Raw genomic sequence first — 114,785 nt, forward strand, 5'->3', positions numbered from 1 at the left:
TCCTGCGCTTGCAGCCGGTTGCCCGATTATCATTAAACCGCCGAAGGAAACACCGCTTACCGCCATAAAACTGGTGGAGCTCTGTGAAGAAGCAGGATTTCCAAAGGGAGTCGTCAGCCTTCTTACCGGTTCATCTTCACTCATTGCGGGTGAATTGATGGAAAGCGACATAGTGAAGAAAATTACCTTTACCGGATCAACAGAAGTAGGAAAAATGCTCATTGAGCAAAGCGCGAAAACGGTTAAGAACGTGTCTATGGAACTTGGCGGACATGCTCCTTCGATTGTTCTTGAGGATGCCGATCTTGAGAAAACGGTGAAAGGGATCATTGCCTCCAAATTCCGAAATGCGGGTCAAACGTGCATCTGTATTAACCGTGTGTATGTTCACGAAAAAATATATGATGAGTTTACGAAAAAGCTTGTTGAAGAAACTAGCAGGTTAAAGGTCGGCAATGGATTGGAAGAGGGCACTGATATCGGCCCTATTATCAATCGGGACGGCTATGAAAAAATTAAAAAGCATGTCGACAATGCCGTTGAAAAAGGGGCAGAATGCTTGCTTGGCGGCAAAGGGCAGGATGAAGGAAATGCGTGTTTCTTTGAACCGACCGTTTTAAAAGATGTGAATCATGACATGCTCATCATGAACGAGGAAACCTTCGGACCGGTGATTCCGGTGCAAAAAATCACATCGGATGAAGAAGGCATCAAGCTTGCCAACAGCAGTCCGTTCGGCCTCGCTGCTTATATTTATACTGAAAGCATGTCACGAGGCACACACTTGGTGGAAGGATTGAACTACGGAGTCATCGGCTGGAATGACGGTGTTCCGTCTGCTGCCCAGGCTCCATTTGGCGGTCTGAAAGAAAGCGGTATTGGAAGAGAAGGTGGAACAGAGGGCATGGAGGCCTATCTGGAAACCAAATATGTCAGCATCGTCATCTGATTTTGGCAAATATAAATTCAAAGGGGGAAAAATGAGATGGATTTGGGGCTAAAAGATAAAGCGGTAGTGGTTCTTGCTTCCAGCAAAGGGCTTGGGAAGGCAACGGCCATGAGATTTGCAGAAGAAGGGGCAAACGTCATGATCACAAGTCGTGATGAAGCAGCATTAAGGGCCACAGCAGAGGAAATCAGTGAAAAAACAGGCAGCAGGGTTGAATATAAGAGGTGTGATATCACCAAAAAAGAGGAGATCACCAGTCTGGTCAGTGCGGCTGCGGAGGCGTTTGGCACCATTGATGTATTGGTGAATAATGCCGGAGGTCCGCCTGCGGGCAACTTCGATTCCTTTGATGACGAGGAATGGGAATCCGCTTTTCAGCTCACCTTGTTAAGCCTCATCCGAACGGTGCGTGAAGTTCTGCCGCACATGAGAAAAAATGGAAGTGGCCGTATCATCAACATCGCTTCCTCATCCATCAAGCAGCCAATTGATGGATTGACGCTATCCAACACCTTCAGAACGGCGATCAACGGGTTATCCAAAAGCCTGTCACAGGAGCTGGGTAAAGACGGCATCCTGATCAATACAATCGGGCCGGGACGAATCGGGACCGACCGTCTGCAGGAACTGGATGGTAAAATCGCCGAGCAGCGTTCCATAAGCAAAGAACAGGTAAAGGAAGAAATGGTGAAAAACATTCCGCTTGGCCGGTATGGAACGCCGGAAGAATTTGCGAAGACCATCGTTTATTTGGGTTCAGAGGCCAATACGTACATCACCGGACAATCCTTTTTGATTGATGGCGGCATGGTTAAGGCATTATAGAATAAAAGAGCTTCAGCACTGCGAATTTGATGCGGAGCTGAAGCTCTTTATGGAGAATTGAGCAGGTTTCAAATTATTAAGCTAAAAGTGAAGATATTGGGGGGAAAGAAATAATTGAGCGTAACTGAATAATCAGACAACTAACCCCCACCGATTAAACCACAAAAAAACAGGCTGGATGACTTCCAGCCTGTTTCTATTTGCTATAACACTTATACCGACAAGACTTTTTTGATACGTTCGATCGCCCAGTTGAGGTCCTCTTCAGAAATAATGAGAGGAGGTGCAAACCGGATGACATTTTCATGGGTTTCTTTGCAAAGAAGACCTTCTTCTTTCAGCTTCTCACAATATGGACGGGCCGCCTCGCTCAGCTCCACGCCTATAAATAACCCTCGGCCACGTACTTCGGTAATCTTCGGATTCTTAATAGACGTTAACTCATTCAAAAAGTGCTCGCCGAGCTCAAGGGACCGGCTCACCAGGTTTTCTTCTTCTATAACCTCCAGTGAGGCAATGGATACCGCTGAAGCCAGTGGGTTGCCTCCAAATGTGGAGCCATGGCTTCCTGGATTGAACACCCCAAGAATATCGTTGTCAGCAGCTACGCAGGAAATTGGCATTACCCCGCCGCCCAATGCTTTTCCGAGAATGTACATGTCAGGAACAACATCTTCCCAGTCGCAGGCAAACAGCTTTCCGGATCGTCCCAAACCAGATTGAATTTCATCCGCGACAAAAAGAACATTGTTTTCCCGGCAAAGCTCACGAGCTTGTTTCAGGAAGCCTTCAGGAGGAATGACAATGCCGGCTTCTCCCTGAATGGGTTCCAAAATAAAAGCAGCTGTATTCGGTGTGATGGCTTGCTTCAACGCTTCGAGGTCACCGTAAGGAATCAACTTGATTCCTGGCAGCATCGGACCAAATCCTCGTTTGTACTCTTCATCAGAAGACATGGAAACGGCCGTCATTGTACGTCCGTGGAAGTTTCCTTCGCAAGCAATGACTTCCGCCTGATTGGCTTGAACACCTTTCACGTCATACGCCCAACGGCGGACCGTTTTAATTGCGGTTTCAACTGCTTCTGCCCCTGTGTTCATCGGCAATACCATATTTTTGCCTGTGAGTTTCGTTACTTTTTCATAAAAGTTTCCAAGCTGGTCATTATGAAAAGCACGTGAAGTCAGGGTGATGCGGTCTGCCTGGTCCTTTAACGCCTGAATGATCTTCGGATGCCGGTGCCCCTGGTTCACGGCTGAATATGCGCTCAGCATATCCATATATTTGTTGCCTTCCGGATCATAAACCCATACGCCTTCGCCTTTGGAGATGACAATTGGAAGTGGGTGATAATTCTTCGCCCCGTATTGTTCTGTTTTGGAGATGATGTTTTCTGTTTTAATCATATCTCTCACTCCAATCTTAGTATTGTGAATTCTTTTACATTATAGCAATGAAAAGGCTTTCTTCCTAGCCTTACTTCCGCTCGTGAAGCGCGCCGGCACGCTTCATGGTATAGTAAAGTGAAGGATTATACACAGGAGGAAATAAATATGTTACACTTCCACGTTTTTTCATGGGCGGCTGCGCTTGTTTTATTTTTTCTGACTTATACCCTATACAAAAGAAAAAATAAAAAAATTTCCCGCATTTTGCATATGATTCTCCGTCTTCTGTACATAACTACCATCTTTTCTGGTGGGATGCTTATCTATCAGTGGATCCAGGCAGGTGCGGTAAATATGGGACCGCTCATTATTAAAGGGATCCTGGGTCTGGCAGTTATCGGCTTGTTTGAAGTGATGCTGCTGGGTGCAAAACGAAATGAGGATAAAAAGTCCCGCTGGATTACGCTCATTTTGGCATTGGCCCTTGTCTTTTATTACGGATATTCAGTTTTGCCAATGCATTTTTAACAAAAAATGAAAAAGTTCGTACCCCCAGGAACTGTCATGAAGGAGTACGAGCTTTTTTGTATGTGGTTATTTTTTTAATTTCGCCAGTGCTTTCTTATAATTCCCGCGGGCAATGCCTTTTTCCGTAATAATGGCTGTGATGTACTCGTGAGGCGTTACATCAAAAGCTGGATTGAAAACTTTTACCCCTTTAGGTGCAATAGGCACACCTTGTACATGGGTGATTTCCTCTGCAGGACGTTCTTCAATCGGAATGTCATCGCCAGTCGGGGTGTGCAGGTCGATCGTTGAAAGGGGAGAGGCAACATAAAAAGGAATGCCAAGCGCCTTTGCCTGGAGTGCAAGTCCGAACGTCCCGATTTTATTGGCTGTATCTCCATTGGCAGCAACCCGGTCACATCCAACGATTACAGCACTGACCTGTTTTGTTTTTAATGTATGAGCAGCCATGTTATCCGTAATCAGCGTAACGTCAACTCCGGCCTGTTTTAATTCCCACGCGGTTAATCGGGCTCCCTGGAAAACGGGGCGTGTTTCATTGGCGTATACCGAGAGATTCCATCCCTTTTCTTTTGCCAAATAAAGAGGAGCGAGCGCCGTACCATATTTTGCCGTTGCAATCCCGCCTGCGTTGCAGTGGGTCATGAGGCGGTCTCCGTCGCTTAGCAGGGTTAATCCGTTCTCGCCGATTTTGCGGCAAATCTCCTCATCTTCCTTCTGAATCAGAAGGGCTTCCTGTTCAATGCGTTCAACTGCCTCTTTCGTCTCGCGGACATTGGCAACCGAAGCTGTAATGCGGTCAAGTGCCCAAAATAAATTCACAGCCGTAGGTCTGGATGTCGAAAGAAAAGCGGCTTGACAGTTCAACTGTTCTTTAAATTCAACGAAAGAAAGGGAGGTGTGGCTTTTTGCCCAAAGAACGATTCCAAAGGCGGCAGCAATTCCAATGGCCGGAGCACCTCTCACGTTCAATTTTTTGATGCAGTCCCAAACCTGTTCAATGGTGGTGACATTAATATAAACCGTATGATGGGGCAGCTGCTGCTGATCCAAAAGAAGCAGGTGATCCCCTTTATAGCGTAGAGATGAAATTTGCGTTTCTGTTGTACTCATATAAATTAAACACTCCTGATGCTGGTAATAAATTCTTCAATATTTTTTATTCGTTGTTTGTTCTTGATCCAATCCCGACCGAGTTTAAGAGCCTTCTTTTTAAGGATGATTTGTTCATCGAAATCAGCAATGGAATCCAGGTCTGCAACATGAGCCAGGCCAATGGTCCGGCGGATGACTTCACAGCCCGCGAAACCGACCATATCTGTAAATATGCTCTCCAGGACTTCATCTTCAAAACCCGGGAGTTTGGTTGCCAGCTCCACACCCTCGTTTCTCCAGAGTTCTTTGTATGTATCCGTAAAGGTAATCCATGTGTCTCTGATTAAGCCGGAAAGGTACAGCTGGTATTCGGCCCGTTTTTCTCCGTCTTTGATATGAGCCCGCTGAGCGATATGGTTCATTGCGATATTCGCAAAAAAGTGAGCGATATCAAATCCTTGTGGACCGTAGTAGGCAAATTCAGAGTCGATAACTTTGGTGGATTCCTCTGTTACAAAAATACTCCCTGAATGCAGATCTCCATGAAGCAATGCTTCGGCATGTGTCAAAAATTTAAGTTTGAGCCGGGCCGCTTTGTTTCTTAGGGCCGAATCATTCCAGAGTTCTGAAACGGCATCCTGCAGTTCTGCAGGATAATCATTGGTTTCAATATCATAAAATGGATCGGTAAACACGAGATCTTCGGTTATTTTGCATAGCTCAGGATTGGTAAACTGCTGGACCAATCTTTTTTTCTCAAACGGATGTAAATAAAAATCACTGGTGTAGAACAGGTTTTTCGCAATGAAAGTTCCGATATGTTGAGCCAGGTTCGGGTAGGTTACTCCATCAATCAAGCCTTTGCGCAGAATCACATGAGAGGACAGATCCTCCATGACAGTAACGGCCAGGTCGTTGTTGGTATAAAGGACTTGGGGAACATGTTCAGACGCGAACTCAGCAAATTTTTTCAGTGAATCACTTTCAATACGTGCCCTGTCCAGGGTAAGCGGCCAGCTCTCTCCAACGACTTTGGCATAAGGGAGCGCCTGCTTGATAATAACCGATTTTTGGGTAGACGGTTCGACCAGCCGGAATACAAGATTCAAATTGCCGTCACCGATCTCATTGACCTCAATGGATCTGTAATCACTGAACAGGCCGAGTTTTTGGGATAGTTCGATCACGGTTTGCTCATTGAGCGGTGTGTAGGCTTGTTTTGTTGACGTTGCCATAGGGTTTACCTCCGAAGGATAAATGTAAAAAAGGCCTCTTTTCTTGAAGAAAAGAGGCCTGGATGTATAGTTTCCACGCCTCTTATCTTGCAAAGCTTAAGCTTTGCTGGAATTAGCACCGTGCCATACTGGAAGTCCAGGCTTCAAATAAAGACGCCCCATTTCACAATGGTATTACGGTCGGTTGCTGGGTTTCATCGGGCCAAATTCCCTCCACCTGCTCTTGATAAGAGACATTCATCATTAAGTTGTTAGAAAACACAGAATGCAATAATAATTTACAATGGCTATCATACAGCTTTCAAAGGAAGCTGTCAATTGCAATTTTCAAGAAGATTAATAGTGTTCGGGTCTGCGATCCTCAAAAATGGGGATTCTGCTTCTGACTTCATTAACGAGATCCGTCTCGATCTCGGCAAATAAAATGGTTTCATTTTCACCATCTGCTTCAGCGATGACGTCTCCCCACGGATCGATGATGATCGAGTGGCCGGCAAAGGCGTTATTGTTATCCCGGCCGATTCTGTTGCATGCGATCACATAGCATTGGTTTTCAATGGCTCTCGTAATTAAGAGATTTCGCCAGTGAGAGAGCCTTTGGGCAGGCCATTCGGCCGGCACGAACAGAAGGGAGGCACCATCGAGAACATGGGCGCGGATCCATTCAGGAAAACGGATGTCATAACAGATGACTCCTGCAGCCGGAATGTTCTCCAGCATAAAATTCCCCTTGGTGGAACCGGGGGCAATGAACTTCTCTTCCTGCATAAGGCGAATCAAATGCAGTTTGCTGTACTCTCCAATCTGCTCACCCTCGCGATTAAAGGCGTAAAGTGTGTTAAAAATGCCATTGTCTGTTTTATTGGCAACAGAGCCGGCAACGATATTGATGCGGTGCTGCCGTGCTAAACCGCTCATCAGCTTTTTCAGATTATCCCCGTTGGCGTCTCCAATTTCAACAAGACGCTCCAAATCATAGCCGGTCGTCCAGAGTTCCGGCAGTACGACGATATCTGCGTTTTGTTTTGAGGCTTCTTCAATTCTTTGTACGGCTTTCTTAATATTCTCTTCCGGCAATCCGAGCTGGATGTCCATTTGGATCAGTGCTACATTCAGTTTCATGCGTATCCCCCAGCATGATGGCGCTGAAAGAGGAAAATGACTTTCTTGTCGACTATAACGAAATTGATAAAGAAACGGCCGACCGTGCCAAATTAATGTTCCTCAACTATCCAAACAATCCAACAGCAGGTGTTGCCACTCCGCAATTTTTCAAGGAAACCGTGGACTTTGCCAAAAAGCATGATATTCTGGTCGTTCATGACTTTGCCTACGGAGCCATTGGATTTGATGGAGAAAAGCCAGTAAGTTATTTGCAGACGCATGGTGCCAAAGAACAGGGAATTGAGATTTATACATTGAGTAAAACGTATAATATGGCAGGCTGGAGAGTCGGATTTGCGATTGGAAATGAGAGTGTGATAGAAAGCATTAATCTGCTTCAGGATCATTTTTATGTCAGCCTGTTTCCGGCGGTACAGGAAGCAGCGGCAAAGGCACTGCTTGGGGCGCAGGATTGTGTCAGGGAGCTTGCCGACATGTACGAAAAGCGAAGAAATGTTTTTATTTCAGGGTTGCAGGAACTCGGGTGGGATGTTAAGGCACCCAGAGGGTCCTTTTTCTGCTGGCTTCCCGTGCCTGAAGGACATACTTCAGAGAGTTTTGCAGATTACTTGCTAAAGGAGGCACATGTTGTGGTCGCTCCGGGCATCGGATTTGGCAAAGAGGGAGAAGGCTATGTAAGAGTGGGCCTTCTTACGGATGAAGAGCGCTTGAAAGAAGCGGCAGATCGAATCCGCGCATTAAATATTTTCTAAGCTATAATTGGATTGACAGATTTTTTATAACCTGTCATAATCACAAGTAATTCTAACATTCGAAGTAATATGAACATTTTCTCTTATCAAGAGCAGGTGGAGGGACTAGCCCGATGAAGCCCGGCAACCGGTTATCCTAAGGATTTACACGGTGCTAAATCTTGCAGCGCATGCTGGGAGATGAGAGGAAGCGGCATCCTTATGTCTATAATGCCTCTTCCCTCGGGAAGAGGTTTTTTCGTGTGAATTTATGTTTTGGAGGGATACATCATGGCATCAGTAACTGCGACCTATCTTGTTCATGATCCTAAAGGAAATTTTGAAAAAAAAGCGGAAGGAATTGCGCTGGGGTTAACCGTCGGCTCCTGGACCGATCTTCCGGATCTGCAAAAGGAGCAGCTTAAAAATCATAAAGGCAGTGTGGCAGAGATCATTGAATTGCCGGAAGATGCACGGGTAAACCAATACTTTGGTTCGCCAAGAAAACAGGCACTTCTGAAAATCTCTTATCCTGCTGCAAACTTTTCTCCTGACCTTCCAGCGATCTTAACCACCGTTTTTGGAAAGCTTTCACTGGATGGCGAGGTAAAACTTATCGATCTGGAATTTTCGGAAGACTTAAGCAGCGAATTTCCAGGGCCATCCTTTGGAATTGATGGGATTCGAAATCAGCTCGGAGTTTATGAACGTCCGCTGCTCATGAGCATTTTCAAGGCTGTGATCGGCAGAGATATGGACTACTTTAAACATCAGGTGAGAGAACAGGCACTTGGCGGCGTTGATTTGGTCAAGGATGATGAAATCCTGTTCGATAATCCGCGGACCCCATTTGAAGAACGTATTAAAACAGCCAAACAAGTACTGGCCGAAACGGAAGAGGAGACTGGCCATAAAACACTGTATGCCGTTAATTTAACGGGACGGACATTTGAATTAAAAGACAAAGCGAAACGTGCAGCCGAGCTCGGGGCAAGCGCCCTGTTGCTCAATGTTTTTGCCTACGGACTGGATGTGCTGCAAAGCCTGGCAGAGGATCCTGAAATTAATCTGCCCATCATGGCTCACCCGGCCGTTTCAGGTGCACTGACACCATCCGAGTTTTATGGCATTTCCAACCGGCTTCTTTTAGGGAAGCTGCTTCGGCTTGCTGGAGCGGACTTGGTGCTGTTTCCGTCGCCATATGGCAGCGTAGCCCTCAGGAAAGAAGACGCTGTTGGCATCGCTGCAGAGCTGACAGAAAAGCATATAAACTGGAAAGGTGCTTTCCCAGTGCCGTCAGCCGGAATTCATCCGGGATTGACCCCTCTTTTGCTTCAGGACTTTGGCATCGACAGCATTATTAATGCCGGCGGCGGAGTTCACGGGCATCCAGGAGGAGCCGTTGCCGGAGGAAAAGCGTTTCGCGATGCGATTGATGGCTTGCTGCTTAACAAATCGCTGGAGCAGATCAGCGAGGAGAGCGATCCGCTGAAAGCCGCATTGAATCTATGGGGCGGTCTGGTGAAATCATGAGCAGAGAACGGATTATCTTTTGTGATTTTGACGGAACCATTACCGAAAAAGACAACATCATTGACATCATGAAAAACTTTGCTCCCGAAGGATGGGAGCCGATCAAGGATAAAATACTGAATCAGGAAATATCCGTCAGGGGAGGAGTCGGACAGCTCTTTTCTCTTATTCCTTCCAGCCAAAAAGAGGAAATCATTCAGTACGTTCTTTCCACAGCAAAAATCAGGGATGGATTTGAAGAATTTGTTCAGTATACGAAAGATCAGAGCATCCCATTGTACGTGGTAAGCGGAGGAATTGATTTTTTTGTTTATCCGATTCTTAAAAATATAGTGGACGAGGAACAGATCTATTGCAATGGCAGTTCGTTTGCAGGAGAAACCATCGAAATTCTTTGGCCGCACAGCTGTGACAGTCAGTGCAGCAATGATTGCGGATGCTGCAAACCGGCTATCTTAAGAAGCTTTGATTCCGCTTCGTACAGAAAAATCGTGATCGGAGATTCCATCACCGATTTACAGGCTGCCAAAATGGCAGACAAGGTGTTTGCAAGGGACTTTTTGAAAGAGAAGTGTGAACAGGAAAACATTGCTTTTGAACCTTTCACTACGTTTTATGACATTATTTCGTATCTGCAAATAAAGGAAGTGAGCATTTGAGATCATTGGGGGAATTGTGGAAAGAGCTGGCTGATGTTAAGGATGAACTGGCTTCACGGGACTGGTTTCCGGGTACAAGTGGAAATTTGTCCATCAAGGTTAGTGGCGATCCCATTACTTTTTTGGTGACTGCAAGCGGCAAGGATAAACGGAAACGAACAAATGAAGATTTTGTTTTGGTGGATGTTTCGGGCAATTCCGTAGAAGAAACCCATCTGCGTGCTTCAGCTGAAACCGGTTTGCATGCAAAAGTGTATCAGCATACCGATGCGGGGTGTTGCTTGCATATTCATACTGTCGATAACAATATTATTTCCGAGCTGTATGGCGATCAGGGGGAAATCACCTTCCGTGGGCAGGAATTGATCAAGGCATTTAACATCTGGGAAGAAGATGGATCCTTTACAGTGCCGATCATTGAGAATCCGGCAGATTTGTCTGTTCTTGCAGAACGTTTTGCTGAAGCCATTACTCAAGATACAAAAGCCGTTCTGATCAGAAATCACGGAGTTACAGTATGGGGTAAAAATGGATTTGAAGCCAAAAAATATCTTGAGGCATTGGAGTTCCTTTTTTCCTACCACGTCAAAATGAGATTGCTTCAGCCTCAGTATGCATTTTAAAGCCAAAAAATAGTTTAAAGGGGGATGCCAATATGGCACAATTACGTTTTCATGATAATAATGAACGAGTGGAAGAGCTGGACAAAGTAAGCGGTTATTTGGAAAGCCAGGGTGTAATCTATGAAAACTGGGATATTGCAAAGCTGCCGTCTCATCTGAAAGAAAACTATTCGTTATCCGATGAGGAAAAGGCAGAAGTGATCCAGGTGTTCAGAAGTGAAATCGATGAACTATCCAAACGCAGAGGATACGTGACCGAGGATGTTATCTCATTGTCCCAGGATACACCAAATCTTGATGAGCTACTGCAGAACTTTTTGGCCGAACATCATCATTCCGATGATGAAGTACGGTTTATTGTTAGCGGACATGGTATTTTTGCCATTGAAGGTCCGGAAGGCCGTTTTTTTGATGTAGAACTAGAGCCGGGCGACCTGATTTCCGTTCCTGAAAATTACCGCCATTACTTTACATTGATGGACGACCGCCAAGTGGTGGCAGTCCGAATCTTTAAATCCAAAGAAGGCTGGGTTCCGATTTACGACAAACAGGAAGCCCCCGCAAAATAAAACGACATGCTGCCATGAAGGAAGGAAACTTCTTTTGTGGCAGTTTTTTTATACTTTTTTTAAGGTTTATACAGGGTGGGATGGTGGTAGTTATTGTCATAAAGGTGGTGTAGGAAGAGAATGGTATATCAGGTGGTTATCATTGGCGGGGGAGTTGCCGGTTTGACACTGGGACTGAAACTGGCCAGGTCCAATGTTGAAACCTTAGTCATTGAAAAACAAAGCAAAGCATCTCATGTTCAAAGCGGATTCAAAATCGAAGAAACCAGACCCATCATAAAAGAAGGGGCATGGTGTATGATTTGTTTGGAGAAAAAAGCGGTGAGTGCCGCAGAGCAACAGCAAATGACGTGCTGATTTCAGCACGTCATTTGTATTAGGAAATAATTTTTTTGTCCTGTTCAATCGATTGTTCTTTACGAAGCTTGATCAGGCTGTAGGTGTGAAGAACGATAACCTTCAGCACGGCATAGACAGGAACAGCAAGAATAAGACCCAAAAGGCCGCCAAGGGAGCCTGAAACAAGGAGTATGGAAATAATGGTCAAAGGATGGATATCAAGCTTTTTCCCCATCACTTGCGGAGAAATGATATTTCCTTCAATCTGTTGTGCAATGACCATAACAATGAGCACTTTAACAATCATGAATGGTGAATCAATGACCGCCACAATCAATGCAGGAATTACCCCGATGATCGGCCCCAGAAAAGGAATGACGTTCGTAAACATGGCGATGACCGTGAGCAGCAATGAGTAGTCAATCCCGATAATCAGATAACCGATATACAAAAGAATTCCCACACATATACTGACCAAAATCTGGCCCTGAATATAAGAGCTCAGTGCCATATCCATGTCGGCCAAAATTTTTGTGCCGTTTTTTCGCTGTGTCGGCTGAAGAAGACGAAGGACCATCTTTGGTGCTTTTTCCCCTTCCTTCAGCATGTAGTAGAGGATAAAAGGAACGGTAACAAACACCATGATAATGTTCGTGAGCACACCGATAAAGTTTGTCACACTTGTTCCGATCATCGAAGCACTTTTGGACAGATAGTTTGTTACCTTATCCGAAATGTCATTGACGCTGAACTGGCTGTTTTCAAGAATACGGTTTACCCATTCATTGTTTTGCAGCTCTACCACTTTCCCCCGGATCGCATCGATCAGTCCCGGTGTATTATGGATCAAACTGTTGATCTGGCGCTGCAGAACAGGGCCAACGGCATAGGAGAGCAGAACAAACAATCCAATGGCCGCTAAATAAATAAGTAATATCGAAAGGGACCTTGGCACCTTTCGTTTATGAAGAAAGTTAACGATCGGCCTGAACAAGTAATACAGTACCCCCGCCAGCAAGAACGGAAAAAAGAGAGTCTGGACAAGAACTACGAGCGGGCGGAAAACAAAATGAATCTTAGTTCCGGTTAGAATAATTAGAAAGATCAATAGAATCGCATAACCGAATCGGAATGCTTTGGACTGTGGCATAGCTTCACCTGCGTTCACTAGTATTGTATCTATTATATATGGTAGTTTGACAGGTTTTCAATCCTTGAAAAAATGAACCATTATTCCTTCGCTGCATAAAGTAAGTATTGGGCGTTTATGTCTGGAGAAATCAGCTCAGTTCGAGAAAGGGTGATAATGGTGTGTGGAATAACGGGATGGATTGACTGGCAGCGCAACATTTCACAGGAAAGTAAAACCTTGATAAAAATGGCGGCGACCCTTTCCAAACGGGGACCGGATGCGTTGAATGTTTGGAGTCAGACACACGTTGGATTTGGCCATGCGAGGCTGGCTGTAGTGGATCTGGAGGGCGGCGCGCAGCCGATGACCCGAGAAGCGAAAGAGGCGACCTTCACCATTTGCTATAACGGGGAACTCTACAATACGGAAGATTTGCGGAAAGAATTGCTGAAAAAAGGATATCGTTTTGAAGGCCATTCAGACACCGAGGTGTTATTAATCTCGTATATCGAATGGGGAGAAGCGTGCATCGACCATTTTAACGGTATATTTGCTTTTGCCATCTGGGATGCCAAAAGAGAAACTTTGTTTATGGCCCGTGACCGTCTTGGCGTGAAACCGTTGTTTTATTTATTATCGGGCGGTCGTTTGTTGTTCGGTTCCGAATTAAAGGCCATTCTTGCTCATCCGGAGGTAAAAGCGGAAGTGGAACGAGAAGGATTGCAGGAGGTTTTCGGACTCGGACCTTCCAGAACCCCGGGTCACGGTGTGTTTAAAGGAACCAATGAACTCCGGCCAGGCCATGCGATGAAATTCGACCGCTCAGGTGAGAAGATATGGCGGTACTGGAACGTGAAAAGTGAAAAGCATTCGCATTCCTTGGATGAAACAGTGTCCAATGTCAAAGACCTGGTTACCGATGCGGTTGAACGGCAGCTTGTAGCAGACGTACCGGTTTGCACCTTTTTATCCGGCGGTCTGGATTCCAGTGCCATTTCGGCTATTGCTGCCAATCATTTCAAACGGGAAAACAGGGGTCCCCTTCATACCTTCAGTATTGATTATGTAGATAATGATAAATACTTCAAAGCGAGTGATTTTCAGCCGAATGCCGATGGCCCATGGATCGAGAAAATGGTGGAAGCCACGGGTTCTGTTCATCACAGCTGCATTATCGATACTGACCTGCTCGTCAATCACCTGAAGGAAGCCGTCATGGTAAGAGACCTGCCGGGAATGGCAGATGTAGATTCTTCGCTGATCTGGTTTTGCAGGCTGATCAAAGAACAATCAACCGTTGCACTTTCCGGAGAATGTGCGGATGAAATCTTCGGCGGGTATCCCTGGTTTCACAAGCCGGAGGTCATGAACCGGCCGCTTTTCCCCTGGATGAGCTCGACAGCCGAACGGGAAAATCTTTTGCATGACCACTGGAAGAATAAACTGAATTTATCATCTTATGTAAAACAGCGTTATGAAGAGTCACTGAAAGAAATGCCGAGGCTTGAAGGCGAATCAGGAGTAGAAGCAAAGCGCCGGGAAATCTTCTATTTGAACATGATTTGGTTCATGACCACGTTGCTGGACCGGAAAGACCGCATGAGCATGGGGGCATCCCTGGAAGTGCGTGTTCCGTTTGCTGACCATCGCATCGTAGAATATGCATGGAACATCCCTTGGGAAATGAAAATGCTTCAGGGAAGGGAAAAGGGACTTCTTCGAAAGGCCCTTGAAGGCCTGCTTCCGGAAGACGTACTCTACCGTAAGAAAAGCCCTTACCCGAAAACACATAATCCGAATTATACACTGAGTGTGAAGGAATGGCTTCAATCCATAATCGACAAACCGTCTTCTCCACTTCTGGAGCTGATTAAGAAAGAAAAAGTTCAGGATATCATTGATAGCAATGGAGAAGCATTCAAGGTCCCGTGGTTTGGCCAGTTGATGACCGGGCCGCAGCTGATGGCCCACCTGGCCCAGATCGAAACCTGGCTTGGCACATACAATATCAACATTCTTGATTGAAAAAGCCGCGGAGTCGCCTTCCGCGGTCTTTTTTTAGTTTGCTTTCCATTTGATTATCAGAAAATCATCAGGTTCCACCCTTGCCTCATCGGATTTTAATGTTTCGTTGGTCCAGATATTGATCAATGGTTCCGCTGACCCAAAGAGAGCAGGATTCAGCGTAAGCTCACTTGATGAGGTATTAAACGCGAACAGCAGCTTTTCATCACCGGCAGCTTTTACATAGGTCAGCAGATCAGGAGTGTCTTCGGAGGTAAGAAAAGAAATGGGGCTTTTAGCACTGAACGATGGAACTTCCTTTTTCAGGCGGATCAACTTTTGAAGACCTGCAAACAATTCATGATTTTGGGCATCCGGATTCCATTCCATGCATTTCCTGCAGCCCGGGTCCCGTCCGCCTGTCATGCCGATTTCGTCACCATAATAAATGCAAGGTGTTCCGGGGAAGGAAAGAAGCAGCACAAACAGCTGCATAACCTTTTTTGTATTTCCTCCGGTTACAGTCAAAACCCGTTCGGTGTCATGTGAACCCAGCAGGTTAAACATCACCTCATTTACATTTTCAGGGTAGGAGTGTAAGATGCCGGATATCTTTTTGGTGAATTCCAGCGCATTGATGTTGGAGCGGGCAATATAATCCAGGGCCAGTGATGAAAAAGGATAGTTCATGATCGCATCAAACTGGTCGCCCTGAAGCCATGGCAGGGCATCATGCCAAATCTCGCCAAGAATATAGGCGTCCGCTTTGATGCTTTTTACAGTTCTTCGTAACTCACGCCAAAATTGATGGTCAACTTCATTGGCTACATCAAGCCGCCAGCCGTCAATATTAAATTCATCGATCCAGTACCTCGCAACATTTAATAAGTAATTTTTGACCTCAGGATTTGCAGTATTTAGCTTTGGCATGGTTTTTTCAAACGCAAAAGTGTCATAGTTCGGTAATGGATCAGTGACGACAGGATATTCCCTGATATGGAACCAATTCTTATAATTTGAGTTCTCCTGGTGGACGAGCACATCCTGAAATGGGACAAAGTAAAAGCCGCTGTGATTAAAAACGGCGTCCAGCATGACTTTTATGCCTTTTTCATGGCATGCATCAACCAGCTGCCGAAAATCTTCCTTGGTTCCGAACTGTGGATCAATTTCTAAATAATCGATGGTATCATATTTGTGATTGGAAGTTGCTTTGAAAATTGGAGTGAAATAAATACCGCTTATGCCAAGAGACGAAAGATGGTCAAGATGCTGCAGGACGCCTAGAAAGTCTCCTCCGAAAAAGTTGGCGGGAGTGGGCTCGGAGGAACCCCAGGCCAGCGTCCCCTCCGGGTCATTGGAGGAGGTGCCATTGGCAAACCGCTCGGGAAAGATTTGATACCAGACCGTGTTTTTTACCCAGTCGGGAGCCTTAAAAACGTCCACTGGATGCAGGAAGGGAAAGCAAAAATAGGGTGCGATGTCATTCGTTGGTGCTGATTCGAAAACCCCTTTTTCTGTAAAAACGAATGTTTCGTTTCCGTCGCTGAGCTCGAAGCCGTACCTCATTCTTCGGAACCCGGGACGTACGGAAGCCAGGTAATAATCAAAATACACATCCGAACCTGTTTTTATCATAAGTTCTTTCTTTAGCAGCCAGTTTCCGTCTTTCCATTCGTAGGGATCGCCATAAATCAGTTGTACGGACCCGATGTCGTTCTTTTTGGTTCGAAGGCGGATATGAAGGGTCTGTTCGTCATAGGCATAGGCAAAATTGTTTTTGGGGCGATGATACAAAGCTTCTTTTAGCACATTTTCCCTCCTTAATACGTCTGGAATCAAAATGGAATTTGTATGTAGTATACCGCATTTGGAAGCAGGAAGAATATGCTTTTACTGGCGTCTGCTGTTCTTTTTCCGTTCCTTTGATTAAAATAGAACATACAACAGACGGAAGGAGGATAACAATGACCGCTACCATTAAAGATGTCGCTAAACTGGCAAATGTGGCTCCGTCCACTGTTTCACGGGTCATAGCCAATAATCCAAGAATTTCTGAAAAAACGAAACGGAGAGTAAGGGAAGCGATGGACCATTTGGGGTATCACCCTAATTTCAATGCAAGAAGCCTCGCCAACCGATCCTCCCAGGCCATTGGTCTGGTCTTGCCTGGGTCTGCTGACAAAGCTTTTCAGAATCCGTTCTTTCCGGAAGTGATCCGCGGAATCAGTACGATCGTTCATGAAAAGGAATATGCACTTTACATGTCAACGGGAAAAACGGAAGAAGAAATTTATGATGGTGTCGTGCGAATGGTGCAAGGCGGAAGGGTAGACGGAATCCTTTTGCTTTATTCAAGTGTGGATGACCAAGTAATGAACTATCTGATCGAGAAAAAATTTCCGTTTGCTCTTGTAGGAAAGCCATTGAAAAACGAACAATCCATTACGCATATTGACAATCATAATTTTCAGGCATCAAGAGATGTAGCGGACTATCTTATTTCTCTGGGGCATGAAAAAATTGGTTTTGTAGGAGGGAGCTCACGACTGGTTGTGACGATTGACCGGTTGCTCGGCTATGAGAAGTCACTACGAAGCCATCAGCTTCCTTATCGTGAGGACTATATCATCCATGAGGAATTTCTGGAAAAAGGGGGACAGGAAGCGATCAGAAAGTTGTTGGCGCTGGATGAACCTCCAACGGCGTTGCTCGTCATGGATGATTTGATGGCTTTTGGGGTCCTCAGAACACTAAATGAGATGCAGCTTTCAGTACCGGATGATATTTCCGTTGTCAGTTTTAACAATGTCATGCTCGCCGCTTTTTCTACTCCGGGCCTTACGTCAGTGGATATCAACATTTTCCAGCTCGGTTACGAAGCCGCGGTGTGCTTAATGGATCTGATTTCAAATCCGGATCAAAAACCCATGCGAGTCGCAGTTCCTTACCGTCTGATCGAACGGCAGTCCTGTAAAGCAAAAACAGCTCAAAAGCAGGGATCGATATAATAAAAAACAGCTCCGGATCAGCGCCGAGCTGTTATTTTATAAGCCCTGTTCGTTCAGCCAATCCAAAACAGGACCAAACGGCTGGCTGGTTTTTGCTTTTTCAAATTCTTCAAACGGATCTCCGTTTTCCAGGACCCGTCGATGGATGATGGGCAAGGGGAAGGCTTCTGGCCGAAGATCACGGGTGAGTTCTTGCCAGTGGATAGGGGTTGCCACCAATGCCTCTTCGTTGCCTCTCACCGAGTAGGGAGCAATGATTGTTTTTCCTTCGGCATGCTGGATAAAATCGATGTAGCATTTGTTTCCTCTGTTTTTTTTAAGTCGTTCAATGGTAAACCACTGGGGTTCCTTCGTAATTAAATATTGAGCAAGAAAGTGGGTGAACTTTCTTGTGTCATCAAATGTGAATCGAGCCTCGGGCAAGGGGATATAAACCTGCAGTCCTTTGTTGCCGCTTGTTTTGATGAATGTTTTCAATTTCAGCCTGTCACACACTTCCTGGATCAACAGGGCTGCTTCCACGGATAAAATAAAATCATCTCTTGAAGGCGGATCCAAATCCATAACAATTTCTGAGGGATAGGCAGTTCCGTTTTTCCGGAAAGGAATATGCAGCTCAAAGGCAAGCTGATTGCCGAGCCACAGCAGGGTTTGAAGGTTGTTACAGACGATATAGTGAATTCCGTCCTCGAATACAGTCTCCACAAAATCGGGGGCATAATCCGGGCAGTTTTTTTGATAAAACCGTTCATCTCCCGCACCGTGGGGGTAACGAATAACTGTCAATGCGCGGTTTTGCAAAAAGGGAAGGAGAAATGGAGCCATTTTAGCCAAATATTCAAGATAGTGGAGCTTCAAAATGTCAAGGTTTGGCCACAGTGGTTTATCCGGAGACGTGATGCCCACCTTAATGCCATTGATCATTACTTCCTGCTGAGTATTTTTTCCCATGTACATTCCTCCCAGCTAACATCAAAACGAAAGGCAACAAACCGGGGATGCCTTAACTGATGCTTATAGATTTCCAGATATCCCAGCTCAACACAGATGGATGGAGAAACGGTAATGAACCGGGCATCCTCCGTTACTTTGTTTTTTTTCATAATCAGTATCAGGCTTTCCCGTTCTTTAGGTGACATTCCGTGGGAAAATAAACCTGCAAGGACCGGTTTTCCTTCTTGAAGTGCGGCTACATGAAAAAAACCGTTGGATTTCTCATAAGCAGTAATGAAAAATACACCCTTTTGCGGGTTTTTTATTTTAACCCACTTTTTGGTCCGCGCACCGGGATCGTAGGTACTTCCGCTCACTTTCGCAATGATTCCTTCACCATTTTCTTCTTTGATGTGCGCCCAGAGTTGATCGCTCTCTTTATGGGAAGGTACAAGAGCGATCCGGTCATTTTCTGCCAGATGGTCTGACAGGTGATCAAACACGATTTTGACCATTTCCTTTCGTTCAAATAGCGGTTTATCGGTGATCGTCTCTCCACGGATATGTACCATATCAAACACAACATAAGTAGAGGGAGTAAGCTTTGAAAAATACTGGATCTTTTCTGGATTTTTTAAACGGCCTCTTTTTTGCAGAGGTTCAAATGTTGCTTTGTACAGAGATTTCAGAATGCAAAGTTCTCCATCAAGGACAAGCGGCAAACAAGAGCGGATGCTTGGTGTGAGCGAGATCAGTCTTTCAGCGACCTCGGGAAAAACAGAATTAAGGTTTTGACCGTTTCTGCTAAGTAGTGTCACATTGCTTTCCGTCCATTTGGCAATACACCGGTATCCGTCGTATTTGGTTTCATATATCCAGTCAGCAGAAGATGGGATTTCGCTGACCAGGGAAGGAAGCATCGGTTTGAATGGTATACTGCTCATAAAACGCAATCAGGCTTTCTTCTTTTTGGGCTTCGTCTTTTTTGGCTTGACTTCCGCTTTTTTTTCACCCGTTTTAGATTGGTCAATGCTTGCCTGCAATGCTTCCATTAAATCAACCACATTGGTACGCGGACGCTCTTCTGAAATCTGGACTTCTTTACCGGAAATTTTACTGTCAATGATTTCGAGAAGCGCTTCCCGATATTCATCTTTGTATTTCTCAGGCTCGAATTCAGTGGTCAGCTGTTCGATCAATTGCTTGGCCATTTCCAACTCTTTATCATTCACCTGTACCTCTTCGTCGATGCCGGGAACATGATCTACGTTTCTTACTTCATCAGGGTAATAGATGGTTTCCATCACAAGTCCTTTGTCATAGACCCGGACAGCGGCAAGACTTTCTTTAGAGCGGATCGTTATTTTGGCAAGGCCGATCCGCCCGCTTTCTTTCATGGCTTCCTTCAATAAAGTGAAGGGTTTCGTGCCATTTTCTCCAGGTCCGATAAAATAGGAACGATTAAAATAAATAGGATCGATTTCCTCCAAAGATACAAAATCGATAATTTCAATGGATTTGTTTTTAATGCCCGCGATTTTATCGAGATCTTCTTTTTCAATCAGGACGAATTTTCCAGGTTCATATTCATAGCCCTTCACAATGTCCTCTTGTTCAACGTGTTGTTCACAAACGGGGCATGTTTTTTCATATTTGATGGGATTATGGCACTTTTTGTGCAAGTATCTCATTTTTATATCTTTATCTTCGGTTGCGGCAAACAATTTAATCGGGATATTTACCAGCCCGAAGCTTATGCTTCCTTTCCACATCGTATGCATTGTCAACACCCTTTCGATAGCATTCTTTTGCTTAGTTTGTGACAATGACGGGTAGTTTTATCCAAACAAAAAAAGCCGATGAAACTTCGGCTTTCATAAATATTCTGTTATCCGTTGACGACAGTGCCTCCATTGATGTGAATGGTTTGCCCGGACACGTAGGAAGAGTCATCGCTTGCAAGGTAGACGTAAGCAGGAGCAAGTTCTTCCGGCTGTCCTGGACGCTTCATAGGGGAGTTCTGGCCGAATTTGTCCACTTCATCAGCAGAGAAAGTTGCTGGAATAAGCGGGGTCCAGATTGGGCCTGGAGCAACAGCATTAACACGGATTCCTTTTTCCACGATGGAATTGGAGAGTGCACGTGTAAATGATAGGATGGCTCCTTTGGTGGATGAATAATCAATCAGCTTTGGATTTCCTTGATAAGCTGTAATGGAAGTCGTATTAATGATTGAACTGCCAGCTTTTAAATGTTTTAATGCAGCCTTTGTCAGATAGAACATGGAGAAGATATTTGTTCTGAACGTTTTCTCCAGCTGTTCGGCAGTAATGTCTTCAAGACTGTTTTGCGGGTGTTGTTCACCGGCATTGTTTACAAGAATATCAAGCTTTCCAAATTCACCGACTGTTTTTTCAATAACGTCTTTGCAGAAGTTTTCATCACCAAGATCACCGGAAAACAGTATGCAGCGAACGCCTTCCTGTTCTATGAGGGACTTTGTTTCTTCCGCATCTTGCTGCTCATTCAAATAAACAATGGCGACATCTGCACCTTCTTTGGCGAAGGCAATGGCGGCTGCTTTGCCGATTCCGCTGTCTCCGCCTGTTACGATTGCCGCTTTCCCTTTTAGCTTTTCACTGCCTCTGTACGTTTTGGCATCTGATTGCGGCTGCGGAGTCATCTCAGTTTCGGTTCCCGGCTGGTGAGACTGGTGCTGGGCAGGAGGGTCTATTTTTCGGTTTTGTTCTTCGCTCATGCATCATCGCTCCTTTTTCCAATGTTTGAATACGATGTTATTCTTCCACAAACCCCCTTCCATCAAACCTTTTTTAGAAAAAGCTGAACAGATATTGTTCATCTTTTTAAAGTGTTGCATAATGAATGAAAAGACAGAGAAAAGAGAGGCAGTGGTTTCATGATAGGTGTAGAAACATTAACCGTGGAACAGCTCGACTTCGCAATTCATCACTTGCGTACGCATCATGAAATAATTGTTTCTGAATGGCTGGATCGCGCGATGATCAAAAAAGCGGATCCCTTTTATACAGAGGTAATGAGGAATGGCAGCACAACAATTCATTTGCTGTGTCAATACCTTGAAAATCCGGACGTTGAACTGATAAAGGATTTCACCAAAAAGATTGCTCCTGAACGGATTGAGGCCAAAACGGATATCAGTGAATTTGTATTTAATATTAATTCTGGAAGACAAATTGTCCATGAACGGATCTTTATTCCTGATTTCGGCCCGAATGAACAGCGCTGGATCAGTCTCATGATCAATCAGTTTTTTGATCATCTTCTTTATTTTGCGATCCAAGAATTTTCGGAGCTGAACGATCTCATCATCGAAAACAAAAATCAGTTTATCCAGGAGATGCATAATGACCGGCTTACGATCTTAGGACAAATTGCTGCCAGCTTTGCCCATGAATTTCGTAATCCGCTCACGTCTATCAAAGGTTTCATCTATCTTTTAAACTCTGAATTAACCCCTTCACCCAAAACGGATTACTATACATCCATCATTAATAGTGAACTGGAAAATCTACAGGAAAAAATCAGCCAGTTTCTTTTGTTGTCAAAAATGAAAGGACTTGACGACCTGATTTCCATATTTGATTTGTCTGCCTGTCTACATGAAATGATCGATTTCATGTATCCGCGTTTTCTTGAAGCCAAGATAAACCTAACCGCAAACATTGCCCCAAATCTGAAAGTGGAGGGAGATAAAGATCAGCTGAAACAGGTGATTTTAAATATATTGAACAATGCCGTTGAGGAATTGTGCGATTTGCCGGAAGAACGGATTATTCATGTGAGTGCTTTCCTAATGGGCTCCAGAATCGGTCTTGAGATATCGAACAATGGTTCACAAATTCCGGCTCACCTGCTCGAAAACATTTTTGAACCCTTCATCACGACCAAAGAGCTTGGAACAGGACTTGGCCTTTCGGTTTGTAAACAAATCGTTGAAAAGCATAACGGTCTGATTATCGTGTCATCGAATGAAGAGCAAACCATCTTTTCAATCTCACTACCTCAAGCCCAGGAAAAAACATCTTAACGGATGTTTTTTAGTTTTCACAAATCTGACATGAGAAAAGTGATTGCAATCACAAAGTGACCCTTAGGGCTTTTTTATAATGTATTTGTAAGTAACAAACACATAAAGGGGTCTTTAACATGCTGGATCAAAAAACAATTGATATCATCAAATCAACTGTGCCTGTTCTTGAAATCCATGGAAAAGCAATAACAACAAAATTTTACAGTAACCTGTTCACCAAACATCCGGAACTTTTAAATATTTTTAATCATGCCAATCAAAAGAAAGGCCGTCAGCAAACGGCTTTGGCAAATGCCGTGTATGCAGCGGCTGCACACATTGATAAACTTGAAGCCATTTTGCCGGCGGTAAAACAAATTGCCCAAAAACACAGAAGCCTGGGAATTCAGCCCGAGCATTATCCGATTGTCGGTGAAAATCTCCTCATTGCGATCAAAGAGGTTCTGGGAGATGCAGCGACTCCAGAAATTATTGAAGCGTGGGGAAAAGCATACGGGGTAATTGCTGACGCCTTTATCGACGTTGAACGTGAAATGTATGAAGAAGCAGAACAACAGCCAGGCGGCTGGGAAGGGTTCAGGGATTTTGTTGTCGACCGTGTGGAAGAGGAAAGCTCTGTGATTACTTCCTTTTATCTCAAACCGGCCGACCAGAAGCCCATTGCTTCGTATAAACCCGGACAATATATTTCTATCAAATTCCAGATCGAAGGGGAGGAGTACACTCATATCCGCCAGTACAGCCTTTCCGATGCACCGAATGAAGCATATTACAGAATCAGTGTGAAAAAAGAAAGCATGGGAGATGTTCCAGGTAAAGTATCTGTTCATCTTCATGATCATATAGAAAAGGGAAGCATTCTCCAAGTCAGTGCTCCAGCCGGAGAATTTTACCTTAATGAAGAAAGCACTGCCCCTGTGGTTCTCTTAAGCGGTGGGGTGGGTCAGACCCCAATGGTCAGCATGCTGAATTCACTTGTGAAATGCAAGGCTAATCGCCAGGTTACTTTTATTCATGCAGCAATTGACAGCAACCACCATGCGTTTAAGGAACATGTACAAAAGGTAACCGATGAACATGAGACTATAAAAAGCTATGTGGTTTATGAGAAACCGCTAGAACAGGATAGAAGTCAAAAGTCGTTCGATAAGGAAGGCTATGTCAATAAAGAGTGGCTGAAAGAATTGGCTCTGGATCCGAAAGCTGAATATTATTTTTGCGGACCGGTTCCTTTTATGAAAGCTGTATACCGCATCCTAACGGATTTAGATATCCCTGAAAGCCAGATCCGTTTTGAATTCTTCGGCCCTGCCGCAGAACTGACAGGACCAGAAGTAGTAAATGCCTGATTTCATAAATAAAAAAACATCCATTACGGATGTTTTTTTATTTTATAAGTGGTCTGTTTCCTTGGAGAATGAATGTTTTCCAGCTGTTTTATTCTGCTGTTCTGCTTCGTTTTTCAGTTGATTCTCCGCTTGATGGTCTTGTTTTCTTTTGTCATCGTCTTTTGTGTACTTGTGTGCCATGGGATATCGCCTCCTCATGATTAACATGAACGAGGATATCAGGCATTATGCATCAGTGTAAGGTTTTGTCATAAAAAACATGGCGATGGTTCCTGGTCCCGCATGAGAGCCGATGGCGCATCCGATCATAGAAATCATGATCTGCTCACAACCTGTTTCTGCTTTAATCATTTCTTTGAGCGAATTTGCCGCTTCCTGATCGTCCGCATGACTGATGCCGATAATCTGGTCACTCAAATCGGTTCCGCGTTCTTTCATCAGTTCGATCATCCGGCCAAATACCTTCTTTTTCCCACGTATTTTTTCGATGGGAAACAATTTTCCGTCTTTCATATGAAGGACAGGTTTAATCTTAAGAAGGCTCCCCATCATGGCCTGTGTTTTGCTGACTCTTCCGCCGCGCAATAAATATTCAAGGTCATCTACGGTAAAGATATGCTCAGTATGATTTTTACAATATTCTGCTGTAGTGATTACGTCTTCAAAGGAGCCGCCTTCCTTTGCACGTTTGGCAGCCTGATATACGACAAGCCCAAAACCAAGAGAAGCACATTGTGAATCTATGACCGAAAGCTCGGCATCAGGGAATTCTTCCATTACTTCCTGGCGAATCAGCTCGGCCGTCTGGTACGTGCCGCTCAAACCTGAGGACAGAGTGATGTATACACAGGGAGTATTTTCCTTTGCGTATTGTTGGAACGCTTCTCTGACGAGCAGGGGAGGAACCTGGGATGTTTTTGGAGCCGCTCCCTCACGCATTTGATTATACAGCTGGACGGGCTGTATGGTTTTCCGGTCATATTCTTCCCGGTCATGGATCGTAACGACCAAAGGAAGCATCGTAATGTTAAATTCATCGATGATGTGCTGTGGTAAATCACAGCCGCTGTCTGTTATGATCTGGACGCCCATATAAATCACCTGCACTTTTTTATGTATGATACGTTAAGTGTATACTTCACCCCAGGTAAAGGCAATAGATTGTTTGCCGGAAACCTATTGACTATACAACGTAATTTTGATAAAAACAGATAGTTGGACAAAGATATAATTTGAAAGGAAATCCTCCATGAACTACTCACCACTCCAAGAATTAAAGAAAATTATCGTCATTGTATTCGGTGCAGCGCTTAATGCGGTTGCCCTTAATTTGTTTTTAATACCGGCAAAGGTATATGCCAGTGGATTTACAGGTGTGGCTCAGCTCGTATCCTCACTCCTTATTCATTCCCCTGTACCGATTTCAACGGGTGTGCTTTTGTTTGTTTTAAATGTTCCGGTGGCTGTTATCGGTTGGATGAAGGTCGGCAAATCCTTCACCATATACAGTTTTTTCTGCGTCTTTATGATGTCTTTTTTTCTGGAAATCATACCCGTAGCTGAAATATCGGAAGACATCCTCCTTAATGCCGTATTTGGAGGAGTAATCGCAGCGGTCGGGGTAGGCTTCACGCTGAAATATGGTGCCTCAACAGGAGGACTGGACATTGTGGCCATGATTTTGTCACGCAAGCACAATCGTCCCATCGGCACTTATTTTCTGATCCTAAATGGTTCTATCATTTTGGCAGCCGGTTTGCTGTTTGGCTGGGAAAAAGCGCTTTACACCTTGGTGACTTTGTATGTGAGCACAAGGATCATCGATGCGATTCATACACGCCATGAAAAATTGACGGCTATGATCGTGACGAAAAAAGGGAGCGAACTGAAAGAAGCCATTCACTCCAAGCTGGTTAGGGGTATTACCATCGTCCCGGCAAAAGGGGCCTTCTCCAATGAAAATAAAGAGATGCTCATCATCGTCGTTACCCGCTACGAACTTTACGATTTAGAAAATATCCTAAAAGAAGTCGATCCAAATGCCTTTACCAACATTGTCAATACTACAGGAATCTTTGGGTTGTTCCGAAGAGATGATTAAAAGGAAGGTCTGTTTGCAAAACTTGGTGCACTCGAAAGTTAGTTGATTTCCGTTCCAGGATGTCTTGTTTTACCGGCGCAAACGCCTACCTGGTCTCACCTGTCACGCATATCCCGCAGGACAAATGCTCGTGAAGAAATCTGTTTCCAAAAGCCAATGAAAAAGCGGACTTTCACATGAAAGTCCGCTTTTGCTTGTCTTATAATGTTTCGAGTACTTCTTTAATATGGGGAACAAGTGTCTCCCAGTCAGCTTCCGCAAATTTGTTAACGGTCAAAAAATCCTGAAATCCAAAAATGGACTCAACTCCATCAATGGCAAGAAGGGATGCTGCAAGGGGAGAATCAGAGTTATCTCCGGCACGTGCTGACAATCGTCCTTCTAAAAAGGGCTGGCTGGCAGAGAATTTCAATGCATTTGGATTGGGTGTTGGTTCGATGGCGAATTCAAGAGCCATGTGATCATCTCCTGTTCAGTTAAAAGATAAAAGTTAAAAGTTAAATCGATAACGCTGTGAAATGATGTCGTGAAAATCAAGTGAATTATAAAGGTGCTTTGTGACAGAATTGTTAATCCCGGTTTCCAGTTCTATGGATTTGATCCCTTCCCGTTCTGCCCAGTGTATCAAATGAAGCAGAATCTTACGAGCAATCCCTTTATTTCTGGCATCTTCACGGACAAAAAGTTCGTTCAGCCACAGGTACGGCCCGCCAAGAGGAAGGCTGATTCCTATGTTGTAAAAGGCAACGCCGAGGACTTCTCCGTCTTCTTCAGCAATGATGACTCCCGAATTAGACTCTTCTTTAATTGCAAGGGAAATGCCGGTTAATACTTTCTCATAGCTTCCATCGTCTTCGGATCGTGTTCTTTGTTGAGAGATCAGATCCGCAATTTTCTTCGTAACCTCATCAGAAGCAGTAGCTGGTACTTCATAGACAAACATCGAGTTCCTCCATGCAAATAAGTTTTGTAGCTACATTATAACAAAATATTCTGCTTACGACTGTGAGCAAATGAAATTTACAAGCGAATACTTATGAGGAGTACGAAAGAGCAGGAGGAAAGCTCATGAAAACATTAGTATGTTTTGGAGACAGCATTACAGCTCACGAAATTAATGATGATGATTCACTGAGACTGACCTCGCGAGTCCGTCTGTCGTTTAATAAGTGGAATGTTATTAACGCAGGTGTACCAGCTGAGACAACGAGGTTGGCCTTAACCCGATTTCAGGAAGATGTGCTGAGGCATGAACCTGATTTGGTTACGATTCTTTTTGGAGCAAATGATGCAAGCGTACACCGTTTGATTGATGTGGAAGAATATAAGAACAATTTAGTTTATATGATCGAAAAGCTTGGACCGTCAAAAGTAATTTTGATATCGCCATCGCCGGTGAATGAGAATCAACAGCATGCCAGAACGAATGAGCGTACGCAACAATATGCGAAAGCTGTAAAAGAACTGGCTGAAACATATAATACTCATTTTATCGATTTATGGACAGAAATGTCTGGCCGGAACTATAAGCAAATGCTGGTCAATGATGGTCTTCACTTTAATAAAAAAGGCTATAAGCTGTTAGCAGGTCTGGTCATTCAAAAAATAGAAAAATTAAAGAAAGCCAAGAAAACAAAAAAAGGCTTTGCCGCAATGGCTAAAATACAAAAAGGCTGAGAGAGGACCTCTCAGCCTTATTTTTATAGATTTTGCTGGCTGTTGTTCTTTGTCTGATCCAGTTCTTCCTGAAGTTCAGCCAACTGCTGGCGTTCAGCATCGGAGGAATCTGCCATTGCAGATGAAATGATGTTTTCCGCTACTGAAATATCTTCATTGTTGAAATCGTTGGATTGGGCACTCAATTGCTCGTGTTGAGGATTATTCTGATGTTGATGCTCATGCTCCTCATGTTTGCCAACGAGGTTGGAAACAGCTTCTTTTGCCCGCTGAAAAATATTGTTTCCCATTTAATTACCTCCCAACGTTATATTTTTCTGCACCTCTTGTTGTGTTTCTTTGATTTCTTCATTCAGGTGCTGCTCTGCATTTACATGCTTGACTGCGTCTGCCCCTTGCTGCACCGCCCGTTTTGATTTGCTGTGTTTGCTCATGGTGATGACCTCCTCAAAGGGTTTAGTATAGTTTTTGCAGCTACTTGAGTTTTATGTAGAAAAGGAAACATTCCAAAAATAAACACCCCTGCTTTTTGCCGGGGTGTTTAGCGTATTACATATTCAGCTCAAGGACTTCCTCCAAATACAGAGCAATTCCGTCTTCTTCATTGCTTTTAGTCACATAATTTGCGATGTTTTTTAGTTCGGAAATGGCGTTGCCCATGGCAATTCCATGACCGGCATATTCGATCATCTCCAGATCATTATCTTCGTCTCCAAAGGCGATGGTTCTTTCTTTGGGGATATTGTAATAAGCCGATATTTTTTGTAAACCAACTGCTTTATTTAGTCCTGAACGAATGACTTCAATAATATTCCAGGGAGCCGCCCATACACGCTGATCAATCACCTCGGCGTGTTCTTTTTTAAGCTGATCCCGCAATTCGTTTACATGGTGATCATGAGGATGAATCAACAGGGATGTTGGATCATCATTAAGTCTTTTGTTAAGATCGCCTGTTTGGGCCGGATTTTCACCCATAATGAACGTATCGACGATAACCTGGTCTTCCTTATGAAGATATACATCATCCAGCACTTCTGCCATTATATTTTTTACAAGGAAATCCTCTGCCGTTTTTATCACCTTTTTTGCCTGTGACAATTCCAATGGAGAGTGATATACACCAAACGATGGATCATGAGGGTGATGAACAAATGCTCCGTTAAAATTAACGATCGGCGTATTAAGCCCAAGCTCCTCATAATATTCCGTGCTTGCACGGTAAGGGCGGCCGGTCGATATACAAACAACATGCCCTTCCTGCTTCGCCTTCAGAACAGCATTTTTTGTACGCTGTGAAATGACTTTATTGTCGTTCAATAATGTGCCATCAAGATCAAGTGCAATTAAATACGGTTTCTTCATTAGGGTTCCTGCCTTTTCATCAATTTCAAATTAAGTGTAATGGTTTCCCATGTCACTGTCCAATATAAGCCCAATATTAGGAAGTTTTATGCAGACTGTGTGAGGGTAATGCTAACTATATATACGAGGAGGAGATTTTCCATGAAGAAAAAATACTTATTGCTCTCAGGCTTTGCAATTTCAGCTGCAGGAGTCACTTCCTACCTGTTAAGAAAAGGATCAAACCGCACCATGGCCAAAATGATGGCCAATGAGGTAATAGAAAAAATAATACCATTTATGAAAAAAGATGACGATACGAATTTACCTGTGAAAAAAGCAGGTCATCCTGATCCTTATGATTACGAGGATACAAAAATGGTTGGAGAGGGAAGCATGTATCCCGTGAATTATTACAATAAAAAACAGTAACAATGAAAATAATAAATGGACTCAACATTTCGATGAACCCGTGAAAACGGGTTTTTTTATCGGCAAATTTCATTTAACTTGTTATGATATAAAAAGAATAACGAAGAAGGAGAAAAATATGGTAAACATTGAATCGCGTTCTATAAAATCCATTCCTGTGCTTCATGCTTTTGATGAAAAGAAGCAGGGCGATAAACTTCCATTCATGATTTTCATACACGGATTTACAAGTGCAAAGGAGCATAATCTTCATTTCGCCTATTCGCTTGCAGAAAAGGGATACAGAGTGATTCTTCCAGATATGCTGCATCATGGAGACCGGATGAGTGATGTTTCCGCAGACAGGCGAATGTATTCCTTTTGGGATATCGTGATTCAGGGAATTCAAGATGTGAATACCCTGGTTAAAGCGCTGGATGAAGAAGGACTGATTTATCCTGAAAGAGTCGGCCTTTCCGGGACTTCCATGGGCGGGATTATAACCTTTGGCGCCTTGTCGCAATATCCGTTTATTAAAACAGCGGTTACGCTTATGGCAACACCGGGATATGAAGCATTTGCCTATTGGCAGATTGAAAAAATGAAGCAGCTTGAAGTCTCGCTTCCCTATTCCCAGGAAGCGCTGGCGAAGATCATGTCAATTATCAAGCCCTTTGATTTGACAACAAACATGAAGAAACTGGATAACCGTCCGCTGCTTTTATGGCACAGTAAAGTCGACCAGGTGGTTCCCTATAGCCAGAGCCATGAATTTTACCAAAAAGCAAAACCGCTCTATAAAAATCCTGAAAACATTCAGTACATATCTGATGAAACATCGGGCCATAAAGTATCCAGGACGGCTTATCTCGAAGCGGTGAAGTGGTTCATCAAACATCTATAATACTCAAACAACTAAAAAGAGGTGATCAGCATGCCGATTGAAAAACGGGAAATCATTCAGGTCTGGGATGCCGTAAAAAAAGTCTTGAAGTATCAGCTAAAACTTCCATTAGAATCGGTCACCCTTGAGGAAAGTGATGGCCGCTACCTTGGTGAAAACGTTTTGGCCACGCATGATGTTCCGCCTTTTGACCGGTCTCCGTATGATGGCTTTGCCATCCGGGCAGAAGACACAGCCGGAGCATCCAGGGATGAGCCTGTGGAGCTGAATGTGATCGATTCCATTGGCGCCGGCCATGTTTCCGAAAAAGAAATAAAACAGAACGAGGCAGTCAGAATTATGACCGGTGCCGCCATTCCAAAGGGTGCAAATGCGGTCATCATGCTTGAACTGGTGTCGGAAAAAGAAAATAACATCATTTCGATTTCACGGAAAGTCGAGGCAGGCGATAATATTTCCGTACAGGGAGAGGACACACCTGAAGGAACAACGATCCTAAAAAAAGGCACCCGTATCCATGCGGGTGTAACTGCAGTTCTTGCGACGTTCGGATATCATACGGTCAAGGTTTTTAAAAAGCCGGTTGTGGGAATTCTGGCCACAGGTACGGAGCTTTTGGACGTTGACGAAGACCTGGTTCCGGGTAAAATCAGAAATAGCAACGCGTACATGATTGCTTCGCAGATCAAAAAAATGGGCGGAGAACCGCAAATTCTTGGGAAATTGCCGGATGACTTTGATGAAACGTATGCGGGCATCCTGAAAGCGATGGAAAAAACAGACCTGGTCATCACAACAGGGGGGGTCTCCGTCGGGGATTTTGATCATTTGCCTGCCATTTATAAAAAAATGGGAGCAGATCTTCTTTTTAATAAAATCGCAATGAGGCCTGGAAGTGTGACCTCTGCGGCAGTATTTGAAGGAAAGCTGTTGTTCGGCCTTTCGGGAAACCCATCGGCTTGCTTTGTAGGCTGTGAATTGTTCGTAAGGCCATATCTGCTGGGTTCCTTAAATGCCCAAAAGGTCCACCTGGGTGCTGTCACGTCTATTCTCCAAAAGGATTATCCAAAACCCAATCCTTTTACACGATTTGTCAGGGGCAGGGTGGAATGGAACGCAACTGCAGCGGCTGCTTCACCTGTCGGGCTGGACAAGTCCGGGTCTGTATCCTCCCTGTCAGAGGCAAATGCTTTGATCGTTCTTCCAGGAGGGACAAGAGGCTGGGAAAAAGGATCACAGGTGATGACTCTTTTGTTGGATGGAGAAGGAAGTGTCTGGCCATGGGATCAAGCATTAAAATCCAGATCGTAGGATATAAAAACAGCGGAAAAACGACACTGATTGCAGACCTGCTGCAAGCAGCTGCTGCAGACGGCCTTCGGGCAGGAACCTTAAAGCATCATGGCCATGGCGGGAAGATCGCATTTCAGGATGAAAACAGTGATACAGGAATCCACCGCAGCTCAGGAGCCATTGTTTCTGGAGTGCAGGGGGAAGATACGTTTCAGCTTTGCCTGGACCAACCAGTATCATTCTCTGGGCTGGTTCGTTTATATGAGCCGCTTGAACTTGATCTCCTGCTGATTGAAGGGTTTAAGGAAGAACAGCTTCCTCGCGTAGTTTTATTAAAACATGATGGAGATGTACAGCTGCTCCTAAGCAGTACACATGTCCTGTTGGTTATCATCTGGCCATCGGTATCAGCAGAGCTGATTCCACGGGTGTATCCTGTTTACAGGCTGAATGAAAAAGAACAATATATCGATTTTCTGAAGGATTGGATGAAAGGGATGAGCACATGAAACCATTTGAAATAACAAAAGACCCCATTTCTGTTCAGGAAGTCATTGATAAGGTCATCCATCCGGATGCAGGTGCGGTGAATAGCTTCATAGGTACCGTACGGGAAATGACAAAGGGGAAGAGAACCACCTATTTGAAATATGAAGCATATATTCCGATGGCGGAAAAGCAGTTAAGAAAAATTGGTGAAGAAATTGCCGCTGAATGGACGGATGCGAAATGCGCCATCACTCACCGGATTGGTGAACTTGGGATTTCAGAGATTGCTGTTGTGATCGCTGTCTCCACTCCCCATCGCGCGCATTCATTTGAAGCGTGCCGGTATGCGATAGAACGGATTAAAGAAATCGTCCCAATCTGGAAGAAAGAGCACTGGGAAGACGGGAGCATGTGGGTTGGGGATCAGCTGGAAACCACTTCCTATCCAAAAGGCCGCCCGGAAAGCGAGGGAAAAAACAAATGATAAAAGTATTGCTGTTTGCCGGCATGCAAGAGCGTGCAGGGAAAAGCGAAATTCAACTGGACGAACCGCATCTTCTTGTTTCGGAAATTAAAAGAAAGCTGGAAAATCAATATGATTTTCCGCAAATGTTTACAGGCTGTCTTTCCGCAGTCAATGAAGAGTTTGCTGAAGATGATACGGAAGTTCGTTCAGGAGATGTTGTCGCTTTTATTCCGCCTGTCAGCGGAGGATAAAAAACCGGGGCTTTGATCCCGTTCTTCTGAACATGAAAAGCATAAAAGAGTCCCGTTTACGTGGACTCCATTTAAGAAGCCCTCTAGACAATAGACGGGCTTTTTACATTGGCTGCAGTTTCCCACTAATTCTTTCACCGTTATTCCTCCTTTGGCTGTTTAATAACATTTACTCTTTTTTTAGGGGGCTAAACTCTTGATTGACAAGTTGATTGGAGTGGAAGGTGTGAGATCCTCGAAAATGAAGTTCACATTTTCTTCGTGCGATGTAATGCTGCCGAAGCGTTCCTTGTCCTGCAGGCTCAGCACACGCCCTGCGAAAGTAGGCGCTCGCGCCGGTAAAAGCGAGCATCCTGGAACGGAAAACAACGACCCCAGCAAACATTCACTAAAGAGCTTGACTTTTAGTATAAACCCTAAAAATCACCGTATAAATCAAAAAAATATAAAAATTTATAAATATACAGTTGAATTTATCTTTATACATACATATAATGATAAATAAATCAAAAACATTGAGGTGGAGTCGTTGAAAGTCGGTATTGTAGGAGCTACGGGCTTTGGTGGACTGGAACTTATCCGCCTGCTGAAGCAGCATCCTGAAGTAAATGAGTTTATCTTGTATTCGTCCAGCAAAAAAGATGAACATATACAGTCGGTTTATCCCCATCTTAACGGATTGGCTGAAGGTGCACTGAAGGCGATCGATCATGAAAAAATGCCGGAACAGGTTGATTTCTTGTTCAGTTCTGCGCCAACGGGTGTATCTGCGAGCCTCTTGCCTCCATTGCTTGAAAAGGGGATGAGGATTATTGATTTGGCGGGAGATTACCGTCTTAAGAAACAAGGAGTATATGAGCGGTGGTATAAAAAAGAACCGCCCGAGCGAAAGTGGGTGGAAAAAGCGGTATACGGAATGCCGGAATACAATAGGGAAAACATCAAATCGGCCCAGTTGATTGCCAATCCGGGTTGTTATCCAACGGCAGCGCTGCTTGGATTGCTGCCGCTTGTTACTAAGAGTTTAATAGATACAAAGTCGATCATCATTGATGCCAAGTCAGGCATTTCCGGAGCAGGTGCAGTTCCTTCTTCTGCGGCACATTTTCCGATTGCCAATGATAATCTTCAAATTTATAAGGTGAACCGGCACCAGCATATTCCTGAGATTGAACAAATGCTTCATCACTATTCCGTAACAAAGGATCCCATAACCTTTAATACCCATCTGGTTCCGATGACCCGGGGAATCATGAACACCATGTATGCCACGGTAGATGAGGGAACGACGGAACGGGAGATTGAGGAAACATTTTCTGAATTTGCCGAGCAGCATCCATTTATCAGACTTTCGCCACAGGGAACATTCCCTTGCACAAAGCAGGTGTTTGGCAGCAATTATTGTGATATTGGCTGGTCATTCGATAAACGGACAAATCGGATCACAACGGTCGCTGTCATCGATAACCTAATGAAGGGTGCAGCGGGTCAGGCTGTACAAAATTTCAACCTAATGAACGGGTTCCCGGAAAATACAGGATTACAAGCAAGTCCGTTGTTCCCATAATGAGAGGAGAGTTGATGTGGCTTCAATCGTATCAACCTTAAAAAAAGTGACAGGATCAAATATTACCTTGCCGAAAGGATTCTCTGCGGCGGGAATCAACTGCGGCATCAAATACAAGAAAAAAGATTTAGGCATCATTCTGAGTGAAAAACCGGCCGCCGCAGCCGCAGTTTATACGACCAATAAAATCAAAGCAGCACCGCTTGCAGTAACAAAAGAAAGTATTGAAACCGAAGGAATCTTGCAGGCTGTGATCGTCAACTCAGGCAATGCCAATGCGTTTACCGGCACTCAGGGAACCCTCGATGCCTATGCCATGCGAAGCCAGGTCAGCGAAGTGTTTGGCTTGAGCGAGCATTATGTAGGAGTGGCTTCAACAGGAATCATAGGTGAAACCATGCCTATTGATACCATTCTTGAAGGGATTGGAAAGCTTCATCCTCAATCCAGACTAGAGAACGCCCTTGAATTCAGCCAGGCGATTTTAACAACAGATACTAATACAAAAAATGCATGCTATTCCTTCCAGGTTGGAGAAAAAGAAGTAGTGCTGGCCGGAACAGCCAAAGGCTCAGGGATGATTCATCCCAATATGGCAACCATGCTTTCGTTTATGACCACAGATGCCAACATCTCATCCGAGAACCTTCACTATGCCCTAAGAAAAGTAACGGATCTAAGCTTTAACTGTATTACAGTGGATGGGGAAACTTCTACAAATGATATGGTCCTCGTCATGGCAAACGGATGCGCCGGAAATGAAGAGCTGACGCCACAGCATCCGGATTGGGGAACGTTTTTGCAGGCTTTGACCCTCACTTCTACCGATTTGGCAAAGAGTATAGCCAGAGACGGTGAAGGGGCAACCAAATTAATTGAAGTAACGGTAGATGGAGCTGCCAGCGATGAGGAAGCGCGGATTGCGGCAAAATCCATCGTGGGTTCACCACTTGTAAAAACCGCGGTTTTCGGTTGTGATCCTAACTGGGGAAGGATTGTAGCGGTCCTTGGTTATGCCAATGTTGAAATTGTTCCAGAACAGATTGATTTGTCGATCGGTGATTTTCCAGTTTTGTTATCCAGCGGAATTTTACCATTTGATGAAGAAGGTATCTCTTCCTACTTGAGCAGCAGTGACATTTCTATCACCGTGAACCTTCATGCTGGAAATGGAAAGGGTAAAGCGTGGGGATGTGATTTAACGTATGACTATATCCAAATCAATTCAAGCTACACAACGTGAGGGGGAGAAGGTATTGGATCAAATCGTAATCATCAAATGTGGCGGCAGTGTTCTGAAATCTCTCCAGCCTTCATTTTTTCAGCGGCTAAAGGAAATGGAGGAAGAAGGCAAGAAAATTATTCTGGTTCACGGCGGCGGGCCGGATATCACCAAATACATGACCGCCTTGTCCATTCCTGTTCAATTTATTGACGGAGTAAGACGCACGTCCGGGCAGGCCGCTGAAACGGCTGAAATGGTGCTCGCCGGACAGCTTAATCCTTGGTTTGTGTACCAGTTGAACCAGCTCGGACTGAAGGCCATTGGGTTAAATGGAAACGATGGAGCATTATTGGAATGTGATTATTTAAAGAAAGAACAATGGGGCCATGTGGGCAAGGTCGTATCCGTAAACAAGGGAACGCTGACACAGCTCATGAGTGCAGGCTTTATACCGGTCATTGCTTCGGTGTCCAGAAATTTAATCGGTGATATTTTGAACCTGAATGCCGATACGGTAGCCTTTGAAATCGCTTCGGCCATGGAGGCAGAGTCCTTGATTTTCGTGACGGATGTTGACGGGATTCTTGCAGAAGGCAAGACCGTTGAAAAAGCAACCACATCTTCCATCCGGAAGCTGATCGAGACCGGTATTATAACAGGCGGAATGATACCAAAAGTTGAAGCAGCATTGAATTGCCTACAGTCCAAAATAAAAGAAATTCAAATTGTCGGCAAAGAGCTAAATGGTACGTTGATTGTCAAAGAGGAGGTTTTCTCATGAGCGCGTTGTTTTCTAACTATGGAAGATGGAACCTGGAAATTGATAAGGGCAATGGCTGCCAGGTGACCGATACACAAGGAAAAACATATCTGGATTTTACAAGCGGAATCGGGGTTTGCAATTTGGGTCATGTTCATCCAGCAGTAACAGAAGCAGTTACTGATCAGTTGAACAAACTTTGGCATACATCCAACCTGTTTCAATCATCTCTGCAGGAGCAAACGGCACAGCTGCTCACCGCACCCACTCATCTAAGCAGAGTCCTTTTTTGTAACAGCGGGGCAGAGGCGAATGAAGGAGCCATTAAATTGGCCAGAAAATATACAGGAAAAACAAAAATCATCACCTGCCTTCATTCCTTTCACGGCAGAACATATGGTTCTATGTCAGCCACCGGACAGGAGAAAATCAAGGTGGGCTTTGGACCCATGGTGGAAGGGTTTGAACACATTCCGTTTAATGATTCAAACGCACTCGAACAGGCAGCAGATGCCAATACGGCAGCGATAATGATCGAGGTTGTGCAGGGAGAAGGCGGGGTCAACCCGGGAATGGAGAGCTATTTAACGTTTGTCGGAGAGCTATGCAAGAAAATTGGCATTCTTCTCATCATTGATGAAGTGCAAACGGGGATCGGCAGAACAGGAAAGCCCTTTGCGTTCAGTCATTTCGGTCTTGAGCCTGATATTGTAACAGCAGCGAAGGGGCTCGGAAACGGTTTTCCTGTAGGTGCCGTTATCGCAACAGAAGAAGTAAGCAGCGCATTCGGGCCAGGAAGCCACGGCACTACGTTTGGCGGAAATCCATTGGCCATGGCAGCAGCCAGTGCAGTATTGAAAGAAGTATTTGAAACCTCGTTCTTGGAAGAAGTTCAGAAGAAAGGTGAATACCTGAAGGAAGAGCTTCAAAATAAACTATCAACCTATGATGAAGTCCAGGAAGTCAAAGGGCTTGGGCTGATGATCGGAATCCGATGCAAGGGAAAAGTATCAGATGTGATCACAGAGCTTCAGCAAAAGGGAATTCTTGTATTGTCTGCCGGAGAGCATGTTTTACGCCTCCTGCCTCCATTAACTGTATCCTATGACGAATTAAAGATGGGAATCGAAGAAATCAGCAAAGCGATAAAGAAACAAACAGTGACTGCATAAAGTCCTCTTTTTATACAATTTTATGTATAAAAATTCAATGAAATAAATGTATATGCAAAGGAGAAGAAACGATGAAAGGATATTTGCAGCTTTCCAACGGTGAAAGCTTTGAAGGACAATGGCACGGAACACCGCAGTGTACGAGCGGAGAAGTGGTGTTTTTTACAGGAATGACCGGCTATCAGGAAGTGTTGAGCGACCCTTCCTATCACGGACAAATCGTAGTGTTTGCTTATCCACTGATAGGCAACTATGGAATTAATGGAGAGGATTTTGAATCCATTGTTCCCCAGCCGGCAGGTGTGATCACGTGTGCCGCAAATGAAACAGGCCATCACTATCAGTCAATTGAACCTTTATCGGCATTGCTTAATAAGCATGGCATTCCGCTCATCAGTGATGTGGATACCCGTTCACTCATCAAGCTGATCCGTGCAGAAGGCGACATGAAGGGGGTACTGTCATCCAGCCTGCAGCATATCGAGCAGTATAAAGAAAAGAAAGGCGTGCAGGGCAAACTGGTAAAAGAGGTTTCTGTTCAGGAAGCTGAAACACATGGCAAAGGCAAATACCATATTGTTCTTCTTGACTTTGGTTATAAAAAATCCATTGTGGAGGCACTTGTAGAAAATGGATGCAAAGTAACGATTGTCCCATTTGATGAGAAAGAAGAAGTCATTCATAAATTAAAACCAGATGGCCTGCTGTTCTCCAACGGCCCTGGAAATCCGAAAGAACTCGCTCCCTACATGCCGGTATACCGAAGGCTCGCCGAACTTTATCCTTCCTTTGGTATTTGTCTCGGACATCAGCTGTTGGCACTTGCATTCGGGGGGAATACCCAAAAATTGAAATTCGGCCACAGAGGGGCAAATCATCCGGTTATTAATCTTAAAACAAACAAAGTGGCGATGAGCTCTCAGAACCATGGCTATGTCGTGGAAGAGGGAAGCCTCATTTCTACGGGTTTTCATGTTCTCTATAAAAATATTAATGATGGAAGCGTGGAAGGAATGTATCACGATACCTATCCTGTTGTGACCACCCAATTTCATCCCGAAGCGAATCCCGGACCAGAAGATCATGCCCATTTGTTTTGCAGTTTTCTTGAATTAATTCGTGAAAAGAGGAGCGAGAAGATTTATGCCTAAGCATCAAGTGATTCATAGTGTCCTGGTCATTGGATCAGGGCCAATCGTCATCGGCCAGGCCGCTGAATTTGACTATGCAGGAACCCAGGCCTGCGCTGCGCTGAAAGAAGAAGGAATTCACGTCATTCTTGTAAATAACAATCCGGCTACTATTATGACGGATGAAACGTATGCCGATAAAGTCTATTTTGAACCCATGACTGCCGAATCAGTGGCCAACATTATTAAAAAAGAAAAGCCCGATGGACTTTTGGCATCAGTGGGAGGCCAGACCGGACTCAACCTTGCCATGGAACTTCAAAAAAGCGGCGTTCTTGAAGAACATAATGTGACGCTCCTGGGAACAAATCTGGACTCCATTACTAAAGCAGAAGACCGTGAATGCTTCAGGTCACTCATGCACGAACTGAATGAGCCTGTACCGGACAGCCAAATTGTAACGACACCACAGGAAGCCATTGATTTTGCACTGGAGATCGGGTATCCGGTAATCGTGCGCCCGGCCTACACGTTGGGGGGCTTTGGCGGTGGAACTGCTCAAACGGAGGAAGAGCTGACTGTTATCATCAAAAAAGGACTTTCAGCAAGCCCCATTTCCCAGTGCCTGATTGAAAAAAGCATTGCAGGCTACAAAGAGATCGAATATGAGGTGGTCAGGGATGCCAATGATACATGCATAACGATTTGCAACATGGAAAACATTGATCCGGTTGGCATACATACCGGGGATTCTCTTGTGGTGGCGCCAAGCCAGACGATGACAGATCAGGAATACCATATGCTGCGTTCATCAGCGATAAAAATCATCCGCGCACTCGGAATTATTGGCGGATGTAATATCCAGTTTGCCCTGGATCCTGAAAGCAAGCAATACTATCTGATTGAGGTTAACCCGCGCCTCAGCCGATCTTCTGCTCTTGCATCAAAAGCAACAGGCTATCCAATCGCCAAGATTGCTGCCAAATTGAGCGTGGGATATCACCTTCATGAACTGAAAAATCCAGTTACCGGCACGACCTATGCAAGCTTTGAACCGGCTCTTGATTACATTACCGTTAAAATGCCGCGCTGGCCTTTTGATAAGTTCCCGGAAGCAGAAAGAAAGCTTGGAACACAAATGAAAGCAACAGGCGAAGTCATGGCAATCGAAAGAAACCTTGAAGCAGCCCTCCAAAAGGCCGTCCGCTCGCTGGAGCTGGATACAGAAGGCTTCTTCCTTAAAGAATTGACGGTTTGGGATACTCCGGAGCTGAAAAACCTTCTCATTCAAGCCGATGACCGCAGATTTTTTGCGATTATGGAGCTGCTCAACCGGGGAGTGGCAGTGGAAGAGGTACATGAGCTCACGCAGATCAATACGTTTTTTCTTTATGCATTTAAAAAACTGGTGGATCTTTATCAGGAAATCCAGTCCAGCTCTATCGCTGCTGCCGAAAAAAAGCAGATATCCGCATGGAAAAAAGCCGGATTCACTGATCAAGCTCTCGCCAAGGGGTGGAGCGTAACCGAGGAGGAGGTCAGAGAAATAAGGAAAGCGGCTGGAATTGTTCCTACCTATAAAATGGTGGATACCTGTGCTGCCGAGTTCATGGCTAACACTTCTTATTACTATTCCAGTTGGAGCGGGACAAACGACAAGACTCCGAGCTATAAGGAGAAGATCGCTGTTATCGGGTCAGGTCCGATTCGAATCGGCCAAGGTGTAGAATTCGATTACTGCTGTGTACATGGTGTCCTTGCCCTGCAAGAGGCAGGATTTGAAACTATACTGATCAATAATAATCCTGAAACAGTGAGTACGGATTTCGAAGTCGCGGATGCGCTGTACTTTGAACCGCTCTCTTTCGAAGATATTATGAACGTTTTAGAATTTGAAGGAGCACAAAAAGTGATTCTTCAGTTTGGCGGACAAACCGCGATCAACGTGGCAAAACAGCTCGAGGAAGCTGGTATTGAAGTACTGGGCTCCAAAGCGGACCTGATTGACGAAATGGAAAACCGTGAACGTTTTTATGGCTTCCTGAAAAACGTGAATATACCGCATGTTCCTGGAGAAACAGCTTTTGACTTCCAAGAGGTTCTGAATTGCGGGATGAACATTGGATATCCCGTGCTGCTTAGACCTTCCTATGTAATTGGAGGGAAAGGGATGGTCATCGTTAAGAACGAGGAAGAGCTGAAAACGTATCTCGCCCAGCATACCATCGAGTATCCGGTGCTGGTGGACCGTTACATTTCCGGTAAAGAAGCAGAGGTGGATGTTCTTTCAGATGGGACCCATGCATTTATCCCGGGAATCTTCGAGCATATTGAACCTGCAGGCGTTCATTCAGGCGACAGTACAGCGATTACTCCGCCGGTAAGTTTAGAACCCGGCATCATCGACCTTATCGTTTCTTATTCAAAGAAAATTTCGGCTTCCATGGAATTCAAAGGCGTATTCAATATTCAATTTGTCATTAATGGACCTGATGTTTTTGTGCTGGAGATCAATCCACGGGCTTCCCGTACAGCACCGATTTTTAATAAAATCTCGGGTGTGAATATCATTCAGGCTTCGGTTCATGCCATGCTGGATAAAACCCTTGTGGAACAGGGAATCCACGCCGGTCTGCATGAAAGTCATTTTACAGCAGTAAAAGCGCCTGTTTATTCCAACATAAAACTTCCAGGATTGTCACCAAAAGGAGCACCGATTATGCGTTCAACCGGGGAGGTTCTTGGAACGGGAAGAAGCGTTGAGGAGGCGGTGCAAAAAGTGCTTACTGGCACCAATCCGACAGCAAGAACGGGCGATGGCGGCCATCCTGTCAGTCTTTATGCAGATGTAAACAAGGACGTACTAACACTTAAGGAGACAAAAATCCTTCAAAGCTGGAAAAACAAAGGGGTTACCATCATTCATCCGGAGGAGCTCTCTTTTGAAGAATGGGTGTCAACCAGAGAGAACGGCATTTATTTTTCCGAAGGCAAGGATGAAGAGGCACTGGTTAGATTGAAAAAAGCCAGTCTTTCAGGAAAATACGTCTTTACTCAATGGGAAACATGCGCCTTTTATCAATATGGGCTTGTACAGGCGACGGATCAGGTTTTTCATATTAAAGAAATTCAGGAAAGAAAGGAAGTTCGACTATGAATCCAGTAATTACTCACAAAGAAACCAGTCTGAAAGGAAAGCATCTCCTTACCCTGGCAGATTGGACTTCAGAAGAAATTGAGCAGATCCTGAACTATGCTATTCAGCTGAAAAAGGAAAAGCAGCCAAAACAGCTGCTGGCAGGCAAAACACTGGGCATGATTTTCGAAAAATCATCAACGAGAACGAGAGTTTCATTTGAGGTGGGAATGCTGCAGCTCGGAGGCCATGCTCTTCATCTCAGCTCGCGAGATATTCAGATGGGAAGAGGAGAATCAATTGCGGATACGGCAAAAGTACTCTCTCGTTATCTGGATGGCATAATGATCCGAACGTTTCAACATGAAATTGTGGAAGAGCTGGCAGCGCACGCAGATATTCCTGTGATTAACGGCCTCACTGATGATTATCACCCATGCCAGGTACTTGCAGATTTAATGACCATTCTCGAATACAAAAAATCATTTGCGGGTCAAAAGCTCGCATATGTGGGAGACGGAAACAACATGGCCCACTCACTCATGATTGGCTCTGCAAAGGTAGGGCTCAACTGCACAATCATTACGCCAGAAAACTATGAACCGAAACAAGAGATTGTTCTGAAAGCCAAAGAAATTGCCCAAAAAACAGGTGCGGAAATTGTCGTTACTCACGATTTGAAGGACGGTATCTGTAATGCAGATGCAGTTTATACCGATGTTTGGGCAAGCATGGGCTGGGAAGATGAAGCCAATGAACGTATATCCGCTTTTCAGGATTATCAGGTAAACCAGGAGGTACTTGCACTAGCCAAACCAGATTATATCTTTATGCATTGCTTACCTGCACACCGCGGGGAAGAAGTGACAGCTGAAGTAATTGACGGGCCAAATTCAGTCGTTTTTGATGAAGCGGAAAACCGTCTCCATGTTCAAAAAGCACTAATGGCATCTGTCATGTAAGGGGATGAACACATTGGGGCTGGTTGAATAACATGAGTTAGTAAGGAGGTGCCCCATGTTTAACAATCAAAATCCTTATTATACTCAGCAGCATGGCCAACAGCAGCAAACAGGCTATCAACAGCAAGGCTTTCAGCAGCAAGCCTACCCCAACCCGCAAATGATAAAAAAAATGCAGAAGCTGTGCCGGAAAAATATTCAGCATTTTGTTTCAGTCACCTTGCTGGATGGCAGCATGTACGATGGATTTATCGAATTTATGGACGGTCAGAATATTTATTTTGCTTCTCCCATCGTGGACGAGGGGCAGAACAGTGAAAGAGATAACAGTGATACGGAACTGGATTACCCTTATTATGGTTTTGTACAGCCGGTCAGAAGCTATGAGATCGAACGGTTTATCATTCCTTTATCCAATCTGGGGAACGTGATGCCGGTTACGTATTACTAAAACAGAAAGACTTTTGCCAGCCGTAATGGCTGGTTTTTTTATGCCTAATTGGGCATAGTAAAATACAAAAATGTTAAAGGGGTGATCAAATGGGGCAGTCTCATCAATTCAAGCATGGACAAAAAGCGCCGAACAATGGCATTTATGTAGAAATCGGGGAAACGGGCAGCATGGTAAACGATCCAAAGGAAGTTAAGCTTAGCGCAGGCGATTCCTTTCCCGAGAATTCCAACCATAACCGGGTTTGGACCTATAAGCGCAAGCCATAAGGCAGAGAAAAAAAGGACCTGTTTCAGGCCCTTTTTTCTCTGGTTTGAAATTCTTCTTTTACATGCTGCAGGAGATGGGGATCTGTTAACAGATCATATCCGGTCAGTGCCAGCGCTTTAGCGCCGGTCAGCATGGCGTTATATCCCTGCTCCGAATTGGCAGCATCACAAAACTCGGTTGTATGCAGATTATGAGAAGCATCGGTTATTTTGATGTAAGGATGAACAGCCGGAACCACCTGGCTTACATTTCCCAGGTCAAGAGAGCCGTGGTCATTTCCAGTCTCAATTTCCTCTGCGGGAATGCCTAACGATGCAAGATTTTTTGTAAACGAATCTGACAGGGATTCATTGGTGAGCAAGTTGGCGTAGCCAAGCTCGTAATGGGTAGCTTCCCATTCACACCCTGTACTAAGTGCTGCCCCTGCGGCACAGTCCTTTACTCGGCGGACGAGATCAGGAAGCTGTTCAACGGTAGCTGCCCGTACATAAAACCGTGCCTGGGTTTTATCAGGAATAACATTGGGAACATTTCCTCCGGCTGTAATAACGCCGTGGATTCGTACATCAGGAGTCATTTGCTGCCGGAGCGCATTGACACTGTTAAACAAGGCGATCACCGCGTCGAGAGCGTTGATCCCTTCATGCGGGGAAGCAGCTGCATGCGCTGATTTTCCTTTAAAATCAAATTGCAATGCCTCCATGGCCATGCTTGAGCCGCTTCGTTCAAACGCCTTGTAAGGATGACACATCAGCGCTGCATCCACACGGTCAAAGTAGCCCTTTTCCGCCAAATGAACTTTCGCTCCCCCTGTCTCTTCTGCAGGCGTTCCGTAGACAAGAACTTTGCCACCGGTTTCCTCGATCACTGTGCTTACTGCAATTCCTGCAGCCGTACTCATGGTACCGATCAAGTTATGTCCGCATGCATGATTAATCTCGGGCAAGGCATCATATTCAGCCAGGTAGCTGATCACAGGGCCGGGTATTCCGCTGTCATAGGTTGCAATAAATGCCGTTTCCATCCCCTCAATGTTACGCTCTACTTCAAATCCAAAGTGTTCCAGGGTTTCAATAAGTTTAGCGGAGGACTTTATTTCTTCATAGCCCAGCTCGGGATGATTCCAGATGTATCGTGCAACTTCTTTAAAAAGTGGATATTGTTCATCGAGGAATGCTGTTAGTACCTCTTTCATGGTTAATAACCTCCTATATGATGAAAAAAGCCCTTCACAGAGTGTGAGGGGCTGCTTTTTATTACTCTGCCGTTTCTGCTTCAGCGGGAAGTACGGCACCAATGATGATGACAAATACAGCAAATACTACACCGAAAACAGATGCCGTAGAAAATGTTGCAGAGTCATATTTTCCGCCCTGCATCGATTCCAGTACGTAAAAAGCCATATTGCTAAGTAGTAAAGACCAGATGATTGTCCAGATATAACGCATTTTGTTCACCTCAACTTTATGTAAACGACTTCTTCTTCTGATATAGTAACAAAAAATAAAGATTTTGTCTTTAAATCTTTAAGGAAATCACCCGAGAATAGGCATTTCCCTTCTCCAGTTTCACAAATCGGACATAGTATAAGTAAGAAAATATTGGATGAGGGGAGAAAAGTGAGCATCGAAGAGAGGATTTTCAGCTTAGATGGACAATGGAATACGATACATCTTCCTGAACAGCCAAACGGTTTTGCAGTAATGATATTTGGCGATTGCAATCATTTTGTAGATCAACAGTCAAGTTTGTGGAAACAAAACAAGGACCGGTTTGAACTCATTCAAACGCTCAAGCAAAAAGGCTACACCGTATTTTATTCCAATCTATATGGAAGAAATTGGGGCAACCAGGATGCGGTAAACCTGGCAAGAAGAGTTTACCGTTATGTTATAAAATATGAAATTCTTAATCCGTCAATTCATATTTTAGCGGAGGGTATGGGTGCGCTAACCGCACTGGATTTTATCAATGACATGGAAGGATCCATCCGTTCTGCGGTTTTCCTTAATCCATGCCTGAATCTCAAAAGCCATTTTCAGCAGGAGAAAAAGAACAAATTATTTTTAAAAAGAGTTCGTAAAGAAATTAGCCAGGCCTACGGGATTAAGGAAGAAAATATGGACGAATTTTTAGAGAAAACGGTAACGCGTTTTACCTTAAAACATGAGGTGCCGGTTAAAATTTTTCATGATGCAACAGGCACTGTTTATCCATTTAAAATTCACAGCCGGCCATTTGAAGCATCCTGCCTTGAAAAGGGATATGCTGTTTCACTGACCATACAAATGGCCCGTAAAAGTCTGGGGAATTTTCAGGCTGTGCCTCGGTTTTTCAGTTTATATGAATCCATCCTGTAGCAACCTGCTGCAGGATTTTTTGTGAAAATTGATTGAGATGCATACTCAGCGGGATGAACAATACGATATAGAGAGAGAAAAAGAACGGAGGAGCATTTGATGAAACGTGCTGTTGTTACAGGAGCTGCAGGATTTATTGGCTCACATCTATGCACAAAGCTGCTGGAAGATGAGATTGAAGTGATAGGAATTGATTCGGCCCGATCCACAGAGAAGTTGGATTATATCGGCCGTCATGCAAATTTTGAACTTATCAATGAGCCCATGGAACAACTGGATTTAAAGAAAATCATTAAAAAAGCCGATACCGTCTTTCATCTCGCATGCGGTATCCATTCAAATGAAGCATGGAATGACATAGAAAATAAGGTGAAGCAGCATATCCAATCCACCAGGAGTCTGATCCAGGCAATACCTTCGAAATCAGTCAAACTCATCTATGCGTCATCCTATGATGTGTATGGAAAAAAAACAGGAAAAGTGACAGAAACCTCTACAACCAATCCTGAAACCTTATTTGGCCTCATCAAGCTGACAGAAGAAAATTATATTCGTATGGCAGCAGCAAACCATCCAGTTTCCTACGTTATTCTTCGCTTTCCCACGATATATGGTCCCTGGCAGCCATCGGAAATGACTTTTCAACAAATCATCAATGTTAACGAACAGGAACGGGACACCATGAACATTAAAAAAGATTCTATAACCGAGGACGCCATTTATGTGGACGATGCCGTGCGTGCATTATGCCTGGCAGCAGAAAAAGGAGAAAAACGGACGATTTATAATATAGGAAGCGGTACAAATGGTGAATGGAGCAAGGGGTTAAAACTTCTCTCCATAAAAGAAGAAGACTTTCCAAAGGAAAAGAGGAACATGGTGGTTGTCGGTGAAAAAGCTCAGCAGGAATTAGGGTTTCAATTGGATGTCCACATTGAAGAGGGGTTAAAAAGACAAATACAGCATACCAGGCAATGGAGAAAGAATGAAGGGTGAAAAAGGGAAATTTTGTTTCCCTTTTTTTTATTTCTTCCATTATACTAGTTTAGGGGGATGACCGCGACGATAGAATGGGATGTGAACGTGAACCATGAAGATCTTACAAGGGCTATTGGTCGCATGTTTGCTGGCCGCACTGACTGGATGTCAGGAAAAAAGGGAAGGAAACCTTAAAAATGCAGGGCTGTTCGTCCAGGATACCATTAATGATCAAGGCTGGGCTGACCAGGGATACAAAGGCCTGATCAAGATCCAGGATACATACGGAAATGAAGTTGTATATAAAGAAAAAATGCAAATGAAAGCAGAAGTTAAGAAGGCCGTCAAAGAATTTCAAAAGGATGACGTAAATCTTGTTTTTGGCCACGGGAAAATTTATGCTGATTTATTCAGTCAGATCAGCAAAGATTATCCGAAGATGCACTTTGTGAGCTTTAACGGCGAGGTGACAGGTAAAAATACGACAAGCATTCATTTTAAATCGTATGCAATGGGGTTTTTTGCCGGCATGGTTGCTGCTAAAATGAGCCACTCCAACCACCTGGGTGTGATCGCCGCTCAGGAATGGCAGCCTGAAATTAAAGGATTTGCCGAAGGGGCCCATTTTCAAAAAAAAGATATCACTGTCGATACCCAAGTGATGCACAGCTGGAGCGATAAGGATCGAGCGATTGCTTCATTCAAGCGAATGGCCGCTCAGGGTGCAGATGTTTTTTATCCAACTGGTGACGATTATACTGTACCGGTAATTGATGAAGTGAAAAAGAAGGCATTATATGCCATCGGATATGTAACGGATCAATCAGATTTGGGTCGTGGTACGGTATTGACAAGCACGGTGCAAAACGTAGAAAATGTATATAAATCTGTTGCTGGACAGCATGATGCTGGAAAGCTTAAGACCGGTAATCTTCAATATGGCTTCAAGGAAAAAGCCATTACAATGGGGCGTTTCAGTCCCCGGGTACCTTCTGCTTTTCAAAAAGAGATCAGGAAGGGCATTGAAGAGTATAAAAAAACCGGAAAACTCCCCAACGGAAAATTCAGTCGAGATTGAGCGCAGGAGGAAGTCCAATGAATCAGGAATTGAATATGCAGTTTATGCAAATTGCCATGAAGCATCTGCCAGAAGGAAAAGAGCTTTTGGAGAAAAAAGGAGTAGAATTGTCCATGGAGGATATCCAGCCTATGCTGAATCTTCTTCTGAAAGTCATGAACGATGCTTATGAACTTGGAAAACAAAATAAAGAATAACGTTTGTCAGTAAAGTAAAAGAGCCAACTTCTGTTGTTGGCTCTTTTACTTTTTCCTGAAAGCTGTAAACAGAGGGGAAACTTGCTGTGCAACTTTCACAGTCTGGTCGATGACAGCCATCAGTTTATTGTAATCAAAATTCCCGTCATTTGTCCGAAAGGCACTGATTAGAGGATTCGGCCTTGGAAAAGGCTGGCGGTAGGCCATTGGGATAAAAGGCGGCTCGCTGGGTGGAGGCGGCTGTTCCCTTGTTTGCCGGGGCGGTGGAAATGGGTGTCTGGCTTGCATGGCCGATCTTTGCCGCATCGGGGAGGGCGGCCCATAGCGAGGAAAATTCACATGTACCACTCCTGTATTCAGACTGATAAGCTCTATATATAATATGTCTGGATGAATAGATGGTGTGTTGTCCCATGTAATCAGCATACTGGACAAAAAATGAAAAATAAATTAAAATTAGTACCAGGTCTTAAAAATTGATACTAAACCAAATGCAGAAAGAAACAACATAAAAATATGGATAAAGGGGTAATAACATGAATGCTGGAATAATAGGTTTAGGTGCTTATGTCCCTGAAAAAGTGTTAACCAATTTTGATCTTGAAAAAATGGTGGACACCAGCGATGAATGGATTCGCACCCGTACTGGAATTGAAGAGCGAAGAATTGCGGCAGATGATGTTAATACATCACATATGTCAGAACAGGCAGCAAGGGAAGCTTTGGAAAATGCCGGGCTGAATGCAGAAGAGCTTGATCTAATCATCGTTGCCACCGTAACGCCTGATTCCCCATTTCCTTCTGTGGCTTGCTTGATCCAGGAAAGATTGGGAGCAGTTCATGCTGTAGCGATGGATATTAGTGCTGCATGTTCAGGATTTATGTACGGCATGGTGATGGCCAAACAATTTATTGAATCTGACACCTATAAAAATGTATTGGTCGTGGGGGCTGAAAAGCTGTCCAAGATAACCGATTGGAATGACAGAAATACAGCTGTATTATTTGGTGATGGAGCGGGAGCTGCAGTTATGTCCAAAGTATCTGAAGGAAGAGGAATTCTGTCCTTTGAACTGGGATCTGACGGCAGAGGCGCTAAACACCTGTACCAGGATGAGTACCTTCATATGAATGGGCGCGAGGTATTTAAATTTGCGGTACGCCAAATGGGTGAGTCCTCCATGAATGTGGTTGAAAAGGCAGGACTGACAAAAGATGATGTTGATTACCTTATCCCACATCAGGCCAACATCCGTATCATGGAAGCATCTCGTGAGCGGCTGGAGCTGCCAAAAGAAAAAATGGCAGTAACCGTTAATAAATATGGAAACACATCATCTGCTTCCATTCCTATGGCTATTTCTGATGCCTTAAAAAATGGTAAGATAAAAGATGATGACTTGCTTGTCCTCGTTGGATTTGGCGGCGGCCTGACATGGGGTGCCGTTGCGCTCCGATGGGGAAGATAGAAGATAAAAGCTGACTATTCTTCAAAGGAGAGTTGTATTAACAATGAAAAGACGCGTAGTAATCACAGGAATGGGAGCCATTTCTCCCCTTGGAAATAGTGTAGAAGAAACATGGAACCGAATCATTGCCGGTGAATCAGGTGTTGGCCCGTTAACTCGCAGGGATCCGGAAAAATTCCCGGTAAAAGTTGCTGCAGAAGCAACAGAATTTGATCCTCATGAATATATGGACCGTAAAGAAGCGAGAAAAATGGACCGCTTCACTCAATTTGCCATCGCTGCGTCAAAAATGGCAGTAGCCGATGCCGAGCTTGATATTACAGACGATATCGCACCTCGTGTAGGAGTGTGGATCGGTTCCGGAATTGGCGGCATGGATACGCATGAAGAGCAATTCCGCATTTTTGAGAAAAAGGGATACCGCAGGGTCAGCCCGTTTTTCGTACCGATGATGATTCCCGATATGGCAGCAGGCCAGGTTTCCATCATGCTGGGCGCTAAAGGAATGAACTCTTGTACTGTAACAGCGTGTGCTTCAGGGGCCAACTCTATTGGCGATGCATTTAAAGTCATTCAGCGTGGAGATGCGGACGCCATGATTTGCGGAGGAACGGAAGCTCCAATTACCGATATGGCGCTTGCCGGCTTCTGTCAGGCTGGAGCATTGTCCTATAATGACGATCCTGCCACTGCAAGCCGTCCGTTTGATGCAAACCGCAGCGGGTTTGTTATTGGCGAGGGTGCAGGAATCCTGGTTCTTGAAGACCTTGAATTTGCAAAAAAACGCGGAGCCAGAATTTATGCTGAAATCGTGGGTTATGCAGGAACAGGAGATGCATACCACATTACGGCACCAGCTCCTGGCGGGGAAGGCGGCGTTCGTGCGATGACTCAGGCTGTACAGGACAGCGGAATGGCACCTGAAGAAATCGACTATATCAATGCTCACGGAACGAGCACTGATTATAATGATAAGTTTGAAACGATGGCCATCAAGGAAGTCTTTGGTGATCATGCACGCAAACTAGCTGTCAGCTCCACTAAATCCATGACCGGTCATCTGTTGGGAGCAGCAGGTGGAATCGAAGCTATTTTCTCAGTAAAATCGATTCAGAATGGAATTATTCCACCTACGATCAATTATGAAACACCAGATCCTGAGTGTGATTTGGACTATGTACCAAACCAAGCCAGGAAAGTGGAAGTGAAAACTGTTCTAAGTAATTCCTTGGGCTTTGGTGGGCATAATGCAACCTTGATCTTTAAAAAATACAGCGAGTAAGAGTAAAAAGATGGTTGATCGCAATCAGCCATCTTTTTTTATTTGCTCTAGATAATTCTTCTTTCAAAAGAATATTTTGGACAACCTCTGACTATACTGTTTTTAACTAAATCGGTAAGTGAGGGGTAGCAAATGTTATATTTACGAGATGTTTGGGTGAATTGGTTTGAAGGTGAAGAAAATGGCTATAACGTTTGTGAGTTTCATGAGTGGAGGAAGGACGATTTCATCGAGCTTTTGGATCAGGTGCCAATCGTTAAATTAGAGTCTTCACTGTTTCACTACATCGAAAACGAACTCAACGATCTTCCAGACTCCCTTTTAGATGAAGTACACCAGAAAGCATACGTGAGGAAAAACAACCAGAGAGTTCAACTGGACCATTGCTTTATCATCACTGATGAAAAGAAAACCATGGTGATAGATACAATGGGCTACCGTATTCCCATCCGAAAAAGCAGGCTGATCCCAAGGCAGGAACAGCTCGTGTATGAAATGGCAGAGCAGATGGAGACCGTTTCCTACACATTTACTCCGGATATAAAAGAAAAAGAGCATCATATTCTTTCGCCTGAACCGGTTGTGATGAGAGGACTGACAAGAAAGGAACGGCAGCTGAAGCAGCTTTTGTTCATGTTGCTCGACCAGCTGCATACGACACAGAATGTGGCTGAGGTGAGATACTGGTATACCGAGTGGATGCCAGAAGAGTATATGAAAATTCAATCGATGGAATTTGAAGAAGCATGGGCAGCATTGTATTCGGAAATCAAGGACGGCTGGAGCAATCATCATTACGCCATTTGCGAACGGCTTGTAAAAGGTCAGCCCTACTTTGAAAAGATTTGGGAACTCGAAAATGGAACACATGTAAACTGAGTAAAGAAAGGAGGCTCTGCTAAAGAGTCTCCTTTTTGAGTCCCGCTTATGAAAAATCACTTGTGCACGAATAAACCTCCGCTTCATGCGGAGGCTTTCTTCTGTTATATACGTTTTCTGGCCAATCCCATGGCACGTTCCGCTTTGTTCAGCATTTTGTTTGCTACGCGATTCGCTTTTTCGGCTCCGTGATCCAGGATATGATCAAGCTCTTCAGATTCGATCAATCTGTAATAGCGTTCCTGGATTGGCTTTAAGCGGCCGACGACTGCTCTTGCCGCTCCTTCTTTAAAATCTCCGTAACCTTTTCCTTCATACTTTCTTTCCAGTTCCTCGATGGATTCGCCTGAGCATAGTGAGTAGATGGTTAATAGGTTCGAAATGCCGGGTTTGTTTTCTTTATCATATTTTACAACACCATCGGAATCCGTAGTGGCACGCTTGATTTTTTTGGTGATGACCGTTTCATCATCCAAAATAGAAATAAACGCGTTCACATTAGCATCGGATTTGCTCATTTTTTTCGTAGGATCAACAAGAGACATAATCCTTGCTCCCACTTTAGGAATGCGCGGCTCCGGAATGGTAAAGATTTCACGGTATTTATGATTGAATCGTTCGGCTAGGTCACGTGTCAGCTCAATGTGCTGCTTTTGATCATCTCCGACAGGAACAAGCTCCGTACCATAAAGGAGAATATCGGCAGCCATGAGCGGTGGGTAGGTCAGTAACCCTGCAGAAACGGCATCCTTGCCTTTGGATTTATCCTTAAATTGCGTCATACGCTCCAGTTCTCCGATGTACGCGACACATTGCAGAACCCATCCCATTTTGGTGTGGGCAGGAACCTCCGATTGAATGAAAAGAGTGGATTTCTCGGGATCGATGCCGACAGCGAGGTACATGGCAGCAAGGCTGCGGCTGTTCTTTTTCAACTGAACCGGATCCTGCGGAACAGTGATGGCATGCTGATTCACCACACAGAAATAACAGTGATTATCCTCTTGATAGTCCACAAAATGCTGCAGGGCCCCCAAATAATTCCCTAATGTTATCGTACCGCTTGGCTGGATACCTGAAAAAATAGTTGCCATAATAAAACTTCTCCCTTTAAATAATTTATATACATACAAAAAAGGCCCATTCATCCCGTGAAAAGGGACGAATGGACCGTGGTGCCACCCTTGTTATTCCATAAAAAAAGAATATCTCTAACCCGTACTGTCATACGGCGCCCTTTCTATCGTGCGGACACACACGCCTGTTCCTACTAAACAATGTTCAGACAGGAGCTCAAAAGCCCATTCCATGTTCATTCACTGCCTGTTTCCACCGGCCACAGGCTCTCTGCGAGCTTCAAAAACATGTACTTTTCTTTATCATCGCCTTTAATTATTATTCATTCAGTTAAAAATAGTATATAAAAATTACAATAGAATTGCAACCAGACTAGAAAAAACAAACAACACAGCTCCGGAACAAAGCAGAGGAAAGACAAAATTGCCAGATACCCGTTCGGACAGGCTGAAGTTTGAGGCTTCTTCCTGGCTCTCTGCGTACTCGGCTGACTTCGAGAATGATTTCATCACTTTTTTGACTGTCTTTGAAAAAAGATCGAAGAATCCGCCCCTAACAACAAATAACACTAAGCCGATCAGGACCAGAGCAAGCCCCACCATAAAAAGGTTGTCCACCACATGAATGAGATGAAGCTTCTTATCCGACAAAAATTCAATGAAAAGTGATAGTAAAACAGACCCTGCGGTCAATAGTGCTGAAGCCGAAAAACGTGACATCGATTTACTCCCATCATTTTCAAATTCATAGCTGTATTATTCATTTTACCATGAACAGAAGATGCAGGCATACTACTTTATACCTATCAATTATCCGAACGTTTACTGAAGGAGAGTGCATATAGGTTCAGAGTTATTAGAAAATATAAAAAACGAAGGGTAAGAAAGGAGGATATTTTGCGCATTTTGATGGAATTTTATGGATAACAGAAGGGATGAAAACGCTGGACAATCATAGGTATTTAGTCCTATTTTTTGTTAAAGAAACGTAAATAAAATGGGCTTTTTGTAAAAGTCGTAAAAAAAAGTATATGCATAATAGTATGAAAACTTGTATAATACGAATGTGGGCAAAATGTCTGATAATTCACGAAGCTTTGGCTCACTAATTAGGTAAACAGAAAAAGGGGAGGTCAATCAATGAAGAAGTCAAAATGGTCGTTATTACTAACGATTGTGCTCGTTTTGAGCGTTTTCCTTTCTGCGTGCAGCGGTAAAAAAGAGGAAAAAGCGAGCGGGGACAGTTCAAGTAAAGGTGGGGGTTCTAAAGAAAAGGTCCTAAACCTTATGGAAACTTCCGAAATCCCGTATCTTGACAACATCATGGCAGACGATCAAGTTTCTCTAAACTTGGCAAACAATGTATACGAAGGTCTTTATACCTTGAACGACAAGGATGAGCCAGTTCTGTCCGGGGCTGCTGAAGAACCAGAAGAGAAAGATGGCGGCAAGACCTGGGTATTTAAACTTCGCGATGACGCTGTTTGGAGCAATGGTGATCCTGTAACAGCAAACGATTATGTTTTTGCCTGGAGAAAAGCTGTAAGCAAAGACACAGCTACTCAATACTCTTTCATCTATCAAGTTGCAGGCATCCTGAATGCTGACAAAATTCTAAACCCTGAAGATCCAATGTATAACAAAACGGATAAGCTTGGTATCAAAGCTATTGACGATCATACAATTGAAGTAAAGTTCGCTGGTCCAACCAGTGCAAAACCTTACTTAAAAGCGGTTCTTTCATTCCCGACTTTCTATCCACAACCTGAAAAGTTTGTTAAAGAACAAGGGAAACAATACGCTTTAGAAGCTGACAAAGCTCTTTACAACGGTCCTTTCGCTCTTACAAAATGGGAGCATGAAAAAGGATGGGTATTGGAAAAGAACGATAAATATTGGGACAAGAAGAACGTAAAAGTTGATAAAATCAACGTGAACATCCTTAAAGACGAAGCAACTCGTATTAACTTGTTTGAAACTGGAAAACTAGACCGCACAACAATTTCTGCGGAATATGTTGACCAATATAAAGATAAAAAAGACGTTTTCAGCACAGTGCCTGAATCTTCTGTGTTCTTCCTTCGTATGAACCAAAAGAACAAAGCACTAGCAAACAACAACATCCGCCATGCGATTGACATGGGCTGGGATAAGAAGCAATTAACAGACGTATTGTTGAATAACGGATCTGTTCCTGCATATTTCTTGGTGCCGTCCAAGTTTGTTAACGGTCCAGACGGAGCTGACTTCCGTGAGAAAAATGGCGACATGAACAAAGGTGACGCTAAGAAAGCAAAAGAATATTGGGAAAAAGGCTTGAAAGAGCTTGGAGTTAAAAAGGTAAGTCTTACTCTTCTTAACTATGACACTGATACGGCACAAAAAGATGCACAGTTCATCAAAAACCAATTGGAGAAAAACCTTCCTGGTCTATCTCTGAAAATCAAAGCTCAACCTTTCAAGCAAAAGCTTAAGCTTGAGGAAAACTTGGATTATGACATTTCATACGCTGGTTGGGGACCTGACTACCCAGATCCAATGACATTCGTTGACATGTTTGTAACTGGTGGTTCTCACAACGAAATGAACTACTCCAACAAAAAGTATGATGAGCTAATTAAAAAGGCTTCATCTGAAACAGATCTTAAAAAACGTTGGGAAATGATGCAGCAAGCTGAAAAAATCCTAATCCAAGACGATGCGGCAATCAGCCCTATGTACCAACGTGGTTATGCCTTTATCACAAAATCAAATATTAAAAATATCCACAACCATTCATTTGGTGGGGATTATAGCTACAGAGATTGGGACGTTAAGTAAAAACTAGGGTTTTATAGATGTACCAGGAGAGTATATGTCAGTTAGCCATATACTCTCCTTTTAACTGCAAATGACTTATTAGTAAAAATTTGTCGAAAATTCTAACGAAACTATTGTAGGATATTGTTTTGTCACTTAATATAGAGATATAGGTATTAAGCAGGGGTTTATTTTTTTAGGAGGTGCAATAGTGGCTCGTTTCGTACTAAAACGATTGCTTTACATGCTGATCACACTATTTATTATTACTTCATTTACGTTTTTCCTTATGAAGCTGCTGCCAGGTTCTCCGTTTAACAATGAGGAGAAACTGACAGATCAACAAAAATTTATTTTGAATGAAAAGTATGGATTGAATGATCCCGTCCCTGTTCAGTATTTCAACTACATGGGTAATCTGGTTAAAGGAGACATGGGTGTATCTTTCCAATATGACAACCGTCCTGTTTCTACCATGATTGCTGAAAGAATCGGGCCTTCCGCTGTTCTTGGTGTTGAAGCAACGATTATAGGAACGATCATTGGCTTAATTTTGGGAATTGCTGCAGCTTTAAAGCACAATACATCAATTGATTATTTGTCATCACTGATTGCGGTATTGGGAATATCCATTCCATCCTTTGTTTTTGCAGGAGTTTTACAATATTACGTAGGGGTTAAGTTAGAATGGCTGCCCGTTGCCCTTTGGGACGGTCCGAAATATCATGTTCTGCCAGCACTTTCGTTATCTGTTTTTGTTATAGCAACTGTGGCCAGGTTCATGAGAACGGAAATGCTTGAAGTGTTGGGACAAGATTATATTACAACTGCTAAATCCAAAGGACTTTCTAACTTGGTCGTAATTTGGAAACATACCATCCGGAACGCATTGATTCCTGTGGTCACTATTTTGGGTCCATTAGCTATAAACCTGATCACGGGAACGCTGATCATCGAAAAAATCTTTGCTGTTCCTGGTTTAGGATTTCAATTTGTTTCATCTATAACATTGAATGACTATCCAGTCATTATGGCGACGACCATTTTTTACAGTGTGTGCTTTATCATCGTCATACTGATTGTGGATATTTTATACGGAGTAATTGACCCTAGAATCAGGGTTGCAGGAGGCAAGGGATAATGAGCATGCATGAAAAACAACTAAACAACGACTTATTCCAACCTGCGGTCAGGTCTTCGGACGATGCCGAAAAAATCACAAAAGAAAGTACCTCCTTCTGGCAGGACGCCAGAAGGAGATTGTTTGAAAACAAAGGAGCCGTTTCAGGGCTGATCATCATTGTGGCAATCTTGCTCCTTGCATTTCTTGGACCGCTATTCAGCCATAACGGCTTTGATGACCAGGATACAAGCCGTACCAACCTGCCTCCAAGAGTTCCTGTTCTTGAAAAGGTAGGCTTCCTCGGTCTCGATGGAGTAGACATCCGCGGTGTAGATCAGTACAAAATGAAAAACCAAAAAGACAATTACTATTGGTTTGGTACAGATGCTCTGGGAAGAGACCAGTTCGTCAGGGTATGGAAAGGAACACAGATCTCCTTATACATCGCGTTTTTGGCGGCTGCCATTGACATGGTGATTGGTGTCGCTTACGGTGCTATTTCAGGTTACTATGGCGGAAAAACGGATAATATCATGCAAAGGATTATCGAGATTCTTATTGGTATCCCTAACCTGATTGTTGTTATTCTGATGATTCTGATTCTTGATCCAGGTATCCTCTCAATTACATTCGCTATGGTTATTACCGGCTGGACGACGATGGCACGTATCGTACGAGGACAAATTTTAAAGTTGAAAACTCAGGAGTATGTTCTTGCATCTGTTACGCTTGGAGCGAAGAGTTCAAGAATCCTTACCAAGCACATGTTTCCAAATATTTTAGGGTCCATCATCATTACATCTATGTTTACCATTCCGAGTGCAATCTTTACAGAGGCGTTCTTAAGCTTCATTGGTCTCGGGATTTCACCGCCGACTGCGTCTCTTGGATCATTGGTAAACGAAGGGTTTAAATCATTGCAAATTTATCCGCACCTTGTATTGTACCCGGCTGTAATTATTTCTTTAATTATGATCAGCTTTAACCTTCTCGGTGACGGCTTGCGTGATGCACTAGATCCTAAGATGCGTAAATAGGAGGAGAAATAGATGAAAAATATTCTAGAACTAAATAATGTCAATGTCTCCTTTCATACGTTTGCAGGCGAAGTAAAAGCTGTCCGGGGGGTCAATCTTCATCTTGAAAAAGGAGAATCTCTTGCAATTGTAGGAGAATCAGGTTCCGGAAAATCCGTTACTTCAAAATCCATCATGAGATTGCTGCCTGAAAAAACGAGTGAAATTAAAGAAGGAGAAATCCTTTTTGAAGGAAGAGATCTTACCAAGCTTTCCAACCGTGAGATGGAAAAAATTCGCGGTTCTGAAATTTCAATGATCTTTCAGGACCCGATGACTTCTCTTAACCCGACGATGACAGTTGGGAAGCAGATCATGGAAGGCCTTCGAAAACATCAGAATTTATCCAAAAATGAAGCGAAGGAACGTGCGATCAATCTGTTGAAATTGGTTGGTATTCCAAATCCCGAGCTTCGTATTAATGAATATCCTCACCAATTTTCAGGTGGGATGAGACAGCGTGTGGTGATTGCCATTGCGCTGGCATGTAACCCTAAGGTATTGATTGCCGACGAGCCAACAACAGCTCTCGATGTAACCATTCAGGCACAGATTCTCGACTTAATGAGAGATTTGCAGCAAAAGACAGGAACTGCCATTATTTTAATCACGCATGATCTTGGCGTAGTGGCGAATCTGTCTCAGCGGGTAGCCGTTATGTATGGCGGCACCATTGTTGAAACAGGAACAACCGATGAAGTTTTTTATAATCCAAAGCATCCGTATACATGGGGGTTATTATCTTCCATGCCGAAGTTGAATTCTGCGGATAAAGAATTAATGGCCATTCCAGGTACACCACCGAACTTGCTTAATCCTCCAAAAGGCTGCCCTTTTGCTGCCCGTTGCCCTTATGCAATGCAGGTGTGTGTAGACAACATGCCGGATGTGACCGATGTTACTTCCACGCATAAAACGGCATGCTGGCTTCTGGATGAGCGTGCGCCTCAGGTTGAACCGCCTGAAGCCGCATTAGTAGGAGGTGCCCGTTAATGGCAGTCGTTGAACGAGAAAAATTATTGGAAGTAAAAAATCTCAAAAAGCACTTCAATGTTGGGAAAAATGCTGTCTTAAAAGCGGTTGATAATGTCAGCTTTGATATATATAAAGGAGAGACTCTCGGACTGGTTGGAGAATCCGGATGCGGAAAATCCACGACAGGACGAACCATCATCCGCCTTTATGAAGCCACAGGCGGGAATGTGACCTTTGAAGGCAAGGATGTTCATGGCAAAAAGTCCAGAAAAGATTTAAAGTCGTTTAACCGCCGCATGCAAATGATTTTCCAGGATCCGTATGCTTCATTGAACCCAAGGATGACAATCAAGGATATTATTGCCGAGGGAATAGACATCCACGGTCTGGCAAAAAACGATAAAGAACGTATGGAAAGAGTCTATGAGCTTCTTGAAACAGTAGGCTTGAACCGTGCACATGCGAGCCGTTATCCGCACGAGTTTTCCGGCGGACAACGCCAGCGTATCGGTATTGCCCGTGCACTTGCTGTAGACCCGGATTTCATTATTGCGGATGAACCAATTTCAGCGCTGGATGTTTCCATTCAGGCTCAAGTGGTCAACCTGATGATGAAACTTCAGAAAGAGCGCGGTCTAACGTATTTGTTTATCGCGCATGACCTTTCCATGGTTAAGCATATTTCTGACCGTGTAGGTGTGATGTATCTTGGTAACATTGTAGAACTGGCAGAAAGTGATGAGCTTTACGAAGAACCATTGCATCCTTACACCCAGGCTCTTCTCTCCGCTATTCCTGTTCCTGATCCGGAAGTGGAACGCAGCAGGGAGCGTATCATTCTTGAAGGCGATCTCCCTAGCCCGATCAGCCCTCCAAGCGGCTGCCGGTTCCGTACAAGGTGCCCGCACGCAATGGATGTGTGTGCCAGCAAAGAACCGAAATGGTTGGAAGCGCGGGAAGGCCACTGGGTAGCTTGCCATCTTTATGACAATGAGTTGAACACTGAGAATAAACAGCAGTAAATACAGCGATCTCCTGTATATCGGGAGATCGTATTGTGTTATGTTAAGGAAGCAAGGAATCTTTTCTAGTGAGGTCATTGAATGAATATTACGTTTGTACTGGATAGTGCCAGCGATTATTGTGCAGAGCATCATGCGTTATCCGTTCCTTTAGCCGTCGTTCCTCTTAATATTACGTTTGGCAGCGACCATTTCTTAGATGGCGAAACGATCAGCACGGATATGTTTTACGAGAGAATGGCAAAAGAAGAACACCTTCCAAAAACCAGCCAGCCATCCCCGCAAGCCTTTTTGAATGTATTCCAAAAAGAGATTGAAAAAGGGAATGAGCTTATATATGTAGGGCTTTCATCGAATTTGAGCGGAACTGTGCAAAGCGCGTCCATTGCTAAGGGGATGCTTGATGAAAAGGTCCAGAACAGAGTCCACATTATCGATTCAGGTACTGCTTCTGCAGGGGTTCAAGTGTTGATTAAACTTGCAGACTCTCTGGTCTGCCAAGGCAAAAATGCAAAGCAGGTTGTTGAGGAGATTGAACAACTAAAGGAAACCATTATTGCTTACGTGCTCCTGGAGACATTGGAGAATGTTAAAAAAGGCGGGCGTATTTCAGCAGTTCAAGGTGCTATTGCGGAATTTTTAAATATTAAACCGCTCCTATCAGTACAAAATGGAATCGTTGAAACAGTGGGGAAGTTTAGGGGAAAGAAAAAGGGACTTTGCAAGCTGAAAGAGATCCTGCAGGATTGGCACCATCAGCATCCTGAGAAAGAACTCTTTATCATTCACAGCCTCCCGTCAAAGCAGGAAGTAATCAAAGAGTTTGGCGATTTTTTCTCATTCTCTAAATTTAAATCGGTTACATTTACACGCTTTGGAAGTACCATTGGAACTTATGCCAGTGAAAACGCGATAGGATTTATCCTTCATTAAATATAAAAAACACTCCGTATGATTTGTTTATACGGAGTGTTTTAGATTTTCAGTCTCATATTGAGCATCCACCAATCGGTCCAATTTTTTAATGCGGGAAAGTGCGGTCTTCATATCCAGATTTCGATAATGATGCATTCCGCCTGGCTCTTCGTCTGCTTCATCTGCCAATGCTACTACCCGTTGAAGAGGCAGCAGGTCCAGCTGTCCTTTTGGAAGATAGGAATCGGTGTGAAGTAAGATGGCTAAAGCAATTTCTTTGGCTTTACGAGGATCTTCTCCAAGCCGGATCAGCAGCTTATGTGCCCGTTCCGCTCCTTTTATCGCATGGATATCATTCTCTTTGTAAAGCGAGTAGTCCCATTGGCCATTCGTATACCAGGTATAGTGTCCGACATCATGCAACAATGCCGCTTTTGTGGCAAGATCAGGATCGACTCCATACTCTTTTGCAAACGATAAGGCATGATAGGCGGTAGCAATCGCATGAACAACACCAGACCTGTTCAAGTACTTTTGGGCGGATGGTTGCTGAAAAATATCGGTTAATGTCACATTTCTCATCGCAATTTCTCCTTCCTTTGTTCTTTTTAAAAAAACCCACCTTATTCAGAGGGCTTGTTTCTCCAGAAATGTATATTGTTATATACTATACCACCAAAATGGAGGTGTATCAACAAATAAAAATGTAAAATAATTGGCAGCGCTCTCATTTGAACAAAAATTAAAGAAGGGATTTCTCCCTTCTTTATTAAAAATATTCCTTCCAGCGCTTGGTTACCAATTCATTGATATCTGGCCGTGTTTCAACCGTTTCAGGATAAAAAGGTTTCATTCGTGCATCAATAATGATAGGGCCGCTGTATTTTAATTTATTCCGATCCACCTCATGTTTCGCATACAGATCAAAGGCAGGGTCGAAACGGGTAAAGGTGGTCCATAAAAATTGTGATTGAGATGCTGCAATGGAGGCATCATCCACCAGGAAAACAAGCTGCCAGTCGCTAAGCTGCCGAGCTGCAGTTGCCAACAGTTTTTCAGCAAAATCAGGATCGTCTTCAAAAGATGGACCGGAAAGGCATATACACCCTCCACAGTACAGCTGGACATCATGAATACCCGGAATGGTTGCACCATCATAGGTCCTCCGCAATTCTCTGACAGGCTCACCAAGGCCTGTCATGATCGCTTTGCTGCCGGTGTTGAATTTTCGCCCCGTATAGTCCAAGGTGTCCATCGAGGTATCGTTAAGGATGAGGAGATCACGCTCAGGCAAAAAGCGCTCAAGCACAGCTTCGAGCAACTGAGAAAAATCCTGCAAATCCACATCTTTATTCGTCACCATCAAGAACTTAGTTAACGTCAGCTGGCCTTCACCCATAATACGCAGCGCATGGGCAAGTCCTTCTTTATAATAGGATTCACGGACAACTGCACCAGCAAGGGCATGGAAGCCTGTTTCTGCGTATGTCCACAATTGTTTAACCCCGTTCATTACCACTGGGAAAAGGGGGCTCATAAGGCGTTGCAGGTATTCTCCGATAAAGTAATCTTCCTGTCTTGGTTTTCCCACGACTGTAGCAGGGTAGATGGCATCCTTACGCTTCCACATCCGGCCAACTTCAAAAACAGGGAAATCGTGTGCCCATGAATAATAGCCATAATGGTCTCCAAACGGTCCTTCTGGTTCTCTAACATGCGGAGGCGCATAACCGCCAAACGCGAACTCCGCTTCTGCGATCAATGGATGTGGATACCCGGGAGCGTGAGTAAGATTCAGCTTGTCACCCATGAGCATGGAAGTGAACATAAGCTCAGGGACAGCTTCAGGAAGCGGGGCGATGGCACTGATGGTAAGCGCTGGTGGACCTCCAAGGAATAATGTCACAGGCAGCTTTTGATTCATCTGCTCTGCTTCATAGTGGTGAAAGCCGCCGCCCTTATGAATCTGCCAGTGAATCCCGGTTTTCTTTTCTTCTTTAATTTCAATTCGGTACATACCAAGATTGTGTTCATGTTTTCCGGGATGCTCCGTATACACAAGAGGAAGCGTAATAAAAGGATTGCTGTCCAGATGCCATCCTGTCAAGGCAGGCAGCTTCTTCATATTAACGTCTGTTGTATAGTGCTCCATAACAGGAGCTTTAGAAGGTTTAACTGCTCGTGTTCCTATTTTCAAAACATCTTTTATCATTCCTCTTTTTCCCCATAATTTTGACGGGGAAGGAGGGAGGAGATCATCGATTGAGTCAACCAGCTGCTGCACGAGAACTTCTGGTTTGGGACCGAATGCGAGCTCCACGCGCCGGATTGTGCCGAATAAATTGGTTACCACAGGGGTATCTGAGCCTTTTACATTGGTAAACAGCAAAGCAGGACCCTGCTCGTCAATTACTCTCCGATGAATTTCGGGGATTTCAAGATAAGGGTCAACCGGTGCATTTATTTCAATTAGTTCATTTTCTTGTCGAAGTTGTTGTATAAAGGTACGTATGTTAATATGCATGTATCCACCTCTAGTATGTAATTAAAATCTTCTAAGTAATATCTTTATCTTCACAAAAAAACAACTTCCCGTAAAGTAGAAGCTGTTCAAAGGTCTCTTCTTTTTACATTTCTCCAGCTGGACTGAAACGATTTGGTACGATCCACAAATTTTAAAACCGACTTTCCGCCAAACAACTTAAGTGAAAACCAATGTGAAATGATCCCCATGAAAGCGGTTAAACCGATGACAAAAACGGCGAGCAGAAGCAAATCCCGGAAAAACAAGGCCATCAAATCCCCTCCAGTGAAAAGGCATTCATTCCTCTTCATTGTATAAGATGTTTATCCCTTTGGAAAGAGGGAAAACTAGTTGGTGGTAAATTTACTAACTCTATAACTAAATAACTGCGTTAGGAGCTGGCTTATTATTATGAACTGGTATGACAAATTGAATCAATACTTTCCGATTGAGGAAATGAAATCAAAAGAACACATGGAACTCCTTTTGAAGGATAAAGGAGACATCTACCATAAAGATGAAGGTCCTCATCATGTATTAATGTATGTTGAACTGGACGACTTTATCTTTATTGATTATTTATTTGTAGCAAAAGAGTCAAGAGGTCAGGGGCTTGGAAAAAAACTTCTGCAGCAGCTGAAAGAAAAGCGAAAGCCGATCATACTTGAAGTCGAACCCATCGATTATGAAGACACAGATACAGAAAAAAGGCAGCGTTTCTATCGCAGGGAAGACTTTACCCATGCTTCAAAAATCGGGTACAGACGAAAATCCCTTGCAACCGACAAAGTGAACGAAATGGAGATTCTTTACTGGGCTCCCGAAGGAGAAAGTGAAGAAAGTGTTTATGAAAACATGAAAAAGACGTATAATGAAATACACACGTACAAAGATAAAGAATTGTACGGTAAAGCATATGAGGATGTAACCGATGTATTAACCTTTCAGCACGATAAAGGCGCCATAACCGAGTAATTTCTATGGCAAGGAGGTATCTGCATGAAAGCCAAGGAAAAGAAAAAACAGACCAAACGGGAAATGCTTAAAGAGATGCTGAAAAAGAATCTTAGAGGCTTATCAAATGTTCCCAAAAAAGGTCCTGCTTCGCAAGTCAAATCAATTGCATAATCAAGCATATAGGATGAAAATTTCTTCATCCTATTTCTTTTTTTATGTTTTGTGAAACTTTTTACAGGGTAATACGTCTATATAATTGAATTACATAATTTCGATTATGGTGTATAAGTTTTATTACATTTTTGTGAAGACCTTTCTTGTTTAAAGAAAATGTAGTATAATAAAAAATATGATTTAATAACTATTTTAAAGTAGATACTAAATCAGGAGTATGGGGAAGGAGAAGATCCATATGGTTACTCTATTTACTTCGCCGAGTTGTACATCTTGTCGTAAGGCAAAAGCGTGGTTAAAAGAAAATGAAATTCCATACCAAGAAAGAAATATTTTTTCAGAGCCTTTAAGCATAGAGGAAGTTAAACAGATTCTTCGCATGACAGAGGACGGAACGGATGAAATCATTTCTACCCGTTCAAAGACGTTTCAGGAATTGAACTTGAACGTTGAAACTATGCCCCTTCAGGATTTGTATCAGTTAATTGCTGACAATCCAGGGCTATTAAGAAGGCCAATTATCATGGATGAAAAACGACTCCAGGTAGGCTACAATGAAGATGAAATCAGAAGGTTTTTACCTAGAAAAGTCCGTACGTACCAGCTTCTTGAAGCACAGCGTATGGTTAACTAAAAAAACTTCTACAGATTAACTTCTGTAGAAGCTTTTTTATTTGGATTTTTTTGCTTTTTTAATGAATACACCTGCAAGCATGACGCCTAGGACGACAAAGATGATTACGCCGTATTCCAAAGCGGGATTTGATCTGAAGAAGGGCTGCAGTTCCTTTTCGGATATAATCATGCCAGCCGCTGTATAAGCAAGAATGGCCGAACCGATATAAATCAAAAAAGGAAATCGTTCCATTAAGTGAAGAATGGCTTTACTTCCCCAAATAATGATCGGCACAGAAACAAGCAGTCCAATAATAACGAGCGGAATGGAGCCGTGTGACGCTCCGGCAACTGCCAATACATTATCCAGGCCCATGGCAACATCGGCCACAACAATCGTGCGTATAGCCCCAATGAGTGACATTCCAGGTTTGATATCGTTTTCCTCATCATCGTCAACAAGCAGCTGAAAAGCAATGTAAATAAGAAGCAATCCGCCAACCAGATAAAGAAATGGTACCTTCAGCAAATAAACAACGAGTACAGTTAAGAGTACCCTTACAACGATGGCAAGGCCTGTCCCAATTAAGATCGCTTTATTGCGTTGCCGCTCCGGAAGATTTCTGCTGGCTAAGGCAATGACAATGGCATTATCTCCTCCAAGAAGAATATCTATCGCGATAATTTGCAACAGTGCGATCAAAAAATCGGCTTCCACGAATCTAAAACCCCTTTCAGGTGATAAACCCCATCATGTGTGTTAATATATACGAAAATGTTTTAATAAAGACCATTGAATTATATGACAGCAGATATAGGGCGTCAAGAAAAGCTCTTTTGATGAAAAAAAGGGCAGAAAAATGGGTCAGCATTTTTATTTCCAACTTTGAACTTTTGTCATAGAATAAGAGTACAAGAATGAAGCAACTTTGGATTGAATTTTCTTATTTTAGGGAAAAGTGACTATACATCATACCCAGGGGAAAATATCCCTTCATAGGATACAATACGGAAAGAAGGGAGAGAACGAAATGGAAATCGAAAGAGTAAATGAATTTACCATAAAGTTTTTCATTACGTACAGAGATATAGAAGACCGCGGTTTTGACCGAGAAGAAATATGGTCAGATCGTGAACGGGGGGAAGAGCTGTTCTGGGAAATGATGGACGAAGCCCATCAACAAGAACAATTTCCGCTTGAAGGACCGTTATGGATTCAGGTTCAAGCATTGGATAAAGGACTTGAAATCATTGTAACCAGAGCCCAAATGTCCAAGGATGGCACGAAATTGGAGTTGCCGTTAGGTGATGAAAAAATTGATCTTCCTGTGGATAAAAATATCGAAAAAATACTGGATCAGCAATTTGCTACAGATGATTCAGATATAGCAGAGGATATTGAGCTAGCAGATGAAGATTATCTCTCATTCCTGCTGGCGTTTAAGGATTTCGAGGACATGATCATGCTCTCTCATAATGTTGACAGCACCCTGTTTGCCAACTCCCTGTACCACTTTGAAAATAAGTATTACTTGTATGTGACTTTCAATCCAGAGACGACAGATCGGGAACAAGATGACTTATTGTCTCAATTGCTTGAATATGGTGCTGATTCGGATGCTTCCATCCACCGGATTCAAGAATACGGAAAGCAAATCATTGCAGAGCACGCGCTCGAAGAGGTCTCTACTCACTTTAACCTTTAAGCAAAAACCGATTTCATAACTGGAATCGGTTTTTTTGTTATTGAAAACTTTGGAGAGGTAAAATAAACTAAAAGAAAAAGGAGTGATGTCATGCTCGTTGCTTATTTGGACAACGGGACCCGGGTTAATCTGTTAACCGGTTATACGAAAGATGAGCTAAAAGAAATGCAGCGCAAAAACGGTTTTTACTGTCCGGAATGCCGCAACAGGATGCAGATTAAAGCAGGTACGATGAAAGTGTGGCATTTTTCCCACCTTCCCGGCGTCAGTGATTGCTCCCTGTTAAAAGGAGAGTCCATGTATCACCTTCTCGGCAAAAAACTTCTGTATGAACAGGCCAGCAGGCAATATTCCGATGTGCTTTTGGAACCGTTCTTTCCGGATATCTCCCAGCGGCCGGATTTTTTTATCCCCGCCAACTTTCCCATTGAGTTTCAATGCTCGACCATGTCTCCATCCCTTTTTATGAAACGGACGAAAGGTTATATCGGCAAGGGAATGTCTCCAAAATGGATTTTGGGCAAAAAAAGACTGAAGATACTGAGCCCCTTTATGTTTCAGCTTTCCTCATTTGATTGGCTCACTGCGAAACTTTCATCACCTCAACTTCCATCCCTCACTTATTTTTGCCCGGAAGAGGCAAAAGTGCTTCATTTAACGTCGATCATTCCTGTTACCTCAACCCGTGTTTACGGAACCCTTTTTCAAACTCCACTAGAAGAGTATTCCTTTCAAGAATTACAAACCCCGCCTTCAGAAAAAAACACCAACTCCTTATTTCCTGTTACCTCCTGGCTTCACATGAAAAAACAGTGGAGACTCTACGCCTTTAAACAAAATCACCCAACCTTTTACTATTTAAAAAAGCTTTTTCTTCAAAATGGATCCGCCATAGCCTATTTCCCTTCTGAAGCCGGTATGCCTGTATTGGGTTCCTACACGTTGACCGAGCCCTCTTATGTCTGGCAATCATACCTTCTGCTTTTAAGCATCATTCCTTTAAAAATGGGAGAGCCCATCAGTTTTTCACGTGCCTATAAATCCATGCAATGGCTGGTTGAGAAAAAACTGCTGACAACAAGGAAGCTGCCCCTGATTGAAACCCACTATTCGCATGCTGTTTTGAACTATCTCGATCTTTTATGTGCTTACGGTGTATTAAAGCCGGCAGGAAAACATCAATTTATTAAAATTCGCCAGCCTGTGTTCCCGGGCACAATGGATAAGGCGTTAAAAAATGATTTCCATATCATGCAGTTCAGTGTAAAACATGGTTTGAATCCACTGTTTTCTGGTAAAATGTAGTTATGCACAATACTACAGATGGAGGTGCAGCCAAATGGCTCAAACCAAATCCAAGTCTCTTCCAAAAAGAGAAGAGCTGCCATTGCAGGATACATGGGATCTTGAAGCGATTTATGCAACCAACGACAAATGGGAAGAAGAATTTAGTGAAGTTAAACGCTTATTGCCGGAAGTTAAGCAGTTCCAAGGAAAACTGGGTGAATCAGCAGATACGCTGTTTCAGTTTTTTCAAAAACAGGATGAGCTGACAAAAAAGCTTGGGAAGCTGTATACATACGCCCATATGAGATATGATCAGGATACAACAAACTCACTTTATCAGGGACTGAACGACAGGGCATCTAACCTTGCCACACAGGTGGGCAGTTCATTATCATTTGCCGTGCCGGAAATATTGTTACTCCCGGAAGAAACGATTGACTCCTATATCAAGGATAACAAGGATCTTGGGTTGTACAAGCATGTCCTTGATGAAATTAATCGCCAAAGACCGCATGTTCTTTCTAAAGAGGAGGAAGCATTGCTGGCTGATGTCAGCGAAGTAACGGCAAGCCCTAGTACAACCTTTGGCATGCTGAACAATGCAGATTTAAAGTTTCCTGTGATTAAAGATGAAAATGGCGAAGAAATCGAGGTAACCCACGGAAGATATATTCGCTTTCTTGAAAGCAGCGACCGCCGCGTAAGGGAAGATGCCTTTAAAGCAGTGTACGGCACGTATGACAAGTTTAAGAATACCTTCGCAAGCACCTTGGCGGGTACTGTGAAAAAAGATAACTTTTTTGCTAGAACGAGAAAGTTTGATTCAGCCAGACAAGCGGCATTGAATGATAACAACATTCCGGAAGAGGTTTATGAGAATCTGGTTAAAACCGTAAATGATCATCTGCATTTGCTTCACCGGTATGTGGATATACGGAAGCGAGCTCTTAATCTGGATGAATTGCATATGTATGATCTGTATACACCGCTTGTACAGGATGTGAAAATGGAAGTAACCTATGAAGAAGCCAAGAAGCTCGTACTGGAGAGCCTGGATCCGATGGGTGAAGAATATAAGAACATCGTAAAAGAAGGCTTTGAAAAACGGTGGATTGATGTTCATGAAAACGCTGGAAAGAGGAGCGGTGCCTATTCTTCCGGAGCATACGGAACGATGCCATACATTCTTCTTAACTGGCAGGACAATGTCAATAATCTTTTTACATTGACTCATGAAGTCGGACATTCTGTTCACAGCTATTATACTAGGGAATCTCAGCCTTATCCGTACGCCGATTATTCCATCTTTGTAGCGGAAGTGGCATCTACGTGCAATGAAGCCTTACTAAATCACTATATGCTGAACAAAACAAAGGATAAGCAAGAGAAATTGTATTTGTTGAATCACCATCTTGAAGGGTTCCGGGGGACCGTTTTCAGGCAAACCATGTTTGCAGAGTTCGAGCAGGCAATCCATGTACGTGCGGCGAATGGGGAACCGTTAACGCCAGAACTACTGACTCAGATCTATTACGATTTGAATGTAAAGTACTTTGGCGAGAATGTGGTGATTGACAAGGAGATTGGTCTGGAGTGGTCCAGAATCCCGCATTTTTATTACAATTTCTATGTGTATCAATATTCCACAGGCTTCAGTGCGGCAGCCTCACTTTCCAAGCAAATCCTGGAAGAGGGCGAGAGTTCGGTTTCCCGGTATATTGACTTTCTGAAAGCAGGGTCCTCTGATTATCCGATTGAGGTACTGAAAAAAGCAGGAGTGGATATGACAACTTCCAAGCCGGTTGAAGATGCTTTGAAAGTTTTTGAAGAAATATTGGATGAGATGGAAAGCTTGCTGTTTGAACAATAAAAAGAAGCTCCTTGCCGTTCCCCGGCCGGGAGCTTTCTTTCATTGATGAAAAAGCTTATTAAGTTTATAGCGATAGTTCAGGCATAACATTAATAACAGGATGGCCACAAACAGAATGGGGACTGAAAGAGCAAAGGATATCATCTTCAACAACGATAAAAGAAAGAAATAAAAACCGCCAGCAAGCATGAATGCACATAAGAGGAATAAAATGATAAACACAATGAACAACCTCCTTGGCATTATTCTATTTGCTTAAAGCACAAAAAAGACGAACCATATAGGGTTCGTCTTTTTTAAGAATGGGTATATTTCCAAAAAGTACCGTGTTTAACAGGCACCTTTTTCACAACTTGCTGCAAAACCAGTTTCTTCATTATTGTTTCGACTTCGCTTTCCGTCATATTGTAGACGACTGCGAGTTCTTTGGTTGCCACAAAGCGATAAGTTTTCATAAATTCTTCTATCGCTGGAGGGGCACTGGGCTCCGGCCGAAAACCGAGCATTTCTTCTATGATGGTCACATAAATGGAATATTGATAGCTTCCTGCAATTTTTATGCCTTCTTCTTCAGCTTTATCGTTAAACATGATCAGTGTTGGTATTTGGTCAATTTCCATCTCGTTGGCAAACTTCCAGTCACAATGCAAGGCTTTGATGGCTGATTGTGAATGAATATCTTTCATAAACTCACAGGCGTCCAATCCAACCATTTCGGCAATGGAATAAAGAACGTCTTCTTTTGAGATATTTTGCTTTTGTAAAAATAAATGTTCTCTCAGTGTTCGCAAAAATTTGTTTCCTGACTGTTTGCCTTGAAGCTCGGCTGCCTTGATGGCAAGAAAAACCAGATAAGGTGCAAGTATTGGATCTTCCCGCCATAAATCGCCGTCACAGCTCATGCCTGTCATGTTGGCAGTCTTATCCCACCTCTCTGCAATCCGTTTTGCAGATGCATATCCCTTTTTTCTAAAAGAGTTCAGGGAATCCAACCGGCCGCCGAGGATATGCCTTAATGTGAAATATTGGCCGTATTCTACTTGCAGCTTTTTTAATATAGGTTCAAGTGCCCAGCACTCGGGGCTCAAAGGATCAATAACAGAATAGAGTTCCAATGGTTTATGACAGTTGGAAGCAGCGATATTCCCCTTCTGCTTCGCTTCAAAAGGATACCCGGCTTCAGAAAATGTCAATAGTTATTCTCCTTTCCATGGCTATCATCGGACGTATTTACCATATGATAAGCAGTCATGGTTAGACGGCTGATAATAAAATCCCGTAAAGGGCCTTGCAGGGATACAGAGTCCATCGCTTTTTCCATACAGCCGAGCCAGGCTTTGGCATGGCGGTGTGTAATGGGAAAAGGCATATGTCTTGCTCTAAGCATAGGATGCCCATGCTCGATCGTGTATAAAGAGGGACCTCCAAGAAACTGAGTTAAAAATTGTGTTTGTTTACGTGCGGTTTCAGTCAGATCATCTGGAAAAAGCGGAGCCAAAACCTCATCTTGCTTCACAAAACCATAAAAGTTTGTAACCATTTCCTTTAAAACGGCTTCTCCACCCAAATGTTCATAAGGGGTCATGTCCATATCATTCATGGTGAAAACTCCTTCATGCTTATATCAAAATAAGAAAAATAATGGGGATGTTTCTGTTCAGACTAGACCATCCATCCTGAAAAATCCGGAAGAATAGTATTCCCATTTTTCATTTGTGTAAACTTATTGTAGCAAGGGTATGGCAGTCTTAGCAAACAATAGGTCTGAGGACTGTACTACAGCAAAAAAAACACCCTTTTTAAGGGCGTTTATGCGTTGAGGGCTTGATAAGTATGTAATACTTTGGCCACATAACTTTGGGTTTCTTTAAAGGGAGGAATGCCTCGGTATTTGGCTACGTTTCCCGGGCCGGCATTGTATGCCGCCAGAGCTAATTTTTCATCACCGTGGTACATGTCGAGCAACTGTTTGATGTATTTGATTCCGCCTTCAAGGTTGTCTTCAGCATGATATGGATTTCTGACCCCCAGGCTTCTGGCGGTTTCAGGCATAAGCTGCATAAGTCCCATTGCTCCTGCAGGGCTTTTGCTCATGGGGTTAAACCCTGATTCATGCTGTACTATCGATGAAATGAGTGCGGGATTCATATTGTATTTGGAACTGATTTGATCAATCAGCTGGTGTATATCCTGATGCGGTTTGCAAGCGAGGGGTGCAGTAGTTGGCTTTACAGGCAACTGCTCCTGCTGGGAAACATTGGTCACACTCAATCTCTCCTGGGATCCCGCCGTTGTCTGCTCGGGCATTATGCCCGCAGCCTCAAAAAGCTGTTCAAGAATCATCGCAAACGGTGAAGATGCAAAAGGGGATTGGATGCCGGCAGCACTTATATGCTTTAGAACTTTAAGCTGCAGCATCATTTTTATCGGATTAAATTCCATTGGTTTCTCTCCTCATCTATAGGACTAATCATACCAAATGAGGAAGATATAAACAATTGGCTCTTAGTTGTTTTTTGCTTCAAAAAACCGCTGGATTTTGTTTAATGTGGCCCGTTCAGGAATTCCGTAGCTTTTCAAAAGATCCTTAAAATCCTTCTTACCCTGCAGTCTTTCTTTTGCCTCGTATTCAAGTTCGAAATCTGTATTTGAAAGATACTGGTTTTCATCCAGAACCAGGATTCCGTCTCGATAAGGCAATTCCGCCCGCCTGGTGGTTAGTGTGCCGAGGTAAGCAATGTCTTTGGGATGAATTTCCAACTCCATCAGAATGGAGGGGATATCGCCATTCACCAAAGAGTTTTCTTCCATGATTTGATCAAATTCTGAATCTGTCAGGGATTGATGGGTCTCAAGAAGGCCGTCGGGATGGGGCTGCTTCAGGGTAAGTATACGGCTGCCGTTCTTTTCGCGGATACGAAGAGCACATTTATGATGCTTTAATGAGAAAGAGGGGGTATCGAAATAGTGGTTGATCTGAGTGATAAAAGATTCTTCTTTAAGGGACAGATCGTTCGAGATTCGAAAAAATTCATCAGGAGTCAATAAATTTTTAAATTCAATTTCAACTTCTTGCTCCATGGCCAGCACTCCTTTTTGGTTGTTTTAGACGAATCTCATTATGACACAGGTCATTTTGATTCTCAAATGACAAAATGTACACATACTTATGTTAAACTAGGGTGTAGAATATTTGTTTTTTTTAGGAGGTACATATGGCAATCAGACATGACATACAACACGCAGAAACGGGTGATCAGCTTATTCTTCAGATTGATCAGAACGGTATATCCCAATGGAAGGATGGGGAAAGGATGCTGGTGGATTCCGATCAGCTGTCCTTTATCTATGTTCTGGAAACGGAGGATGACCTGGTTTATATCGGGCTGCCAGAACCATTCTGGGGCAAGTTAAGCGAAGCCTTAACAGCCAGACTTCCTGTAGTACTGCAGGTAGCCGGAGGAGAGGAAGCCTTACCGCTCGGAGCTATTCATTCTGAACTGTCTTATCTGATAGAGAACATTAAAGATAACAGTAATTATGGAGAAGAGATGCTGGAAGCAGTAGAAAAAGCGTTTTCGGCTCATATTAAGTAAAGACAGGAAGGTGAATAAGAGTATGGACTGGGAAACCCTTCTCGCACCCTATAAACAAGCTGTTGATGAATTAAAAGTGAAGTTCAGGGGCATTCGCGAACAATATCAAAAAACGATCAAGCAATCTCCGATTGAATTTGTGACTGGAAGGGTAAAGCCTATTAATTCGATCCTCAATAAAGCCTGGCAAAAGAATATTCCGCTGGATAAAATTGAGGAAGAAATTCAGGATCTGGCGGGATTGCGCATCATGTGCCAGTTTACGGATGATATTAAAAAAGTAATCGACATGCTCAGAAATCGGAAGGATTTTGAGATTGTAGAGGAGCGCGATTACATTACCAATAAAAAACCAAGCGGTTACCGATCCTATCACCTGGTGATCCGCTATCCTGTACAAACCCTGGATGGAGAAAAGCCCCTTCTTGTAGAAGTGCAAATCCGGACCCTCGCGATGAATTTTTGGGCTACAATTGAACATTCATTAAACTATAAATACCAGGGCCAGATCCCAAAGGATATTCAGCTTCGTCTTCAGCGCGCCGCTGAGGCAGCTGGCCGGCTGGATGAGGAAATGGCTGAAATCAGAGGGGAAGTTCAGGAAGCTCAGATCGTTTTTTCAGAACGGACGGACGACGGACCTGGATCGGCTCCAACTACATAACTTCTTTGAAAGCAGGTGACTCACACGTGAAGTTTGCCATTATTTCAAAAGGCGACCAAAAATCGAATACACTGAAGCAAAAGATCAAAACCTATCTTCAGGAATTTGAATTGCAATACAATGAAACAGAACCGGATATTGTCATAACGGTAGGAGGGGACGGAACCCTCCTCCATGCCTTTCATCATTATGTACACCGGATTAATGATACAGCATTCGTGGGTATCCATACTGGTCACTTGGGTTTTTTCGCGGACTGGGTGCCGGATGAAGTTGAAAAACTGGTGATTCATATTGCCAAAACACCTTATCAAATCGTGGAGTATCCGCTATTGGAGGTAACTGTCCGATATTTGGATGATGTGGACGAAAAAAGCTATCTTGCATTAAATGAATGTACTGTGAAAAGCGGCGAAGGCTCACTGGTGATGGATGTTGAGATTAAAGGGGATCTGTTTGAAACGTTCAGGGGAGATGGCCTTTGCATTTCCACTCCATCTGGCAGTACCGCCTACAATAAGGCTCTTGGCGGGGCGATCATTCATCCTTCGCTGCCATCCATCCAGCTTTCAGAGATGGCGTCCATCAACAACCGTGTGTTCCGTACCATCGGTTCACCCCTTGTGCTTCCACAGCACCACACCTGCATGCTTAAACCGGTGAATGATGTTGATTTTCATATTACAATTGATCACCTGTTTTTGCTGCAAAAGAAAGTGAAATCCATACAATGCCGTGTTGCAGAGGAAAAAATCCGTTTTGCCCGGTTTCGCCCATTCCCATTTTGGAAACGGGTTAAAGAAGCATTTGTTACGGACTAACAGGAGAACGTATGACAACATTTGTAATCAAGTGGATGGTAAAGGAAAACGAAGCAGGCTTGCTTCGTGAGTTTTTACGGGTCCATAAAAAAATTTCCAAGAGTGCGTTAGCTGACATCAAATTTGCCGGCGGTGAACTCCTTGTTAATGGGGAGCCGTCGACGGTAAGAAAATCAGTTGTAACAGGTGACGAAATTTCGGTCCGTTTTCCTCCGGAAGAAATCAGTTCCTCGATGACTCCATTGCTGATCCCGCTTGATATCCTTTTTGAAGATGACCACCTTTTGATCGTGAACAAGCCACCAGGCCTGCCAACGATCCCGTCTCGTTATCAATCGTATGGATCACTTGCACAGGCCGTTCTTTACTATTATGAAGAAAAAGAAATTCAAAGCACGTTTCATGCCATCAACCGTCTCGATAAAGATACTTCGGGGCTGGTGATGATTGCGAAGCACCGCTTTGCTCATTCGTTATTCTCAATACAGCAAAGAAACAAAGAAATCAAACGGACATATCTTGCCGGTGTAAGCGGAACGTTCAACGAAAAAAAAGGCACCATATCCGCTAATATCGCAAGAAATACGGAAAGCCTTGTTGAACGGATGGTCAGTGAGCACGGACAAGTGGCAGTTACCCACTTTGAGCTATTGAAGGAATTGGGACAGAATAGTCTGGTTGCTCTTCAACTCGAAACCGGAAGGACCCATCAAATCCGTGTGCATATGTCACATATCGGTCATCCATTACTTGGAGATGACTTATACGGAGGCCCAATAGATGTAATCGGCAGGCAAGCGCTTCACAGCTGGAAGGTATCTTTTTATCATCCATTTGAGGAAAAAGAAATGGCGTTATTCGCTCCGTTGCCCGAAGATTTAAGTCGTTTATTTGGTCATATTGAAGCTGAGGATTGATGAAAAAACGAATATAATTAGTGAAAAAAACAGCCAGAAGGCTGTTTTTTTTCTGTCTTTTTACGAAAAGGGGATTCTGGAAGGACACATGCTCCTAATTTTACGGTTAAGATAAGGCTTACGATGAAAATACGAGCCGAAATCGAAAACTTACTGGCCGGAATGGAAGATTTGCTGGCGGGATTTTGATATTTACTGGCCAAAACAAAGAGCTTACTGTCTCTGTCGCTTACCTTGAGAAACTGCGGAACTTTTCCTCGGCATAAGGCATGGAAGAAGAGACTGAGATGAGTTCCTTTTCTGGATATTTCAATGCGGTAAGGCGGTTGCCGAATACGCAGCCCGTATCAATATTGATGGTGTTATTTAGCTCCCTCGGTTCCTGAACGGGAGTATGTCCATAGACAATATACGCTTTTCCGGAATATTTTGCAGCCCAGTCACGGCGCTCCGGTGTGCCGTCCGGATTGTGTTTTCCGGTTATATCGCCGTAAAGGACAAAGGTTTTTACCTGTTTTCCTTGTTTGCCGATCAGGTCCTCTCGAATCCCGGCATGAGAAACCACAAGTTTGCCGCCATCAAGAACGAGGTAGAGCGGAGCTTTTTCATACAGTGTGATAAAATGCTCTTTGACCTTTTTGTAAAGAGGACGGCGGAGATTCTGTATCTCAGCTACAGTGGTTTCGAGTCCGTAATTAATCGTCACGTTGCGGCCAATCAAGTAACGATAAAGCTTGTTGCAGTGATTACCAGGCACATATAACGCTTTATTCACCGACACCAGTTCATATACGTGTTCCATCATTTTCACCGATTCTGGGCCGCGGTCTGTCAAATCCCCAAGGAAGACAAGCTGACGGCCAGTATGAACCGGCACACCTTCGTTCCATTCATATCCAAGCTTTTCCGTCAGCTGCCTGTATTCATCCCAGCAGCCGTGGATATCGCCTATAATGTCATACTTCATTTCATTCACCGTCCTTGTTGGTTATTACTATAACCCCAAATCATTAAAAAAAACACCTGCAAGGCAGGTGTTTATTCGAACATGTATTTTCTTGTTCTTGACCTTACATTGAGGACGAGACCAAAGGCAATCATCTGGGCGAGAACCGAGCTTCCTCCATAACTAATGAAGGGGAGGGGGATCCCGGTAATCGGCATGACCTGAATGTTCATTCCGATGTTCTGGAATACCTGGAAGGTGATCATGCCGATGACACCCGCACAAAGGTAGCTGCCGAACGCTTCATTGCTTTCCAAGGCGGTATTGATCATTCGGTAGACGAATAAAAAGAACAAGGAGATCAGGACGCTTGTACCGATAAAGCCCCATTCTTCACCGATCATGGAAAAAATAAAGTCGGTATGTGCTTCTGGAAAATAAACGGAACCATTAGTAAAACCTTTACCAAAAAGCTGGCCAGATCCAACAGCCATTAGCGCGTTACGAATTTGATATCCTGTGTCCTTATGACCGTAAGGATCCAGCCAAGCGTAGAATCGCTGAAGCTGGTATTCATCCAAAATATAATCAAGAAAGAACTGAGGAAACGTAAAGTAAAGCCATACCAGCAGGCTGATAAAAAGAATTCCAATCAGGGCGATAATAGATAATAGCCTCCATCTAATTCCTGAAACGAGCATCAAGCTTAGCGTGATTGCAACAAATACCAATCCTGTGCCCAAATCGGGCTGCATTAAAATGAGCAGCATGGGGGGCATGACAATCATTGCGATTTTTCCTATAAGAAGTAAATCCTCACGTAGGGTACGCACAATATATTTTTCATTGTGTGTAGCGATGCAATTACTGATCGAAATGATCAATGCTACTTTCATCAACTCTGAAGGCTGAAGGGCGAAAGGGCCAAAGCGGAACCATGCCCGTGCACCATTAATGTTCGGAACAATGGATTCGGGAGCGACGATAATACCAATTAAGAGCACGATACCCAGTCCATATAAATACCATGAAAGTTTTCTAAACTGATCAAAATCAAGAATCATGACCCCAACGACGGCGAAACCGCCGATGGCATACCACATAATTTGTTTGATCACAAAGTTCGAATCATATTGAGCAACCTGCTGAGCACTGTATATACCCAAGCAGCTCACACACATCAACAAAAACAACAAAAATATTAAATTATAATCAAGCTGCTGCAGCGGGGACTGCCTGTTAGTTTCCATTGCATTCATACTCCTTATTTCGATAACATGTTCTATCTTACCGAAATTTTTCAGGTTTGCCTACTAATAAGGAGAGATTTAATTTGACAATTCCTTTACTTCTTCATTATAGTGGACAAAATCAAATGGTGCATACTAAAGTAAGAAGGGTTTTCATAAAATTTATCTTGGGTAATAAGAATTAATGGAAAAAAGGAGGTAGCTATGGGAGGCCATGCTTCAATCACATCACTCGTAATTGTTATTTTAACGGCATTTTTCATACCAATCATTCTCAGCAAACTGAGGATCAAGTTTTTACCGGTTGTGGTAGCGGAGATTATTGCCGGGATCATTATCGGAAAAAGCGGATTTGACATCGTTCATGCTGGAACATGGCTCGATATTCTTTCTGTGCTCGGCTTCATCTTTTTAATGTTCTTAAGCGGACTTGAAATTGATTTCTCCGTATTCGCGCCAAGCTCAGAAAAGAAAAAGCTGCCTAACGGCAAACGTGAACCGAACCGGCTCAAGATATCTACGATTATATTTACCTTGATATTTATCGTCTCATTCGGTTTGTCCTTAATTTTTGTCTGGACAGGGTTTACGGACGATGCGTTTTTCATGACACTGATCATCTCCACGATATCACTGGGAGTGGTTGTGCCGACACTTAAAGAAGAAGAATTGTCACGCACCGGCATTGGCCAAATCATTCTGCTAATTGCTGTTATTGCTGATTTGGTGACCATGATTCTGCTTGCGGTCTTTGTTTCCCTTCAATCAGGGAACAGCACTCAGATGTGGCTGCTGCTTATCCTGTTTGGAGCAGGGATTATTCTCTATTTTGTCGGAAAATACATGCGTCATCATACGTTCCTTGACACGCTGTCCAAAGGTACGGTGCAAATTGACACAAGAGCTGTTTTTACACTCATTATCGTACTCGTTGGGGTATCCGAATCGGTGGGAGCGGAAAATATTTTAGGCGCCTTTTTAGCAGGAGTCTTGGTTTCTCTGCTTTCACCGAACCAGCACATGGTCCATAAACTGGACTCATTTGGCTATGGGTTTTTGATTCCGATCTTTTTTGTTATGGTCGGTGTGGACCTTGATTTAATTTCGATCCTTAAAGATCCTAAAGCGCTCATTCTCATTCCGTTGCTATTGATTGGTTTATTGATATCAAAATTTATCCCGATCCTGGTGCTCAGAAAATGGTATGACTGGAAGACGGTACTTGCATCCGGTTTCCTTTTGACCTCAACCCTATCATTGGTTATAGCCGCTGCTAAAATCGGTGAACGGATCAAGGTTATTGATACTAGAACTTCATCCGCGCTTATCCTGACGGCAGTGATCAGCTGTATTATAACTCCGGTGTTCTTTAAAAAACTGCTTCCACGTAAGAACAATGAAACACCGAAAGAAGTTATTGCTATTATAGGTGCCAACCAATTTACGCTTCCAGTGACCAAAGAGCTGGACAGCAGCCGTTATGAAAAAAAGATCTATCATACCAAGCAGGTAGAGAAAGATCCGAAACAGCTTGAGACCTTTGATATCATAGAGCTGGACAATTATTCAATAGAAACATTAAAAGAATGCGGCGTGTTTGAGTCCGAGATTCTCGTTGTGGCAACAGGGGAAGACGGCGTAAACGAAGCGATCGCCCAGGAAGCGAGAGATCATGGGATCAGGAGGGTAATTACCCGAATAGAGGATTCAGTCAAAAGGGAAGAGCTATCCAATAAAAACATCGAAGTTTATTCCGCTTTCTTCAGTTCGCAGGTCTTATTGAAAATGATGATCGAAAATCCTTCGGTAGCGAGCTTTCTGTCACGCAATGACAACTCGCTTTATGATATACCGGTTAAAAATATGGATTATCATAAAACAGCCCTTCGAAATTTCCCGCATTTCGGTGATGCTATTATTGTGCGCATTTTCCGGGGCAAGGACTCTATCGTGCCACACGGTGACACAGAGATCCTTTTCGGCGATAAATTGATTGTGACTGGAAGCCGGGATCATATCAAGCAATTAAAAAGAGTATTGCGATAAAACTAGACGCAGAAAAAGCTTAGGTATTGACTTAAGCCATTTTTCTGCGTTTTTTCTTTGGAAATCTGTTCATACTATTGAAAAAGGAGTGATATACATGACCATGCCTACCGTTCGCTGTCCCCGTTGCCACAGAGAGGCAGAAATCGACACCGTTCTGACTGCTCAGTCCAATCAAAATGTGATTTTTCATTGTTCCGGATGCGGGTATGAAGCAAGAAACATTGAAACCAGCAAAGGCTAAAACGTAATGAAAGAGGATCGGTATTTCCTTTCTTTTAAAATCTGTTATACTAATATTAGGACTAGGTACTAATAACAAATGCTAAAAAAAGGTCTAAGGAGGAAATACAATATGAACCTTTCACTTGAAAATCGTACATATGTGGTCATGGGTGTGGCCAATAAACGCAGCATCGCCTGGGGAATCGCCCAAGCTCTATCAAATGCAGGTGCCCGCCTGATCTTCACGTATGCGGGAGAACGCCTGGAGAAGAATGTAAGAGATCTTGCCGAAAGCTTGGAACGCAAAGATTCCATCGTGCTGCCATGTGACATTACAAATGATGATGAAATCAAATCGACATTTGAACAGATCAAAAGCGAAGTTGGCGTTATCCATGGATTGGCCCACTGTATTGCGTTTGCCAATACGGATGAACTAAAAGGCGAGTATTTGAACACTACACGTGATGGGTTCCTTCTTGCACACAACATCTCATCTTATTCGTTGACTGCTGTCGCAAAGGAAGCACGAGGACTGATGACAGAAGGAGGAAGCATCGTAACTCTTACGTATCTTGGAGGAGAACGTGTTCTCCAAAATTACAACGTTATGGGTGTGGCCAAAGCGTCCCTTGATGCCAGCGTGAAATACCTTGCCAATGACCTGGGCAAAGATAATATTCGAGTAAATGCCATTTCTGCCGGACCAATCCGTACACTCGCGGCAAAAGGAATCGGCGACTTTAACAGTATTTTGAAACAAATAGAAGAAAAAGCACCACTTCGCCGCAACACAACCCCGGAAGAAGTCGGCGATACAGCTCTCTTCCTTATGAGTCATCTTTCCCGAGGCATCACCGGGGAAACCATTCATGTGGACAGTGGATACAGCATTTTAGGAAACTAATCTTTGTATAATAATATTTAATCTGCCAGCCAGTATACCCAGTATATTGGCTGGTATTTTTTTATGATTAATGCTGAAAACGGTGCGATGAGCAAACCGATCGTGGCCAATAAGAAATTCAATCTTGGCTCCCTTTCCTTCTAAATAATGAAACTGTAAAAATAATTGTATAGGGACTTCTTTAAAAAAGGCTGTTTTCGTAACCTTTGCTGCTTTTGAGAGGCGTTGATTTCTGTTTCAGGATGCTCGCTTTTACCGGCGCGAGCGCCTGTGGGTTTCACCTGTCCCGCTAGTCCCGCACGAGTCTGGCAGCTTGCACTCCAATCAACTTGTCAATGAAGCCTATTACAAAAAGGTTTCGCGGCAGAGAAATGGCAGAAAATGGCCGAATAAATAACCGAAGACAAGCGGGTAGCATAAAGTGATTGTAGGGTAATGCATCTGGAAAGAGGGATGGTTTATGCTAGTATCTGTTGTAATGCCTGTTTATAATGGTGAAGTTTATTTAAGGGAATCTGTGGATAGTGTCCTAAATCAAACCTATAAACATTTCGAATTAATCGTTGTAAACGATGGATCCACAGACCGTACGAAAGATATTTTGAATTCATTGAATGATGATCGAATAAAGATTATTCATCTTGAAAACAACGGTGGAGCCGCAAATGCATTAAATATGGGCATTAAAGAAGCGAAAGGGGAGTGGATCGCTATTCAGGATGCTGATGACATCAGTTTACCCAACAAGTTAGAGGAACAGATACGTTATATCCGTAAACATAAGGATGTAACCGCTGTAGGTTCTCTTATAGAATGTATTTCTGGTCATGCTGAAGTTTCCAGGAGAAATCTGCAAATAGAAGCCACTAGAAATCATCTATCTTCTAAAGAGCATATAAACGCATATCGTTTCTATTTAAACCCCTTTTGCCACGGATCCGTTTTATTTTCTAAATCAATCTTTGATCAAATAGGCGGCTATGACCTTCAATATAAAATATGTTATGACTATGATTTATGGTTAAGGATGCTTGAGAGAACCTCTATTCATAAAATACCCATTGTGTTGTATCAGTATCGTGTGCATTCTGATTCGATCAGCCGCAACAATCAGGTAACGTTGAATGAAGATTGGCTAGTAGCATCTAAACATATAAAAAAACGATTACAGGATAAGTATAAAAGAGAGCCAAGTTTTATAGTATTTGGCATAGAAGAGGCGTGCGAGGATTTTAAACAAGTCAGTTTAATTAACAGGATAGATGTATCAGGATATTTTCATAAAGATTTTGACGATGATGATATGTTACAGCTTTATAAAGAGAGGTACATCGATGGGATTATTTTTTTGGAAGATATTAGCCTGATAAGCGTGTTTTATAAACTGCAGGAAAAAGGGCTAGAGCTGAATAAAAACCTGTATAAAATTTGGGCAGGATATTATAAATAACACTCGTGCAAGGATGAGAAATTAATAATCGTTTTGGATTGGAGGCAGCAGCATGGCCATTTTAGTTACTGGAGGAGCAGGTTATATTGGCACCCATACGTGTATAGAGCTTTTAAAAAAAGGCTATGACATTGTCGTGTTAGATAAATTGTCTAATAGAAAAAGAGAATCAGTCAACCGATTAATGGAGATCGCCTGCAGAAATTTTAAATTTGAGCATGTGGATCTTGTAGAGATACAGGAACTTGAAAGAATCTTTACTGAGAATAAGATTGAAGCTGTCGTTCACTTTGCCGGATTAAAAGCAGTTGGAGAGTCAGTGGAAAAGCCTCTTGATTATTATCGAAATAATGTCATGGGTACGATTGTTCTTTGCGAGGCTATGCAGAGGTTTGGTGTTAAAAATATGGTGATTAGTTCTTCTGCCGCAGTCTATGGTACAACCCAACAATTGCCAATATCAGAAGATGCACCGCTTGGTCCCAACAACCCGTATGGCCGGACGAAGCTGATGATCGAAGAAATACTTCGAGATCTGTATGTTTCAGATAATGAATGGAGCATTGCTCTCATGCGATATTTCAATCCCGTAGGAGCACATGAAAGCGGCCGGATTGGGGAGGATTTGAACGGAATACCTAACAACTTAACACCGTATATCTTACAGGTCGCTATCGGGAGATTGAAGGAAGTTAACATCTTTGGAAATGATTATCCTACCAAAGATGGTACAGGAGTAAGGGATTATATCCATATCACTGACCTTGCAAAAGGACACCTGAAGGCGCTAGATAAAGTGTTGGCAGGCAGTGGTATAGAAGCTTATAACCTTGGGACTGGAAAAGGGTATAGTGTGATGGAAATGATTGCAGCGTTTGAAAAAGTAATAGGACAAAAGATACCTTACAAAGTGGTGGACCGCCGGCCAGGTGACGTTGCTGTCAGTTATGCAGACCCTGCTAAAGCCAGGAGAGTACTCGGTTGGGAAGCACAAAAGGGTCTTGATGAAATGTGTGCTGATGCCTGGAATTGGCAGAAGAACAATTTTTATGGCAATTAAAAATGACTCAGTTAAAGGAGAGTATGAATGTTTGTTTCAGTTGTAATGGCTGTTTACAATGCTGAAGACTATGTTGAAGAGGCTATTAAAAGTATCTTAAATCAGACCTATCATCAAATAGAGCTAATTATTGTTAATGATGCATCTACTGATCGGACCTATGAAATTCTTGAGTCAATAAAAGATTCCAAGATGAAAATTATACACTTAGATAAAAATCAGGGAGCTGCGCATTGCCTAAATTTAGGAATTAAGCAAGCTAGCGGCAGTTGGATTGCGATTCAAGATGCTGATGATCTCAGTCTTCCAAATCGCATTGAAGAACAGGTAAAATATGTTACAAAAAATCCCGGGATAGCAGCGGTAGGATCGTTTATTCATTGTATACATGGAAAAGAAATCATCTCAAAAGAATTATTATTAATGGAAGAGGAAGGATATAATGCCTCCAGTGAACATTTAAAAGAACATCGTTTTTTTTCCAGTTTTATATGTCATGGTTCCGTTATGTTTTCTAAATCGGTTTTTGATCAATTGGGAGGTTATAATCCGGCCTATAAAATCGCTTATGATTATGACCTTTGGATGCGTATGCTTGAAATACTACCATTTCATAAACTGCCTAAAGTATTATATGAATACCGAATACACCAGGATTCACTTAGTCGATTAAAAAGGCAGGACACGGTGAATGAAGTATGGCTGATTTCCAGTAAAAACATTCAAAAGAAATTAGTTGATGGTTTAAACCGTAAACCGAATTTTGTTATAATTGGCGACCGTAAGACATGTAAAGAGTTTAAAAACATTGCGTGCACAGAAAATTCACTCTCAGTCTATGATTTTTACTATAAGAATAATAGGAGTTTAAGTTCTAAAATTTATAAACTATGTTGCACCGGTAAGGTAGATGCAGTAATTTTTCTTAACAGTTATAAATTATTAGGAATTTATGAGCAGTTAAAACAACAGGGATTGATTTTTAACGATAATTTGTTCAGGATCATGGTTTGATATCTTCTTACTAAAATACAATTTGTAATGGATAATCGTGGTTTTTGCCTATACATCCCCGTGGTTGGTGAATAGATTAAACTAATACGACGTATTTAGGTTTCGGGGGTGTACGATGCTTAACGCTGGGAATGAACGGATATTAATCATAGCGCCACACTCTGATGATGAGGTATTGGGTTGTGGAGGATTGATTGAAAGAGCATGCGGGTTAGGAAATCAAGTGAAAGTTGTCATTGCAGCATTAGGAGACACAACATTCATTCATTCTGGAATGAAAGTGACGGCTGATATTAGAAAAAAGGAACTATCCGATGCCTTATCGTTTCTGGGTTGTGAAGATTATGAAGTAATGTTTGAAGATAAAGAAGGGATATTGGACACCATTCCGCAAAAACAATTAGTCTCAAAAATTGATGACATCTTGATGAATTTTAAACCCTCAATGGTTTTCATACCCTATCCGAGTTTTCATCAGGATCATAAGGCGCTTTTTCATGCCTGCATGGCCAGCTTAAGGCCACAGCCGCATCAAAATTATAAGTTGATTGCTATGTATGAATACCCTTTAATCGTCTGGCAGTATCCTCGAATTAACAATGCCGGTGAGCTATTTTTGGATCTTAGTGAAAAAATAGAAATGAAGGTAAAAGCAATGAAAATGCATGTTTCCCAAATCCGTGAGTCCCAACATCTTATTTCACCAGAAAGCATAAAGAAATGGGCAGAAAAAAGAGGGATGGAGAACGGGTGCAAATATGCAGAGAAATATTATATTTTACGTGCACAGCTTTTCTAGCATCATGCCAGGATTAAAAGAGTCATTAAGGAGGTGTTTTTGCTGAATAACTTTTCAATAAGGCCCAAAAGCAGAAATTTTGGTTTCGACCGGGGAAAACCTATTGATAGATTTTACATCGAGAAATTTATAGAGAATAACCGTGCAGAGATAACAGGACATGTTCTTGAAGTAGGAGATAACTTTTATACGAGGACTTATGGAGATAACGTTACGAAAAGCGATGTGCTGAACCTCATTTCTTCAAATGAAGCAACCATTGTTGGTGACTTAGCAACAGGAGAAAATATTCCTCATGGGGTTTTTGACTGTATTATTCTTACCCAGGTCATTCATGTCATTTATGATATTAAAATGGCATTAAACCATACATTTAACGCGTTAAAACCAGGAGGGACATTGCTGTTAACGACTTCTGGTTTAAGCTCTAGCTGTCGAACAGATTTTCATGGAGACTATTGGAGATTTACGGATACTTCATTAAGGAAGCTGTTGAATGAACTTGTTGATGAAGAAAGGATAGAAATCGATGTATTTGGCAATGTTGCTGTAGCAAAAGCATTTCTTGACGGTTTGGCCATTCATGAAATCCCTGAAGCCATTTTAGGCATTAAGGATGACCATTACCAGGTGATTCTAACTGCAAAAGTTAAAAAATAACGATTAAAAGAGCAAATGATTAATTGCTCTTTTTTTATTTGATACAAACATCAGTACAATCAGGCATGGATAAAGTGCATATAAAATAACAAGAATATTTTTATTTACAGGATATTATAAATTTTAGGAGGTGTTTAAGTAGTTGGATAAAGAAGTGACCGTTTTAATACCTTCATTTAATTCAGGAATCTATTTAAGAGAAGCTTTAGAGAGTGTGTTTAAACAAACGTATCCCAATTGGAAAATCATTTTGGTAGATGACGCATCAACAGATGATAGCTTGTCCCATGCTGCGGATCTGTTGGAAGATCAAAGAATTACACTTATCCAGAATAAAAAAAACGCAGGCCAATCGATGTCACAAAATATTGGGCTTGAAAAAATTAATACAGAATTCTTTTTGCAATTAGACGCTGATGACTGGCTTCCAGAAAACACGTTAGAAGTATTAATGGATGCAGCAAGGAATTTACCCGAAGAAGTAGCATTGATCGTTGGCGATGTTATAGAAGTGACTGAAATCAGAAATAGAAAAACATACAGATATGTTTCTAATGAATGGGACAATATCAAGCAGGATAAATATGACCTGTTGCTTTCAAACTATATTCCTTGGCCAAAGTTTTACCGGACAGCATTAATAAAGAAGATGGGTGGATGGGCAACCAATGACCCGTTTAATGGCAGGCATGCAGAAGATCTTCGTATGTTTTTACGGCTAATCGGAGAATACCGTTTTTATTATATACCGCAAACTATATTAAACTATAGAATACATGCCACAAATTCCACCCATCAAAAAGACGTATACAAAGAGGCTGTAGAGTGGATCGTTCGCGATGCTCTTCACCGGTGGGGAAATGAATATGAAGCAGTATTTAAGACAATCAGGGGCGGTTGGAGAGTAGTTAAAAAGTTAAAGCGGATTGAATAGGGAGGGTCGGTGAAAATGGACGAAAAAGTAACGGTTTTAATCCCCTCGTATAACCCTGGCAAGTATTTAAGAAATGCAGTAGAGAGTGTAATGAACCAGACATATCAAGGCTGGAAAATGGTCATCGTAGACGATGCTTCGACTGATGATAGTTTATCAACGATACAAGACTATCTATCCGATCCCCGTATAATCCTTATAAAAAACAAACAAAATTTAGGTCAGTCCAAAACTCAAAACGTTGGTTTAGAGCAAATAGATACTCGTTTTACTATGATGCTGGACAGTGATGACTGGTTTTTTCCTGACACCCTTGAAATTCTGATGAATGAGGCAGAACGTGTGCCCGATGAGGTAGGTTTGATTTGCGGAAAAAAAACAATCGTAATAGAAAATGAGGATGGTGAAGTGCTATATAAGATACTGGATATTAAGGGTCGTTCATTTGACGATCCTTATGAATTCTTGCTGGAAAATTTCATTCCATATCCCCGTTTTTACCGGACATCTGCGCTTAAAAAAGTAGGAGGCTGGCCAACGGATGACCCATACGAGGGGCGTTATCTGGAGGACCGCCGCATGGATGTTCTATTGATCAAAGACTATAAAATTCATTGGATTGATAAGATGCTCTATAATTATAGAAAACATATCAACAATGTGACAGTTAATAAGAAAGCTATTTTAAATGAAATGATTAAATGGAATATTCATTATGCGCTGAATAAATGGGGGAATAAGTTTGAGCCTCAGTTCTCAATAAATAAAAACGGCTGGGTTGAATTAAGCTCACTTATACCGAAGGAAAAAAATTGACTCTGACCCCTAAAAAAACTGTCTCAAGAGGTTCGTTTCAAAACGATCTGAATGAGACAGCTTTCTGTTTATTATTTGGTTGTTTCTGAAGACCCTGTCTTGATTCATTTAGTTGGGAGATGAGGATTGATAAACATTTATTGTTTTTCGTAATCCTTCATCCAGACTTACCTTAGGTTCCCAGTCAAGTATTTTTTTTGCTTTGTCAATGTTTGGCCGTCTTTGTTTCGGGTCATCTTTTGGCAGAGGCAGAAATACGATATCACTGGGGGAATTGGTGAGTTCTTTTATTAATTTGGCCAGATTTAAAACGGTAATCTCATTTGGATTGCCTATATTTATAATTTCACCGTTTGCGGCATCATTTTTCATCATTAATCTAATGGCACGGATGGTGTCATCGACATAGCAAAATGACCTTGACTGTGAGCCGTCTCCATAGACCGTAATTTCCTCTCCCTTTAAAGCCTGATTTACAAAATTAGAAATTACACGACCATCATCATTTCTCAAACCAGCAGAATACGTGTTAAATATCCGGGCAACCTTAATCTGCACCCCGAAGAGGCTGTGGTATAAATAACAGAACACTTCACCAAGCCGTTTGCCTTCATCATAGCAGGCCCTGGGCCCCCAGGTATTAACATTGCCCCTGTAATCTTCCGTCTGAGGATGGATTTCTGGGTCGCCATAAACTTCACTTGTACTTAAATATACCATTTTGGCATTGTGAATTTTACTCAGTTCTAACATGTTTTTAGTTCCAAGGGTATTAATTTCTATGGTTTCAAAAGGGAATTTTTGGTAGTATTTGGGGGATGCCGGAGAAGCGAGGTGATAAATTTGGTCTATGTCTGTTATTTCTTTTAGTTGAAAGAGGTTTTCTGAGCAAATATCATGTTTTATAAAGCTGAAGTTTGGATGAACACTTAACTTATCAATATTTTGCATCCTGCCTGTAGAAAGATTATCAATTCCTAAAATGCAGCAGCCTTCAGATAAAAGTGTTTCTGCCAGCTGATATCCCAAGAAACCAGCTACCCCGGTAATTATTATTTTCTCCAATGCACCATCACCTCTCATGTGATTATTCGTAGCCTATTCCTTCATAAATATAGCCAATGGATCTCATCTCAGCTGCATCGAGCATGTTTCTCCCGTCAAAAACAATAGGGGACTTCATTTTATTTTTTATATCAGGCCAATCTATATTTTTATAATGAGGCCAGTCCGTACAGATTAAGATGGCATCTGCATTTGTCATTGCTTCTTCTGGAGAATCTTTTTGAAGAACCTTATCCATTAGATCGCCAGGGAGTTTGGCGACGGGATCGTGGACTTCTACCATTGCTCCTTCATTTATTAAGTCTTGTATGATCTTCAAGGATGGCGACTGTCTTATATCATCTGTTTGAGCCTTAAAGGAAAGACCCAATACAGCCATTTTTTTTGCTGACAAGCTGATTAATCTTGTTTTTATTTTTTTAAAGAGATAGCCCGGCTGATTCTCATTAACCGCATGAACTTTCTCCAGAATGGAAAGATCGATATTATTTTTCTTTGCCGTATCGATCAAGGCCAGCACATCTTTTGGAAAACAAGATCCCCCATAACCAATACCAGCATCTAAAAATAATGGGCCGATTCTTATATCCAACCCAACCCCTTTAGCGATATCCTGCACATTAATATGCAATTTGTCACAAAGTATGGCTATTTCATTAATAAATGAAATTTTAGTTGCCAAAAATGAATTAGCCGTATATTTAATTAATTCTGCAGCACTTGGTGTAGTAACTATAAATGGTGCCTTTATTCCTTTATATAGCTCTTGAAGGAGTGCGGTTGCTTGATCATTTTCACTTCCAAGAATGATTCGGTCGGGATAAAGAGCATCGTGTAAAGCACTGCCTTCTCTTAAAAACTCCGGATTGGAAACTACGTCAAAAGAAACAGAATCTTTCTTTGTAATTTCGATCCACCGCTTTACTTGTTTAGAGGTTCCCGCCGGCACAGTGCTTTTGATGACGATTATTTTGTATGCATTCAGGTTTGTACCGATAAATTCAGAAGCTTCTCGCAAAAAGTCCAAATTGGCACTTCCATCCTGATTTTGCGGGGTACCGACACAGATGAAAATAAGGGGATTATCTTTTATAGCTTTTTGATGATCCATTTCAAAGGTGATGTTTCCAGAAGCTAAGTGCTTAGTTAGCAGCGTATCTAAACCCGGTTCGTAAAAAAATAGTATTCCTTTCTGTAAACCATTAATTTTCTTTTGATCAACATCTATCACTGTTACCGAATGTCCCAATTCTGCAAATATTAAACCGGTAGTTGTTCCTACATAACCTGCCCCGATGATTAAAACATTCAATTAAACACCCCCGTTAAATTTTAGCTATTTTAAAATATGAATATAACCAATAAAAGGAAACGGCTATAGCTAAAATAAAACACAGTTCCTGTCTTGAAATTTGTAATTAGTCTTTATATTTTTTAAAGGCACGCCGATCTTCACTAAAGGGATTGATAATCTCAGATTGCGCTAAATGATTATTTTTATAAATAGTACGTATTTGATCACTAATCATCCTGCCGTTATCAAAGTAATCATAACTCCATGGAATGTTTAACAAATCCCGGTGGCCATGATCCTCTAACAATCTTTGATATTTATTCAGTATGTTAATACCGTGGGTGGTTGTTTCATTGTTTATTAAATACAAGGTGTCAGTTATAAAAGCCAGCCCGGAAAAATGAAAAAATCGTAAAGGTTGGTCATTTACCATATAGTTGCCGCTTGTTTGTGTAATATTTCTTTCAAATAGATTCCAATACGCAACATTGTATCCGGGGTGTTTTACATTCATGACTTTATCAAAAAAAACAGGTACAAGATCCATCCACTTTTGTTCATTAAATAACCCTCTTGGAGGATCGGTATAACAGTAGTGGTTCAACCGGTAACAGTACCAATCCAAAAATTCCAACGACTCTTTGGATCGCTTGAGCGCGATAAAACCAGTATTGAAATTTCCGGAGTTCAAGAGTGCGAATTCCCCAAATAAATAGGCTGGATTTTTTACGGAATTTAAAATATGCGGTGTTAAAACAATAGAATGTAAGCGAAGGGCATCCTCAACCTCTATGAAAGGTCCAAAAACTAGGGTATCACTATCCAGGTAAACGACATTTTCTTCTTTTGCATATTTTTGAAAAATATACCGAAACAGCTGTCCTTTGCTGAACCCTGCTGTTTCATATTGACTATATTTAAATATCGTTTGTTCAAAATGAAGATATCCCATATCTTTCGCCAAAACGATCTCATCAAACAGATCTAATCCATCTACAGAAACAGGAAGATGTTTTTCGATAAGACAGACGACCATTTTTGATTCTGGATGATGCCTTTTAATGGATTGAGCCAATGCCTTGGCCATTGCAAGGTGGTTCATGCAAACAGAAGTACAGAAAATCAATGTCCTCTCACCTGCTTTTTTCTTTTACTTAACCGTTTAATGGCTTTATTGGTTAATGAATAGGGATTGGTTGTATAAACTTCTAAATTAGGATTATATCTAAATGCAGATCGAGATCCGTCCTCTATCCGTCCCCCATGATCAAAAAAATTATAACTCCATTCAAAATGGGTAGGGTAGAGGTTTTCATTTTCCTCCATAAGAGCAATGTATTGATGTACAACTTTATATATAGACGGATTGTCTGGAAGGTTATCTCGGAGAAAATGTAATGTTGAAAAATGAAAAAATCTAAAAGGTTCACCGTTAGCATAATATACGCCATCTTTCATGCTGATGCTGCGCTGGTTTATATTCCAGAACGCCACATTATAACCGTCATGTTTCAGCACATAAATCTTATCAAACAACATTAAGGCTGCTGTTAGCCATCTCTGGTCGGTAAACAGTCCTTGTTCCGCATCATTAAAAGCATAGTGTTCAAGTCTTGCTGTCCACCAATCCAGCAATGCTTCTGCTTCCACTGAACGTTTAACTCCAATGTACCCACCGTTTATGATACCGACTCTCAGAATCAAAATTTCTGCATTTTCCCCCCAAATGGTGTATGTGTTTTTTGGTGGTTCATTATAATGAGGAGTCAATACAATGGAATGCGTTTTAAAGGCAGCAAATACTTCATCAAAACGGGAAAAGACTTGAGTATCTGAATCAATATAACTAAAAAATTCTTCATCTTTATACTTGCTGTAGACATATTTCATAAGTTGTCCTTTACAAGCACATGCTGCTTCGTATTGATTATATTTAAATATAGTGGTTTCAAAGTTTGTAAATCCCATGTCCTTAGCCAATACCACTTCATGAAAATCCTGGTCGTCCAATAAATGGGCAGGCAAGCTTTTTTCTAGCAAACAAATAACCAATTTACTTTCCGGCATATGCACCTTTAGTGATTTGGCCAATATCTTTGCCTTTGCCAAATGATTTAAACAGACGGATGTACAAAAAATCATATTTCACATCACCTTACTTGGAAATTATTTTAGTGTCATCAAAAAAAAGGCATTCAATGGAAGCGTTTTCTATGTTCAGTTTATCGATTTTAGTGCCTTTTCCGAAAATACTGTGGGTAATTAGTGAAGATACATCACTTACATAAACATTTTCCAAAACTATACTGTCTTGAATCCTGCAGTTATCTATAACGGTACCCTGTGAAACAGATACATACGGACCTATGGTCGAATTTGTTAGCACACAGTTTTTATCAATATGAACGGGCGGAATCAACTTGCAGTTTTTGATGGTGGTTGAAGGATCCGCTGTCTCCACAGATCGATTCAGGGAATCTAAAACCCAGCGGTTTGCTTCAAACCATCGTTCTATTGTGCCTACATCGGAATATTTCTTATTAGTCATTTGGTAAGAGATAGTATATTGATGATCGATTAACCATTGAATCGCGTCTGTAATTTCGTATTCTCCCCTTGAGGAGGGCTGTATATGGTTAATGGCAGTGAGCACATTGGAGTCAAACGCATATGCACCAATTATGGCAAGATTTGATGCTGAATTTGTTGGTTTTTCTTCTACTTTTATAATTTGATTGTTTTCTACATAGGCGATTCCATAATCACAAGGATTAGAGACCTTTGTGATCAGTACAGCACCGTTTATTGAATTCGACAGGATCGTTTCTTTAAGGGATAAAAGCGATTCATTGATTAAGTTATCTCCCAATAAAAGAATAAATGGCTCCGTCTTCAAAAAATCTGCTGCTTGCTTCACCGCATCTCCGATTCCATTTGCTTTGATCTGATAAATCAGTGTAATGGAAGTATTGTCGGACGGTCGATGATCTATATACTCACAAACATCTTTTTGTGCAGGGTTTAATACAATGCCTATTTCGTTAATGCCTATTTTTTTCAGGCTTTCAATACAATATTCCAGTAAGGGCTTATTAGCAACTGGGATTAGGGTTTTGGCCCTTGATAACGAAAAAGGCTGGAGTCTTGTACCTTTTCCGGCAACTAAAATTAATCCTTTCAATAAAAAAACACCACCAGACTGACTATTAGTTTTTTATCTATCATAAAAATATATGTTACATTATGCATTTAAACTGAAAAACGTTACTTAAATAGGTGATTTCTAAGGACATAAAATCTATTTTATGCCCAACCAATATGTAGTCTTTGGAATAATTTAAAAGAGAAAGAGGATTATTATTTGAGGTGAGAGCAAATAAATGTATTCAAAAGAGTTCTTTAAAAGCAAAAGGGAAGATTCATTATCATCCGCACATGGGGTTGTCCCCATCGTAATGGAATTAATCCAGCCAAAATCAGTTTTAGATGTTGGATGTGGGACGGGAACGTGGTTAACCGTATTTAAGAAGAAATATAGAATAAGAGATATTCTTGGCGTTGATGGTGATTATGTGGACAGAAGGCAGCTGGATATACCGAGAAGAAAGTTCTTCCCGTATAACTTGGAGAATCATCTTGATTTAGGAAGAACATTTGATTTGGTCATGTCTCTTGAAGTAGCTGAACATCTGCCTGAACATTGTGCTGAAACCTTTGTACAATCCCTTGTGAATCATGGTTCAGTTGTATTATTTTCAGCAGCTATACCTGATCAGGGCGGTGATCACCATGTAAACGAACAGTGGCCGGATTATTGGATAGAAAAATTTAAGAAACACGATTTCCTGGTCATTGACTGTATAAGAGATAAGGTGTGGAACAGTGATACAGTTGGATGGTGGTATGCTCAAAATATGTTTTTATTCGTAAATAGGTCATATTTATTTAACCACCCGGTTCTGTTGTCTCTTTATGAAGATGTTAATCCGGTATTATTAAATAAAGTACACCCCAATAACCAGTTATCGTCTTTATGAGATTGGATAAGAATAATGAAGAACATGGAGCGGTTTATGAAAAATTATGATGTCACGGTTTTGATCCCTTCCTATAATCCTGGAATGTTTTTAAAGGATGCGTTGGAAAGTGTGTTCAGGCAAACGTACAATAAATGGAAAATTGTATTGGTGGATGATGCCTCCACAGATAAAAGCCTTGCTTCTGTCGAGCACTATTTAAATGATCCCAGGGTTACATTAATTCGTTTGAAAGAAAATGTCGGTCAGTCAAAAGCACAAAACGAGGGTCTAGCCGTTATTGATACACCTTATATAATGAAGCTTGATGCAGATGATTGGCTTTTTATTGATACCATTGAAAAACTAAGAAATGAAGCAGAAAAGGTTTCAGAGCAAGTGGCACTGATTTGGGGCAATAAAACCGATGTTTATGAAGATCGAGAAGGGAACAAATTATTGGAAGTCCCTCGCATTGGTGGACGTTCCTATAGTGATAGGTATGAATTTTTATTATCTAACGATGTACCTTTTCCCCGTTTTTATAGAACGTCAGCTCTGAAACAAGTAGGTGGATGGCCGACCGATGATCCATGGGATGGACGTCATCTTGAAGATAAACGAATGGATGCCTTGCTTATTGAACATTTTACTATTCACTGGATCGATGAGATGCTCTATAATTACAGGCAGCATGCAAATAATGCCACAAAAAAAATAGATCTTTATAATGAAGTTTTTGAATGGCACATCTATCATACGTTAAAAAAATGGGGTGATTTATATCGCCCTGTTTTTAGAAAATATTGTGGCTGGCAGCAGCTGGCACAACTGCTGCCAAAGCAAAATCCTGTATAAAAACAGGATTTTTTCTTTTATTCCCTTGGGATATACATAGGAATCTCCTTTGTTGCATACATAAAGCATATAATCCCAATTCTGGGGAGGAAAAGATGAAATTCGATTATTTAATTGTAGGAGCGGGTTTCTCAGGTTGTGTAATGGCTGAAAGAATTTCCAGTATATTGGGGAAGAGGGTTCTAATTGTAGAACAAAGGAATCATATTGCAGGGAATGCCTATGATTATTTTGATGAAAATGGAGTTCTCGTTCATAAATTTGGTCCGCATATTTTTCACACGAATTCGAAGAAAGTATGGGATTATCTTTCAACCTATACGGAATGGACTCCATATTATCACAAAGTGCTTGGTATGCTTGATGGAGAAATGGTACCCATTCCCTTTAACCTCAACACCCTAAATCAACTATTTCCTTCAACAAGTACGAAAGCAATTGAAGATGCCCTGTTGGACCAATATAAGTTTGGTGAAAAGATAACGATACAACAGCTTCAAAATAACAAAAATAAACAGCTGAAAGCTCTCGCAGATTACATTTATGAAAAGGTATTTCATGGATATACCGTAAAACAATGGGGATTAAAACCCGAAGATCTGGATCCGTCTGTAACAGGACGGGTACCTGTCATAATCTCTAGAGACAATCGGTACTTTCAAGATAAATATCAAGCACTTCCAAAGCATGGATATACTGAAATGTTTAGGAGAATGCTAAACAGCCCAAACATCAAAGTATTGTTAAATACCGACTACAAAGAAATCATAACAGATGTTCATTATAACAAACTAATTTTTACCGGCCCTATCGATATGTATTTTGACTATAAATTTGGCCAACTGCCCTACAGAAGCTTACGGTTCGAATTTGAATTCCACAATAAGGAGGAATTCCAAGAAGCAGGCCAGATCAATTATCCAAATGAGTATGAATTTACGCGTATTACGGAATTTAAAAAATTAACACACCAAAAGAACATCCTGGGAACAACGATTGCAAGAGAATATCCGGAAGCCTATAAAATAGGCATTAATGACCCATATTATCCGGTTCCCAAAAAAGAATACAGGGAGCAATATAGGTTATATGAAACGGAAGCGCAAACGATTAAAGACAAAGTGATTTTTGCCGGAAGATTGGCAGAATACAAGTATTATAATATGGACCAAATCGTAGGCAGGGCTCTGCACTTATTCGAAAAAGAAATTAATGCAGGATAGGATAATAAATGAGGAGAATAGGAGAGTTGCCATGATTCTTGTGACAGGCGGGGCAGGATACATTGGGAGTCACGTAGTCAAAGCCTTAATCATGAAAAATTATCAGGTTGTCGTAATTGATAATTTGTCAACAGGCAATCAGGAAGCGATAGATCCTAAAGCAATATTTGTAAAAGGGGATGTAAGGAACCCTAAAGACTTAGGGGAAATCTTTTCAAAATATTCTGTTCGTGCAGTTATGCATTTTGCAGCAAATGCGTACGTAGGAGAGTCGGTTGAAAAACCTGCAGTATATTATAGCAATAACGTCAATGGAATGATAACCCTATTGAAGATGATGGTGCAATATCATGTTAAGAAAATAGTTTTCTCCTCTTCATGTGCCGTTTACGGGAAACCACCCTGCAAGATAATAAATGAAAATACACCTGCAATGCCCATTAATCCTTATGGTTGGACAAAATTAATCGGTGAGCAGCTTTTAAAAGACTTTTCAACAGCCTATTCACTAAAATATATTGCTCTGCGGTATTTTAATGTGGCAGGTGCCATTGGCTCGGGAGAATTGGGAGAGGACCATACACCGGAGACCCATTTGATTCCCAATATATTAAAGCATTTACTGGGCGAGACGAAAAAAATTTTTGTGTTTGGCAATGATTATGAAACAAAAGACGGTACCTGCATTAGAGATTATATCCATGTTACAGACTTAAGTAATGCCCACCTCCTTGCACTTGAAGCACTGCTGGACAGCAGTGTTGCCAACAGAGTTTATAACGTAGGGAATGAAAAAGGAATAAGCGTGAATGAAATCATAAAAATGTGCGAAACGATCACCGGCAGGAAAGCAGCTGTGGAGTATGCAAAAAGGCGTGAGGGAGATCCTCCTGCACTCATCGCCAGTGCAGAATTATTGAAAAAAGAGTTTAACTGGAAGGCACAGTTTGACCTGAAAGATATGATTGAATCCGCATGGCAGTGGTTTTTACATCATCCAACAGGGTATAAAAAAATCTGAATAGAAAGGGGATTATATGGTATCAGTCATAACCTGTACAATTAGGGACTCCTGCATGGAAAATATATTTGATAATTACAAGAATCAAAATTACGATCCAAAAGAATTAATTATTGTACTGAATCAAGATAGTATGTGTTTACAAAAATGGCTTGAAAAGGCAAAAAATTATGATAATGTGTCTGTTTACCAAGTCCCCCAGCATACCTCTTTAGGCAATTGCATCAATCTCGCTGTGGGGCACGCAAAATATGATGTTATTGCAAACTTTGAGGATGACGATTATTATGCGCCAACCTATCTTCAAGATTCTCTTTCTGAAATGAAAACAGCGAAAGCGGATGTTATAGGAAAGACATCGGTATATATATACTTAAAAAATAAACAAGTATTGGCTGTTTTCAATCCAGGCAATGAAAACCAATATGTTAATGATCAAACCAGCTTTGCAAAGCAATATTTGCAGGGAGGTACGTTAGTATTTTATAAAGCAATTTTGGATCAAGTAAGGTTTCCGGATCAGATCAAAGAAGTAGACCGGATTTTTTGCAGAGATTGTGTGAAGGCGGGGTTGAGGGTTTACTCAACAACAAAAGAAAATTTCACCTACTTAAGGAATGATGATCAGGAACAGCATACATGGAAGGTGCCGGTGGATGTTATTTTAAGTATAAGCCAATTTATTACGAAGACTGATGATTTCAAACCGTTTGTTTCAAAGTTTTGATGTCGTTTATCAGGAACAGAGGAGGCTTTTATGGTTTCCGTCATCACTTGCACAATAAGGGATAGTTGTATGGAAGAGGTTTTCCTTAATTTTGATCGGCAGCAGGATGTAGAAAAAGAACTAATTATCATTTTAAATAAAGATAATATGGATGCTGAAAAATGGAAAAAAAGAGCGTTGAATTCTTCCAATATCTCAATTTATCATTTACCATCTAATACTACGTTGGGTGAATGTTTAAACTTTGGTGTAGAAAAAGCAAAGTTCAGCTATATCGCTAAATTTGATGATGATGATTATTATTCGCCATATTACTTGATGCACTCCCTTCAGTCTTTAAGAAATTCTCAAGCATCCGTCGTGGGAAAAACCTCCATTTTTATGTATTTTAAAGATCAGGGCCTGCTTACCGAATTTAATCCGAATAAGTTTGGGGGGACAGTTGCGAAAAATGAGGAGACATACAATAATCATTTATTAATGGGAGGGACGCTGGTTTTTAAAAAAGAGGTTTTTAATACGGTAAAATTCAGTTCCACCAATATAGCTGAGGATGCAGCTTTTTGTAAATCATGCATAGAGAATGGTATTCCTGTGTACTCAGCAACTAAAGATAACTATGTTTATTTAAGAAGCTATGAACCGGATAGCCATACATGGAGGATTAAAAATGATACGATCTTGAAATTCTGCACTGTGATTGCTAAAACCGAAGATTATAGGCCTTATATTACGAAAAAACCTATTCTCTAAATAGAAAAAAATCAGGCTCAAATGGCCTGATTTTTTCGTAATCAGTTATTACGTGAATAGCTGGATTGCAACGATTTGACGGCAGTCAATGATGATCGGATATCCATCCAAGATGAAAGTCGCACAGCAAGTCTTATGATCGAAACATGCGAATGTGATCTCGCCGTCAAAGAAGTCTTCTCCGCCTTTTAGCACGATTTGTACCAATGCACCAGGTGTTAACTTTCTAATCTGCTTACATGCACAGCCTTTACAGTCGTTAGAGCTTTCTTGTTGTTTTTTCTTTTTTTGTATAAAGCTTGAACTAGAGCTAGAGCTTTCTTTTTTTCTTTTCTTGTGTACAAAGCTGGAGCTAGAGCTAGAGCTAGAACTAGAGCTTTCTTTCTTTCTTTTCTTGTGTATAAAGCTGGAGCTGGAACTGGAGCTGGAACTCTCTTCGTTGCAGTTGCACCCGTGGTTATTAAATAATGAACCCATTATTTTTCCTCCTTATTTGTTTCCCTTACTCCTGTTAAATCAGGGGGTAATATAATATATTGAGTTTTATAAAATTTGCATAGATAAGTACCTACTTGTACAAAAAATAGGTTTATCTACCAGAAATAGAAAAAAGAAGGGGGGATACCCTTCTTTTTTAGTGGCCATCATTGATTTTTCTTAGGCTTCCACGTTACTTTTCCGCACGTTTTGCAGCCCTTCTTTTTTTTCACAGGGTCAAACAATGACGGTTTGCTTTGTGATTTTGACTTTTTCTGCTGGCGATCACGATACCTGCTGCGCATTTGAGATTTATCCATTCCACCCACACCTTTTCAGTAAGTTGATTTTATACTATTCTTTACTGCTCCGAGTGGTATAGGTATTTGGCTGAAAGGGATTAATGGCGGTTGAAGTTTTGCCTTGTTTTTGTTTAAACGGATTGATAGTCGATTCTGGGATTTGTATGTTTTTAAATGGGTTAATGGCTGGCCCGTTATGAAGATTTTTATTTCGTGACACTGTTGCAGGACTGCTTCGGACAGGTATAAGCTGTTGAGCAGCGATGAAGGTGTCAGGCACCTTCAATTCAGGCTCGATTTTTGGCTTTTTCATTTTTTTTGTTTCTCTTTCGCATTGCAGATCAGCGAGCGTGGGATTTATCGATCTTAAGATGTGGTTTATACCTGTCTGGAATTCTCCAAAAGAGATGGAGGCGAGGGAAGAAAATGTCTTGGAGAGTCCAATCTGTAGGATGAGGTAGGTGATCCATTCAGGAATATATTCTTTCTCCCTCCATCTGAATGAAAAAGAATAGTGATTTGATTTTCTTTTGCATAGGATGTTCTTATGGATAATGTTTTGAACAGCGTTTTCGGTATTCTCGGCTGGAGTAATATAGAGAAGTTTGGAATTTTCTGTTTGAACGATGATGGGTACAGGCTGATCTGCAACAAACGAAACCGATATTGTGGCTGTTATGTTCACTCCCGAGGGGTTTTCTTCTATAGTAACATCCGTATGCTTAAGTAATTTTTTAACACTTTCCAGGTCCCTTTGCTCAAGACCTGAGATCACATAACATTGGCCATACAAAGCCGGTTCGATTTCATCATAGTTTTCATTCCATTGCAATCCCCAGTAATTTAATAAGGGTTTAATATGCTGAAAAAAATTGGTGTCCACCTGTCCGATCTGTTTGCCTCCAAATGTAAGAATCATATTGTCTATCCTCCTAACCGCCCGAAAAATAGGCATTCATTCTTGTGTCATAACCTATGGTACTCCCATAGTATGTATGGAATCTTCAGAACATGATAAGGAAAGGAAGGGAAACTATGGGTTTAAATCACAAGAAATCGATACCGAAGGCTACCAATAGTCTCCAAGAAGAATGCATAAGGGTGCAGAAGGTGTACGATTGGTTAACAGACACATTTTCTGTAACCAAACAAGTTAGTTTCAATCCAGAGCAGATAAGAAGGATAGAAGAAGCTTTAGCGGATCCGGCTCGCCGTCCTCTGCGTCTGACCTGCCAGACACCGGTTACTCCTCCTGTTTTTCCGCTTAATGGGGATGAAACCATGGCGGCGACTGAAACATTTATGTGTGAGCAGGTGGGAGAAAAGAGAGATGTTACCGTTTCACTGAATGGCAGCTTCGTGGAAGCCCAGCTCGTAGAGCTTTTGTTTACTTCCGAAGTGGAAGTTGCAGTCGTCGACAGAAACGGAAAGGTTGTTACTTGTGTAAGGACCGATGCATCTGTCCTTGAACCATTCGTGTTATGTTATCCTGATGGAACGGATCTATTCTGCCGCATCACGCGCATTCTTTGCAAAATTCCAACAGGAACAGTCATTCTAAACAGTCCGGCTCCAAGATCTTTCACCGTAACCATCACCTTCTGTGTCGATATCCAAATTGAAGCTGAAGTTAAACTTGAAGTGCTTGCTAAATTCTGCGCACCTCGTAACAATGATCTTTCAGCTGAAGAAAATGAAACGTTCGCTTGTCCTGAAGTTGTATTCCCGGCGCAATGTCCGGATATCTTTCCTAGACCGAGCTGCGACTGCAGTGTATCTGGTGAAGCAAGTGGTTGCACTGGCAGTAATGCCACGGAAAAAGGTCGTCTTGGCGTCCTTGCAGAAATCTGCCAGAACTGCAGCTTGAGTGACAGCTCATTAAAATTTACGTTTGATGAAGAAGACGGCGATATGAACAACTTTAGCTTCACGGCAGACAGCTTCGATCAGGATAGTCTGGTTTGCGAACCTTCTGAAGGAAAAGGGCTGAAATTTACAGTATCAGGTACAGGTACAACCGATGAAGGTGAGGAGTTTGACTTTAATTTCGCAACCGTCAGCAAACATTCCGGAACCTTATTCCAGTTGCAGCTAGTGAATGAACGCGGTGTAACGGTATTTGAATCAGGCATTGTAAAAGTCGAAGAAGGCACCCTTGAAGTGGAAAATTGCGTGTCCTTTGACGACATCAAGATGAAATAATCTCATGAACTGTCTAGAGAGCAGGGATCTCCTGCTCTTTTTTTGTATTTCAGTGAACGAATCACCCCATATTACATAAGATAGAGATGGGAGCCTATTTAGGGAGGGACGCAAATGCATTCTCAAAAAGAGCGGTTGAGCTATGACCGTCTGATTGCCCGTGCTGAATTTTATCAGGAAAAATCGTTAGCTCTTGAAAAAAAACTGGTTTTTGCCGAAGAACAAATTGAGACCCTTGAGAAAGAAGTGAACAACACGGCAAGAGAGGCTGAATTTCAGGCACTTGACGCTCACAGGGCAAGACTTGAAGAAGAGGTCATCCAGCTGAGGGAACAGTTGGCACATGCCCAAAGTGTAGATTATGAAAAAAGAGTTGCTGATTATGAAAATTTGTTGACTGCAGTTCAAGAAGAAATTAATGAGAAGGAAGTCAAACTGGAAAACAGCATGCAAAAAATCAAGGCTCTGGAAAAAAAGCTGTCTCTTCAGGGACGTCCCGATCCATTCCTGAAAAAAGCGGAAGATGAAGAAGACAGCATCTTTGTAAAACGGGATTATGAATGTCTTTGCTTGTTTGATTATTCCATGATCATGAAGGAAGATCTAAGCGGTTTGATCAAAGGGTCATTTTTGATCGAAAATACGGGGATTGTATCTTTGCATAACCCGTCCATTTGCTTCAGGTTCCAGCCAAACGAAGCCAATGTCCTAAAAGGAAAAATCTACTCCACCGAAAACAATGAAACGAATCAGGATAATCTAGCAAACTATCAGTGGATGTTTATTGATAATGATTGGTCAAAAGAGGCAAAGGAAAGAGGAGAACTGTGGATATGCCCCATTCGCGACCTTTCCATAGATCCTGGGGAAAAAGCTGTGATTCAAGATTATCTTATTCCGTTTAAAAAAGAAGCAATCGGAAATCTGACCATTGAAGCTTTTGTATTTTTCAACAAACAGCAATACAAGGTAAAGGCCTTAAATCATATCGCTATCAATTTCTGATCATATCCAAAACCTAAAAAGAACACATGTCGTGTTCTTTTTTAATTTTCCTTCATCACAAACAGACCCTCGTCTTTTTTCCATTCTGCATAAAATACTTCTTTAGCTGAGTGAATGTTTTGCTGTTTAAGCTGTTTTAACAGCCATTCTTCGTTAACACCAGCTGTAGGGAGGTTATCAGTTAGAATGGTTCCATCCATGATTAAAGTCACTGGGAGGGTGGTTTCTTCTTGTGACAGCTTTAAGTCCTGACGTGTGACTGGCTGATTATCGCTTTTGGGAAGAACAGAGATCGAACCGTTCGTCTCAAGAATGGCATAATCGATTTCTCTTATACTGAAATGTCCTTTTTGCCGGATCAGGTTTTGCAACTGGTTGATATCAATTTTGTTTTTTTTCATTTGTTTCCGGTCCATTGTCCCTTTTCGAATGACAATCGAAGGGGTACCCTCCAAAATCTTTCGGAATTTCATGGACTTTTGAGTGAGGATTTCCAATGAGTACATGAGAATTCCCCAAACACTGATTGCGAACAATATCATCCAGATATGGACATCGGGATCATACATGGCATTACCAACAAGTTCCCCAAGAATGAGTGCAGAAATAAAATCAAAGGGTGTCAATTGGGACAATTGCGTTTTTCCAAGAATTTTCGTCAGGAAAAATAGTGCGAAAAAGCCTACGACCATTTCAGTTGTAATTGTACCAAGGTTCATGATATCCCCCAAATGATGCGAAATTACAGATAGTGTTCACTATTGGACTGTAAATTACTCATAATTAAACAGAAAAAAGCATTGAACCAATGGTCATTGGTTCAATGCTTTTTTCATCGCCACATGGAGAATGTTAGCGTCGATAAAGGGTTCTTTTGATGTTGTGGTGTATCCCAGCTTTTTATAAAAAACCTCTGCCTGTACCTGCGCATATAATGTTAACGCGGGATAGTTCAGCCGGGAGGCTTCCTGTTCCATGCTCTTCATCAGCAAATCACCAAGGCCTTGCTTGCGCCGGTTGGAGAGTATGCAAACCCTTTCCACTTTTCCGCCATCCCCAATGGGACGCATTCGTCCAGCACCAATCGGTTGATTTTCGGTATCATAGAGTACAAAGTGAGTAGCCGTATCCTCAAGATGATCCACTTCGAGTTCTTCTGATACGTTTTGTTCGTTAACGAATACCTCTTTTCGAACAAATAAAGCATCCTTGTATGCTTCATCTTTCGAAGTAATGACTTTGATTTTCAAGTTTATGCTTCCTTCCCCAGTTTGAATGTTTTGTATACGTTCCAGCGGTCTGATTCTTCATCCCGTTTGAGAAGGTGAAATTCATTTACGGTTTCTTTATATTCTGCTTCCACCATTTTAAGACGTTCAAGAACATCGGCGTGCTCTACATCAGAAAGCTTTTGAGCAAGCGTCAGATGGGGGACGAAATTATAAGGATGCTCATGCTGAAGCGGCCCCTCGTAAAGCTTTTCATGAAGAGAGATAAGCTCTTCGGTATTGTTTACTTTTAAATAGATGACATTGTTAACCGGATGAAAGGAACTTACCCGAGAAATATGAATCTTGATAGGAGGAGCAGTCTTGGCCACATTTTCAATATAACTTACAATTTCATCAATTTCAGAATCACTCGCGACAAACGGATCCTTCAGGGTAATGTGAGGATCGATAATGGAATAATGAGGATCATAACGTTTGCGGTATGAATTTATTTTATCTTTCAGGTCTGTAGATGGGAAAATGGCAATACCATAGTTCATTTAATTTTCCTCCCTTATCTTTTGGATTAGTATATCAAAAATTCTTATAACTTCACAAATTGAATTATTTCCCGAAAATAAACTTCAATGCAGGAATCAAGTTCTTCTGCCAATCAGACCAAAGGTGATTTCCATCAAATTCTTCATATCGATACTCGAAATTCTTGGTTTTCAGTTCGCTGGCCAATTTCCGGTTGGGAGTCAGAAAATCTTTTACACCGCTAGGCGATGCATATTCGTTTTCTTCCGTTCCCACAGCGTGGTAAAACTTTAGTAATTCATACCCCGAAAAGGAATACAGAATGTCCAGTACATTTGCATCAATAAAAGGCGACTGCAAAATCAACTGGCCAAATGTACGAGGAAAAGTTAATCCGCAGACAAGCGAAACAAACCCTCCCAGTGAATCTCCAATCAAGCACATACCGGAACCCAGGAGATATGTATTGAATTCATGGTTAATGTAGGTTGGCAGTTCATTTGACATAAACCTCAAGTAGGAGGAATGTTTTAAGCCGTTAGGGTGGTATTTTTGATATCTGTCATCTCCACGATGATGGGCAATTCCAATAATGATCATGGGCTCAATGTCCTGAGATTGAATCAAGTCGTCCGCTGTTGAGGCAAGTCTTCCCAATTGAAAATAATCGGGACCATCTTGCGCGATCAGCACCGGGTATTTTTTTAAAGTGGTAAATGCTGGCGGGTAATAGACCAGTAAAGGAACCTGTTCGTTCAGCTCCTTGCTATGTAGGGTTTGTTCATCGATGGTACCTTTAAAGGGCATATCTAATTCTCCTATCTTGAAAAGAGCGCTTTCATAGTGTTCGTTTTATTTTATCATACAGTGGTATAATGTAATCAAGATTTATGATAATTGTGCAAAAATCCAAGGAAAGCACAAGAGGTGAACATAATGACAAAGAGAGTACACAGCCGGGATGTAGAGGCAGCGGCGAGGACATTGCTGGCTGAGCGCGGTGTCTCAATACCCGATATAGCTGAAATTGTATTTGAAATGCAGTCTCCGTTCTCTCCTCAATTAACAATGACTGAATGCATTGAAAGTGTAGATAAAGTACTAACAAAACGGGAAATGCAGCACGCCCTGCTTGTTGGAATCGAACTGGATAAACTGGCTGAGAAAAAAATGCTGTCGGAACCACTGCAGGCCATTGTTGAAATGGATGAAGGTCTTTTTGGCGTGGACGAAACGATTGCGCTTGGTGCGGTTTTCGGCTATGGAAGTATTGCGGTAACGACATTCGGTCATCTCGACAAGTACAAACTGGGAATCATTCGCAAGTTGGATACGAAAACAAACGAAGGTGTTCATACATTTCTTGACGATCTGGTGGCCAGCATTGCAGCCAATGCTTCCAGCCGTCTTGCTCATCGCCTCAGAGACCAGGAAGAACGATTATCGAAGGAAGAAATCGCTATGAACGACCAGGAAGAAAAAATAGGGTAACCAAGCTGTCCTTATGGGATGGCTTTTCTTTTACCCATTTTTCCAAATAGACTGACCAAGTATAGCTTATCTACATATGGTAATAATGTGTAAACTTTAGAGAAGGGAAAATGCATATGCTAAATAGAATGTACCCGTATGGACAGGGGGCAGGATATGGTTATGGTCAGGGAAGCTATCCCAACATGAATCCAAACATGAACTATCCTAATCCCAACATTAGCCCGAATATGAACTATCCGGTAAGTCCTAATATGAATGTGAATATCCCCGTACAGACCAAGATGCCAAATATGGGCTTTGGCAAGTATCCAAAAGAGGAGAAAGAAACCGAGGTCAGTCCTGCAGAAGAAACGAAGGCCAACAACTTTCTCGGATCTACTGATACGCTTTCGGTCTGTCCCTGCCCGCCAGGTGAGAATGTATGGGCATCGCTTGTCAATCCGGCAAGCTCTAACGTGGATGTTTCCTTACAGCGGATCACCATCTCGAACATGACATGCAATCCCATGGTTGCTAAAATCTATTTCAAGCCAACGCTTCCGTTTAACGGGAAAATGTCCTCAAATGTAACACCGGCAGATCTTTCAAAAAATCCGCCTGAACGGCCAAGAGGGCAAATCCAGTACGGAATTCTTCCCAATTCCCCAGTCAATGGGACAATTGCCGCAACACGAGTAATTCCAGCAAATACTTCCATTACGGTTGATCTCGACGGCCTGTGGGTGATCGGTCAGGGGACGAACGTCATGGTCTATCTGACCGCTCACTGCAACGATTGTAACTTAAAATCCGTAGTTTCCTTTGAATGGGAAGAAAAATAATGGAATCAAAAGGGCCCTGTTTTCAGGGTCTATTTCTTTTTAAATATTTTTGATAAAAGGGGTTGTCAAGTTAGCTTGTTATGAGATATAATTCTATTTGTCCGATACATAATTATTGATCCGATAGCTCAGCTGGGAGAGCGCTACCTTGACAGGGTAGAGGTCGGGGGTTCGAACCCCTCTCGGGTCACCATAACTTATACATATTAACAGCCTGTAACGCCTTGTATATCAAGGATTGCGGGCTTTTTTGTTTTTTGATGCACTCCTTCCTTCATTTGTAGGGGGGAGCGATCACTTCATAAGCAGAAGTTTTTTCCCTTTTCGATGAGTTTATTATTTTTTAAGAACAGACAAATAAAGGAAGACTGGGTAAATAAACTCTTTGACTACATTAATCAATTTAATAATATTGTCGCAAATTTAGAAAAATAATACGATAAGTCTAAATAGAGTATTGATTAACTTAATTTCCAATTGAGCTAATGGGATGGGTCAAAATAGCAACAATCTATACGAAAAGAGCCAAAGAAAAAAACCCTTCAGAAAGGGTTTTTAAATGATTATTAAACGCCGGTGCGACGGTGTTGGTTGTTTGCCTTCTTCGTCTGCTGGCTCTTCATTTGCTTTGTAGATTTTACAGGATTTGTAGAAAATTTCCCGTTTGCCTGCTGCTGTTTTTTTTCAGCCAGTCTTTGCTTAACCGCCTCTTGAAAGCTTAGTTTTTTTTCAGATGACATCTATTCATACCTCCTAATGCCGATGATTCTTAACTTTAATGATATCTTCTTATGGGCGTTTTGTCTGCATGTTTTTACAGATTGGGCATCTTAATAGGAGAATAGAGGCATTTCACTATGTATTATCATGACCTCCGCTATTTGTTGCAAGCCAGAAGAATGTACAGCAACTTCCTAACTGCAACCAGTTTATCTATCGTTAGGGGACAGGAACCTAATATATCTGAATTACTCGAACCAGGAAATACCAAAAATAATCCTTCAAAATTTTTATACGATATGCATACGAAAAAAATGAAAAAAGTCGCGTATGGGACAGAAAAGGGAAGTCGTTTAGCCATTACATATGGTACAGTCGCTATTTGTGATTGTGTTGTCAGGAGTGATTAGTTAGTTCCAAGTTATCTAACATCTTCATTTGAAGAGTTTGGCCTGTTTGATATACTTATTGTTTGGCTAATTACCAATATTTACTTGAGCATTTTAAAGAAGTTGTCCCTGGTCATTTGATACAATAAAATTATGATTAAAAAAGATTAGCAACTTCTGGGTAAAAATGTTAAATGGCTTTAATTTGACTTTAAAGTAGAATACAGAGGAGAAAAGACTATTTCTAAACGGCTGGAAGGAGAAAAACCTAATGGAAAAGCTTCAGCAAAAACAGATTATGGATTTTATTGAATACAACAGGGAAGAGTTTCAAACCAAACTATTATCTGAGGCTGGTGATGTTGCGGGTAAAATAAATGATATTTTACAATCTGGAAATATCGATCTTTTGAAAAACGCGGAGAAGATGATCAAGTTTGTTGTTGAAAACAGAGACAACGAACTTGTATCCTTTGCTCAACAAGAAGGTGTAGCCTGGGCGAGGCATGCTTTAACCCTCACTCTTAAGTTGGAATGGGTACATGCCATTAGAAGAACGATATGGCATTATATGTATGAATTTGATCTTAGGAACACCAATGAACGCAGCATTTCAGACTATAGGGAAACGATCTTTCAAATGGAGCAGCAGGTCAACGACGGCATCGATAAATTTCTCAATAGTTTCTTTATAAGCTATTCTACTTATAAAGATGAATTGATCAGCACTCAGCGAAAAATGGTTGAGCATTTGTCCGTTCCTATAATACCAATCAGTCCTTTTGTTGCGGTTCTTCCTTTAATTGGCGTTATTGATGTATATCGTATAGATACCATTGAAGAAAAAGTTTTAACGGAGATTTCCAATATGAAAATTCGAACCTTGATTATTGACCTATCAGGCATTACGGATATGGATATTGAGGTCATTCATCATTTTCAAAAAGTGTTGAGCGGCGTTTCCTTAATGGGATGTGAGGCGGTCATTACTGGTCTACGTGCAGAACTAGTTAGAAAAATGATTCATTTAGATATATCATTTGATCAATATGCATCAACTAAAGGTACTCTTCAGCAAACATTAACCACCTATTTTAAAACAAATTAAATGAAACAGAACAAAATACGTTCAGAAATTCTTCTTTACCGATCTTACTAAAAAGATCGGTTCAGCTTGTAGACAAAGTTCATGTCTACAAGCTTTTTTTATTGTAGAATGAAACCAATACGGTTTGAGGGGAGAATTTAGATGTTATTTTATCGAAACATTCTACTGATGGACGTCACCAAATTACACTGCAGCTCTAGATGAATGAATTAGGGTCTTTACTCTTTGTACAAAGATCGGAAGCGAACTGACGATAGCCTCCGCGGTTCGCGGTTAAAATGAAACGAGAAAAATAGTAAGGGAGGAATTGCACAATGGACTTTGAAACAGTTATGCAGGAACTTGAAGTGCTCGGTAAGGAACGAACAAAAAAAATGTACTTATCAAATGGTGCGCACGAGCCGCTTTTTGGTGTGGCTACAGGTGCTATGAAACCACTCGCAAAGATAATAAAAATAAATCAACGTTTAGCTGAAGAGCTTTATGCCACAGGTAACTACGATGCCATGTATTTTGCAGGCATCATTGCAAACCCAAATGGCATGACTGAGGCTGACTATAACCGATGGTTGGATGAAGCATATTTTTATATGCTTTCAGATTATGTAGTGGCAGTAACTTTATCAGAGTCGGAAATTGCACAAGACGTTGCTGATCAATGGATTGCAAGCGACGAAGAACTTAAAATGTCTGCCGGCTGGAGTTGTTACTGCTGGCTGTTAGGGAATCGCAAAGACCATGAGTTTTCAGAAAGTAAAATATCCAATATGCTTGATATTTTGAGAAATTCTATTCATGCTTCGCCAGAACGAACAAAATCTGCAATGAATAATTTTTTAAACACGGTGGGGGTTTCATTTTTGCCGCTGCATGAAAAGGCGGTCGAGACCGCGAAGGAAGTGGGTATCGTAGAAGTAAAACGCGACAAGAAGAAAAGCAGTTTCCTAAACGCTTACGAAAATATTCAAAAACAAATGGATAGAGGGAAGCTTGGTTTTAAAAGAAAGTATGTGAGATGTTAACAATAGCTTTTTTAGTACTCTTTTAAATCACCATAACTTATACATAATATCAGCTTGTTAGTCCTTGATGAAGTCTGTCTGTTCTTTTCTCTTACTTCCCTTTTATTGTTATCCTTTTTAGTAACTTGTTTCAATGATATATCATGTAACATAAGGTATGTCTTTAAAGGAAATTAAGGATAAAATCGATAACGTATATCAAAGGGATATGCGAAACGTACATGAGGATGTAAGGTATATGCTAAAAAGGACAGCCAGCCCGGCTGTCCCTATTTATTTGGATCCAATTAGCTTCGCCCTTCTAGCAACCAATTTTGGGACGGGTTCTTTTCAACTTTATTTACGTCACAGCATTTGAATTTAACAAGACTGCCATCAGAAATTGCTGCTATAACAATCCCTGTAGTAGGATCATATTGTCTGAAGGTCACTTGAACGGACGTACCATGTAAATGAATACGCACCACATTTCCAGGCTTCAGGTGTTTAAACCGCATGCAAACCTGTGAATGTTTTTGGGGGAACTTCATTTGCCAACCACCTTTTTTAGGATTAGAACTTGTACTTGTGATAGCTTATGCATCTCGTCCGATGTTGGTTTGGACGGGCAGCGAATTTTTGGACCTATGTTTTTCTCTGGCATGTTGGGGTAACGTAACAAATAAGAAAGGATGAATGTTGATGAGTCAGAAAATGAAGGCAGTGGGTTTGTACAAGTATCTCCCAATCGACCATCCAGAGAGTTTGGTGGATGTATAAATTGATAAGCCGGTTCCAGGACTAAGTTTACCCGCTCTCTATTCGAAACGGAAGATATGATAAAACAGCATGAGATTCTCTCAAAAGCCACATTAACGGAAACATTGGGACCTTTCAATGCAGAAACCATGAGAGAGGCGCATTCCAAGCTGGAATCAGGTAAAACGATTGGAAAAGTAGTTGTAAGTAATAACAAATAAATAAAAGTAGTTTCTAACTTTAAAAACAGCAGCCAGCTGCTGTTTTTTTTAGATCATTCCCTGTTATTGTTATAGAATTTAGGGAATATTTCAGGAATCGAATGAAGCTAAATCCATGTAAAAGGAGATGTTCCACATATGTTTAAAGGCAAGGTAGTGATTGTAACGGGTGCAGGGCAGGGGATTGGAAGGCAAATTGCGATTGATTACGCGCATGCGGGTGCTCGTGTGGTTATTGCGGATGTGAAGGAGGCAGAAGCGGCGGAAACGCTGAAAGAGATTTCTTCAGCAAATGGAAAGGCTGAATTTATCGAAACCGATGTCCGGAAACCGGAGGATATCGTGGCATTAATGGAAAGGACACAGACTATTTTTGGTCCAGTTGATATTCTGATTAACAATGCCGGAAAGGGGATTTGGAAATCACCACTCGAACTAAGTGTGGATGAATGGGATGATGTCATTCAAACAAATCTCCGCAGCGTTTTCTTATGTTCCAGAGAAGCGGCAAAACAAATGAAGCAAAAGGGAGGGGGATCGATTGTGAATATTGCATCGACTCGTGCTTCCATGTCAGAACCCAACAGTGAAGCATATGCTGCCACCAAAGGAGGCATTGTGGCTATAACCCATGCTCTGGCCGCTTCCTTGAGCGAAGAGGGAATTACAGTTAATTCCATTAGTCCTGGCTGGATTGAAACAAAGGACTATGAGGGCCTGCGTGATGTGGACCATGAACAGCACTGGTCAAAACGCGTTGGAACCGTTTCTGACATATCAAGAGCTTGCTTGTATTTAACGAATCCGGAGAATAACTTCATCAACGGTGAAAATCTTGTTATTGATGGCGGAATGACCCGGAAAATGATTTATCACCATTAATAATCTTGCACAGGGATGTTTTTTAGTAAGTTTAGACATCCTAACTGCAAATACAGGAGTATGGTTAAAGGGAGATTAGGACATGGCAGAGCAGAAGGTGCAGGCAAAAGTGGAGAGAGGCGTTTATCTTAGTTTGGCAGCCTATATCGCTTTATCCTTTCTAAAACTGGGCATAGGCTGGCTTTATTCCTCCGAAGCTCTGGTAGCAGACGGATTAAACAACTCAACGGATATTCTGGCCTCTTTGGCTGTTCTGATCGGTTTGAAAATTTCAAAAAAACCTGCGGATTTAGACCATCCCTATGGCCATCTCAGAGCGGAAACCATTGCATCCATGGTCGCTTCTTTTATAATGGTAGTAATTGGGCTCGAGGTATTGATTTCTGCCATCAAAAGTATTGTGGTTTTTGAAATCGAGCCTCCATCCATGATTGCAGGAATCACGGCCATTTTTTCTGCCTTGGTTATGCTGGGAGTTTATCGGTACAATATCAGGCTTGCCCGCCAAACAGAAAGCCAGGGTTTAAAAGCAGCGGCTTTAGATAACCGGTCCGATGCGTTTGTCAGCATTGGTGCGGCTGTGGGGATCTTTGGAGCACAGCTCGGTGTAGTTTGGCTGGATCCATTAGCGGCAATCCTTGTTGCCATCATGATCATCAAAACCGGCTGGGATATCTTTTACGAAACTTCACATAATCTCTCCGACGGGTTTGATTATGAAGAGGGGAAAAGGATAGAAAAGCAAATTTTGAACGTGCAAGGCGTGAAGCAAGTAACGGATTTAAAAGCCAGAAAACACGGGAATTCGGTGATTCTTGATGTAACCATCCATGTTCACCCGGATCTGAATGTGATTGAAAGCCACGCGATTACGGAAAAGCTTGAAGCCGAACTCAGGCGTAAATATAAAGTAGAAAGTATTTCTGTTCATGTAGAGCCGCATGAGATACGAAAAGAGGTTGAGACAAATGAATGAGAGTTTCCAAAGTAAAGAGCCCGCAAGCAGAGAAGAACCGCAGACAAAACGGCCGTATGTTCTTGCATCGGTGATTGTTGCCATGTTTATGGCAGCCATCGAAGGAACGATTGTTTCTACAGCCATGCCTGGCATTGTTGGGGATTTGGGTGGATTTGCTTTGTACAGCTGGGTATTTTCCGCATATCTGCTCATGCAGGCGGTCACTATTCTTATTTATGGGAAGTTGTCCGATTTATACGGCCGTAAGCCCGTTTTCATTATTGGTATTATCATTTTTTTAATAGGATCGGTTATGTGCGGGCTGGCAGGCTCTATGAAACAGCTGATCATTTACCGTTTGATTCAGGGTCTTGGAGCAGGAGCCGTGCAGCCAATCGCAACTACAATTGTTGGGGACATGTACACGATTGAAGAGCGGGCGAAAATTCAGGGCTACCTTGCAAGTGTTTGGGGAATCTCAGCGATTGTCGGTCCGTTGCTTGGAGGTTTCTTTGTTACATACTCCCATTGGTCATTAGTATTTTGGATGAATATCCCGCTTGGAATTCTAGCTATGGCAGGTGTTGGAAAATTCCTGCATGAGAACGTAGAGCGGAAAAAAGTACATATCGATTACCTTGGTTCGCTCCTTGTTTTGATTGGGGTAAGTTCCCTGATGGTTCTTCTTATACAGGGAGGGACAGCGTGGCCATGGAATTCATGGGAAACCTACGTTCTTGGAATGGGCTCGGTGCTCATTCTGTTCGGTTTCTTCAAGCATGAGTCAAGGATTCCTGAACCCTTGATGCCGATTTCTTTATGGAACAACCGCCTGATCTCGCTTTCAAATGCCGCATCGCTAACGAACGGTGCTGTGTTGATCGGGATTTCCAGTTTCCTTCCCACGTATATTCAAGGGGTGATGGAACAGCCACCCGTTGTGGCTGGTTTTACGTTGACTGCCATGTCGGTTGGATGGCCAATTTGTTCAACGATTGCCGGAAAGCTGCTATTGAAAATAGGGTTCCGCCCCGTAGCAGTTTCAGGCGGTATTGCCTTGCTTCTTGGTTCGCTAGTATTTATCTTTATGGACCCCGCCAAAGGCCCGGTTTGGGCCGGTGCTGGTTCCTTTCTTATTGGGTGCGGCATGGGGCTGACGAATACCACCTATATTGTTGCCATTCAAAATACAGTCGACTGGAAAACGAGAGGGATTGCCACGGCATCCAATATGTTTATGAGAATCGTGGGAAGCGCACTGGGAGCTGCCGTTCTCGGCGGTATTCTGAACACCAGACTGAGTACCTATTTTGACCGCCATGGAAATGAAAATGAGAAGGTCACACTCGATGCGGCTAACATTTTGCTGGATGAAGAAAAAAGAAGCAAGCTGAGCAGTTCGGTACTGGAGCTGCTGCAAAATGGCCTTTCGTTTTCCCTTGCCGATGTTTATAAAGGTGTTCTTATCCTGTCGATTTTAAGTTTGCTGTTTTCCATTCTGCTTCCCAAAACAGAAAATCCAAAGACAAAAAGCCGATAATTACCGGCTGCTGTTCTTCATG

The 114,785-nt window shown here is 42.2% G+C and carries 123 protein-coding genes, 1 tRNA gene, 1 pseudogene, 2 riboswitches and 1 other annotated feature (1 of these 128 running past the window's edge); of the genes and pseudogenes, 80 read left to right on the forward strand and 45 right to left on the reverse strand.

What is annotated here, in order from left to right; genetic code table 11:
- Positions 1-949, forward strand: the 3' portion of a protein-coding gene (locus AS030_RS04495; protein WP_061968872.1) for an NAD-dependent succinate-semialdehyde dehydrogenase. It extends 476 nt beyond the left edge of the window; 949 of the gene's 1,425 nt are visible here — the last part of the coding sequence; its start codon lies beyond the left edge, outside the window; it ends in the stop codon at positions 947-949.
- 36 nt (positions 950-985) lie between these two features.
- On the forward strand, positions 986-1,774 hold the full coding sequence (locus tag AS030_RS04500) for an SDR family oxidoreductase (protein WP_061968874.1): 789 nt from the start codon (positions 986-988) through the stop codon (positions 1,772-1,774).
- Between the two features lie 212 nt (positions 1,775-1,986).
- Here AS030_RS04500 and AS030_RS04505 read toward each other — a convergent pair whose 3' ends face one another.
- Positions 1,987-3,180 (reverse strand): ornithine--oxo-acid transaminase, encoded by a 1,194-nt coding sequence (locus AS030_RS04505; RefSeq protein WP_061968876.1) that lies wholly within the window; start codon positions 3,178-3,180, stop codon positions 1,987-1,989.
- 147 nt (positions 3,181-3,327) lie between these two features.
- On the opposite strand from AS030_RS04505, the gene AS030_RS04510 reads away from it, so the two are divergent.
- A complete protein-coding gene (locus AS030_RS04510) occupies positions 3,328-3,690 on the forward strand; it encodes a DUF1516 family protein (protein ID WP_061968878.1) in 363 nt (120 codons plus the stop codon).
- Between the two features lie 66 nt (positions 3,691-3,756).
- Here AS030_RS04510 and mtnA read toward each other — a convergent pair whose 3' ends face one another.
- The 3 genes from mtnA to AS030_RS04525 all read right to left on the reverse strand — a co-directional run bounded on the left by mtnA (position 3,757) and on the right by AS030_RS04525 (position 7,142).
- A complete protein-coding gene (gene mtnA, locus AS030_RS04515) occupies positions 3,757-4,803 on the reverse strand; it encodes an S-methyl-5-thioribose-1-phosphate isomerase (RefSeq protein ID WP_061968880.1) in 1,047 nt (348 codons plus the stop codon).
- 5 nt (positions 4,804-4,808) lie between these two features.
- The gene (gene mtnK / locus AS030_RS04520) at positions 4,809-6,020 is read right to left on the reverse strand and encodes an S-methyl-5-thioribose kinase (protein WP_061968882.1); all 1,212 of its coding nucleotides are present in this window, start codon (positions 6,018-6,020) and stop codon (positions 4,809-4,811) included.
- Between the two features lie 79 nt (positions 6,021-6,099).
- A riboswitch (SAM riboswitch) is annotated at positions 6,100-6,253 on the reverse strand.
- 103 nt (positions 6,254-6,356) lie between these two features.
- Positions 6,357-7,142, reverse strand: a complete 786-nt coding sequence (locus AS030_RS04525) for a carbon-nitrogen family hydrolase (protein WP_061968884.1) — start codon at positions 7,140-7,142, stop codon at positions 6,357-6,359.
- Positions 7,143-7,156: 14 nt separating this feature from the next.
- On the opposite strand from AS030_RS04525, the pseudogene AS030_RS04530 reads away from it, so the two are divergent.
- The 6 genes and pseudogenes from AS030_RS04530 to AS030_RS04555 form a co-directional block, all read left to right on the forward strand.
- Positions 7,157-7,897 (forward strand): annotated as a pseudogene (locus tag AS030_RS04530) (aminotransferase class I/II-fold pyridoxal phosphate-dependent enzyme); the annotation flags it as partial.
- An 80-nt stretch (positions 7,898-7,977) separates the two neighbouring features.
- Positions 7,978-8,084, forward strand: a riboswitch (SAM riboswitch).
- 83 nt (positions 8,085-8,167) lie between these two features.
- Complete coding sequence (gene mtnW, locus AS030_RS04535; RefSeq protein ID WP_061968886.1) at positions 8,168-9,409, forward strand: 2,3-diketo-5-methylthiopentyl-1-phosphate enolase; 1,242 nt, start codon at positions 8,168-8,170, stop codon at positions 9,407-9,409.
- Positions 9,406-10,068: a 2-hydroxy-3-keto-5-methylthiopentenyl-1-phosphate phosphatase gene (locus AS030_RS04540; protein WP_061971544.1), complete on the forward strand. Its 663-nt coding sequence runs from the start codon at positions 9,406-9,408 to the stop codon at positions 10,066-10,068. Before mtnW ends, AS030_RS04540 begins: the two co-directional genes overlap by 4 nt.
- The gene (locus AS030_RS04545) at positions 10,065-10,691 is read left to right on the forward strand and encodes a methylthioribulose 1-phosphate dehydratase (protein ID WP_061968888.1); all 627 of its coding nucleotides are present in this window, start codon (positions 10,065-10,067) and stop codon (positions 10,689-10,691) included. Before AS030_RS04540 ends, AS030_RS04545 begins: the two co-directional genes overlap by 4 nt.
- A 32-nt stretch (positions 10,692-10,723) precedes the next feature.
- Complete coding sequence (locus AS030_RS04550; RefSeq protein WP_061968890.1) at positions 10,724-11,260, forward strand: 1,2-dihydroxy-3-keto-5-methylthiopentene dioxygenase; 537 nt, start codon at positions 10,724-10,726, stop codon at positions 11,258-11,260.
- Between the two features lie 120 nt (positions 11,261-11,380).
- Positions 11,381-11,617 carry an FAD-dependent oxidoreductase gene (locus tag AS030_RS04555; RefSeq protein ID WP_061968893.1) on the forward strand — a complete coding sequence of 79 codons (237 nt, stop codon included), beginning with the start codon at positions 11,381-11,383 and terminating at the stop codon, positions 11,615-11,617.
- A 19-nt stretch (positions 11,618-11,636) separates the two neighbouring features.
- Here the strand turns inward: AS030_RS04555 and AS030_RS04560 are convergent, their stop codons facing one another.
- Positions 11,637-12,749, reverse strand: a complete 1,113-nt coding sequence (locus AS030_RS04560) for an AI-2E family transporter (RefSeq protein WP_061968895.1) — start codon at positions 12,747-12,749, stop codon at positions 11,637-11,639.
- A 156-nt stretch (positions 12,750-12,905) separates the two neighbouring features.
- Between AS030_RS04560 and asnB the strand changes: the two genes are divergently transcribed.
- Entirely contained in the window at positions 12,906-14,756 is a 1,851-nt protein-coding gene (gene asnB, locus AS030_RS04565; protein WP_240482207.1) for an asparagine synthase (glutamine-hydrolyzing), read from the forward strand.
- A gap of 33 nt (positions 14,757-14,789) precedes the next feature.
- On the opposite strand, the gene AS030_RS04570 is transcribed toward asnB, so the two are convergent.
- Complete coding sequence (locus tag AS030_RS04570; RefSeq protein WP_061968897.1) at positions 14,790-16,547, reverse strand: glycoside hydrolase family 13 protein; 1,758 nt, start codon at positions 16,545-16,547, stop codon at positions 14,790-14,792.
- Between the two features lie 155 nt (positions 16,548-16,702).
- Between AS030_RS04570 and AS030_RS04575 the strand changes: the two genes are divergently transcribed.
- Positions 16,703-17,746, forward strand: a complete 1,044-nt coding sequence (locus AS030_RS04575) for a LacI family DNA-binding transcriptional regulator (protein ID WP_061968898.1) — start codon at positions 16,703-16,705, stop codon at positions 17,744-17,746.
- Between the two features lie 36 nt (positions 17,747-17,782).
- Here the strand turns inward: AS030_RS04575 and ligD (AS030_RS24200) are convergent, their stop codons facing one another.
- From ligD (AS030_RS24200) to AS030_RS04595, 4 genes are all read right to left on the reverse strand, one after another.
- Positions 17,783-18,697 carry a non-homologous end-joining DNA ligase gene (gene ligD, locus AS030_RS24200; protein ID WP_061968901.1) on the reverse strand — a complete coding sequence of 305 codons (915 nt, stop codon included), beginning with the start codon at positions 18,695-18,697 and terminating at the stop codon, positions 17,783-17,785.
- Positions 18,670-19,623 (reverse strand): non-homologous end-joining DNA ligase, encoded by a 954-nt coding sequence (gene ligD / locus AS030_RS24205; RefSeq protein ID WP_240482208.1) that lies wholly within the window; start codon positions 19,621-19,623, stop codon positions 18,670-18,672. The genes ligD (AS030_RS24200) and ligD (AS030_RS24205) overlap by 28 nt, the downstream gene beginning before the upstream one ends.
- A gap of 9 nt (positions 19,624-19,632) precedes the next feature.
- Positions 19,633-20,460, reverse strand: coding sequence for a non-homologous end joining protein Ku (ku, locus tag AS030_RS04590; protein WP_061968905.1), 828 nt, complete (start codon positions 20,458-20,460; stop codon positions 19,633-19,635).
- 107 nt (positions 20,461-20,567) lie between these two features.
- Positions 20,568-21,437, reverse strand: coding sequence for an SDR family oxidoreductase (locus AS030_RS04595; protein ID WP_061968907.1), 870 nt, complete (start codon positions 21,435-21,437; stop codon positions 20,568-20,570).
- A gap of 159 nt (positions 21,438-21,596) precedes the next feature.
- Between AS030_RS04595 and AS030_RS04600 the strand changes: the two genes are divergently transcribed.
- Together AS030_RS04600 and hmpA are read left to right on the forward strand one after the other, a co-directional pair.
- Positions 21,597-22,748: a histidine kinase N-terminal domain-containing protein gene (locus AS030_RS04600; RefSeq protein ID WP_061968909.1), complete on the forward strand. Its 1,152-nt coding sequence runs from the start codon at positions 21,597-21,599 to the stop codon at positions 22,746-22,748.
- A gap of 119 nt (positions 22,749-22,867) precedes the next feature.
- Complete coding sequence (gene hmpA, locus AS030_RS04605; RefSeq protein ID WP_061968912.1) at positions 22,868-24,100, forward strand: NO-inducible flavohemoprotein; 1,233 nt, start codon at positions 22,868-22,870, stop codon at positions 24,098-24,100.
- A 42-nt stretch (positions 24,101-24,142) separates the two neighbouring features.
- On the opposite strand, the gene AS030_RS23465 is transcribed toward hmpA, so the two are convergent.
- A complete protein-coding gene (locus AS030_RS23465) occupies positions 24,143-24,280 on the reverse strand; it encodes a DUF3941 domain-containing protein (RefSeq protein WP_074440461.1) in 138 nt (45 codons plus the stop codon).
- Between the two features lie 45 nt (positions 24,281-24,325).
- Positions 24,326-25,192: a DegV family protein gene (locus AS030_RS04610; RefSeq protein ID WP_061968914.1), complete on the reverse strand. Its 867-nt coding sequence runs from the start codon at positions 25,190-25,192 to the stop codon at positions 24,326-24,328.
- 157 nt (positions 25,193-25,349) lie between these two features.
- On the opposite strand from AS030_RS04610, the gene AS030_RS04615 reads away from it, so the two are divergent.
- Complete coding sequence (locus tag AS030_RS04615; protein ID WP_061968916.1) at positions 25,350-26,201, forward strand: YitT family protein; 852 nt, start codon at positions 25,350-25,352, stop codon at positions 26,199-26,201.
- Positions 26,202-26,400: 199 nt separating this feature from the next.
- Here the strand turns inward: AS030_RS04615 and AS030_RS04620 are convergent, their stop codons facing one another.
- A complete protein-coding gene (locus AS030_RS04620; RefSeq protein ID WP_061968919.1) occupies positions 26,401-26,658 on the reverse strand; it encodes a NifU N-terminal domain-containing protein in 258 nt (85 codons plus the stop codon).
- Between the two features lie 33 nt (positions 26,659-26,691).
- Positions 26,692-27,144 carry a GNAT family N-acetyltransferase gene (locus AS030_RS04625; protein ID WP_061968921.1) on the reverse strand — a complete coding sequence of 151 codons (453 nt, stop codon included), beginning with the start codon at positions 27,142-27,144 and terminating at the stop codon, positions 26,692-26,694.
- Between the two features lie 125 nt (positions 27,145-27,269).
- Between AS030_RS04625 and AS030_RS04630 the strand changes: the two genes are divergently transcribed.
- Positions 27,270-27,878 carry an SGNH/GDSL hydrolase family protein gene (locus AS030_RS04630; protein ID WP_061968923.1) on the forward strand — a complete coding sequence of 203 codons (609 nt, stop codon included), beginning with the start codon at positions 27,270-27,272 and terminating at the stop codon, positions 27,876-27,878.
- Between the two features lie 23 nt (positions 27,879-27,901).
- Here the strand turns inward: AS030_RS04630 and AS030_RS04635 are convergent, their stop codons facing one another.
- The 3 genes from AS030_RS04635 to AS030_RS04640 form a co-directional block, all read right to left on the reverse strand.
- The gene (locus AS030_RS04635) at positions 27,902-28,168 is read right to left on the reverse strand and encodes a DUF3813 domain-containing protein (RefSeq protein WP_061968924.1); all 267 of its coding nucleotides are present in this window, start codon (positions 28,166-28,168) and stop codon (positions 27,902-27,904) included.
- Positions 28,169-28,312, reverse strand: coding sequence for a hypothetical protein (locus tag AS030_RS23470; protein WP_156412555.1), 144 nt, complete (start codon positions 28,310-28,312; stop codon positions 28,169-28,171).
- A gap of 115 nt (positions 28,313-28,427) precedes the next feature.
- Entirely contained in the window at positions 28,428-29,243 is an 816-nt protein-coding gene (locus AS030_RS04640) for a Cof-type HAD-IIB family hydrolase (RefSeq protein WP_061968925.1), read from the reverse strand.
- A gap of 141 nt (positions 29,244-29,384) precedes the next feature.
- Between AS030_RS04640 and AS030_RS04645 the strand changes: the two genes are divergently transcribed.
- The 16 genes from AS030_RS04645 (at position 29,385) to AS030_RS04720 (ending at position 43,708) form a co-directional block, all read left to right on the forward strand.
- Complete coding sequence (locus AS030_RS04645) at positions 29,385-29,654, forward strand: hypothetical protein (protein ID WP_061968926.1); 270 nt, start codon at positions 29,385-29,387, stop codon at positions 29,652-29,654.
- 118 nt (positions 29,655-29,772) lie between these two features.
- Complete coding sequence (locus AS030_RS04650; RefSeq protein ID WP_061968927.1) at positions 29,773-30,537, forward strand: alpha/beta fold hydrolase; 765 nt, start codon at positions 29,773-29,775, stop codon at positions 30,535-30,537.
- Positions 30,538-30,567: 30 nt separating this feature from the next.
- Positions 30,568-31,848, forward strand: coding sequence for a molybdopterin molybdotransferase MoeA (locus AS030_RS04655; protein WP_061968928.1), 1,281 nt, complete (start codon positions 30,568-30,570; stop codon positions 31,846-31,848).
- Positions 31,818-32,339 carry a molybdopterin-guanine dinucleotide biosynthesis protein B gene (mobB, locus tag AS030_RS04660; RefSeq protein ID WP_061968929.1) on the forward strand — a complete coding sequence of 174 codons (522 nt, stop codon included), beginning with the start codon at positions 31,818-31,820 and terminating at the stop codon, positions 32,337-32,339. The genes AS030_RS04655 and mobB overlap by 31 nt, the downstream gene beginning before the upstream one ends.
- Positions 32,336-32,803 carry a molybdenum cofactor biosynthesis protein MoaE gene (locus tag AS030_RS04665; RefSeq protein ID WP_061968931.1) on the forward strand — a complete coding sequence of 156 codons (468 nt, stop codon included), beginning with the start codon at positions 32,336-32,338 and terminating at the stop codon, positions 32,801-32,803. Before mobB ends, AS030_RS04665 begins: the two co-directional genes overlap by 4 nt.
- Positions 32,800-33,036, forward strand: a complete 237-nt coding sequence (locus tag AS030_RS04670; protein ID WP_061968934.1) for a MoaD/ThiS family protein — start codon at positions 32,800-32,802, stop codon at positions 33,034-33,036. The genes AS030_RS04665 and AS030_RS04670 overlap by 4 nt, the downstream gene beginning before the upstream one ends.
- Before the next feature lie 196 nt (positions 33,037-33,232).
- The gene (locus AS030_RS04675; RefSeq protein ID WP_061968936.1) at positions 33,233-33,541 is read left to right on the forward strand and encodes a hypothetical protein; all 309 of its coding nucleotides are present in this window, start codon (positions 33,233-33,235) and stop codon (positions 33,539-33,541) included.
- Between the two features lie 15 nt (positions 33,542-33,556).
- Complete coding sequence (gene argC / locus AS030_RS04680) at positions 33,557-34,603, forward strand: N-acetyl-gamma-glutamyl-phosphate reductase (protein ID WP_338082300.1); 1,047 nt, start codon at positions 33,557-33,559, stop codon at positions 34,601-34,603.
- Positions 34,604-34,619: 16 nt separating this feature from the next.
- Positions 34,620-35,846 carry a bifunctional ornithine acetyltransferase/N-acetylglutamate synthase gene (gene argJ, locus AS030_RS04685; RefSeq protein ID WP_420889634.1) on the forward strand — a complete coding sequence of 409 codons (1,227 nt, stop codon included), beginning with the start codon at positions 34,620-34,622 and terminating at the stop codon, positions 35,844-35,846.
- 13 nt (positions 35,847-35,859) lie between these two features.
- Positions 35,860-36,609, forward strand: a complete 750-nt coding sequence (gene argB / locus AS030_RS04690; RefSeq protein WP_061968941.1) for an acetylglutamate kinase — start codon at positions 35,860-35,862, stop codon at positions 36,607-36,609.
- The gene (locus AS030_RS04695) at positions 36,606-37,760 is read left to right on the forward strand and encodes an acetylornithine transaminase (protein WP_061968943.1); all 1,155 of its coding nucleotides are present in this window, start codon (positions 36,606-36,608) and stop codon (positions 37,758-37,760) included. Before argB ends, AS030_RS04695 begins: the two co-directional genes overlap by 4 nt.
- A gap of 71 nt (positions 37,761-37,831) precedes the next feature.
- The gene (locus AS030_RS04700; protein ID WP_061968945.1) at positions 37,832-38,911 is read left to right on the forward strand and encodes a carbamoyl phosphate synthase small subunit; all 1,080 of its coding nucleotides are present in this window, start codon (positions 37,832-37,834) and stop codon (positions 38,909-38,911) included.
- Complete coding sequence (carB, locus tag AS030_RS04705; protein ID WP_061968947.1) at positions 38,904-42,047, forward strand: carbamoyl-phosphate synthase (glutamine-hydrolyzing) large subunit; 3,144 nt, start codon at positions 38,904-38,906, stop codon at positions 42,045-42,047. The genes AS030_RS04700 and carB overlap by 8 nt, the downstream gene beginning before the upstream one ends.
- A complete protein-coding gene (argF, locus tag AS030_RS04710) occupies positions 42,044-42,988 on the forward strand; it encodes an ornithine carbamoyltransferase (protein WP_061968949.1) in 945 nt (314 codons plus the stop codon). The genes carB and argF overlap by 4 nt, the downstream gene beginning before the upstream one ends.
- 55 nt (positions 42,989-43,043) lie before the next feature.
- Positions 43,044-43,439 carry a hypothetical protein gene (locus tag AS030_RS04715; protein ID WP_061968951.1) on the forward strand — a complete coding sequence of 132 codons (396 nt, stop codon included), beginning with the start codon at positions 43,044-43,046 and terminating at the stop codon, positions 43,437-43,439.
- 89 nt (positions 43,440-43,528) lie between these two features.
- Positions 43,529-43,708 (forward strand): YjzC family protein, encoded by a 180-nt coding sequence (locus AS030_RS04720; RefSeq protein WP_061968954.1) that lies wholly within the window; start codon positions 43,529-43,531, stop codon positions 43,706-43,708.
- Positions 43,709-43,731: 23 nt separating this feature from the next.
- Here the strand turns inward: AS030_RS04720 and AS030_RS04725 are convergent, their stop codons facing one another.
- Complete coding sequence (locus AS030_RS04725) at positions 43,732-44,904, reverse strand: M20 family metallopeptidase (protein ID WP_061968956.1); 1,173 nt, start codon at positions 44,902-44,904, stop codon at positions 43,732-43,734.
- 61 nt (positions 44,905-44,965) lie between these two features.
- Positions 44,966-45,157, reverse strand: coding sequence for a YjzD family protein (locus tag AS030_RS04730; protein WP_061968958.1), 192 nt, complete (start codon positions 45,155-45,157; stop codon positions 44,966-44,968).
- Positions 45,158-45,328: 171 nt separating this feature from the next.
- Between AS030_RS04730 and AS030_RS04735 the strand changes: the two genes are divergently transcribed.
- From AS030_RS04735 to AS030_RS04750, 4 genes are all read left to right on the forward strand, one after another.
- Complete coding sequence (locus AS030_RS04735; RefSeq protein ID WP_061968961.1) at positions 45,329-46,069, forward strand: hypothetical protein; 741 nt, start codon at positions 45,329-45,331, stop codon at positions 46,067-46,069.
- A gap of 99 nt (positions 46,070-46,168) precedes the next feature.
- Positions 46,169-47,065: an NAD-dependent epimerase/dehydratase family protein gene (locus AS030_RS04740; protein ID WP_061968963.1), complete on the forward strand. Its 897-nt coding sequence runs from the start codon at positions 46,169-46,171 to the stop codon at positions 47,063-47,065.
- A gap of 94 nt (positions 47,066-47,159) precedes the next feature.
- Positions 47,160-48,125 carry a BMP family ABC transporter substrate-binding protein gene (locus tag AS030_RS04745; RefSeq protein ID WP_061968966.1) on the forward strand — a complete coding sequence of 322 codons (966 nt, stop codon included), beginning with the start codon at positions 47,160-47,162 and terminating at the stop codon, positions 48,123-48,125.
- A gap of 17 nt (positions 48,126-48,142) precedes the next feature.
- Positions 48,143-48,322 (forward strand): ComZ family protein, encoded by a 180-nt coding sequence (locus tag AS030_RS04750; protein ID WP_061968968.1) that lies wholly within the window; start codon positions 48,143-48,145, stop codon positions 48,320-48,322.
- A gap of 45 nt (positions 48,323-48,367) precedes the next feature.
- On the opposite strand, the gene AS030_RS04755 is transcribed toward AS030_RS04750, so the two are convergent.
- Positions 48,368-48,661 (reverse strand): YppG family protein, encoded by a 294-nt coding sequence (locus AS030_RS04755; protein WP_061968970.1) that lies wholly within the window; start codon positions 48,659-48,661, stop codon positions 48,368-48,370.
- 197 nt (positions 48,662-48,858) lie between these two features.
- On the opposite strand from AS030_RS04755, the gene AS030_RS04760 reads away from it, so the two are divergent.
- From AS030_RS04760 to AS030_RS04770, 3 genes are all read left to right on the forward strand, one after another.
- Complete coding sequence (locus tag AS030_RS04760) at positions 48,859-49,791, forward strand: beta-ketoacyl-ACP synthase III (protein WP_061968972.1); 933 nt, start codon at positions 48,859-48,861, stop codon at positions 49,789-49,791.
- A gap of 43 nt (positions 49,792-49,834) precedes the next feature.
- Entirely contained in the window at positions 49,835-51,073 is a 1,239-nt protein-coding gene (fabF, locus tag AS030_RS04765; RefSeq protein ID WP_061968974.1) for a beta-ketoacyl-ACP synthase II, read from the forward strand.
- A 132-nt stretch (positions 51,074-51,205) separates the two neighbouring features.
- Complete coding sequence (locus AS030_RS04770; RefSeq protein ID WP_061968975.1) at positions 51,206-51,952, forward strand: YjbA family protein; 747 nt, start codon at positions 51,206-51,208, stop codon at positions 51,950-51,952.
- Positions 51,953-52,056: 104 nt separating this feature from the next.
- Here AS030_RS04770 and trpS read toward each other — a convergent pair whose 3' ends face one another.
- The gene (gene trpS, locus AS030_RS04775; protein WP_061968977.1) at positions 52,057-53,046 is read right to left on the reverse strand and encodes a tryptophan--tRNA ligase; all 990 of its coding nucleotides are present in this window, start codon (positions 53,044-53,046) and stop codon (positions 52,057-52,059) included.
- A 60-nt stretch (positions 53,047-53,106) separates the two neighbouring features.
- Positions 53,107-53,344: a binding site (T-box leader), on the reverse strand.
- A 35-nt stretch (positions 53,345-53,379) separates the two neighbouring features.
- Positions 53,380-53,748 carry a DUF3899 domain-containing protein gene (locus tag AS030_RS04780; protein ID WP_061968979.1) on the reverse strand — a complete coding sequence of 123 codons (369 nt, stop codon included), beginning with the start codon at positions 53,746-53,748 and terminating at the stop codon, positions 53,380-53,382.
- A gap of 420 nt (positions 53,749-54,168) precedes the next feature.
- Here AS030_RS04780 and AS030_RS04785 point away from each other — a divergent pair, with 420 nt between their 5' ends.
- The 6 genes from AS030_RS04785 to AS030_RS04810 all read left to right on the forward strand — a co-directional run bounded on the left by AS030_RS04785 (position 54,169) and on the right by AS030_RS04810 (position 60,956).
- Positions 54,169-55,848: a peptide ABC transporter substrate-binding protein gene (locus tag AS030_RS04785; protein WP_061968981.1), complete on the forward strand. Its 1,680-nt coding sequence runs from the start codon at positions 54,169-54,171 to the stop codon at positions 55,846-55,848.
- Positions 55,849-56,038: 190 nt separating this feature from the next.
- Positions 56,039-56,968, forward strand: a complete 930-nt coding sequence (gene opp3b, locus AS030_RS04790) for an oligopeptide ABC transporter permease (RefSeq protein ID WP_061968983.1) — start codon at positions 56,039-56,041, stop codon at positions 56,966-56,968.
- Positions 56,969-56,973: 5 nt separating this feature from the next.
- A complete protein-coding gene (gene opp3C / locus AS030_RS04795) occupies positions 56,974-57,987 on the forward strand; it encodes an oligopeptide ABC transporter permease (RefSeq protein WP_141687057.1) in 1,014 nt (337 codons plus the stop codon).
- A 12-nt stretch (positions 57,988-57,999) separates the two neighbouring features.
- Positions 58,000-59,019: an ABC transporter ATP-binding protein gene (locus AS030_RS04800; protein ID WP_061968988.1), complete on the forward strand. Its 1,020-nt coding sequence runs from the start codon at positions 58,000-58,002 to the stop codon at positions 59,017-59,019.
- Positions 59,019-60,023, forward strand: a complete 1,005-nt coding sequence (locus AS030_RS04805) for an ABC transporter ATP-binding protein (protein WP_061968990.1) — start codon at positions 59,019-59,021, stop codon at positions 60,021-60,023. The genes AS030_RS04800 and AS030_RS04805 overlap by 1 nt, the downstream gene beginning before the upstream one ends.
- Before the next feature lie 81 nt (positions 60,024-60,104).
- On the forward strand, positions 60,105-60,956 hold the full coding sequence (locus AS030_RS04810) for a DegV family protein (protein WP_061968992.1): 852 nt from the start codon (positions 60,105-60,107) through the stop codon (positions 60,954-60,956).
- A gap of 27 nt (positions 60,957-60,983) precedes the next feature.
- Here the strand turns inward: AS030_RS04810 and AS030_RS04815 are convergent, their stop codons facing one another.
- From AS030_RS04815 to AS030_RS04825, 3 genes are all read right to left on the reverse strand, one after another.
- Positions 60,984-61,520: an HD domain-containing protein gene (locus tag AS030_RS04815; RefSeq protein WP_061968994.1), complete on the reverse strand. Its 537-nt coding sequence runs from the start codon at positions 61,518-61,520 to the stop codon at positions 60,984-60,986.
- Between the two features lie 187 nt (positions 61,521-61,707).
- A complete protein-coding gene (locus AS030_RS04820) occupies positions 61,708-63,462 on the reverse strand; it encodes a UbiD family decarboxylase (protein ID WP_061968997.1) in 1,755 nt (584 codons plus the stop codon).
- A gap of 86 nt (positions 63,463-63,548) precedes the next feature.
- The gene (locus AS030_RS04825; RefSeq protein ID WP_061968999.1) at positions 63,549-63,734 is read right to left on the reverse strand and encodes a hypothetical protein; all 186 of its coding nucleotides are present in this window, start codon (positions 63,732-63,734) and stop codon (positions 63,549-63,551) included.
- Between the two features lie 139 nt (positions 63,735-63,873).
- Between AS030_RS04825 and AS030_RS04830 the strand changes: the two genes are divergently transcribed.
- The 3 genes from AS030_RS04830 to spxA all read left to right on the forward strand — a co-directional run bounded on the left by AS030_RS04830 (position 63,874) and on the right by spxA (position 65,227).
- Positions 63,874-64,437, forward strand: a complete 564-nt coding sequence (locus AS030_RS04830; RefSeq protein WP_061969001.1) for a GNAT family N-acetyltransferase — start codon at positions 63,874-63,876, stop codon at positions 64,435-64,437.
- 24 nt (positions 64,438-64,461) lie between these two features.
- Positions 64,462-64,590, forward strand: a complete 129-nt coding sequence (locus AS030_RS24520) for a hypothetical protein (protein ID WP_276203841.1) — start codon at positions 64,462-64,464, stop codon at positions 64,588-64,590.
- A gap of 241 nt (positions 64,591-64,831) precedes the next feature.
- Entirely contained in the window at positions 64,832-65,227 is a 396-nt protein-coding gene (spxA, locus tag AS030_RS04835; RefSeq protein ID WP_061969003.1) for a transcriptional regulator SpxA, read from the forward strand.
- Positions 65,228-65,263: 36 nt separating this feature from the next.
- Here the strand turns inward: spxA and AS030_RS04840 are convergent, their stop codons facing one another.
- Entirely contained in the window at positions 65,264-65,926 is a 663-nt protein-coding gene (locus tag AS030_RS04840) for a TerC family protein (RefSeq protein WP_061969005.1), read from the reverse strand.
- 313 nt (positions 65,927-66,239) lie between these two features.
- Here AS030_RS04840 and mecA point away from each other — a divergent pair, with 313 nt between their 5' ends.
- From mecA to pepF, 3 genes are all read left to right on the forward strand, one after another.
- Positions 66,240-66,914: an adaptor protein MecA gene (gene mecA / locus AS030_RS04845; RefSeq protein WP_061969008.1), complete on the forward strand. Its 675-nt coding sequence runs from the start codon at positions 66,240-66,242 to the stop codon at positions 66,912-66,914.
- 90 nt (positions 66,915-67,004) lie between these two features.
- Entirely contained in the window at positions 67,005-68,219 is a 1,215-nt protein-coding gene (locus AS030_RS04850; protein WP_061969010.1) for a competence protein CoiA, read from the forward strand.
- 34 nt (positions 68,220-68,253) lie between these two features.
- Positions 68,254-70,071, forward strand: a complete 1,818-nt coding sequence (pepF, locus tag AS030_RS04855; protein ID WP_061969012.1) for an oligoendopeptidase F — start codon at positions 68,254-68,256, stop codon at positions 70,069-70,071.
- A gap of 296 nt (positions 70,072-70,367) precedes the next feature.
- Here the strand turns inward: pepF and AS030_RS04865 are convergent, their stop codons facing one another.
- The 4 genes from AS030_RS04865 to AS030_RS04880 all read right to left on the reverse strand — a co-directional run bounded on the left by AS030_RS04865 (position 70,368) and on the right by AS030_RS04880 (position 73,152).
- Complete coding sequence (locus tag AS030_RS04865) at positions 70,368-71,264, reverse strand: ClpXP adapter SpxH family protein (RefSeq protein ID WP_061969017.1); 897 nt, start codon at positions 71,262-71,264, stop codon at positions 70,368-70,370.
- A complete protein-coding gene (locus AS030_RS04870; RefSeq protein WP_061969019.1) occupies positions 71,261-71,671 on the reverse strand; it encodes a globin domain-containing protein in 411 nt (136 codons plus the stop codon). The genes AS030_RS04865 and AS030_RS04870 overlap by 4 nt, the downstream gene beginning before the upstream one ends.
- A 209-nt stretch (positions 71,672-71,880) precedes the next feature.
- A complete protein-coding gene (locus tag AS030_RS04875; RefSeq protein WP_061969021.1) occupies positions 71,881-72,513 on the reverse strand; it encodes a lytic transglycosylase domain-containing protein in 633 nt (210 codons plus the stop codon).
- A 63-nt stretch (positions 72,514-72,576) separates the two neighbouring features.
- Positions 72,577-73,152, reverse strand: coding sequence for a CYTH domain-containing protein (locus AS030_RS04880; RefSeq protein ID WP_061969023.1), 576 nt, complete (start codon positions 73,150-73,152; stop codon positions 72,577-72,579).
- Positions 73,153-73,286: 134 nt separating this feature from the next.
- Between AS030_RS04880 and AS030_RS04885 the strand changes: the two genes are divergently transcribed.
- From AS030_RS04885 to AS030_RS04900, 4 genes are read left to right on the forward strand one after another with little or no spacing between them, the layout of a single operon-like run.
- Complete coding sequence (locus tag AS030_RS04885) at positions 73,287-73,667, forward strand: UPF0738 family protein (protein ID WP_061969026.1); 381 nt, start codon at positions 73,287-73,289, stop codon at positions 73,665-73,667.
- Between the two features lie 22 nt (positions 73,668-73,689).
- Positions 73,690-74,331: a GTP diphosphokinase gene (yjbM, locus tag AS030_RS04890; protein WP_061969028.1), complete on the forward strand. Its 642-nt coding sequence runs from the start codon at positions 73,690-73,692 to the stop codon at positions 74,329-74,331.
- Positions 74,332-74,357: 26 nt separating this feature from the next.
- A complete protein-coding gene (locus AS030_RS04895; protein ID WP_176716375.1) occupies positions 74,358-75,152 on the forward strand; it encodes an NAD kinase in 795 nt (264 codons plus the stop codon).
- An 11-nt stretch (positions 75,153-75,163) separates the two neighbouring features.
- Positions 75,164-76,069, forward strand: coding sequence for an RluA family pseudouridine synthase (locus tag AS030_RS04900; protein WP_061969032.1), 906 nt, complete (start codon positions 75,164-75,166; stop codon positions 76,067-76,069).
- Between the two features lie 229 nt (positions 76,070-76,298).
- Here AS030_RS04900 and prpE read toward each other — a convergent pair whose 3' ends face one another.
- Positions 76,299-77,036, reverse strand: coding sequence for a bis(5'-nucleosyl)-tetraphosphatase PrpE (gene prpE, locus AS030_RS04905; protein WP_061969034.1), 738 nt, complete (start codon positions 77,034-77,036; stop codon positions 76,299-76,301).
- A 71-nt stretch (positions 77,037-77,107) separates the two neighbouring features.
- A complete protein-coding gene (locus AS030_RS04910) occupies positions 77,108-78,265 on the reverse strand; it encodes an FtsW/RodA/SpoVE family cell cycle protein (RefSeq protein WP_061969037.1) in 1,158 nt (385 codons plus the stop codon).
- A gap of 204 nt (positions 78,266-78,469) precedes the next feature.
- On the opposite strand from AS030_RS04910, the gene AS030_RS04915 reads away from it, so the two are divergent.
- From AS030_RS04915 to AS030_RS04955, 10 genes are all read left to right on the forward strand, one after another.
- Positions 78,470-80,311 carry a monovalent cation:proton antiporter family protein gene (locus AS030_RS04915; RefSeq protein WP_061969039.1) on the forward strand — a complete coding sequence of 614 codons (1,842 nt, stop codon included), beginning with the start codon at positions 78,470-78,472 and terminating at the stop codon, positions 80,309-80,311.
- 97 nt (positions 80,312-80,408) lie between these two features.
- The gene (locus AS030_RS23985) at positions 80,409-80,555 is read left to right on the forward strand and encodes a hypothetical protein (RefSeq protein WP_090232940.1); all 147 of its coding nucleotides are present in this window, start codon (positions 80,409-80,411) and stop codon (positions 80,553-80,555) included.
- Positions 80,556-80,666: 111 nt separating this feature from the next.
- The gene (gene fabI / locus AS030_RS04920) at positions 80,667-81,443 is read left to right on the forward strand and encodes an enoyl-ACP reductase FabI (RefSeq protein WP_061969041.1); all 777 of its coding nucleotides are present in this window, start codon (positions 80,667-80,669) and stop codon (positions 81,441-81,443) included.
- Between the two features lie 460 nt (positions 81,444-81,903).
- Positions 81,904-82,893 carry a glycosyltransferase gene (locus AS030_RS04925; RefSeq protein WP_061969043.1) on the forward strand — a complete coding sequence of 330 codons (990 nt, stop codon included), beginning with the start codon at positions 81,904-81,906 and terminating at the stop codon, positions 82,891-82,893.
- Between the two features lie 52 nt (positions 82,894-82,945).
- Positions 82,946-83,953, forward strand: a complete 1,008-nt coding sequence (galE, locus tag AS030_RS04930; protein WP_061969045.1) for a UDP-glucose 4-epimerase GalE — start codon at positions 82,946-82,948, stop codon at positions 83,951-83,953.
- Between the two features lie 27 nt (positions 83,954-83,980).
- A complete protein-coding gene (locus AS030_RS04935) occupies positions 83,981-84,967 on the forward strand; it encodes a glycosyltransferase family 2 protein (protein WP_061969047.1) in 987 nt (328 codons plus the stop codon).
- A 115-nt stretch (positions 84,968-85,082) separates the two neighbouring features.
- Positions 85,083-85,766 (forward strand): PIG-L deacetylase family protein, encoded by a 684-nt coding sequence (locus AS030_RS04940; RefSeq protein ID WP_061969049.1) that lies wholly within the window; start codon positions 85,083-85,085, stop codon positions 85,764-85,766.
- Between the two features lie 39 nt (positions 85,767-85,805).
- On the forward strand, positions 85,806-86,426 hold the full coding sequence (locus AS030_RS04945; protein WP_061969051.1) for a methyltransferase domain-containing protein: 621 nt from the start codon (positions 85,806-85,808) through the stop codon (positions 86,424-86,426).
- Positions 86,427-86,568: 142 nt separating this feature from the next.
- The gene (locus AS030_RS04950; RefSeq protein WP_061969053.1) at positions 86,569-87,360 is read left to right on the forward strand and encodes a glycosyltransferase family 2 protein; all 792 of its coding nucleotides are present in this window, start codon (positions 86,569-86,571) and stop codon (positions 87,358-87,360) included.
- 15 nt (positions 87,361-87,375) lie between these two features.
- A complete protein-coding gene (locus AS030_RS04955; RefSeq protein ID WP_061969055.1) occupies positions 87,376-88,176 on the forward strand; it encodes a glycosyltransferase family 2 protein in 801 nt (266 codons plus the stop codon).
- Between the two features lie 108 nt (positions 88,177-88,284).
- Here AS030_RS04955 and AS030_RS04960 read toward each other — a convergent pair whose 3' ends face one another.
- The 5 genes from AS030_RS04960 to AS030_RS04980 all read right to left on the reverse strand — a co-directional run bounded on the left by AS030_RS04960 (position 88,285) and on the right by AS030_RS04980 (position 93,716).
- Complete coding sequence (locus AS030_RS04960) at positions 88,285-89,241, reverse strand: UDP-glucuronic acid decarboxylase family protein (RefSeq protein ID WP_240482209.1); 957 nt, start codon at positions 89,239-89,241, stop codon at positions 88,285-88,287.
- 22 nt (positions 89,242-89,263) lie between these two features.
- Positions 89,264-90,553, reverse strand: coding sequence for a UDP-glucose dehydrogenase family protein (locus tag AS030_RS04965; protein ID WP_074440467.1), 1,290 nt, complete (start codon positions 90,551-90,553; stop codon positions 89,264-89,266).
- Between the two features lie 106 nt (positions 90,554-90,659).
- Entirely contained in the window at positions 90,660-91,661 is a 1,002-nt protein-coding gene (locus AS030_RS04970) for a glycosyltransferase family protein (protein WP_061969060.1), read from the reverse strand.
- A complete protein-coding gene (locus AS030_RS04975) occupies positions 91,658-92,677 on the reverse strand; it encodes a hypothetical protein (RefSeq protein ID WP_061969062.1) in 1,020 nt (339 codons plus the stop codon). The genes AS030_RS04970 and AS030_RS04975 overlap by 4 nt, the downstream gene beginning before the upstream one ends.
- 13 nt (positions 92,678-92,690) lie before the next feature.
- Positions 92,691-93,716, reverse strand: a complete 1,026-nt coding sequence (locus AS030_RS04980) for a sugar phosphate nucleotidyltransferase (RefSeq protein WP_061969065.1) — start codon at positions 93,714-93,716, stop codon at positions 92,691-92,693.
- A 199-nt stretch (positions 93,717-93,915) separates the two neighbouring features.
- Between AS030_RS04980 and AS030_RS04985 the strand changes: the two genes are divergently transcribed.
- The 6 genes from AS030_RS04985 to AS030_RS05010 are packed head-to-tail and all read left to right on the forward strand — an operon-like array spanning position 93,916 to position 99,133.
- Complete coding sequence (locus AS030_RS04985; RefSeq protein ID WP_061969067.1) at positions 93,916-94,572, forward strand: class I SAM-dependent methyltransferase; 657 nt, start codon at positions 93,916-93,918, stop codon at positions 94,570-94,572.
- A 36-nt stretch (positions 94,573-94,608) separates the two neighbouring features.
- Positions 94,609-95,409 carry a glycosyltransferase family 2 protein gene (locus AS030_RS04990; RefSeq protein WP_162264541.1) on the forward strand — a complete coding sequence of 267 codons (801 nt, stop codon included), beginning with the start codon at positions 94,609-94,611 and terminating at the stop codon, positions 95,407-95,409.
- Positions 95,358-96,632: a UDP-galactopyranose mutase gene (gene glf / locus AS030_RS04995; protein WP_338082301.1), complete on the forward strand. Its 1,275-nt coding sequence runs from the start codon at positions 95,358-95,360 to the stop codon at positions 96,630-96,632. Before AS030_RS04990 ends, glf begins: the two co-directional genes overlap by 52 nt.
- A gap of 31 nt (positions 96,633-96,663) precedes the next feature.
- Positions 96,664-97,653 carry a UDP-glucose 4-epimerase GalE gene (gene galE, locus AS030_RS05000; RefSeq protein ID WP_061969075.1) on the forward strand — a complete coding sequence of 330 codons (990 nt, stop codon included), beginning with the start codon at positions 96,664-96,666 and terminating at the stop codon, positions 97,651-97,653.
- A 16-nt stretch (positions 97,654-97,669) separates the two neighbouring features.
- Entirely contained in the window at positions 97,670-98,380 is a 711-nt protein-coding gene (locus tag AS030_RS05005; RefSeq protein WP_074440468.1) for a glycosyltransferase family 2 protein, read from the forward strand.
- A gap of 30 nt (positions 98,381-98,410) precedes the next feature.
- A complete protein-coding gene (locus AS030_RS05010) occupies positions 98,411-99,133 on the forward strand; it encodes a glycosyltransferase (RefSeq protein WP_074440469.1) in 723 nt (240 codons plus the stop codon).
- A gap of 48 nt (positions 99,134-99,181) precedes the next feature.
- On the opposite strand, the gene AS030_RS23475 is transcribed toward AS030_RS05010, so the two are convergent.
- The 3 genes from AS030_RS23475 to AS030_RS05020 all read right to left on the reverse strand — a co-directional run bounded on the left by AS030_RS23475 (position 99,182) and on the right by AS030_RS05020 (position 100,831).
- Entirely contained in the window at positions 99,182-99,610 is a 429-nt protein-coding gene (locus AS030_RS23475; protein WP_061969081.1) for a hypothetical protein, read from the reverse strand.
- Positions 99,611-99,777: 167 nt separating this feature from the next.
- Complete coding sequence (locus AS030_RS23480) at positions 99,778-99,930, reverse strand: hypothetical protein (protein ID WP_156412556.1); 153 nt, start codon at positions 99,928-99,930, stop codon at positions 99,778-99,780.
- Between the two features lie 34 nt (positions 99,931-99,964).
- Positions 99,965-100,831, reverse strand: a complete 867-nt coding sequence (locus AS030_RS05020; RefSeq protein WP_061969083.1) for a hypothetical protein — start codon at positions 100,829-100,831, stop codon at positions 99,965-99,967.
- 116 nt (positions 100,832-100,947) lie between these two features.
- Here AS030_RS05020 and AS030_RS05025 point away from each other — a divergent pair, with 116 nt between their 5' ends.
- Positions 100,948-102,114: a BMQ_0737 family morphogenetic spore coat protein gene (locus AS030_RS05025; RefSeq protein ID WP_061969086.1), complete on the forward strand. Its 1,167-nt coding sequence runs from the start codon at positions 100,948-100,950 to the stop codon at positions 102,112-102,114.
- A gap of 114 nt (positions 102,115-102,228) precedes the next feature.
- Entirely contained in the window at positions 102,229-103,119 is an 891-nt protein-coding gene (locus tag AS030_RS05030; RefSeq protein ID WP_061969088.1) for a hypothetical protein, read from the forward strand.
- A 41-nt stretch (positions 103,120-103,160) separates the two neighbouring features.
- Here the strand turns inward: AS030_RS05030 and AS030_RS05035 are convergent, their stop codons facing one another.
- The 4 genes from AS030_RS05035 to AS030_RS05050 all read right to left on the reverse strand — a co-directional run bounded on the left by AS030_RS05035 (position 103,161) and on the right by AS030_RS05050 (position 105,677).
- Complete coding sequence (locus tag AS030_RS05035) at positions 103,161-103,841, reverse strand: YetF domain-containing protein (protein WP_061971552.1); 681 nt, start codon at positions 103,839-103,841, stop codon at positions 103,161-103,163.
- Positions 103,842-103,931: 90 nt separating this feature from the next.
- A complete protein-coding gene (locus tag AS030_RS05040) occupies positions 103,932-104,369 on the reverse strand; it encodes a GNAT family N-acetyltransferase (protein ID WP_074440470.1) in 438 nt (145 codons plus the stop codon).
- A 2-nt stretch (positions 104,370-104,371) separates the two neighbouring features.
- On the reverse strand, positions 104,372-104,890 hold the full coding sequence (locus AS030_RS05045; RefSeq protein ID WP_061969090.1) for a 2'-5' RNA ligase family protein: 519 nt from the start codon (positions 104,888-104,890) through the stop codon (positions 104,372-104,374).
- Between the two features lie 64 nt (positions 104,891-104,954).
- Complete coding sequence (locus tag AS030_RS05050; protein ID WP_061969092.1) at positions 104,955-105,677, reverse strand: alpha/beta hydrolase; 723 nt, start codon at positions 105,675-105,677, stop codon at positions 104,955-104,957.
- A gap of 129 nt (positions 105,678-105,806) precedes the next feature.
- Here AS030_RS05050 and AS030_RS05055 point away from each other — a divergent pair, with 129 nt between their 5' ends.
- The 3 genes from AS030_RS05055 to AS030_RS05065 all read left to right on the forward strand — a co-directional run bounded on the left by AS030_RS05055 (position 105,807) and on the right by AS030_RS05065 (position 107,378).
- Positions 105,807-106,361 (forward strand): phosphatidylglycerophosphatase A family protein, encoded by a 555-nt coding sequence (locus AS030_RS05055; RefSeq protein ID WP_061969093.1) that lies wholly within the window; start codon positions 105,807-105,809, stop codon positions 106,359-106,361.
- 116 nt (positions 106,362-106,477) lie between these two features.
- Positions 106,478-107,185, forward strand: coding sequence for a DUF6143 family protein (locus AS030_RS05060; RefSeq protein WP_141687025.1), 708 nt, complete (start codon positions 106,478-106,480; stop codon positions 107,183-107,185).
- Positions 107,186-107,302: 117 nt separating this feature from the next.
- Positions 107,303-107,378 (forward strand) — tRNA-Val (locus AS030_RS05065).
- Between the two features lie 373 nt (positions 107,379-107,751).
- Here AS030_RS05065 and AS030_RS23990 read toward each other — a convergent pair.
- Positions 107,752-107,925 (reverse strand): hypothetical protein, encoded by a 174-nt coding sequence (locus AS030_RS23990; protein ID WP_164988872.1) that lies wholly within the window; start codon positions 107,923-107,925, stop codon positions 107,752-107,754.
- Positions 107,926-108,565: 640 nt separating this feature from the next.
- On the opposite strand from AS030_RS23990, the gene AS030_RS05075 reads away from it, so the two are divergent.
- The 5 genes from AS030_RS05075 to AS030_RS05100 all read left to right on the forward strand — a co-directional run bounded on the left by AS030_RS05075 (position 108,566) and on the right by AS030_RS05100 (position 114,763).
- Positions 108,566-109,402 (forward strand): STAS domain-containing protein, encoded by an 837-nt coding sequence (locus tag AS030_RS05075; protein WP_061969100.1) that lies wholly within the window; start codon positions 108,566-108,568, stop codon positions 109,400-109,402.
- Positions 109,403-109,716: 314 nt separating this feature from the next.
- Positions 109,717-110,424, forward strand: a complete 708-nt coding sequence (locus AS030_RS05080) for a DNA alkylation repair protein (RefSeq protein WP_061969102.1) — start codon at positions 109,717-109,719, stop codon at positions 110,422-110,424.
- A gap of 1,097 nt (positions 110,425-111,521) precedes the next feature.
- Positions 111,522-112,265, forward strand: coding sequence for an SDR family NAD(P)-dependent oxidoreductase (locus AS030_RS05090; RefSeq protein ID WP_061969106.1), 744 nt, complete (start codon positions 111,522-111,524; stop codon positions 112,263-112,265).
- Positions 112,266-112,347: 82 nt separating this feature from the next.
- Positions 112,348-113,241 carry a cation diffusion facilitator family transporter gene (locus AS030_RS05095; RefSeq protein ID WP_061969108.1) on the forward strand — a complete coding sequence of 298 codons (894 nt, stop codon included), beginning with the start codon at positions 112,348-112,350 and terminating at the stop codon, positions 113,239-113,241.
- Positions 113,234-114,763, forward strand: a complete 1,530-nt coding sequence (locus AS030_RS05100; protein ID WP_061969110.1) for an MDR family MFS transporter — start codon at positions 113,234-113,236, stop codon at positions 114,761-114,763. The genes AS030_RS05095 and AS030_RS05100 overlap by 8 nt, the downstream gene beginning before the upstream one ends.
- Positions 114,764-114,785: the final 22 nt, after the last annotated feature.

Origin of the sequence: Fictibacillus enclensis (genome assembly GCF_001457035.1) — a bacterium.
GTDB classification, from domain to species: domain Bacteria; phylum Bacillota; class Bacilli; order Bacillales; family Fictibacillaceae; genus Fictibacillus_C; species Fictibacillus_C enclensis.

Bases quoted from the DNA above. Each gene is read 5' to 3' on its own strand.
- AS030_RS04730 (WP_061968958.1), bottom strand. From the start codon at position 45,157: ATGCGTTATATCTGGACAATCATCTGGTCTTTACTACTTAGCAATATG.
- AS030_RS04650 (WP_061968927.1), top strand. From the start codon at position 29,773: ATGGTAAACATTGAATCGCGTTCTATAAAATCCATTCCTGTGCTTCAT.
- AS030_RS23475 (WP_061969081.1), bottom strand. From the start codon at position 99,610: ATGGGTTCATTATTTAATAACCACGGGTGCAACTGCAACGAAGAGAGT.
- AS030_RS04725 (WP_061968956.1), bottom strand. From the start codon at position 44,904: ATGAAAGAGGTACTAACAGCATTCCTCGATGAACAATATCCACTTTTT.
- AS030_RS04770 (WP_061968975.1), top strand. From the start codon at position 51,206: ATGTTATATTTACGAGATGTTTGGGTGAATTGGTTTGAAGGTGAAGAA.
- AS030_RS04975 (WP_061969062.1), bottom strand. From the start codon at position 92,677: ATGATTTTTTGTACATCCGTCTGTTTAAATCATTTGGCAAAGGCAAAG.
- spxA (WP_061969003.1), top strand. From the start codon at position 64,832: ATGGTTACTCTATTTACTTCGCCGAGTTGTACATCTTGTCGTAAGGCA.
- AS030_RS04610 (WP_061968914.1), bottom strand. From the start codon at position 25,192: ATGGGCGTCCAGATCATAACAGACAGCGGCTGTGATTTACCACAGCAC.
- AS030_RS04525 (WP_061968884.1), bottom strand. From the start codon at position 7,142: ATGAAACTGAATGTAGCACTGATCCAAATGGACATCCAGCTCGGATTG.
- AS030_RS04940 (WP_061969049.1), top strand. From the start codon at position 85,083: ATGCTTAACGCTGGGAATGAACGGATATTAATCATAGCGCCACACTCT.
- galE (WP_061969045.1), top strand. From the start codon at position 82,946: ATGGCCATTTTAGTTACTGGAGGAGCAGGTTATATTGGCACCCATACG.
- AS030_RS04785 (WP_061968981.1), top strand. From the start codon at position 54,169: ATGAAGAAGTCAAAATGGTCGTTATTACTAACGATTGTGCTCGTTTTG.
- AS030_RS04555 (WP_061968893.1), top strand. From the start codon at position 11,381: ATGGTATATCAGGTGGTTATCATTGGCGGGGGAGTTGCCGGTTTGACA.
- AS030_RS23985 (WP_090232940.1), top strand. From the start codon at position 80,409: ATGACCATGCCTACCGTTCGCTGTCCCCGTTGCCACAGAGAGGCAGAA.
- prpE (WP_061969034.1), bottom strand. From the start codon at position 77,036: ATGAAGTATGACATTATAGGCGATATCCACGGCTGCTGGGATGAATAC.
- AS030_RS05080 (WP_061969102.1), top strand. From the start codon at position 109,717: ATGGACTTTGAAACAGTTATGCAGGAACTTGAAGTGCTCGGTAAGGAA.
- AS030_RS04505 (WP_061968876.1), bottom strand. From the start codon at position 3,180: ATGATTAAAACAGAAAACATCATCTCCAAAACAGAACAATACGGGGCG.
- AS030_RS04820 (WP_061968997.1), bottom strand. From the start codon at position 63,462: ATGCATATTAACATACGTACCTTTATACAACAACTTCGACAAGAAAAT.
- AS030_RS05045 (WP_061969090.1), bottom strand. From the start codon at position 104,890: ATGAACTATGGTATTGCCATTTTCCCATCTACAGACCTGAAAGATAAA.
- AS030_RS05050 (WP_061969092.1), bottom strand. From the start codon at position 105,677: ATGCCCTTTAAAGGTACCATCGATGAACAAACCCTACATAGCAAGGAG.
- AS030_RS04665 (WP_061968931.1), top strand. From the start codon at position 32,336: ATGAAACCATTTGAAATAACAAAAGACCCCATTTCTGTTCAGGAAGTC.
- AS030_RS04900 (WP_061969032.1), top strand. From the start codon at position 75,164: ATGACAACATTTGTAATCAAGTGGATGGTAAAGGAAAACGAAGCAGGC.
- AS030_RS04670 (WP_061968934.1), top strand. From the start codon at position 32,800: ATGATAAAAGTATTGCTGTTTGCCGGCATGCAAGAGCGTGCAGGGAAA.
- AS030_RS04910 (WP_061969037.1), bottom strand. From the start codon at position 78,265: ATGGAAACTAACAGGCAGTCCCCGCTGCAGCAGCTTGATTATAATTTA.
- AS030_RS04630 (WP_061968923.1), top strand. From the start codon at position 27,270: ATGAAAACATTAGTATGTTTTGGAGACAGCATTACAGCTCACGAAATT.
- mtnK (WP_061968882.1), bottom strand. From the start codon at position 6,020: ATGGCAACGTCAACAAAACAAGCCTACACACCGCTCAATGAGCAAACC.
- AS030_RS05030 (WP_061969088.1), top strand. From the start codon at position 102,229: ATGCATTCTCAAAAAGAGCGGTTGAGCTATGACCGTCTGATTGCCCGT.
- AS030_RS04550 (WP_061968890.1), top strand. From the start codon at position 10,724: ATGGCACAATTACGTTTTCATGATAATAATGAACGAGTGGAAGAGCTG.
- AS030_RS04915 (WP_061969039.1), top strand. From the start codon at position 78,470: ATGGGAGGCCATGCTTCAATCACATCACTCGTAATTGTTATTTTAACG.
- AS030_RS04815 (WP_061968994.1), bottom strand. From the start codon at position 61,520: ATGAGAAATGTGACATTAACCGATATTTTTCAGCAACCATCCGCCCAA.
- AS030_RS05055 (WP_061969093.1), top strand. From the start codon at position 105,807: ATGACAAAGAGAGTACACAGCCGGGATGTAGAGGCAGCGGCGAGGACA.
- AS030_RS04935 (WP_061969047.1), top strand. From the start codon at position 83,981: ATGTTTGTTTCAGTTGTAATGGCTGTTTACAATGCTGAAGACTATGTT.
- AS030_RS04955 (WP_061969055.1), top strand. From the start codon at position 87,376: ATGGACGAAAAAGTAACGGTTTTAATCCCCTCGTATAACCCTGGCAAG.
- carB (WP_061968947.1), top strand. From the start codon at position 38,904: ATGCCTAAGCATCAAGTGATTCATAGTGTCCTGGTCATTGGATCAGGG.
- AS030_RS04750 (WP_061968968.1), top strand. From the start codon at position 48,143: ATGAATCAGGAATTGAATATGCAGTTTATGCAAATTGCCATGAAGCAT.
- AS030_RS04740 (WP_061968963.1), top strand. From the start codon at position 46,169: ATGAAACGTGCTGTTGTTACAGGAGCTGCAGGATTTATTGGCTCACAT.
- AS030_RS04500 (WP_061968874.1), top strand. From the start codon at position 986: ATGGATTTGGGGCTAAAAGATAAAGCGGTAGTGGTTCTTGCTTCCAGC.
- AS030_RS04600 (WP_061968909.1), top strand. From the start codon at position 21,597: ATGATAGGTGTAGAAACATTAACCGTGGAACAGCTCGACTTCGCAATT.
- AS030_RS04810 (WP_061968992.1), top strand. From the start codon at position 60,105: ATGAATATTACGTTTGTACTGGATAGTGCCAGCGATTATTGTGCAGAG.
- AS030_RS04655 (WP_061968928.1), top strand. From the start codon at position 30,568: ATGCCGATTGAAAAACGGGAAATCATTCAGGTCTGGGATGCCGTAAAA.
- hmpA (WP_061968912.1), top strand. From the start codon at position 22,868: ATGCTGGATCAAAAAACAATTGATATCATCAAATCAACTGTGCCTGTT.
- AS030_RS04560 (WP_061968895.1), bottom strand. From the start codon at position 12,749: ATGCCACAGTCCAAAGCATTCCGATTCGGTTATGCGATTCTATTGATC.
- AS030_RS23470 (WP_156412555.1), bottom strand. From the start codon at position 28,312: ATGAGCAAACACAGCAAATCAAAACGGGCGGTGCAGCAAGGGGCAGAC.
- AS030_RS04745 (WP_061968966.1), top strand. From the start codon at position 47,160: ATGAAGATCTTACAAGGGCTATTGGTCGCATGTTTGCTGGCCGCACTG.
- mtnA (WP_061968880.1), bottom strand. From the start codon at position 4,803: ATGAGTACAACAGAAACGCAAATTTCATCTCTACGCTATAAAGGGGAT.
- AS030_RS04575 (WP_061968898.1), top strand. From the start codon at position 16,703: ATGACCGCTACCATTAAAGATGTCGCTAAACTGGCAAATGTGGCTCCG.
- AS030_RS05075 (WP_061969100.1), top strand. From the start codon at position 108,566: ATGGAAAAGCTTCAGCAAAAACAGATTATGGATTTTATTGAATACAAC.
- AS030_RS04870 (WP_061969019.1), bottom strand. From the start codon at position 71,671: ATGAATGATATGGACATGACCCCTTATGAACATTTGGGTGGAGAAGCC.
- AS030_RS04720 (WP_061968954.1), top strand. From the start codon at position 43,529: ATGGGGCAGTCTCATCAATTCAAGCATGGACAAAAAGCGCCGAACAAT.
- trpS (WP_061968977.1), bottom strand. From the start codon at position 53,046: ATGGCAACTATTTTTTCAGGTATCCAGCCAAGCGGTACGATAACATTA.
- AS030_RS04985 (WP_061969067.1), top strand. From the start codon at position 93,916: ATGTATTCAAAAGAGTTCTTTAAAAGCAAAAGGGAAGATTCATTATCA.
- fabI (WP_061969041.1), top strand. From the start codon at position 80,667: ATGAACCTTTCACTTGAAAATCGTACATATGTGGTCATGGGTGTGGCC.
- AS030_RS04780 (WP_061968979.1), bottom strand. From the start codon at position 53,748: ATGTCACGTTTTTCGGCTTCAGCACTATTGACCGCAGGGTCTGTTTTA.
- AS030_RS04625 (WP_061968921.1), bottom strand. From the start codon at position 27,144: ATGTTTGTCTATGAAGTACCAGCTACTGCTTCTGATGAGGTTACGAAG.
- AS030_RS04800 (WP_061968988.1), top strand. From the start codon at position 58,000: ATGAAAAATATTCTAGAACTAAATAATGTCAATGTCTCCTTTCATACG.
- AS030_RS05010 (WP_074440469.1), top strand. From the start codon at position 98,411: ATGGTTTCCGTCATCACTTGCACAATAAGGGATAGTTGTATGGAAGAG.
- AS030_RS04540 (WP_061971544.1), top strand. From the start codon at position 9,406: ATGAGCAGAGAACGGATTATCTTTTGTGATTTTGACGGAACCATTACC.
- mecA (WP_061969008.1), top strand. From the start codon at position 66,240: ATGGAAATCGAAAGAGTAAATGAATTTACCATAAAGTTTTTCATTACG.
- AS030_RS05020 (WP_061969083.1), bottom strand. From the start codon at position 100,831: ATGATTCTTACATTTGGAGGCAAACAGATCGGACAGGTGGACACCAAT.
- opp3C (WP_141687057.1), top strand. From the start codon at position 56,974: ATGCATGAAAAACAACTAAACAACGACTTATTCCAACCTGCGGTCAGG.
- AS030_RS05005 (WP_074440468.1), top strand. From the start codon at position 97,670: ATGGTATCAGTCATAACCTGTACAATTAGGGACTCCTGCATGGAAAAT.
- AS030_RS04620 (WP_061968919.1), bottom strand. From the start codon at position 26,658: ATGGCTCTTGAATTCGCCATCGAACCAACACCCAATCCAAATGCATTG.
- yjbM (WP_061969028.1), top strand. From the start codon at position 73,690: ATGGACTGGGAAACCCTTCTCGCACCCTATAAACAAGCTGTTGATGAA.
- AS030_RS05060 (WP_141687025.1), top strand. From the start codon at position 106,478: ATGCTAAATAGAATGTACCCGTATGGACAGGGGGCAGGATATGGTTAT.
- AS030_RS05025 (WP_061969086.1), top strand. From the start codon at position 100,948: ATGGGTTTAAATCACAAGAAATCGATACCGAAGGCTACCAATAGTCTC.
- AS030_RS05090 (WP_061969106.1), top strand. From the start codon at position 111,522: ATGTTTAAAGGCAAGGTAGTGATTGTAACGGGTGCAGGGCAGGGGATT.
- AS030_RS04510 (WP_061968878.1), top strand. From the start codon at position 3,328: ATGTTACACTTCCACGTTTTTTCATGGGCGGCTGCGCTTGTTTTATTT.
- AS030_RS23990 (WP_164988872.1), bottom strand. From the start codon at position 107,925: ATGTCATCTGAAAAAAAACTAAGCTTTCAAGAGGCGGTTAAGCAAAGA.
- AS030_RS23480 (WP_156412556.1), bottom strand. From the start codon at position 99,930: ATGGATAAATCTCAAATGCGCAGCAGGTATCGTGATCGCCAGCAGAAA.
- AS030_RS04760 (WP_061968972.1), top strand. From the start codon at position 48,859: ATGAATGCTGGAATAATAGGTTTAGGTGCTTATGTCCCTGAAAAAGTG.
- AS030_RS04825 (WP_061968999.1), bottom strand. From the start codon at position 63,734: ATGGCCTTGTTTTTCCGGGATTTGCTTCTGCTCGCCGTTTTTGTCATC.
- AS030_RS04715 (WP_061968951.1), top strand. From the start codon at position 43,044: ATGTTTAACAATCAAAATCCTTATTATACTCAGCAGCATGGCCAACAG.
- mtnW (WP_061968886.1), top strand. From the start codon at position 8,168: ATGGCATCAGTAACTGCGACCTATCTTGTTCATGATCCTAAAGGAAAT.
- AS030_RS04925 (WP_061969043.1), top strand. From the start codon at position 81,904: ATGCTAGTATCTGTTGTAATGCCTGTTTATAATGGTGAAGTTTATTTA.
- AS030_RS04880 (WP_061969023.1), bottom strand. From the start codon at position 73,152: ATGGAGCAAGAAGTTGAAATTGAATTTAAAAATTTATTGACTCCTGAT.
- AS030_RS04990 (WP_162264541.1), top strand. From the start codon at position 94,609: ATGAAAAATTATGATGTCACGGTTTTGATCCCTTCCTATAATCCTGGA.
- AS030_RS04830 (WP_061969001.1), top strand. From the start codon at position 63,874: ATGAACTGGTATGACAAATTGAATCAATACTTTCCGATTGAGGAAATG.
- AS030_RS23465 (WP_074440461.1), bottom strand. From the start codon at position 24,280: ATGGCACACAAGTACACAAAAGACGATGACAAAAGAAAACAAGACCAT.
- fabF (WP_061968974.1), top strand. From the start codon at position 49,835: ATGAAAAGACGCGTAGTAATCACAGGAATGGGAGCCATTTCTCCCCTT.
- AS030_RS04875 (WP_061969021.1), bottom strand. From the start codon at position 72,513: ATGGAATTTAATCCGATAAAAATGATGCTGCAGCTTAAAGTTCTAAAG.
- AS030_RS04700 (WP_061968945.1), top strand. From the start codon at position 37,832: ATGAAAGGATATTTGCAGCTTTCCAACGGTGAAAGCTTTGAAGGACAA.
- AS030_RS04640 (WP_061968925.1), bottom strand. From the start codon at position 29,243: ATGAAGAAACCGTATTTAATTGCACTTGATCTTGATGGCACATTATTG.
- AS030_RS04595 (WP_061968907.1), bottom strand. From the start codon at position 21,437: ATGAGCGAAGAACAAAACCGAAAAATAGACCCTCCTGCCCAGCACCAG.
- AS030_RS04635 (WP_061968924.1), bottom strand. From the start codon at position 28,168: ATGGGAAACAATATTTTTCAGCGGGCAAAAGAAGCTGTTTCCAACCTC.
- AS030_RS04850 (WP_061969010.1), top strand. From the start codon at position 67,005: ATGCTCGTTGCTTATTTGGACAACGGGACCCGGGTTAATCTGTTAACC.
- AS030_RS24520 (WP_276203841.1), top strand. From the start codon at position 64,462: ATGAAAGCCAAGGAAAAGAAAAAACAGACCAAACGGGAAATGCTTAAA.
- ku (WP_061968905.1), bottom strand. From the start codon at position 20,460: ATGCATACGATGTGGAAAGGAAGCATAAGCTTCGGGCTGGTAAATATC.
- AS030_RS04695 (WP_061968943.1), top strand. From the start codon at position 36,606: ATGAGCGCGTTGTTTTCTAACTATGGAAGATGGAACCTGGAAATTGAT.
- pepF (WP_061969012.1), top strand. From the start codon at position 68,254: ATGGCTCAAACCAAATCCAAGTCTCTTCCAAAAAGAGAAGAGCTGCCA.
- ligD (WP_240482208.1), bottom strand. From the start codon at position 19,623: ATGAGCAGTATACCATTCAAACCGATGCTTCCTTCCCTGGTCAGCGAA.
- argF (WP_061968949.1), top strand. From the start codon at position 42,044: ATGAATCCAGTAATTACTCACAAAGAAACCAGTCTGAAAGGAAAGCAT.
- asnB (WP_240482207.1), top strand. From the start codon at position 12,906: ATGGTGTGTGGAATAACGGGATGGATTGACTGGCAGCGCAACATTTCA.
- mobB (WP_061968929.1), top strand. From the start codon at position 31,818: ATGGGATCAAGCATTAAAATCCAGATCGTAGGATATAAAAACAGCGGA.
- AS030_RS04805 (WP_061968990.1), top strand. From the start codon at position 59,019: ATGGCAGTCGTTGAACGAGAAAAATTATTGGAAGTAAAAAATCTCAAA.
- galE (WP_061969075.1), top strand. From the start codon at position 96,664: ATGATTCTTGTGACAGGCGGGGCAGGATACATTGGGAGTCACGTAGTC.
- AS030_RS04885 (WP_061969026.1), top strand. From the start codon at position 73,287: ATGGCAATCAGACATGACATACAACACGCAGAAACGGGTGATCAGCTT.
- AS030_RS04615 (WP_061968916.1), top strand. From the start codon at position 25,350: ATGAACTACTCACCACTCCAAGAATTAAAGAAAATTATCGTCATTGTA.
- AS030_RS04645 (WP_061968926.1), top strand. From the start codon at position 29,385: ATGAAGAAAAAATACTTATTGCTCTCAGGCTTTGCAATTTCAGCTGCA.
- ligD (WP_061968901.1), bottom strand. From the start codon at position 18,697: ATGGGAAAAAATACTCAGCAGGAAGTAATGATCAATGGCATTAAGGTG.
- AS030_RS05100 (WP_061969110.1), top strand. From the start codon at position 113,234: ATGAATGAGAGTTTCCAAAGTAAAGAGCCCGCAAGCAGAGAAGAACCG.
- AS030_RS05095 (WP_061969108.1), top strand. From the start codon at position 112,348: ATGGCAGAGCAGAAGGTGCAGGCAAAAGTGGAGAGAGGCGTTTATCTT.